Origin of the sequence: Nocardia sp. NPDC127606 (assembly GCF_042671725.1) — a bacterium.
In the GTDB taxonomy this organism is placed as follows: domain Bacteria; phylum Actinomycetota; class Actinomycetes; order Mycobacteriales; family Mycobacteriaceae; genus Nocardia.
The window spans coordinates 56,486-170,101 of sequence record NZ_JBHXWQ010000009.1 but is presented as its reverse complement, the minus strand read 5'-3'; the positions used below and the strand labels follow the sequence as shown (position 1 = coordinate 170,101).

The 113,616-nt window shown below is 66.8% G+C and carries 105 protein-coding genes (2 of these 105 only partly in view); 60 read left to right on the top strand and 45 right to left on the bottom strand.

All coding sequences use genetic code 11. The features are described 5' to 3' along the window. Positions 1-1,150: the 3' portion of an ABC transporter ATP-binding protein gene (locus ACFVJ5_RS30445; RefSeq protein ID WP_379225407.1), read on the top strand. The gene continues 572 nt to the left of window position 1, outside the view; only the last 1,150 of its 1,722 coding nucleotides appear in the window; its start codon lies beyond the left edge, outside the window; the stop codon is at positions 1,148-1,150. A 272-nt stretch (positions 1,151-1,422) separates the two neighbouring features. Here the strand turns inward: ACFVJ5_RS30445 and ACFVJ5_RS30440 are convergent, their stop codons facing one another. The 6 genes from ACFVJ5_RS30440 to ACFVJ5_RS30415 all read right to left on the bottom strand — a co-directional run bounded on the left by ACFVJ5_RS30440 (position 1,423) and on the right by ACFVJ5_RS30415 (position 7,786). Further along, positions 1,423-1,854: a nitroreductase family deazaflavin-dependent oxidoreductase gene (locus ACFVJ5_RS30440; protein WP_379225405.1), complete on the bottom strand. Its 432-nt coding sequence runs from the start codon at positions 1,852-1,854 to the stop codon at positions 1,423-1,425. Beyond that, positions 1,854-2,492, bottom strand: coding sequence for a TetR/AcrR family transcriptional regulator (locus ACFVJ5_RS30435; protein WP_379225403.1), 639 nt, complete (start codon positions 2,490-2,492; stop codon positions 1,854-1,856). The genes ACFVJ5_RS30440 and ACFVJ5_RS30435 overlap by 1 nt, the downstream gene beginning before the upstream one ends. Before the next feature lie 282 nt (positions 2,493-2,774). Then, on the bottom strand, positions 2,775-2,933 hold the full coding sequence (locus ACFVJ5_RS30430; protein ID WP_379225647.1) for a response regulator transcription factor: 159 nt from the start codon (positions 2,931-2,933) through the stop codon (positions 2,775-2,777). Positions 2,934-4,001: 1,068 nt separating this feature from the next. After that, positions 4,002-5,723 (bottom strand): alpha/beta fold hydrolase, encoded by a 1,722-nt coding sequence (locus ACFVJ5_RS30425; RefSeq protein ID WP_379225645.1) that lies wholly within the window; start codon positions 5,721-5,723, stop codon positions 4,002-4,004. Next, positions 5,723-7,132, bottom strand: a complete 1,410-nt coding sequence (locus ACFVJ5_RS30420) for an NAD(P)/FAD-dependent oxidoreductase (RefSeq protein WP_379225401.1) — start codon at positions 7,130-7,132, stop codon at positions 5,723-5,725. The genes ACFVJ5_RS30425 and ACFVJ5_RS30420 overlap by 1 nt, the downstream gene beginning before the upstream one ends. A 114-nt stretch (positions 7,133-7,246) precedes the next feature. Next, entirely contained in the window at positions 7,247-7,786 is a 540-nt protein-coding gene (locus ACFVJ5_RS30415; RefSeq protein WP_379225399.1) for a MarR family winged helix-turn-helix transcriptional regulator, read from the bottom strand. Between the two features lie 133 nt (positions 7,787-7,919). Here ACFVJ5_RS30415 and ACFVJ5_RS30410 point away from each other — a divergent pair, with 133 nt between their 5' ends. The 3 genes from ACFVJ5_RS30410 to ACFVJ5_RS30400 all read left to right on the top strand — a co-directional run bounded on the left by ACFVJ5_RS30410 (position 7,920) and on the right by ACFVJ5_RS30400 (position 10,898). Beyond that, positions 7,920-8,852 carry an NADP-dependent oxidoreductase gene (locus ACFVJ5_RS30410; protein ID WP_379225397.1) on the top strand — a complete coding sequence of 311 codons (933 nt, stop codon included), beginning with the start codon at positions 7,920-7,922 and terminating at the stop codon, positions 8,850-8,852. 60 nt (positions 8,853-8,912) lie between these two features. Further along, entirely contained in the window at positions 8,913-9,869 is a 957-nt protein-coding gene (locus ACFVJ5_RS30405) for an alpha/beta hydrolase (RefSeq protein WP_379225396.1), read from the top strand. A 150-nt stretch (positions 9,870-10,019) separates the two neighbouring features. After that, positions 10,020-10,898: an alpha/beta fold hydrolase gene (locus ACFVJ5_RS30400; protein ID WP_379225394.1), complete on the top strand. Its 879-nt coding sequence runs from the start codon at positions 10,020-10,022 to the stop codon at positions 10,896-10,898. A 46-nt stretch (positions 10,899-10,944) separates the two neighbouring features. Here the strand turns inward: ACFVJ5_RS30400 and ACFVJ5_RS30395 are convergent, their stop codons facing one another. Further along, positions 10,945-11,574: a LysE family translocator gene (locus ACFVJ5_RS30395; RefSeq protein ID WP_379225392.1), complete on the bottom strand. Its 630-nt coding sequence runs from the start codon at positions 11,572-11,574 to the stop codon at positions 10,945-10,947. 274 nt (positions 11,575-11,848) lie between these two features. On the opposite strand from ACFVJ5_RS30395, the gene ACFVJ5_RS30390 reads away from it, so the two are divergent. Together ACFVJ5_RS30390 and ACFVJ5_RS30385 are read left to right on the top strand one after the other, a co-directional pair. Then, positions 11,849-13,312, top strand: a complete 1,464-nt coding sequence (locus ACFVJ5_RS30390) for an NAD(P)/FAD-dependent oxidoreductase (protein ID WP_379225390.1) — start codon at positions 11,849-11,851, stop codon at positions 13,310-13,312. A 106-nt stretch (positions 13,313-13,418) separates the two neighbouring features. Continuing rightward, positions 13,419-14,483, top strand: a complete 1,065-nt coding sequence (locus ACFVJ5_RS30385) for an alkene reductase (RefSeq protein WP_379225388.1) — start codon at positions 13,419-13,421, stop codon at positions 14,481-14,483. A gap of 107 nt (positions 14,484-14,590) precedes the next feature. On the opposite strand, the gene ACFVJ5_RS30380 is transcribed toward ACFVJ5_RS30385, so the two are convergent. The 3 genes from ACFVJ5_RS30380 to ACFVJ5_RS30370 all read right to left on the bottom strand — a co-directional run bounded on the left by ACFVJ5_RS30380 (position 14,591) and on the right by ACFVJ5_RS30370 (position 18,159). Further along, positions 14,591-15,940, bottom strand: coding sequence for a hypothetical protein (locus tag ACFVJ5_RS30380; protein WP_379225387.1), 1,350 nt, complete (start codon positions 15,938-15,940; stop codon positions 14,591-14,593). Between the two features lie 13 nt (positions 15,941-15,953). Next, entirely contained in the window at positions 15,954-17,648 is a 1,695-nt protein-coding gene (locus ACFVJ5_RS30375) for a S8 family peptidase (protein ID WP_379225385.1), read from the bottom strand. A gap of 199 nt (positions 17,649-17,847) precedes the next feature. Then, on the bottom strand, positions 17,848-18,159 hold the full coding sequence (locus tag ACFVJ5_RS30370) for a hypothetical protein (RefSeq protein WP_379225383.1): 312 nt from the start codon (positions 18,157-18,159) through the stop codon (positions 17,848-17,850). 332 nt (positions 18,160-18,491) lie between these two features. Here ACFVJ5_RS30370 and ACFVJ5_RS30365 point away from each other — a divergent pair, with 332 nt between their 5' ends. The 5 genes from ACFVJ5_RS30365 to ACFVJ5_RS30345 all read left to right on the top strand — a co-directional run bounded on the left by ACFVJ5_RS30365 (position 18,492) and on the right by ACFVJ5_RS30345 (position 24,128). Next, positions 18,492-19,124, top strand: a complete 633-nt coding sequence (locus ACFVJ5_RS30365) for an HAD family acid phosphatase (protein ID WP_379225382.1) — start codon at positions 18,492-18,494, stop codon at positions 19,122-19,124. A 125-nt stretch (positions 19,125-19,249) separates the two neighbouring features. Continuing rightward, positions 19,250-19,681: a hypothetical protein gene (locus tag ACFVJ5_RS30360; protein ID WP_379225380.1), complete on the top strand. Its 432-nt coding sequence runs from the start codon at positions 19,250-19,252 to the stop codon at positions 19,679-19,681. A 362-nt stretch (positions 19,682-20,043) separates the two neighbouring features. After that, positions 20,044-22,200, top strand: coding sequence for an elongation factor G-like protein EF-G2 (locus ACFVJ5_RS30355; protein WP_379225378.1), 2,157 nt, complete (start codon positions 20,044-20,046; stop codon positions 22,198-22,200). Positions 22,201-22,418: 218 nt separating this feature from the next. Beyond that, positions 22,419-23,174, top strand: a complete 756-nt coding sequence (locus tag ACFVJ5_RS30350; RefSeq protein WP_379225376.1) for a helix-turn-helix transcriptional regulator — start codon at positions 22,419-22,421, stop codon at positions 23,172-23,174. Between the two features lie 66 nt (positions 23,175-23,240). After that, positions 23,241-24,128, top strand: coding sequence for an alpha/beta hydrolase (locus tag ACFVJ5_RS30345; protein WP_379225374.1), 888 nt, complete (start codon positions 23,241-23,243; stop codon positions 24,126-24,128). Between the two features lie 74 nt (positions 24,129-24,202). Here the strand turns inward: ACFVJ5_RS30345 and ACFVJ5_RS30340 are convergent, their stop codons facing one another. Next, positions 24,203-24,682 (bottom strand): DUF6326 family protein, encoded by a 480-nt coding sequence (locus tag ACFVJ5_RS30340; protein WP_379225372.1) that lies wholly within the window; start codon positions 24,680-24,682, stop codon positions 24,203-24,205. A gap of 159 nt (positions 24,683-24,841) precedes the next feature. Here ACFVJ5_RS30340 and ACFVJ5_RS30335 point away from each other — a divergent pair, with 159 nt between their 5' ends. From ACFVJ5_RS30335 to ACFVJ5_RS30325, 3 genes are all read left to right on the top strand, one after another. After that, positions 24,842-25,981 (top strand): sensor histidine kinase, encoded by a 1,140-nt coding sequence (locus tag ACFVJ5_RS30335; RefSeq protein WP_379225370.1) that lies wholly within the window; start codon positions 24,842-24,844, stop codon positions 25,979-25,981. Further along, on the top strand, positions 25,978-26,625 hold the full coding sequence (locus ACFVJ5_RS30330) for a response regulator (RefSeq protein WP_379225368.1): 648 nt from the start codon (positions 25,978-25,980) through the stop codon (positions 26,623-26,625). The genes ACFVJ5_RS30335 and ACFVJ5_RS30330 overlap by 4 nt, the downstream gene beginning before the upstream one ends. A gap of 292 nt (positions 26,626-26,917) precedes the next feature. After that, complete coding sequence (locus ACFVJ5_RS30325) at positions 26,918-27,886, top strand: CPBP family intramembrane glutamic endopeptidase (RefSeq protein ID WP_379225366.1); 969 nt, start codon at positions 26,918-26,920, stop codon at positions 27,884-27,886. Position 27,887: 1 nt separating this feature from the next. On the opposite strand, the gene ACFVJ5_RS30320 is transcribed toward ACFVJ5_RS30325, so the two are convergent. Continuing rightward, the gene (locus ACFVJ5_RS30320; RefSeq protein ID WP_379225364.1) at positions 27,888-28,610 is read right to left on the bottom strand and encodes a histidine phosphatase family protein; all 723 of its coding nucleotides are present in this window, start codon (positions 28,608-28,610) and stop codon (positions 27,888-27,890) included. Between the two features lie 360 nt (positions 28,611-28,970). Next, a complete protein-coding gene (locus tag ACFVJ5_RS30315; protein ID WP_379225362.1) occupies positions 28,971-30,650 on the bottom strand; it encodes an alkaline phosphatase D family protein in 1,680 nt (559 codons plus the stop codon). A gap of 255 nt (positions 30,651-30,905) precedes the next feature. Here ACFVJ5_RS30315 and ACFVJ5_RS30310 point away from each other — a divergent pair, with 255 nt between their 5' ends. From ACFVJ5_RS30310 to ACFVJ5_RS30300, 3 genes are all read left to right on the top strand, one after another. Further along, complete coding sequence (locus tag ACFVJ5_RS30310) at positions 30,906-31,598, top strand: alpha/beta hydrolase (protein WP_379225361.1); 693 nt, start codon at positions 30,906-30,908, stop codon at positions 31,596-31,598. A 159-nt stretch (positions 31,599-31,757) separates the two neighbouring features. After that, complete coding sequence (locus ACFVJ5_RS30305; protein ID WP_379225359.1) at positions 31,758-32,393, top strand: TetR/AcrR family transcriptional regulator; 636 nt, start codon at positions 31,758-31,760, stop codon at positions 32,391-32,393. 192 nt (positions 32,394-32,585) lie between these two features. Next, a complete protein-coding gene (locus ACFVJ5_RS30300; RefSeq protein WP_379225357.1) occupies positions 32,586-33,029 on the top strand; it encodes a hypothetical protein in 444 nt (147 codons plus the stop codon). A gap of 314 nt (positions 33,030-33,343) precedes the next feature. Here ACFVJ5_RS30300 and ACFVJ5_RS30295 read toward each other — a convergent pair whose 3' ends face one another. Beyond that, a complete protein-coding gene (locus ACFVJ5_RS30295; RefSeq protein WP_379225355.1) occupies positions 33,344-33,952 on the bottom strand; it encodes a TIGR03086 family metal-binding protein in 609 nt (202 codons plus the stop codon). 74 nt (positions 33,953-34,026) lie between these two features. Here ACFVJ5_RS30295 and ACFVJ5_RS30290 point away from each other — a divergent pair, with 74 nt between their 5' ends. The 6 genes from ACFVJ5_RS30290 to ACFVJ5_RS30265 all read left to right on the top strand — a co-directional run bounded on the left by ACFVJ5_RS30290 (position 34,027) and on the right by ACFVJ5_RS30265 (position 39,636). Then, on the top strand, positions 34,027-34,470 hold the full coding sequence (locus ACFVJ5_RS30290; protein WP_379225353.1) for a MarR family winged helix-turn-helix transcriptional regulator: 444 nt from the start codon (positions 34,027-34,029) through the stop codon (positions 34,468-34,470). Positions 34,471-35,311: 841 nt separating this feature from the next. Continuing rightward, the gene (locus ACFVJ5_RS30285) at positions 35,312-36,481 is read left to right on the top strand and encodes a hypothetical protein (RefSeq protein WP_379225351.1); all 1,170 of its coding nucleotides are present in this window, start codon (positions 35,312-35,314) and stop codon (positions 36,479-36,481) included. A gap of 110 nt (positions 36,482-36,591) precedes the next feature. Then, on the top strand, positions 36,592-36,990 hold the full coding sequence (locus tag ACFVJ5_RS30280; RefSeq protein WP_379225643.1) for a molybdopterin-binding protein: 399 nt from the start codon (positions 36,592-36,594) through the stop codon (positions 36,988-36,990). Positions 36,991-37,013: 23 nt separating this feature from the next. After that, positions 37,014-37,781, top strand: coding sequence for a molybdate ABC transporter substrate-binding protein (modA, locus tag ACFVJ5_RS30275; protein WP_379225349.1), 768 nt, complete (start codon positions 37,014-37,016; stop codon positions 37,779-37,781). Next, positions 37,778-38,590: a molybdate ABC transporter permease subunit gene (modB, locus tag ACFVJ5_RS30270; RefSeq protein WP_379225347.1), complete on the top strand. Its 813-nt coding sequence runs from the start codon at positions 37,778-37,780 to the stop codon at positions 38,588-38,590. Before modA ends, modB begins: the two co-directional genes overlap by 4 nt. After that, a complete protein-coding gene (locus ACFVJ5_RS30265) occupies positions 38,587-39,636 on the top strand; it encodes an ABC transporter ATP-binding protein (RefSeq protein ID WP_379225345.1) in 1,050 nt (349 codons plus the stop codon). Before modB ends, ACFVJ5_RS30265 begins: the two co-directional genes overlap by 4 nt. Positions 39,637-39,823: 187 nt before the next feature. Here ACFVJ5_RS30265 and ACFVJ5_RS30260 read toward each other — a convergent pair whose 3' ends face one another. From ACFVJ5_RS30260 to ACFVJ5_RS30250, 3 genes are all read right to left on the bottom strand, one after another. Next, the gene (locus tag ACFVJ5_RS30260; RefSeq protein ID WP_379225344.1) at positions 39,824-40,321 is read right to left on the bottom strand and encodes a DUF6764 family protein; all 498 of its coding nucleotides are present in this window, start codon (positions 40,319-40,321) and stop codon (positions 39,824-39,826) included. Between the two features lie 258 nt (positions 40,322-40,579). After that, positions 40,580-41,377, bottom strand: a complete 798-nt coding sequence (locus ACFVJ5_RS30255) for an SDR family NAD(P)-dependent oxidoreductase (protein ID WP_379225343.1) — start codon at positions 41,375-41,377, stop codon at positions 40,580-40,582. Between the two features lie 26 nt (positions 41,378-41,403). Beyond that, positions 41,404-41,988 carry a hypothetical protein gene (locus ACFVJ5_RS30250; protein ID WP_379225342.1) on the bottom strand — a complete coding sequence of 195 codons (585 nt, stop codon included), beginning with the start codon at positions 41,986-41,988 and terminating at the stop codon, positions 41,404-41,406. A gap of 71 nt (positions 41,989-42,059) precedes the next feature. Here ACFVJ5_RS30250 and ACFVJ5_RS30245 point away from each other — a divergent pair, with 71 nt between their 5' ends. Further along, positions 42,060-42,626 (top strand): TetR/AcrR family transcriptional regulator, encoded by a 567-nt coding sequence (locus ACFVJ5_RS30245; protein ID WP_379225340.1) that lies wholly within the window; start codon positions 42,060-42,062, stop codon positions 42,624-42,626. Positions 42,627-42,633: 7 nt separating this feature from the next. Here the strand turns inward: ACFVJ5_RS30245 and ACFVJ5_RS30240 are convergent, their stop codons facing one another. After that, positions 42,634-43,290 carry a hypothetical protein gene (locus ACFVJ5_RS30240; protein ID WP_379225338.1) on the bottom strand — a complete coding sequence of 219 codons (657 nt, stop codon included), beginning with the start codon at positions 43,288-43,290 and terminating at the stop codon, positions 42,634-42,636. A gap of 369 nt (positions 43,291-43,659) precedes the next feature. On the opposite strand from ACFVJ5_RS30240, the gene ACFVJ5_RS30235 reads away from it, so the two are divergent. Continuing rightward, positions 43,660-44,568 carry a hypothetical protein gene (locus tag ACFVJ5_RS30235; RefSeq protein ID WP_379225336.1) on the top strand — a complete coding sequence of 303 codons (909 nt, stop codon included), beginning with the start codon at positions 43,660-43,662 and terminating at the stop codon, positions 44,566-44,568. Positions 44,569-44,680: 112 nt separating this feature from the next. Here the strand turns inward: ACFVJ5_RS30235 and ACFVJ5_RS30230 are convergent, their stop codons facing one another. Both ACFVJ5_RS30230 and ACFVJ5_RS30225 read right to left on the bottom strand, forming a co-directional pair. After that, positions 44,681-45,592 carry an alpha/beta hydrolase gene (locus tag ACFVJ5_RS30230; RefSeq protein WP_379225334.1) on the bottom strand — a complete coding sequence of 304 codons (912 nt, stop codon included), beginning with the start codon at positions 45,590-45,592 and terminating at the stop codon, positions 44,681-44,683. 96 nt (positions 45,593-45,688) lie between these two features. Continuing rightward, a complete protein-coding gene (locus tag ACFVJ5_RS30225; RefSeq protein WP_379225332.1) occupies positions 45,689-47,809 on the bottom strand; it encodes an acyltransferase family protein in 2,121 nt (706 codons plus the stop codon). Between the two features lie 281 nt (positions 47,810-48,090). On the opposite strand from ACFVJ5_RS30225, the gene ACFVJ5_RS30220 reads away from it, so the two are divergent. Continuing rightward, positions 48,091-48,681, top strand: coding sequence for a hypothetical protein (locus ACFVJ5_RS30220; RefSeq protein ID WP_379225330.1), 591 nt, complete (start codon positions 48,091-48,093; stop codon positions 48,679-48,681). Positions 48,682-48,876: 195 nt separating this feature from the next. Further along, positions 48,877-49,386, top strand: a complete 510-nt coding sequence (locus ACFVJ5_RS30215; protein ID WP_379225328.1) for a hypothetical protein — start codon at positions 48,877-48,879, stop codon at positions 49,384-49,386. Positions 49,387-49,624: 238 nt separating this feature from the next. On the opposite strand, the gene ACFVJ5_RS30210 is transcribed toward ACFVJ5_RS30215, so the two are convergent. Continuing rightward, the gene (locus ACFVJ5_RS30210) at positions 49,625-49,846 is read right to left on the bottom strand and encodes a hypothetical protein (protein ID WP_379225326.1); all 222 of its coding nucleotides are present in this window, start codon (positions 49,844-49,846) and stop codon (positions 49,625-49,627) included. Then, on the bottom strand, positions 49,843-49,968 hold the full coding sequence (locus tag ACFVJ5_RS30205; protein ID WP_379225324.1) for a hypothetical protein: 126 nt from the start codon (positions 49,966-49,968) through the stop codon (positions 49,843-49,845). The genes ACFVJ5_RS30210 and ACFVJ5_RS30205 overlap by 4 nt, the downstream gene beginning before the upstream one ends. 341 nt (positions 49,969-50,309) lie before the next feature. Here ACFVJ5_RS30205 and ACFVJ5_RS30200 point away from each other — a divergent pair, with 341 nt between their 5' ends. Beyond that, on the top strand, positions 50,310-50,909 hold the full coding sequence (locus tag ACFVJ5_RS30200; protein WP_379225322.1) for a DUF5919 domain-containing protein: 600 nt from the start codon (positions 50,310-50,312) through the stop codon (positions 50,907-50,909). A 4-nt stretch (positions 50,910-50,913) separates the two neighbouring features. Continuing rightward, positions 50,914-51,381 carry an NUDIX hydrolase gene (locus ACFVJ5_RS30195; RefSeq protein WP_379225320.1) on the top strand — a complete coding sequence of 156 codons (468 nt, stop codon included), beginning with the start codon at positions 50,914-50,916 and terminating at the stop codon, positions 51,379-51,381. A gap of 74 nt (positions 51,382-51,455) precedes the next feature. Here the strand turns inward: ACFVJ5_RS30195 and ACFVJ5_RS30190 are convergent, their stop codons facing one another. Continuing rightward, positions 51,456-52,067 carry a hypothetical protein gene (locus ACFVJ5_RS30190; RefSeq protein ID WP_379225318.1) on the bottom strand — a complete coding sequence of 204 codons (612 nt, stop codon included), beginning with the start codon at positions 52,065-52,067 and terminating at the stop codon, positions 51,456-51,458. A gap of 275 nt (positions 52,068-52,342) precedes the next feature. Between ACFVJ5_RS30190 and ACFVJ5_RS30185 the strand changes: the two genes are divergently transcribed. From ACFVJ5_RS30185 to ACFVJ5_RS30175, 3 genes are all read left to right on the top strand, one after another. After that, complete coding sequence (locus ACFVJ5_RS30185) at positions 52,343-52,987, top strand: hypothetical protein (RefSeq protein WP_379225316.1); 645 nt, start codon at positions 52,343-52,345, stop codon at positions 52,985-52,987. Between the two features lie 149 nt (positions 52,988-53,136). Further along, entirely contained in the window at positions 53,137-53,580 is a 444-nt protein-coding gene (locus tag ACFVJ5_RS30180) for an RDD family protein (protein WP_379225314.1), read from the top strand. 98 nt (positions 53,581-53,678) lie between these two features. Beyond that, complete coding sequence (locus ACFVJ5_RS30175; RefSeq protein ID WP_379225312.1) at positions 53,679-54,329, top strand: zinc ribbon domain-containing protein; 651 nt, start codon at positions 53,679-53,681, stop codon at positions 54,327-54,329. Positions 54,330-54,375: 46 nt separating this feature from the next. Here the strand turns inward: ACFVJ5_RS30175 and ACFVJ5_RS30170 are convergent, their stop codons facing one another. Further along, on the bottom strand, positions 54,376-55,173 hold the full coding sequence (locus tag ACFVJ5_RS30170) for an EI24 domain-containing protein (RefSeq protein WP_379225310.1): 798 nt from the start codon (positions 55,171-55,173) through the stop codon (positions 54,376-54,378). A gap of 126 nt (positions 55,174-55,299) precedes the next feature. Here ACFVJ5_RS30170 and ACFVJ5_RS30165 point away from each other — a divergent pair, with 126 nt between their 5' ends. Together ACFVJ5_RS30165 and ACFVJ5_RS30160 are read left to right on the top strand one after the other, a co-directional pair. After that, the gene (locus ACFVJ5_RS30165) at positions 55,300-56,505 is read left to right on the top strand and encodes a TerD family protein (RefSeq protein WP_379225308.1); all 1,206 of its coding nucleotides are present in this window, start codon (positions 55,300-55,302) and stop codon (positions 56,503-56,505) included. Positions 56,506-56,583: 78 nt separating this feature from the next. Continuing rightward, entirely contained in the window at positions 56,584-57,168 is a 585-nt protein-coding gene (locus ACFVJ5_RS30160; RefSeq protein ID WP_379225306.1) for a QsdR family transcriptional regulator, read from the top strand. On the opposite strand, the gene ACFVJ5_RS30155 is transcribed toward ACFVJ5_RS30160, so the two are convergent. Beyond that, positions 57,165-57,764 (bottom strand): TetR/AcrR family transcriptional regulator, encoded by a 600-nt coding sequence (locus ACFVJ5_RS30155; RefSeq protein ID WP_379225304.1) that lies wholly within the window; start codon positions 57,762-57,764, stop codon positions 57,165-57,167. The two genes, ACFVJ5_RS30160 and ACFVJ5_RS30155, sit on opposite strands and share 4 nt — an antisense overlap. 56 nt (positions 57,765-57,820) lie before the next feature. On the opposite strand from ACFVJ5_RS30155, the gene ACFVJ5_RS30150 reads away from it, so the two are divergent. The 5 genes from ACFVJ5_RS30150 to ACFVJ5_RS30130 all read left to right on the top strand — a co-directional run bounded on the left by ACFVJ5_RS30150 (position 57,821) and on the right by ACFVJ5_RS30130 (position 64,767). Then, positions 57,821-58,984 (top strand): acyl-CoA dehydrogenase family protein, encoded by a 1,164-nt coding sequence (locus tag ACFVJ5_RS30150; RefSeq protein ID WP_379225302.1) that lies wholly within the window; start codon positions 57,821-57,823, stop codon positions 58,982-58,984. A 9-nt stretch (positions 58,985-58,993) separates the two neighbouring features. Next, complete coding sequence (locus ACFVJ5_RS30145) at positions 58,994-60,121, top strand: acyl-CoA dehydrogenase family protein (protein WP_379225300.1); 1,128 nt, start codon at positions 58,994-58,996, stop codon at positions 60,119-60,121. Continuing rightward, complete coding sequence (locus tag ACFVJ5_RS30140) at positions 60,121-61,245, top strand: alcohol dehydrogenase catalytic domain-containing protein (RefSeq protein ID WP_379225298.1); 1,125 nt, start codon at positions 60,121-60,123, stop codon at positions 61,243-61,245. The genes ACFVJ5_RS30145 and ACFVJ5_RS30140 overlap by 1 nt, the downstream gene beginning before the upstream one ends. Further along, complete coding sequence (locus tag ACFVJ5_RS30135; RefSeq protein ID WP_379225296.1) at positions 61,242-62,684, top strand: NAD-dependent succinate-semialdehyde dehydrogenase; 1,443 nt, start codon at positions 61,242-61,244, stop codon at positions 62,682-62,684. The genes ACFVJ5_RS30140 and ACFVJ5_RS30135 overlap by 4 nt, the downstream gene beginning before the upstream one ends. Positions 62,685-62,862: 178 nt before the next feature. Next, on the top strand, positions 62,863-64,767 hold the full coding sequence (locus ACFVJ5_RS30130) for an alkyl/aryl-sulfatase (protein WP_379225294.1): 1,905 nt from the start codon (positions 62,863-62,865) through the stop codon (positions 64,765-64,767). A 30-nt stretch (positions 64,768-64,797) separates the two neighbouring features. On the opposite strand, the gene ACFVJ5_RS30125 is transcribed toward ACFVJ5_RS30130, so the two are convergent. From ACFVJ5_RS30125 to ACFVJ5_RS30115, 3 genes are all read right to left on the bottom strand, one after another. Continuing rightward, entirely contained in the window at positions 64,798-65,643 is an 846-nt protein-coding gene (locus ACFVJ5_RS30125) for an aldo/keto reductase (protein ID WP_379225292.1), read from the bottom strand. Between the two features lie 257 nt (positions 65,644-65,900). Further along, positions 65,901-66,356 (bottom strand): NUDIX hydrolase, encoded by a 456-nt coding sequence (locus ACFVJ5_RS30120; RefSeq protein ID WP_379225290.1) that lies wholly within the window; start codon positions 66,354-66,356, stop codon positions 65,901-65,903. Between the two features lie 509 nt (positions 66,357-66,865). Further along, complete coding sequence (locus tag ACFVJ5_RS30115; protein WP_379225288.1) at positions 66,866-67,315, bottom strand: hypothetical protein; 450 nt, start codon at positions 67,313-67,315, stop codon at positions 66,866-66,868. Between the two features lie 184 nt (positions 67,316-67,499). Between ACFVJ5_RS30115 and ACFVJ5_RS30110 the strand changes: the two genes are divergently transcribed. Beyond that, positions 67,500-68,633, top strand: a complete 1,134-nt coding sequence (locus ACFVJ5_RS30110) for an acyl-CoA dehydrogenase family protein (RefSeq protein ID WP_379225286.1) — start codon at positions 67,500-67,502, stop codon at positions 68,631-68,633. Between the two features lie 72 nt (positions 68,634-68,705). Here the strand turns inward: ACFVJ5_RS30110 and ACFVJ5_RS30105 are convergent, their stop codons facing one another. Continuing rightward, a complete protein-coding gene (locus tag ACFVJ5_RS30105; RefSeq protein ID WP_379225284.1) occupies positions 68,706-69,635 on the bottom strand; it encodes a helix-turn-helix domain-containing protein in 930 nt (309 codons plus the stop codon). A 707-nt stretch (positions 69,636-70,342) separates the two neighbouring features. Here ACFVJ5_RS30105 and ACFVJ5_RS30100 point away from each other — a divergent pair. From ACFVJ5_RS30100 to ACFVJ5_RS30080, 5 genes are all read left to right on the top strand, one after another. Beyond that, positions 70,343-71,095, top strand: coding sequence for a hypothetical protein (locus tag ACFVJ5_RS30100; protein ID WP_379225282.1), 753 nt, complete (start codon positions 70,343-70,345; stop codon positions 71,093-71,095). Between the two features lie 1,135 nt (positions 71,096-72,230). Next, positions 72,231-73,652 (top strand): family 2B encapsulin nanocompartment shell protein, encoded by a 1,422-nt coding sequence (locus tag ACFVJ5_RS30095; RefSeq protein ID WP_379225280.1) that lies wholly within the window; start codon positions 72,231-72,233, stop codon positions 73,650-73,652. A gap of 4 nt (positions 73,653-73,656) precedes the next feature. Next, the gene (locus tag ACFVJ5_RS30090) at positions 73,657-75,942 is read left to right on the top strand and encodes a germacradienol/geosmin synthase (RefSeq protein WP_379225279.1); all 2,286 of its coding nucleotides are present in this window, start codon (positions 73,657-73,659) and stop codon (positions 75,940-75,942) included. Next, positions 75,939-77,330, top strand: a complete 1,392-nt coding sequence (locus tag ACFVJ5_RS30085) for a family 2B encapsulin nanocompartment shell protein (RefSeq protein WP_379225277.1) — start codon at positions 75,939-75,941, stop codon at positions 77,328-77,330. The genes ACFVJ5_RS30090 and ACFVJ5_RS30085 overlap by 4 nt, the downstream gene beginning before the upstream one ends. Then, positions 77,327-78,403, top strand: coding sequence for a family 2 encapsulin nanocompartment cargo protein polyprenyl transferase (locus ACFVJ5_RS30080; RefSeq protein WP_379225275.1), 1,077 nt, complete (start codon positions 77,327-77,329; stop codon positions 78,401-78,403). Before ACFVJ5_RS30085 ends, ACFVJ5_RS30080 begins: the two co-directional genes overlap by 4 nt. Positions 78,404-78,545: 142 nt before the next feature. Here ACFVJ5_RS30080 and ACFVJ5_RS30075 read toward each other — a convergent pair whose 3' ends face one another. Further along, entirely contained in the window at positions 78,546-79,088 is a 543-nt protein-coding gene (locus ACFVJ5_RS30075; protein WP_379225273.1) for a hypothetical protein, read from the bottom strand. A gap of 432 nt (positions 79,089-79,520) precedes the next feature. On the opposite strand from ACFVJ5_RS30075, the gene ACFVJ5_RS30070 reads away from it, so the two are divergent. Continuing rightward, the gene (locus tag ACFVJ5_RS30070; RefSeq protein WP_379225272.1) at positions 79,521-80,033 is read left to right on the top strand and encodes a hypothetical protein; all 513 of its coding nucleotides are present in this window, start codon (positions 79,521-79,523) and stop codon (positions 80,031-80,033) included. 28 nt (positions 80,034-80,061) lie between these two features. On the opposite strand, the gene ACFVJ5_RS30065 is transcribed toward ACFVJ5_RS30070, so the two are convergent. Continuing rightward, entirely contained in the window at positions 80,062-81,882 is a 1,821-nt protein-coding gene (locus ACFVJ5_RS30065) for an ABC transporter ATP-binding protein (RefSeq protein ID WP_379225270.1), read from the bottom strand. Positions 81,883-81,959: 77 nt separating this feature from the next. Between ACFVJ5_RS30065 and ACFVJ5_RS30060 the strand changes: the two genes are divergently transcribed. After that, complete coding sequence (locus ACFVJ5_RS30060; protein WP_379225268.1) at positions 81,960-82,364, top strand: MarR family winged helix-turn-helix transcriptional regulator; 405 nt, start codon at positions 81,960-81,962, stop codon at positions 82,362-82,364. Between the two features lie 15 nt (positions 82,365-82,379). On the opposite strand, the gene ACFVJ5_RS30055 is transcribed toward ACFVJ5_RS30060, so the two are convergent. Both ACFVJ5_RS30055 and ACFVJ5_RS30050 read right to left on the bottom strand, forming a co-directional pair. After that, positions 82,380-85,682: a protein kinase gene (locus tag ACFVJ5_RS30055; protein WP_379225266.1), complete on the bottom strand. Its 3,303-nt coding sequence runs from the start codon at positions 85,680-85,682 to the stop codon at positions 82,380-82,382. A gap of 149 nt (positions 85,683-85,831) precedes the next feature. After that, positions 85,832-86,695 (bottom strand): SDR family oxidoreductase, encoded by an 864-nt coding sequence (locus ACFVJ5_RS30050; protein WP_379225264.1) that lies wholly within the window; start codon positions 86,693-86,695, stop codon positions 85,832-85,834. A 62-nt stretch (positions 86,696-86,757) separates the two neighbouring features. Between ACFVJ5_RS30050 and ACFVJ5_RS30045 the strand changes: the two genes are divergently transcribed. Next, the gene (locus ACFVJ5_RS30045) at positions 86,758-87,480 is read left to right on the top strand and encodes a PaaX domain-containing protein, C- domain protein (RefSeq protein WP_379225262.1); all 723 of its coding nucleotides are present in this window, start codon (positions 86,758-86,760) and stop codon (positions 87,478-87,480) included. A gap of 121 nt (positions 87,481-87,601) precedes the next feature. Here the strand turns inward: ACFVJ5_RS30045 and ACFVJ5_RS30040 are convergent, their stop codons facing one another. Next, entirely contained in the window at positions 87,602-88,882 is a 1,281-nt protein-coding gene (locus ACFVJ5_RS30040; RefSeq protein WP_379225260.1) for a PucR family transcriptional regulator, read from the bottom strand. A gap of 161 nt (positions 88,883-89,043) precedes the next feature. Here ACFVJ5_RS30040 and ACFVJ5_RS30035 point away from each other — a divergent pair, with 161 nt between their 5' ends. The 3 genes from ACFVJ5_RS30035 to ACFVJ5_RS30025 all read left to right on the top strand — a co-directional run bounded on the left by ACFVJ5_RS30035 (position 89,044) and on the right by ACFVJ5_RS30025 (position 93,843). Next, the gene (locus ACFVJ5_RS30035; RefSeq protein WP_379225258.1) at positions 89,044-90,486 is read left to right on the top strand and encodes a class I adenylate-forming enzyme family protein; all 1,443 of its coding nucleotides are present in this window, start codon (positions 89,044-89,046) and stop codon (positions 90,484-90,486) included. Between the two features lie 90 nt (positions 90,487-90,576). Beyond that, a complete protein-coding gene (locus ACFVJ5_RS30030; protein WP_379225256.1) occupies positions 90,577-92,388 on the top strand; it encodes a DUF3556 domain-containing protein in 1,812 nt (603 codons plus the stop codon). Positions 92,389-92,430: 42 nt separating this feature from the next. Then, the gene (locus tag ACFVJ5_RS30025; protein ID WP_379225254.1) at positions 92,431-93,843 is read left to right on the top strand and encodes a phytoene desaturase family protein; all 1,413 of its coding nucleotides are present in this window, start codon (positions 92,431-92,433) and stop codon (positions 93,841-93,843) included. Positions 93,844-93,897: 54 nt separating this feature from the next. Here the strand turns inward: ACFVJ5_RS30025 and ACFVJ5_RS30020 are convergent, their stop codons facing one another. The 4 genes from ACFVJ5_RS30020 to ACFVJ5_RS30005 form a co-directional block, all read right to left on the bottom strand. After that, the gene (locus ACFVJ5_RS30020; RefSeq protein WP_379225253.1) at positions 93,898-94,365 is read right to left on the bottom strand and encodes a hypothetical protein; all 468 of its coding nucleotides are present in this window, start codon (positions 94,363-94,365) and stop codon (positions 93,898-93,900) included. 223 nt (positions 94,366-94,588) lie between these two features. Next, positions 94,589-95,428 carry a DUF1206 domain-containing protein gene (locus tag ACFVJ5_RS30015; RefSeq protein WP_379225251.1) on the bottom strand — a complete coding sequence of 280 codons (840 nt, stop codon included), beginning with the start codon at positions 95,426-95,428 and terminating at the stop codon, positions 94,589-94,591. A 90-nt stretch (positions 95,429-95,518) separates the two neighbouring features. After that, positions 95,519-95,692 (bottom strand): CsbD family protein, encoded by a 174-nt coding sequence (locus ACFVJ5_RS30010; RefSeq protein WP_379225249.1) that lies wholly within the window; start codon positions 95,690-95,692, stop codon positions 95,519-95,521. 393 nt (positions 95,693-96,085) lie between these two features. After that, positions 96,086-97,306 carry an oxygenase MpaB family protein gene (locus ACFVJ5_RS30005; RefSeq protein WP_379225247.1) on the bottom strand — a complete coding sequence of 407 codons (1,221 nt, stop codon included), beginning with the start codon at positions 97,304-97,306 and terminating at the stop codon, positions 96,086-96,088. A 93-nt stretch (positions 97,307-97,399) separates the two neighbouring features. Between ACFVJ5_RS30005 and ACFVJ5_RS30000 the strand changes: the two genes are divergently transcribed. The 3 genes from ACFVJ5_RS30000 to ACFVJ5_RS29990 all read left to right on the top strand — a co-directional run bounded on the left by ACFVJ5_RS30000 (position 97,400) and on the right by ACFVJ5_RS29990 (position 99,552). Beyond that, a complete protein-coding gene (locus ACFVJ5_RS30000) occupies positions 97,400-98,029 on the top strand; it encodes a TetR/AcrR family transcriptional regulator (RefSeq protein WP_379225245.1) in 630 nt (209 codons plus the stop codon). Positions 98,030-98,412: 383 nt separating this feature from the next. Continuing rightward, positions 98,413-98,949, top strand: coding sequence for a hypothetical protein (locus ACFVJ5_RS29995; RefSeq protein ID WP_379225243.1), 537 nt, complete (start codon positions 98,413-98,415; stop codon positions 98,947-98,949). A gap of 120 nt (positions 98,950-99,069) precedes the next feature. After that, positions 99,070-99,552 carry a nuclear transport factor 2 family protein gene (locus ACFVJ5_RS29990; protein WP_379225241.1) on the top strand — a complete coding sequence of 161 codons (483 nt, stop codon included), beginning with the start codon at positions 99,070-99,072 and terminating at the stop codon, positions 99,550-99,552. An 8-nt stretch (positions 99,553-99,560) separates the two neighbouring features. Here the strand turns inward: ACFVJ5_RS29990 and ACFVJ5_RS29985 are convergent, their stop codons facing one another. Then, positions 99,561-100,127 (bottom strand): GNAT family N-acetyltransferase, encoded by a 567-nt coding sequence (locus tag ACFVJ5_RS29985; protein ID WP_379225239.1) that lies wholly within the window; start codon positions 100,125-100,127, stop codon positions 99,561-99,563. Between the two features lie 441 nt (positions 100,128-100,568). Then, positions 100,569-101,171, bottom strand: a complete 603-nt coding sequence (locus ACFVJ5_RS29980) for a TetR/AcrR family transcriptional regulator (protein ID WP_379225237.1) — start codon at positions 101,169-101,171, stop codon at positions 100,569-100,571. Between the two features lie 85 nt (positions 101,172-101,256). Here ACFVJ5_RS29980 and ACFVJ5_RS29975 point away from each other — a divergent pair, with 85 nt between their 5' ends. The 3 genes from ACFVJ5_RS29975 to ACFVJ5_RS29965 all read left to right on the top strand — a co-directional run bounded on the left by ACFVJ5_RS29975 (position 101,257) and on the right by ACFVJ5_RS29965 (position 105,910). Beyond that, positions 101,257-102,174 carry an alpha/beta fold hydrolase gene (locus ACFVJ5_RS29975; RefSeq protein ID WP_379225641.1) on the top strand — a complete coding sequence of 306 codons (918 nt, stop codon included), beginning with the start codon at positions 101,257-101,259 and terminating at the stop codon, positions 102,172-102,174. After that, on the top strand, positions 102,171-104,552 hold the full coding sequence (locus ACFVJ5_RS29970; protein WP_379225235.1) for a beta-glucosidase: 2,382 nt from the start codon (positions 102,171-102,173) through the stop codon (positions 104,550-104,552). Before ACFVJ5_RS29975 ends, ACFVJ5_RS29970 begins: the two co-directional genes overlap by 4 nt. A gap of 188 nt (positions 104,553-104,740) precedes the next feature. Then, positions 104,741-105,910: a serine hydrolase domain-containing protein gene (locus ACFVJ5_RS29965; RefSeq protein WP_379225233.1), complete on the top strand. Its 1,170-nt coding sequence runs from the start codon at positions 104,741-104,743 to the stop codon at positions 105,908-105,910. Positions 105,911-105,965: 55 nt separating this feature from the next. Here the strand turns inward: ACFVJ5_RS29965 and ACFVJ5_RS29960 are convergent, their stop codons facing one another. After that, positions 105,966-106,634, bottom strand: coding sequence for a hypothetical protein (locus ACFVJ5_RS29960; RefSeq protein ID WP_379225231.1), 669 nt, complete (start codon positions 106,632-106,634; stop codon positions 105,966-105,968). Between the two features lie 214 nt (positions 106,635-106,848). Here ACFVJ5_RS29960 and ACFVJ5_RS29955 point away from each other — a divergent pair, with 214 nt between their 5' ends. Beyond that, complete coding sequence (locus ACFVJ5_RS29955) at positions 106,849-108,108, top strand: oxygenase MpaB family protein (protein ID WP_379225639.1); 1,260 nt, start codon at positions 106,849-106,851, stop codon at positions 108,106-108,108. A gap of 17 nt (positions 108,109-108,125) precedes the next feature. Continuing rightward, complete coding sequence (locus tag ACFVJ5_RS29950; protein ID WP_379225229.1) at positions 108,126-109,190, top strand: lipocalin-like domain-containing protein; 1,065 nt, start codon at positions 108,126-108,128, stop codon at positions 109,188-109,190. Positions 109,191-109,211: 21 nt separating this feature from the next. Here the strand turns inward: ACFVJ5_RS29950 and ACFVJ5_RS29945 are convergent, their stop codons facing one another. Then, positions 109,212-109,838, bottom strand: coding sequence for a TetR/AcrR family transcriptional regulator (locus tag ACFVJ5_RS29945; protein WP_379225227.1), 627 nt, complete (start codon positions 109,836-109,838; stop codon positions 109,212-109,214). Between the two features lie 270 nt (positions 109,839-110,108). On the opposite strand from ACFVJ5_RS29945, the gene ACFVJ5_RS29940 reads away from it, so the two are divergent. Next, entirely contained in the window at positions 110,109-110,660 is a 552-nt protein-coding gene (locus ACFVJ5_RS29940; RefSeq protein WP_379225226.1) for a hypothetical protein, read from the top strand. Positions 110,661-110,716: 56 nt separating this feature from the next. Here ACFVJ5_RS29940 and ACFVJ5_RS29935 read toward each other — a convergent pair whose 3' ends face one another. The 3 genes in view from ACFVJ5_RS29935 to ACFVJ5_RS29925 are tightly spaced (at most 3 nt apart) and all read right to left on the bottom strand, a layout consistent with a single transcriptional unit that may run on beyond the window. Further along, positions 110,717-112,186, bottom strand: coding sequence for a serine/threonine-protein kinase (locus tag ACFVJ5_RS29935; protein ID WP_379225224.1), 1,470 nt, complete (start codon positions 112,184-112,186; stop codon positions 110,717-110,719). Beyond that, positions 112,179-113,411: a hypothetical protein gene (locus ACFVJ5_RS29930; RefSeq protein ID WP_379225222.1), complete on the bottom strand. Its 1,233-nt coding sequence runs from the start codon at positions 113,409-113,411 to the stop codon at positions 112,179-112,181. Before ACFVJ5_RS29930 ends, ACFVJ5_RS29935 begins: the two co-directional genes overlap by 8 nt. A gap of 3 nt (positions 113,412-113,414) precedes the next feature. Next, a protein-coding gene (locus ACFVJ5_RS29925; protein ID WP_379225220.1) for a serine/threonine-protein kinase crosses the window boundary here: on the bottom strand, positions 113,415-113,616 show its 3' end. Its footprint extends 1,241 nt past the window's final position; only the last 202 of its 1,443 coding nucleotides appear in the window; its start codon lies beyond the right edge, outside the window; its stop codon occupies positions 113,415-113,417.

Below are 113,616 nucleotides of genomic sequence, written 5' to 3'. Positions count from 1 at the left end.
CCGCCTCGGCGGAGTGCTGGAAGGCAGCCTGCGTTCGGTACGCACCGTCAAGGCGGCACGCGCCGAGCATCGCATCGCCACGTTGATCGGCGCCGACGCACGCAACGCCCGGACACACGCGATCGAGTCGGTGCGCGTCTCGGCAACGGCATGGACCGTCGCGTGGACCGGCGTGCAGGGCGCCATCATCGCGATCCTGGCCATCGGCGCCTGGCGCGTCGACAACGGTTCGCTGACCGTCTCGACGCTGATCGCGTTCCTGCTGTACGCGTTCACGTTGATGGGACCGATCCAAGAACTGACCACGCACATCACGGCCATGCAGTCGGGTATTGCGGCCGCCATGCGTATCCGGGAGATGGAGACGCTGCACTCCGAAGCGGACGTGGTGCACGAGCCTGCGCTTGCGACGACCGCCGAGCCCGACGCCGCCTTGCGTTTCGACGACGTCACGGTCCGCTATGCGCCTGATGCACCGCACGCATTGACGGGATTGACGCTGCGGATTCCGGCGACCGGCCACACAGCCATCGTGGGGCCGTCCGGCGCGGGCAAGACAACGGTGTTCTCGACGATCCTGCGATTCGTCGAACCCGACACCGGGACCATCTCGGTGGGCGGCGTGGCCTACCGGAACCTGACGATGTCGGAAGTTCGCGCGCGTATCGCCTATGTCGAGCAGGAATCCCCTTTGGTGCCGGGCACATTGAGTGACAACCTGCGGTTCCTGCGGCACGGTGCCACCGACGACGAGGTGGCCGAGGTTCTTCGCCTTCTCCGGCTCGACTCGGTCGTCGCGGCCCAGCCGAAAGGTCTGGACACCCACGTTCGCGACACCGACCTTTCGGGCGGGCAGCGGCAACGGATCGCGATGGCACGCGCGATGCTCGGTGACGCCGATGTGCTGCTTCTCGACGAAGCGACGTCGCAGATCGACACTCTGACCGAGGCATCGATCGTCGAAGCGATCGCCGCGCGGGCGCGCACCCACGCCGTCGTCACGATTGCTCACCGCTTGTCGACTGTGCGGCACGCCGATCGGATCGTCGTGATGGACGACGGCAGCGTACGGGCGGTCGGGACGCACGACGAGTTGATGCGCGCCGACGACCTCTACGCGCGGATGGTCCGTGCCGGCGGATTCGCGTAGGCGCATGGTGTCTCGGCCATGGCGGGCCGCGGCGCCCTCGTCGGCATCGGCCTCGATCATCATGTACGCGCCCCCGCGCCAGCTGAATCGCAGATACCAAGGTTCACTTTTCGGCGATGGCCCCGCTGAACGTGTTGTGACAGAAGGAGACCGCGCAGCGAGACCCCTCCGACATTGGTCGAACAGGTCTCACCGCGGGGGGATCGCTTGTGTCGTTCGGCATTTCGCCTACCTACCTTCCGTGTGATGCGGGGCATGGCGAATCGGGGCTATCAGTTGATCCGAAGCTCGACAATCGGAATCGGTCGGCTCGTTTTCTGCTGGTACTGGGTGTATCGGCCTTTGTTGGCCTCGTCGACGATCGTCCAGCGTCGTGCGTAGTCGGGATCGTCGGCAAGAGTGGGCCGGGCGGTGGCGGTATGGCGGCGACGGCCGATCTGGATCGTGCACAGTGGCTCGGTTTTCAGGTTGGCCAGCCATGCCGGGGGTTTGGGGGAGCCACCGTTGGAGGCGACCACGAGATAGGTCTTCTCGCCGTCGCGCCCGTAGGTCAACGCGGTGGTGCGCGGTAGGCCGGTGCGCCGACCGGTGGTGCGCAGCAGCAGCGTGGGGTTGCCGAAGAGCAGGCGGTGGCCGAGGAAGCCGTCGGTGGTCTCATAGATCCAGCGGTGGGCGCGCAAAATGTTGTGGTAGAGGTCGCTCATCAAGTCCTCGTCCGGTCGTGGAAGGCGGGTAGGGCAGGTATGAAGGTTTGGGCGCAATCGTGAATCCGTTGCGGGGGAAAGGCTTCGGGTTCGGCCAGTACGATGCGTCCCGCTTCCCAGAACACGGCGGACATCAGCCGACCGGTGAGTTCGGCGTCGACTGAGCCCTGCTGGGTAGCGGGTGTCGCGGTCTGCACGAACGTGGTGAACGCGGCGATCAGGGCGTTGCGGCCGCGCTCGACGCGGCGACGGAAGGCCGGGGTGCTCGAGTCGGCGAGTTGAAACACCGCGCGCCACCGTTGCGGCGCGGCCAGCACCGCGGACAGGAAGTTGTCGAGAGACTGCACCATCGCCCGGTCCGCGCGCTCGGTGGGCTGGGCTTGGGGGACAACGGCGCTCATCTGGGCCGCTACCGCGGCTTCTTCTCGTTCGAGGCTGGCACGGAGGAGCTGGTCGGAGTCGGAGAACTGGCTGTAGACGACCGGGCGGCTGACACCGGCGCGTTTGGCGACGGTGTCGATGGAGACCTTGTGGACGCCCTGTTCGACGATCACGTCCAAGACCGCATCCAGAAGTTGTTCACGGCGTTCTTCGGGCGCCATTCGCGATGCGTAGGGGCGGTTCTTGCGGTCGGTCATCGGGGGCTGTTCGCTTCTCTGTGCTCGGTGCTGCTTGACATCTGCCAGCGTGACACCAAATGCTACATTCAATGTAGCTACACAAACTGTAGCATTGAGAGGTGGGAATGGCCCACCGTTACTGCATCGTCGGGGCCGGTTACACCGGGCTGGCGGTGGCAAAAAGCACGTGGTGACCGATCTCGCGTACCCGCAATCGACAACTCGGCGTGAAACTGACCTCCAACGACAACACACGGATGGTGATCGGTACGAATTCGGGCTTTCCCGTTCACAATCGGATCAGCTGATCGCTGAGATGGCTCCGGCGAGCTCGACTCGGCTGGTGATGCCGAGGCGGGGGTAGATGCGGTAGAGGTGGGAGCCGACAGTGCGGTGCGAGAGGTATAGCTTTTCCGCGATCTGACGGTTGGTGAGGCCGGTGGCGGCGAGGGTGGCGATCTGGAGTTCCTGGGAGGTGAGTTGGTCGCGGGCCGTGGGGCGCGGCGATTGCTGGTTTCACCCGCTGCGCGCAGTTCGTTGCGGGCGGCCTGCGCCCAGGGGTCGGCTCCGAGGGCGTCGAAGGTGTCGCGGGCCGCGCGCAGTGGTTCGCGGGCTTCCGAGGTACGGCGTAGGCGGCGCAAGCGTCGTCCGTGATGGAGTTGCAGTCGTGCGCGGTAGAGCGGCCACGCGCCGACATGGCCGTTGAGCGCGGCGGTATAGGCGGAGTCGGAGTCGGCGTCGTCGGCGAGTACCGCGCGGCTGTATTGGTCGACGACGAGCAGCATCGGGGCGGGTAGCCGCTTCGCCAGGTCCGGCAGATCGGCTAACAACTGCCTTGCGGTATCGGCGTTTTCGCAGGCAACGGCGGCGTCAGCGAGTTCGGGGGCGATCCACCAGCGTCGCATGGGGTGGCTTACCGGGTCGGTCGGATCGTAGACACGGGTCAGGGCCGCGAACGCATCCTCGGCCCGTCCGTCCAGGAGCAGGAGCATGCCGCGGGTCTGCTGAGCGGCGACTTGGATGCACCGCATCCCGGTGGCCAGCGGGCTGGCGCCGATCGCGCGCAGATGATCGGCCGCTAGTTCGGATTCGCCACGTAACGCGGCGATCATGGCCAGATTCGTACGCCCGGCAACGAGATAGAACTCCTCGCCGGTCTCCTCGGCGAACGCGCGGGACTCCTCGGTTTCGGCGCGGACCTTGTCCCATTCGCCGAGCCAGATGCGGCTCCAGTTGCCGGCACCGAGAATGCCCGAGAGCAGACCGAGTCTTCCCTGGCTGCGGCCGATTCCGGCGGCGTTGTCGATGTACGCCGAGCCGCGGCGGAAATCACCGAGGAAGAGCGCGGCGTAGCCGAGGTAACGCATGGCGTCCGCGTCGGTGCGATCGGGATCGAGTCGCGCGATGTGATCGAGAACCTCACTGCCGCGTTCCCATGGCATGCTGTAGGCGCCGATGGCCAGTACGCGGGGGTCGTGTGCGGGCAGGTCGAGGGTATCCAGTTGGGCGGCAATGGCTTTGCGTGATTCATCGCAGGCGTCCTGGAAGAAGCAGCGTGACGCGGCGCGCCACAGTATCTCCGCCGCTAGGTCGGTATTGTCCGCCGCGTGCACGTCGGCCGCGATGTCGACGAGCTCTCTGATGCGACGCTCGTGGTCGTCGTAGCGCTGGAACGCGACAACTTCCTCGACGCCTGCCAGGCGCGCCCGCTCGGTCGGCCCCAACGTGCTGAGGTCTGCCCGATCGAGCAAGTCTTGGGCCTCGCGGCGCGCGCCGGTCTCGCTGGCCAGTTCTGCGGCGTGCAGGAGCAGGGCGGTGGTGCGGTCGGGCCGCTCGGACAGTTCCGCCGCGCGGTGCAGAGCGGCGACTGCGGCCATGATCGCGCCGCAGGCGCGCGATCGCTGTGCATAGTGTTCGAGTTGCGCGGCGATGGCGTCGTCGGCACCGAGCGTGGCCGCGGCGCGATGCCAGAGTTGTTTGTCGGGGAAGTCGGCGAGTACCTCGGCCAGGATCGTGTGCGCGCCGAGACGTTGTGCCAACGGTGCCCGGACGTAGGTCGCCGAGCGCATCAGCGGATGCCGGAAACGCAGTACCGAACCCGCCATCTCGACCAGGCCGACGTCGATGGCTTCTTGTAGATGCGCGGTACCGACCGGTGTGCCCGCGAGTTCGGTGGCCGCCCGCAGGAGCCTGCCCGCGTCGCAGGTGACATCGGCGGCGAGGACGACGAGCAAGGTTCGGGTCGGCTCGCTGAGCTCGGCCGATCGCGCGGCGAAGGCGGCTTCGAGACGGGCGGTCAACGGGAAATCCTCGACCACCCGATCCGTCGTCTGTCGCATCGCGCGTGGTAACTCGGTGAGCGCCAAGGGATTTCCTGCGGCCTGGCTGAGCAGTCGCTGTCGCATGTTGCCTGACAGCGTGGGCGCCTGCGCTTTCAGTAGCACGGCGGCGGCTTGTTCGTCGAGCGGTTCGACCATGATGTCGGGCAGCCCGGCTCGTCGCGCGGAATCCGTCGAGTCGCTCGTACCGCCACATTCCGTGGACATGCTTCTCCGTCCCGACCATTGATTCCTCGGTCAGAAAGTGATCCTCGCTGCTCCAGATCCCCATCACCGGCGCGAGCACCGGCGGGAGTACCGGCGGTTCGACGAGCAGCTGCGGCCCCGCTCCGGTGCGATACAGCCCGAGCGAAGTGCTCAGCGCCCGCGGATCGCGCAGGCGCTCGATGACTTCCGGTAGGTCCGGATGGGAGCCGAGCCACTGCCTCGTGTTGGCGAAGTCGTCTTGCGACAACCAGCGTTCCGCGATACCTGGGAACTGGAAAAGCAGGAAATACCAAGACTTTTCGCGCTGGGCCGGACCCGCTGCCACATTCGCTGCCGGACTACCCGCCGAGAGCAGGCTGACACTGGCCACCCGATCGGGGACAGTGGCCGCCAGCAGCTGGACCAGGGGTGACCCCCAGTCGTGCCCGACCAGGTGCGCGCGCTCGACGCCCAGCTCGTCGAGTACGCCGACGAGGTCATCGACGTAGTGCGTGAGCTCGTAGTCCGCCAACTCCACGGGCTTGTCCGAGGCGCCGAAACCGCGCAGATCCGGCGCGATCGTGCGGTATCCGGCCGCGTTGAGGGCGGCCACCTGATGGCGCCAGACCGCGTGCGTGTCCGGATATCCGTGTACCAGAAGGACATCGGTGCCGGTGCCGCTGACCTGCACCTCGAGTTCGACTCCGTTGGTCTCGATTCGCATCAGCGCGCACCCTTCAGCGCGGCGAGCAGTTCCGCACGCGAGGGTCCCGGCGTCGCACCGGCGCCTGCGAGCTCGATGATCCGATCGACGACACCGGGCCTGGCCAGGGCGTCTTCCGGGCTGGTGAGCATCGAGCCCACATCGCCGAATGCGCGAAGAACGTCAGGGTCACCCAGCTTGGCGATCTCCAACGCCTGGCGCAGCATCCAGTCCTGATCGTCGGTTTCATACGCGAGACCGGCGATGGAGCCGTCGGTCTGTGCGAGCCGGTGCAGGTCCCATGCGGCCGTTGCCTCATAGGCAGGGCCGAGTGTCGACTCGGTGGCCTCGTCGAAGCGCAGCGCGAGCTTGTCGAGGTCGCCGATGCCCTGCTCCCGCAGGACATCACGCAGCAGCAGCGCATGCGACATGCCCATCGTGATACCCATACCGAAGGTGGGATCTGTTGTCGCCCAGGCATCTCCGATGCTCAGGATGCCGGTTGCCACGGGCAGGCCGTCGACGACGATCCGGCGATGACGAGCCTCCATTCCGGACATGGCGAGTACCCCGGTGATCGGCTCACCATAGGTGGACCAGTGCGCCATCTCGGGATACAACGCTGCCACCCGCTGCCAGGCCGCAGGCTCGCTGAGCGCGCGCAATTCGCGATCGCGCGCGGCGACGAACAAGGCGAGTGCCCAGGTACCCGCGTCGCCGGGGACAGTGGTCAGCGAGATGCTGTCGTGGTGCTCCAACGGCCACGGTGACTGCGCGGGCATCGACCCGTCCGGCGAACGGAAGTAGCGGCTGTAGGCCAGGAATCCGGTGTCGTGCCGAGTGATGACGGGGGTGGCAGCGCCGATGTCGACGAGCATGGTTGCCACCGGTGAGTTGCGGCCACCCGCGTCGACGACGAGATCGGCCGCGATCGATTCGCCGTCGCGTGTCCGCACTCCGGTCACTCGTGGCCGGATCGCCCCGCCGTCGCTGAGCAGTCCGGCGACCGCGACGCCTCGACGGACCGTGATCCCGGCAGTCTTCGCCGCGGTATTGCCGAGCGCCGCCTCGATCACCGGGCGCCGAGCGGCGAGGGTATCGAACCGCTCGTCGCCCTCGAGCCTGCCACCGATGGCCGGGAGGTCATACGCCCCGGCCAGCATGTTGTGGGTCGCTGCCCCCAGGGCCTGCAATTCCGCGACAGCCTCGGGCACCTCCGCGGCGAGCAGCTGATACGCCGCCGGCAGCATGATGTGCGGATGCCGGAACTGATTGACGCCCGGCCGCTGCCACTGCTCCCACGCTTCTTCGGCTCCTTCGCCCGGATTCGTCACATCCCGGTCGAGCACTGTCACCTGCTCACCGCTACGCGCGAGCAATAACGCCGCGGTCATGCCGGCCAAACCACCACCGATTACAACGATATTCACTGCGAGACCTCCTGTTGCGCTTGCCTTACGGAGGTACTCTCGCGCCGATCACCGCTCACTTCCCAGGCCAGTTCCTGCCCAGTTCGTGCTCAATGGGGGTTCGGGCGATGCCGATCAGTCGCGGGCTGCTTTGCCGGTGGCGCGGGATTTGCGGGGCGCGGCCGAGCGAGGCGGTTGGGCGCGCATGTGGTCGCGGACGCGGGTCATGATGTCGCCGAGGTGGTCGACGTCGTCCTCGGTCAAGGAGTCGAACAGCAGGTCTCGCGAGAGCTGGACGTGGCCGGGCAGGACACGGTGGAACAGAGCGCGCCCGCTGTCGGTGAGGGTGACCAGGGTGGCGCGCTCGTCCTCGGGTGAGGGGGCGCGGGTGATGAGACCGGCCTTCTCCAACAGTCCGGCCTGGTAGGTGAGACCGCTGCGGCTGTAAACGACGCCATCGGCCAGTTGGGTCATCGTGAGCGGGCCGGGGGCTTCGAGCAGGCGCGCCAGGAGCTGGAACTGCACGTAGCTGATGTCTCCTTCGGCGCGCAATTGCTGCTCGATGGCGTGTTGGAGCAGGCCGACGGCTTCCAAGAGCGCGAAATAGGCCCCGAGCTGGCCGGGTTCGAGCGGTTCGACGTCGCCGGAGTCCGCCGCGGAGTCGTGGTCTGCCATGCCCGCACCTTACCTGCTTCGAATTTGAAACATAGTGACGACGATCACCGCATTCTCGGGTATTGCTTCGAACTCGAAGCAGGTTACTGTCTGTACATGCTTCGAATTCGAAGCAGCATACCGAGGAGAGATCATGAAGGCAGTGCGATTCCACGCCCACGGCGACAGCGAAGTCCTGGCCTACGAAGAGGCCCCCAAGCCTGTCGCCGCCGCGGCGGAGGTCGTGGTGAAAGTAGCCGCGACTTCGTTCAATCCGGTGGATGTCGCGATCCGTGCCGGCTACTTGCAGCAGGTGTTCCCGGTGTCCTTTCCCCACGTGCCCGGCATCGATGTGGCAGGCACCATCGCCGAAGTCGGTGCGGAGGTCACCGGCTGGGCGGTCGGGGACGCGGTAGTGGCCTTTCTGCCGATGAACACCGACGGCGCGGGCGCGGAGTACGTCGCCGTCGCTGCCGACCTGTTGGCCTCCGCCCCCCGCAACGTCGAACTCGCCGATACCGCAGCACTTCCCGCCGTCGGGCTGACGGCCTGGCAGGCACTGATCGAACACGCGGGCCTCGTCGCGGGCAACAGCGTCTTGATCAACGGCGCGGGCGGTGCGGTCGGCGGCTACGCGGTACAGCTGGCAGCCAGAGCCGGAGCCGTGGTCACCGCAACCGCGAGCACGCGAAGCGCCGACCGGGTTCACGCCGACGGTGCGGACCGAATCGTCGACTACACCGCAATTCCGTTGGCGCAGGCGGTATCCGGGCAGCAGTTCGACGTCGTGGTCAACTTGGTCGCCACCTCGCCGGAAGAGACCGCCGCTCTGGTCGATCTGGTAGCCGACGGTGGAATCTTTGTCAGCACAACAACTCCCGGTGAACCCGATCCCGAGCGCGGTGTGCGTGCGGAACGGGTGTTCGCCCGCAGCGACGCCACTCAGCTCGCCGGACTGGTCGCGCTCGTCGACGCCGGTGATCTGCGCATCGACGTTGCCGCTCGCCGGCCGCTGAGCGAACTGGCGGCCGTCCATGCCGAAGCCGTCACCGGTCAGCTGCCCGGCAAGACGATCCTGCTGCCCTGAGCCACACCCACCTATATCTCGCAGTGACACCTCACCCGGTGTCGCACAAGGAGTTACGTCATGTCTTTCACCCTCGACCCACAGGTCGCCGACGCGCTGGCCCCGATGGCTGCCGCGATGGCCGACAGCACACCGCCACCGGTCGGCGATGTGACCACCCGCCGCGCAATCCTCGAGCAGGTCATCGCCCACACCGATACCGCCCAACCGGCCGCGCCCGATGTCACGATCACCGACCACGAGATGACCACCGCTGACGGCGCCACGATCCTGCTGCGCTGGTACGAGCGCGATGACCGCCCGGCGGAACCGGGTCCGGCCGCCATCTATCTGCACGGCGGCGGCATGATCCTGGGTCACGTCGGCCTGTTCGACGGATCGGTCTCCCGATACGTGTCGGCGAGCGGCACCCCGATCCTGTCGGTCGACTACCGGCGCGCGCCGGAACATCCGCACCCCACTCCGGTCGATGACGCCTACGGCGCCCTGGTCTGGCTGCACGAACACGCCACCGACCTCAACGTCGACCCCGCCCGCATCGCGGTGTTCGGCGACAGCGCGGGCGGCGGACTGGCCGCCGCGGTAGCGATCGTGGCCCGCGACCGCGGCGGACCCGCCATCGCCCGCCAGATCCTGGTGATGCCGATGCTCGACGACCGCACCCGCACTCCGGACCCGCACCTCGCGCCGTTCGTCCTGTGGTCATGGGACGACAACCGAACGGGCTGGCAAGCACTGCTCGGCGATGCCGCAGGCGGACCCGACACCTCAGCACACGCCGCGCCCGCCCGCGTCGCCGATCCCGAGGGCCTGCCACCGGCATACATCGAGGTCGGCCAACTCGACATCTTCCGCGACGAGGACCTCACCTACGCCCTGCGTCTGTCCCGCGCAGGCGTGCCGGTCGAATTCCACCTCCACCCCGGCGTCCCGCACGAGTTCGAAGGGATTGCCTACACCTCCGATGTCGCACAACGGGTCATGGCCGACCGCATCCGCGTCCTGGCTTCCCTCTGAGCGCTCGAGCCTGCGTCGTGCGACGACGGCGACGATCGCGAGCAGGCCCGATGTAGTGCGCGTTCATCGGCTGCTCATCGCCGCGCCGCACGCTCGAACTCGATCCGCACAGACCTCACGGACCCGTCTCCCAACGAAAGAGTCAACGCGATGACCCCCACCATTCCCGGATTCGACTACCAGCGCGTCCCCGTCGCCGACGATGTCGCGCTCAACGTCGCCGTCGCCGGTTCGGGTGACCCGATCGTGCTGCTGCACGGGTTCCCGCAGACCCACCTGATGTGGCGTCACGTCGCCGCCGACCTGGCCACCGACCACACGGTGATCGTCCCGGACCTCCGTGGCTACGGCGACAGCGACAAACCCGCCGAGTCCGGTCCCGACACCTACTCCAAGCGGACGATGGCCGACGATGTCGTCGCTCTGGCAAAGAATTTCGGTCACGAACGGTTCGCGCTCGCCGGGCACGACCGCGGCGCGTTGGTCGCTTTCCGGGCCGGCCTCGACCATCCCGACGCGATCACCCACCTCGCGTGCCTGGATGTGCTGCCTACGCTGGACATGTGGGAAGTGCTGCACGGCACAACCGCGGCCGTCGGCTTCCACCTGTACCTGATGGCGCAGCCGCCGGGTCTGCCCGAACAGATGATCTCGGCCAGCGCCGACGCGTTCTTCGCCTATTTCCTCGACCAGTGGACCAAAGATCCGGCGGCGATTCCCGCGCCGGTACGTGCCGCGTACCTCGATGCCTGCCGCGCCGCGGTTCCCTCGATCGTGGCCGACTACCGCGCGTCGGCGACCGTCGACGTCGACCACGACCGCGCCGACCGCGCCGCGGGGACCCGACTGTCCATGCCGGTGACGGTCATGCAGCAGGACTGGGGTGCCGCACTCGGATATGAGGCCACGGCGCTGTGGTCGAGTTGGGCACCGAATCTCGACCACCGCACCGTCGACGCGGGGCACTTCATGGCAGAGGAGGACCCGGACGCCGTCGTCGCCGCCCTTCGCGCCCTGGTCAGTCGCTGACGCCAGCAGCCGGTCCGGCTCATCCGAGCCGGACCGGTGCACACAGTCAGAGGCCGTCCGCGGCGAGCAGTCCCGCCATTCCGAGGAAACACACCCCGCTCCCGAGATCTATCCGGCGCGATGTTCGCGCGGAGAAACCGGTCGCACCGATGAGACCGCCCACAATGACGTAGCCCAGGCCGACTATCAGTTCGATGCCGACGTAGGCCGCGCCGAGCAGGGCGATCTGCGTGCCGAATCCGCCTGCCGATTCGTCAGCGAACTGGGGAAGTAGCGCGGCGAACAGCAGGAGCGCCTTCGGGTTGCTGATACCGACGGCGAATTCGTTCCCGACGACGCGCCATCGCGTCGCGCTCGCCGCCGGACCCGATGCCGAGGTGGTCGTCTGCCGCCATGCGCGCCGCAGGCCTTGTATCCCGATCCAGGCGAGATAGGCGACACCTACCCATTTGATCACGGTCAGCGCGGTCGCCGACGCCGCCAGCGTCGCACCCAGTCCGGCCACGACAAGCGCGACGAGTACGGCGAAGGCGGCCAGGCGACCACCCACCCCGGCCAGGGCGTACTCGATCCCGTGGCGCACAGCATTGTTCAGGCCGAGGATCTGACTCGCTCCCGGGATGAGTGAGACGAGTAGAGCGGCGGGGAAGAACCCGACCCAGTTGATCGCGTGCATTCTGCGGTCTCCTTACGAGTGAATCCGAAGGATCCATCGTCATCCCGGAAGCTGCTCACTTCCCAGCCCGTTCGACTGTCCATCGGTGCTCGAAAACAGTGCAGCGCGGCGAGGTGACGGAGTCGCTCGATGCAGTCGAGTGCGCAGTCATTCGACTGATTCGGCAGGGGCGCCCGGATTCGTATTTTATCGAGCAGTTTCTGGTCTGGGAACTGAGCGCCGTTCCGGTCGACAGTTGCCAGACCTCCTCCCGAAAAGTCAAAGGACGAAAGACATGCGAACCACCAACGAAGACCGGCAGATGCACGTGGTAGTACTCGGGAGTGGTCCGACCGGCTTGACCGCGGCCATGCTGCTGGCCCGCGAGGGCCATCGAGTCACGGTGCTGGACAAAGATTCCGATCGCCCCACAGTCGACGCCGAGCAGGCATGGGACCAGTGGAAACGGCCCGGGGTGAACCAGTTCCGGCATCCGCACGTCATGCTGCCGGGGGCGTTCGACCTGCTCTCCCGTGAACTACCCGATGCGGTCACCGAGCTGCGAGCGCTGGGCGCACGGACGCACAACATGCTCGACGGCGCCTACGACCTGCCGGCCATCGGAGGCCGCGAGCCCGGCGACGAACGATTCGACACCCTCGCTGCCCGCCGACCGGTCATCGAGCAGGGGCTCGCCAACGCTGCCGCACAGGCCGGGGTCACCGTTCGCCGAGACACCCCGGTCACCGGGCTTCTGACCGATGCCACGCCGCCCGCCGGGATCGCGCACATCACCGGTGTGCTGACCGCACACGGTGAGTCCATCCACGCCGACCTGGTCGTCGATGCGCTCGGCCGCAACTCTCCCGTGAGCAAGATGCTCGTCGAGATCGGCGCTCCCGCACCGGTTGTCGATCGGCACGAGACCGGATTCCTGGCCTACAGCCGCTATTTCCGCTCGGCCGACGGCTCCTATCCGGAACAGGCGGCATGGCCGTTGGAGCACCACGACAGCATCTCGCTGACCACCGTTCCCGGTGATGCGGGCACCTGGGCACTGGCCCTGTTCGTCTCGGCCAAGGACCGCGCCATGCGGGCATTGAGCGATCCGGAAGTCTGGCAGCGAGTGGCGGCTCTGTACCCCGGTATGGCGCACTGGGCCTCCGCCGGAGAGCCCATCACCGGGGTGTTGGCGATGTCGGGAATGGAATCCCGGCATCGGCGCTTCGTCGTCGACGGCAAACCGGTCGCGACCGGTCTGCTCAGTATCGGGGACGCATGGGCGACAACCAATCCCACCTTCGGCATGGGCATCACCATGGGTATGGCACACGGGGTGTTGCTGCGGGATGTGGTGCGAGAGATCGGCTTCGACGATCAGGACAAGCTCGCGCTCCGGTTCGACGAGATCACCAACGCGACGCTCGGTCCCGCCCAACAGGCCTCAGCCGCATGGGATCTGCACCGGCTGGCTCAAATCGACCTCGAAATCGCCTCCATTCCTTATGAAATCGGCGTCCCCTACCGGACCGATGATGCGGACTGGAATCTGCGGCAGGCGCTGGAGGTCGCGAAGCTGCGCGATCCCGACGTACTGCGGGCGTTCGGTGACGTCGGTTCGGTACTGAGCAGCCCCGAGGACGCGCTGGCACGACCCGGTGTGCTCGATCGAATCATCGAACTCGGCGGCGAATCCGTCGGCTACCCGGAGCCCGGCCCGTCGCGGGTCGAGCTGCTCGCCGCGATCGTGGCGGCCTGATGGTGGGCCGGTGGCCTGCCCACTGTCCCCGTTCGTTTCGGCACGGCGCCGCGCGCCGCTGTCCAGATCACCGACTGAATCCGACCCACCCTCTTCAGGAGCCATCATGAACAACCAGACCCTTTGGACCCCTACCCAACTGGGCAGCATCGCCCTACCGCACCGCCTGGTCATGGCACCGATGACCCGCAGCCGAGCCGCCGCTGACGGCACAGTCACCGATCTGACCGCCACCTACTACGAGCAGCGCTCCTCGTTCGCGATGCTCATCAGCGAAGGTACCCAGCCTTCCGCCGACGGGCAGGGCTACCTGAACACTCCCGGCATTTACGAGCCCGCCCATGTCGAGGCATGGAAACGGGTCGCCGCAGCAGTCCACGAAGCCGGTGCCGCGTTCGTCATCCAACTGATGCACGTGGGCCGGGTCTCCCACCCCGCCAACACACCCCACGGCCGACCCCCGGTCGCGCCGTCGCCGATCGCGGCCGACGCGATGATGTTCACCGCCGCCGGACCACAACCCATGGCCCAACCGGTGGCACTGGACGCGGACGCCATCGCGCGCACCGTCGAGGAGTTCCGTGTGGCTGCCGCGATGGCCATCGACGCGGGGGTCGACGGTGTCGAGATCCACGGCGCCAACGGATATCTGCTGCACCAGTTCCTCAGCACCAACGCCAATCAGCGTACGGACGAATACGGCGGCTCAATCACCGGACGCATCCGATTCGCGCTCGAAGTCGCCGCGGCCGTGGCCGACGAAATCGGTGCAGACCGCATCGGATTCCGTATTTCACCGGCCAACCCGTTCAACGACATCACCGAAACCGACACCCCCGGGCTCTATGCACACCTCGCCGCGGAGTTGGGCCGCCTCGGCCTCGCCTACCTGCACCTGGTTCACGCGGGAGACGAACAACTTCTGCGGACGATCCGGGGGATCTGGCCAGAGCGGCTGGTCCTGAACCGCGCAGGGGCAGACCTCGACGCACGTATCGCCGACCTCGACAGCGGCACTGCCGACGTCATCGCCGTCGGCACCCCCGCCTTGGCCAACCCTGACCTACCCGCCCGTGTTCGTGCGGACGCCGCGCTCAACGAACCCGACCCGGCCACCTTCTATGGCGGTGATCACCGCGGCTATACCGACTACCCTGCGCTCACCGCCTGACCGCCGACTCCCTACCCACTCTGCTGGCCGAGCCGCCCAGATGAGCCGGCTGATCACGGGATCGGCCGGTCTCGGGCGGGTTGACCGAGTCGAGCGGCTGGGGATCCTCACACCACCGACGCCGCGGACAGGATCGCGTAGGCGACTTGGACACCGCGAACGGCGCCGTGGTCGGTGATGAAGGCGTCCGCCAGCAGGTTGTAGACCTTGCCGGGCGCGAACCCGTAGTCATGACCGGCTGCGGCTAGCTCGGTCTCGTTGCCCAACGCCTCGTGGGTGCGCTGGGCGCCGTTGCGGCCCATGCCTCCGTACGGGTCGTTGCGGTCGCCGAGCGCAGCGGCATTCTGGAAGGCGATGCGCGACGCGAGGGGGTAGGCGATTCCCACGGCCTTGTCGTTCTTGGTGTGGGTGATGAGGATCGGGCCGGATGCGCGGCGGTCGGTGAGGACCTCCCGGAATGCGCCGGCCTTCCCGCCGCCGAAGTCCGCGGAGAGTCCGTTGTGCGAGAACGCCGCCTGCAGCAGGGTGATCGTGACCTGAGCGGTGTTGTCGTCGAGGGAGTGGGCGGCGGCGGTCACCAGTCGTCCGCCGAAGCTGTGGCCGACGAGATGGACGCGCACGTCTGGGTGCTCCGCGCGGACTCGCCGGATCACCGGGGCAAGGCCGTTGGCCCCCACTGTCCCGGCCCGTGACTTCATCTGGAGGTATGTCGTGAGGTTCGCCAGCCGCCGCGCGGCGGCGATGACGCCATCGAGGCGATCCAGGACGCCGACGGCGCCACCGTTGTCGAGGCCCCGATCGCCCGCGCCGCCTCCGATTGCGGCGCCGCCCCCGCTCGCCTCGGCGCCCGGCGCGGAAACGGGACCGTCCAGGGCGGCGAACAGATCCTCTGCGTCTGCGCTGAAGAACGCGGCCAAGCCGTCGTCATCTGCTGAGTCGTCCACATCGACAAGGGATCTCAGGAGGTCGACGTAAGCCGCACGAGCATCGGGATCCGAGGCCAGGTGCGGAACGAGCGCCTTCGCCGAGGCGACCTTCTCATCACGCGCGGGCGAGGTGACTGCGTCGCCCAGTCGCGTCGGGTCCTCGGCCAGTCTGTCCAATACCAGCTCGAGAGCGGCGTCGTTCGCTGCCGTCGCACTGGCAGCACCGCCGCCGGGGATGAGGTCTTTGTCTGCGAACTTCTTGCTCGGCCAGAACACACGGCAGGCCACGAAAGTGCGGCCGTCGAGACCACGAAGCGTTGCCGGGGCCTGAGGATTGGCACGCAAGTCCAGCAGGCGTTGCACGTTGCCCAGTAACTCGTCGTACAAGTCCGCGGCCTCCTGCATGTCGTTGTTCCATCCGTGCGACACCACGATCAGGTCGGTGGCGTCCAGGCCGCGGACCAGATCCTCCAGTTGGTCGGCGTCGAAAAGCGTGCCGCCACTGGTGAACTCGACATCGAAACTCTGCATGGCTGTGCTCCGATCAGACCGATTGGATGGCACGAACGAGGTCTAGCAGACCGTGACCTTCGAAGTAGCGCTCACGACCGAGTGGGGAGGCCGTGGACGTGAAGATTCGCTTCACGTCCACGGGCTTGCCGATGAATTCGCGTCGGATGGACAGGAAGGCGGCGATCGCCCCGGACACGTGCGGTGCGGCCATACTGGTGCCACTGTCCTCCATGTAGTCGGCAAAGACCACACCTTCGCTCGCCGACGCGGCGCTGGCGTTGGCCGCTCGGATGGCGTCATTGAGCCGAGTGCCTGCACCGCAGGAGGTGATCCGTTCACCGGGGGCGACCAGGTCGGGTTTGAGTCGGCCGTCGCCGGTGGGTCCCTTCGAGGAAAAATACGAGACGCCGTACATGTACGGCGCGTCACGGTGTGTAGCGCCGACCGTGATGGCCTGCTCCGCGTTGCCCGGGTCGTTGATGGTATTCGACAGCCCGACCCGTGTTTCCCGGGTGCTCGACCCCACGCTGCCGTAGCCCGTATTGCCGGCGGCCGCCACGACAACCACGCCCGACTGGACCAGGCGGTCGACCTCAGCACAGATCGGGCTTTGGCCGCAGGCGAACATCTCGGCGTCGAACTCGTATCCGACACTGAGGTTGACACCGTGCACGCGGAGCAGCTTGGGGTTGTCGTTGAGGTTCTCGCGGATGTACTCCAAAGCGCGGATCACATCGCTGGAACGTCCTTCACCGAACTCGTCGAGCACCTTGAGGCTCACGAGTCGGCACTGCGGAGCCACGCCGTGTAGGTGCTCGAGGTCGTTGAACTGCTCGACGATGGCGCTGGTCCGTTCGAGTTGCCCGCGGGTGCCGGGTCGATCGACCCGCTCGAACAGCCGCACCCCATATTCTGTGCGGTCGAGCGGAGCGCACCCGGCGATGATCCCGGCGACGTGCGTGCCGTGTCCGAATTCGTCCGCGAGCGCCGCTGTGCGATGGGCATCGACGCGTCGGGTTCGTTCGTCTTTGTCGATTGTCGGGTCGTCCGGGTCCAGGGCGGGTCGTGGCTCGAGCGGTACCCCATCCAATTCGACTGCTTCCTCGACAAAGCTGCGATGCAGGTTCCTGACCCCCTCGGCATCGACAGTTCTGTATTTCTGGAAATGCGCATGGCTTCCGCGGATCCCGGAGTCGATCACCGCCCAAACGATTCCTTCTCCCTCGGCCTCGAAGGAACGCCGGGCAGCGTTTGCCTTGATCGTCGGCAACGACCGGTACACCTGACTACGGACGGGAAAGTCCGGCCAGAGCTTGTAGATCGCCCGGAATCGCATGGGATTGCCCTCTGTCTGGCCCGCCTTGGCCAGTGCGTGCTGCTCGTCCTGCTTGAGCAGCTTCTTACACTCGGCCCACGACATGCGACACAGGTAGTAGGTGCGCGAGATCGGTGTCGGCTCAGGCGCGTTGCGGATAACCTGCGCGTGCAACTCCTTGAGTGTCGCGACCGCGCCGAGCAGACCCTCGGTGTGCTGCAGGTTCAACTCCACGATGTAAGGGCCACGCCTGCCGGGCTCCTCCTCGAGCCGCCATTCCTTGCGCCGCTCCTTGTCGTAGAGTCCGGGCGGAGCGAAAGTCCGGGCGAACTGCTGGCCGACTCCTTGGTCGCCGTGTGTGGAGGTACGCCGCTTACGAGCTCCGCGCCCCTCAGGTCCCGATGTCGTCATCAGCGTTCGTCCCTTTCAGGAGATGCCTCATGGGGCAATTGAGCGTGTGAGGTGAGCGTCGTTCCATTGATGGCGCAGACCAGCGCTGCCGCCCACTTCCACGCACGTCAGGCGCGCCGAACTCGGCAACGGCACTGCGCTAGAAGCTCATCCGGTGGCCTCTGGTGAGCTGTCTCCATCACCTCGAGCGGCGTCACCATCAGCGGGGACGGCCGGATCCGTCTCGGCCGGATCCGTCGTCGCGAAAGATCGGGCGCACGATCAGCCTGCAGCGCGGGCAGATTCCCGGAGCTCCGTGGCCTCGGGTGGCGGCTAGGGCACCGGCGACCATCGTCGCGTGCACGGTGGCTGGGCCGGTGGTCTGTGAGCGCCGACCGGGATCGCCGAGGGCGGGATGCGCGGCTACCGGGCCGTCGAGTATCCCGATGCCGATCGAAGGGTGCCCGTCGCAGCGCTGCATGGCGCGATCGAGCCCCGTCGCCCGCAGCGCCGAACGTGTCGTCGTATCCAACGCGCATCCCTCGGGGGATCAACGCCTACCTTCCCGAAGATGGATACATCGATGACTCAGCGCTGAAACCGGGCATGCACATGATCAACCTCCTGAACGGCCTCCCCGAGTTATAGCAGTTGACTCTTATTATCTTGGCACAGGTCGCAGGGGTTGGCGATAGGCATTCATCCGAGCGAGCTGCTGCGGTCGTGCCGCTGAAGCTATTGGGAGACATGACCTAGTCGCCCGCTATCCGCGCCGATGCCGACCAAGTGGGCGCGCCCGCGTAGCAGTCTCACTGCGCGGGACTTCGAAGCTGCGTGGCTCGGTCCGCTGTTAGCGTGCGAGAGATGAAACGTGTTACTGCCTCGCTCGTCGTCGGTGTCGCGGCCGCGCTCCTGGCGCCATTGCCCGCCGCGGACGCCGACACCGGTTCGTCGTCTTTGTCCGGCGGCGGCTCGTCCTCGTTGTCGGGCAACAAGTCCGAGTTGCCGCCGTACGCGCAGTGGATCGGCGAGATCACCACCGTCGTGGCCGAGGCGAAGACCTATCTCGCCGGTCGGCTGCCCGGCGCGACACGGCCCGCGATCGTCTTCGACATCGACAACACGACGCTGGAAACCTCCTACAACACCGGCCTGATCATCCCGGCAATCCAGCCGGTGCTCGGCTTGGCGACCTGGGCGAAACAGAACGGCGCCGCGATCATCTTCGTCACCGGCAGGCCTGCCCTGGTCAACGCTTACTCGCAGGCGAACCTGACCTCGGTCGGCTACCCGGTCGACGCGCTGTACGGCAGCGCGCCGACCACGCTGTCGGCGGGCAATTCCGGCTTGGCCGAGTACAAGACCGCGAGCCGGGCCGACATCGAGAGCCAGGGCTACACGATCGTCGCCAATATCGGCAACAGCCCCTCGGACCTGTCCGGCGGGCATGCCGAGCGCACCTTCAAGTTCCCGGACTACAACGGCGCACTGAACTGATCCGGCTGGGTAATCGCACAACCAGAAGTGGCGCGCTCGACGGACCGTCAGGTGGTCCAACGCCGCTATCCTGACCAGACGTCGTCGCGCCTGCTGCGGAATCTCGGAACTATCCGAAAGGACCAATGTTCTCACTCACCAGCCCGTCGTCCGAGCGCCCCTCACAGCGCTTCACCCGGCTGGCACTCGGCGGTGTCATGTCGGTTGCCGGCGTCTCGCACCTGACCTTCGCGCGCAGTGATTTCCAAGCGCAGGTGCCCGACTGGTTCCCCCTCGACGCCGACCTCACGGTGCTCGGTTCCGGTGTCGCCGAGATCGGATTCGGCCTCGCGCTGTTGGGCCTGCCACGCAAGCGGCGAATAACCGGGATCGCACTTGCCGCGTTCTTCATCGCCGTCTTCCCGGGCAATATCGCCCAATACGTCGAGGGCACCACCGCGTTCGGCCTCGACACGGACGCCAAACGCCTGCTCCGCTTGTTCGGTCAGCCCGCGCTGATCGCCGCGGCGCTGTGGGCGGCCGGACTCCCGGAGCGCGCCGAGCCCAACCAGAAGTGACTGGCGCGCCGGACGTGGACATAATCGCCAAACGCGCAGCAGGCGGATACGGCGCGGGCGGGCTGCGGGTCGGGAGATCCATGCTGGTCAGGTCCGTGCCCGAGACCAACTGCCAAGTCGGCGGTGAGGTGGGGGAGTACCCGGCCAGGTCCGTGTGCTCGGAATCCGGCACGACACCGCGGACACCAACGTCGACACGGCGGGCTGTCGCGGTGTCGTCCACGACCAGCGCCGCTACGTGGGCTGCGTCAGCACACGCTTGAATCGAGCGGTGCAGCATCGATCCCGGAAATCGTGGACGTGTCCCTACCTGCGGTGGGAAGCTCGAAGGAGCCGGATCCCGACCCGAGGGAGCGTGCGACATGGTGGACCGGACGAACGGTGCGCAGCGACCGGAGAGCATCCGGAACGTGGCGTTGGTCGGCAGCAGTGGTGCGGGCAAGACGACGCTGGTGGAGGCGCTGGCGTTGGCGACCGGGACGGTGAACCGGGCAGGCCGCGTGGAGGACGGAACATCACTGTCGGATTACGACGAGGTCGAACGGCGACAGCACAGATCTGTGCAGGTGTCGGTGGTCCCGGTGACGTGGGGCGAGGTGAAGATCAATCTGATCGATACTCCGGGATGCCCGGATTTCGTCGGCGAACTGCGGGCCGGGTTGCGGGCGGCGGACGCGGCCCTGTTCCTGGTGTCGGCGGCCGACGGAGTGGAGGGTGTGGCGGGGCCTACGCGGGAACTGTGGGCCGAATGCGCGCGGGTGGGGATGCCGCGGGCGATCGTGATGACACATCTGGACACGGCGCGGGCGGAGTACGCGGAACTGGTGCAGACCTGTCAGACACTGCTGACCGGGGGAGCGCGCGACACTGTCCTTCCCCTGCACCTGCCGGTCTACGGGCAGAAGACCCCCGATGGGCACCGGCCCACGATCGGACTGCTGGAACTGCTCGAGCGACGTGTCGCCGACTATCGCAGCGGGAAACGGGTGCGCACCGAACCTTCCGCGGAACAGCTCGCGGTGATCGCCCCGGCCCGCGACCGGTTGATCGAGGCGATCATCGCCGAGAGCGAAGACGAAACGCTGATGGACCGCTACCTCGACGGCGAACCCGTCGAATTCGACACCCTGGTCGACGACCTGGAACGAGCCGTGGCGCGCGGAAGCTTCCATCCGGTGCTGTTCGCGGCACAGGCAGCGGAGGAAGCGGAGCAGGGCCTCGGCACGCTCGAACTGCTGGAACTGATCACGGCAGGGTTCCCGACACCGATCGAACACCCGCTGTCGGCCGCGCCGCGCGGCGACGGCACCGCGCCCATCGCATTGAGCTGCGATCCGGCGGCCGAACTCGCCGCGGAGGTCATCCGTACCTCGTCCGACCCGTACGTGGGACGGGTATCGCTGGTGCGGGTGTTCTCCGGCACGCTGCACAGCGAGGACACCGTCCGCGTCTGCGGACCCGAGCACGATGCCGACGACCGGGTCGGCGGGGTCACCGCGCCGTTGGGGAAACAACAGCGGACACTGACCGAGGCCGTCGCCGGCGATATCGCGTTCGTGAGCAAACTCGGCCACGCGGAAACCGGCGACACCCTCTCCGGCACCGGGAAACCCCTGCTGATCGAGCCGTGGCAGCTGCCGGAACCGTTACTGCCTGTGGCTATTCGGGCGCAGGGCAGGGCCGATGAGGACAAGCTCTCGCAGGGTCTGACCCGGCTCGTCGCCGAAGATCCGACCCTGCGGCTGGAAAACAACGAACACACCCATCAGCTGGTGCTGTGGTGTCTGGGGGAAGCCCACCGGGACCTCGCGCTGGAACGGTTGCGCGGGCGGTTCGGGGTGCGGGTGGAAGTGGAACCGTATCGGGTGGCGTTACGGGAGACGCTCGCCGCGCAAGCCGAGGGGCACGGCAAATTGGTCAAGCAGTCCGGCGGGCACGGGCAGTATGCGGTGTGCCACATCCAGGTGGAACCACTGCCGGCGGGGACGGGATTCGAGTTCGTCGACCGGGTGGTCGGTGGGGTAGTGCCGCGGCAGTTCATCGGATCGGTGGAGAAGGGGGCACGGGCACAGGCCGCGCGCGGGGTCACTTCCGGATATCCGCTGGTGGATGTGCGCGTGACACTGGTGGAGGGGAAGGCGCACTCGGTGGACTCCTCCGACGCCGCCTTCCAGACCGCGGGTGCGCTCGCCCTTCGTGACGCGGCGGACGCGTCCGGGACCCTGCTGCTCGAACCGGTTGCCGCGGTGCGGGTCACGGTCCCCGACGACCAGCTGGGCGCCGTCCTCGGCGATCTGTCCACCCGGCGCGGACGCATTCTCGGCACCGAGCAGGCCGATACCGGCTGCACCCATATCCGGGCCGAGGTACCCGAACTCGAACTGCGCCGGTATGTCATCGACCTGCGATCGCTCACCCACGGGGCGGGGTCGTTCGCCCGCGGGTATCTGCGGCACGAGCCGATGCCGGTCGGGGTCGCCGAACGGGCACGCAAGGAAACCGCCGAGGCGTCAGCGTGAATCGCCGGGGCGATCGTGCAGAGCGGGTCTCCTCGACGGGCGCCACCGATTGCTAGATGCCCTCATTGTCGTCAAGAAACGGCTGTCGGTGCCAACCGTGCGATACGCATGAATACAGGAGTGCCCTTGCGACAGAACATTATTGGAATAGCCATCCACGGGGGGCCGCCGTTTCGCGGCGGTGTCGGAGCGCTCCCGTGCCGCGTATATTTCAGCCGATGCACGCGTCGGACGAGCGACAGCCATTGATCTCGCGGTGGTCCGGCACAGGGCGCTTGCGTCCCGGTGTACTCGAGATCGAGGGTCCGCTGGGAAGTTTGCCGGGACATTCTCACCACTCGGTGCAGGTGGCCGTCGCCCACCAGGGGACGTTCGTCATCGAGGATCTCCAGGGCCGTCAGCGACGTACGAACGCGGCGATCGTTCCCGCCGATCAGCCGCACGCGTTCAGCGCCGCCGGCGCCTGGGGCGTCGTGGCGCACGTCGAGCCCGAGTCATCTCTGGGTGCCGAGCTGATCGAGCTGGTCGACGATCCGGCCCACGCTCGCGCCTGGGATCACGCAGGACAGACCCTGACCAAGGGGCACAGCGCGTACGTGGAAGGGCGCCTGCGCTCTCCCGGAAACACCTCGCACCCGCTTCATCCGGGAGTCGCCGCCGCGCGCACCCGCCTTCAGACCGAGCTGGACTCACGACCCATCCGGCTTCGCGACCTCGCCGCGACCGTTCATCTGTCGGAGAGCCGGCTGTCCCATCTCTTCGCCCAGGACCTCGGAATCACCTTCCGGGCTTACGTGAGATGGCTCCGGCTGCTCCGGGCGACCGCCGCGGTCGCGCAGGGCCGGACGCTCACCGATGCGGCTCACCTGGCGGGGTTCACCGACAGCTCCCATCTCACGAGGACGTGTCGCCGAACCTTCGGCGCCCCTCCCACCGCGTTCAGCACGATCCGTTGGGAGATCCTGCCGACCTAGCAGGTTGGTCCAATCCTGGACCAAGGCGAAGGGGCGAGGCTCGAGCAGACCAGAAAGGAACTGCTCGTGAATAAATCACCCACCTTCGACTCCTTCACACCGGACGGCGGCGGCCCCCGACTCACCTCACTCCACTGGGTCCCGAGCGGGCAGCCGCGGGCCAGTGTCGTCATCATGCACGGACTCGGCGAGCACGCCGCCCGCTACGACAGCACGGCTCGGTTGTTCACCGCAGCCGGCTTCTCCGTGCTTGCGATGGACTACGAAGGATTCGGGCGATCCGAAGGACGCCGCGGCGACGTCCGATACCAGTCGACGGCGCGGGCCGTGGACCATCTCATCGCACACGAGCGTGCGCGAACGGGCGGCGCACCGGTCGTGCTGTACGGCCACAGCCTGGGCGGGCTCTACGCGTTCCTCTACGCAGCGGACCGGCCGGGGACGGACGTGGCCGCGGTGGTGGTGACCGGACCCGCTTTCGACTCGGAGCTGCGCAATCAGCGGCTGAAGGTGGCCGTGGTCAGGAGCCTCGGCCGCGCCTTCGCCACCCTGACGTTGCCGAACGGGCTGCGGTTCGAGCGTGTCAATCGCGACCCCGACGTCGTCGCCGAACGGTCCGCCGATCCCTTGGTCCATGGGCGAGCGACCGCACGCTTCGCGATCGACGTCTTGGCACAGATGGATCGCGTGGCATCGGCTGCCACCCGAGTCGCCGTACCACTACTCGTGGTTCATGGAGACGCCGATCTGATCAATCCGCTCTCCGCCAGCCGCCGGGTGGTCGACCTCGTGCCGTCGGCGACACTGAGGACCTGTCCGGGCGTCTACCACGGGTTGGAGGATGAAGCCGAGGGGCCGGTCATCCTGGCCGACGTCATCGCATGGATCGACCGGACGCTTCGCGGCGAGAGTCCGACACCAAAGGGCGTCCGGGGCAATCACTCCGGATCCTGATGTGCACGGTGTTGCGAAAGTCATCGCAACACCGTGGCAGCCGCTTTACGAACAGGACAGGCACTGCTCTTGGTTCACGCTTGCTGCTGCGCGCGAACGGTTTCGAGGTCCGGGCTGGCCGCCGAAGGCGCGGTGCGGGGCCAGGTCCAGGCGTACCGCAGGATGAGGGCGAGAAGGATCAATTCCACTACGACGCCGAGGCCGTAGAAGTACAGCCAGGACGCGCCCACCACATTGAATACCGTGACGGGGACGTAGAGCGAAGCCACGATCAGGTTCGCGATGCGGTTGACCCCGGCGGGCAGCGTCATCGACAGCACGACCATGAAGATCGGGATAGCCATGAGGATCAGCGCTGCGGTCGAAAAGGTCTGGGAGAGGCTGAATTCGAAGACCCTGCCGTCGAGGATGTCCTCGACGACGCCGGGCGTGAAGAAGTTGAGAATGTCCACGTAGGCGTACAGGAACATGAAGCTCGTCCACGCTGCGGCAAGCTTGGCTCGTACCGGCATCGGCTGGTCTTCCAAGGGGGTGCTGGGTTGAGGTGTTTTCATCATGGACTCCGTTGTGGTGCGGATCGGTAGGTCCACGATCGCTGAACCCGGCGCCGGGCACACCCGCCCGGCAGCTGGAGTTCACCTGGCCGATGGCATGGTCTCTGTCTCGTACTTTCGGCGGATACGCCGAGGCGCGCCGATCCCTAGGCTGGAGCCGTGGTCACTGTCCGTCGCTCCATCTGGCACGAGCCTCGGCCTGCTGACGCCCCACCCATCGGTCGTCTCGACTGGCTGCTGGTGGGAGTGTTCGCGGCCGCCACCCTGGTCGAAGGCATCGTTGCGCCGGGCTCGGCCTGGCGACCCCTTGTGGTGGTGCTCGCCCTGGCGCTGATGCCTGCCCTGCTCTGGCGGCGAAGCCGCCCCCTGATGGCCACTCTGGTCGGGTGGGGCGTCGCCGGTCTGCTCTCGATCCTCCAGCTGACTGCGCACGCCGGGGACCTCGGCCTCTACTCCATGATGGCCGTCCTGATCCTGCTCTACTCCCTGGTGCGGTGGGGTTCGGGACGGGAGATCGTCTTGGGAACGGCGTTCGTGACAGTCGTCGTCGCGCTGGGGATGTACGCCTCCTCCGCGGGCTGGTCCGACGTTTTCGGCGGAAGCGTCCTCTTGCTGTTGTTCGTCGCCCTGGCGGCGGTATTCCGCTACCGCGCGGACCTCTGGCATCGCCAACAGCGCGAGATCCGCAATCAGGAACGGGTGGCGCTGGCGCGCGAGCTGCACGACACCGTGGCCCACCACGTCTCCGCCATCGCGGTGCAGGCGCAGGCCGGTGGCGTGGTCGCCGCCGTCCAGCCCGAGAAGGCTGTCGAGGTCCTGGCCGCGATAGAGTCCGAAGCGTCGCGAACCCTGGCAGAGATGAGATCCATGGTGCGGGTGCTGCGTGAAGAGGAAGCCGTCGCCTACTCACCGCAGCTTGGTGTCGCGGACCTGCCTGCTCTGGCGCGCGCCGACGCGATGCCCACCGTCGAGGTCTCGCTGTACGGTTCGTTGACCCGGCTGGCACGGCCCGTGGACGCCGCGCTCTACCGGCTCGCGCAGGAGTCGCTGACCAACGCCGTACGGCACGCCCCGAGCGCGACCCGCGTCGGGATCGACGTACGCCGCGAGGGTGACGCCGTCAGGCTGCGTGTCAGCGACGATGGACAGACCGAGCCGGGGCCGGTCCCGGAGCCCGGTTTCGGCCTGCTGGGCATGGCCGAACGCGCCCAGCTCCTCGGCGGATCGCTCTCCGCGGGGCCGGGGCCCGAGGGCGGCTGGGTGGTCGAGGCCGTGCTGCCGGTGCAGGCGCTGGCATGAGCATCCGTGTTGTCGTAGCCGACGACCAGGACCTGGTCCGGACCGGGCTGGTGATGATCCTCGGCGCGCAACCCGGCCTCGAGGTCGTGGGAGAGGCAGCAGACGGGCTCGCAGCACTCGACCTGGCGACCCGGCTGCGTCCCGATGTCCTCCTCGTCGACATCCGGATGCCCGGGCTCGACGGCGTCGAGGTGACGCGGCGCCTGGCCGGGCCAGACGTCACGAGCCCGATGGCGGTCGTCGTGATCACCACCTTCGACCTCGATGAGTACGTCCTCGGCGCCCTGCGCGCCGGCGCCCGCGGCTTCCTGCTCAAAGACGCCGGGCCGGAGCTCCTCGTGCAGGCCATCCATGCGGCGGCCAACGGCGACGCGCTGATCGCCCCCAACGTCACCCGCCGGCTGCTGGCGACCTTCGCCGGCCAGGCGCCGGTGGTACCGGTCCAGCCCATCGACCCGCTCACCGAGCGCGAGCAGGAGGTGCTCGCGCTGGTGGCACGGGGCCGGACCAACGCCGAGATCGCCACCGAGCTCTTCGTCGGCCTGAGCACGGTCAAGACCCATGTCGCATCGTTGATGACCAAGCTCGGCGCCCGCAACCGCGTCGAGATCGCGATGTGGGCGTACGACACCAGGCGCGTGTGAGCCGATCAGCGGGTCCGAGGCGAGTCAGTCGTCCGGTTGTCAACCGCCTGCCATTGTCTACATTCGGCGGCTGATTCATCGGCGCCGAGGACGTCGGGTAGGGGAGCTTCTCAGGGTAGAACTCCGGGTCTTTCCAGGATTCGGAGACCGAAACCTATTGCTACGGTCCGTGCATGAACCATGATCCCTGCGTTTCGACAACGAATTCTGGTCTGTGTGGCCCGTTGTCAACGTCGAGAGCGAAGCGAAGACGGGTAGGCGAGAATTCTGTCGCCAGAGCCGGCGGGCAGTCATGACGACAGTCCGTGCGCGCGGCAGTGCTACCGGATCGAATTTCATCGAAGTCGCGTGGTTCTTCGCGATCGCCATCGTGCTGTGCTACACGCTGTCCGTTCCGATGGTCTTTCGGCTCGTCTCCACGGACTTCGACAACCTGATCGTTCCGATCCTGCAAATGACCCCGCTGCTCGCTGCGATCATCATGTGGCTCGCCCGACGACCCGGAACGTTCGGAGAAACATTCGCCACCGGGTGGCGCGGCACACCCCAGTGGACAGGCATCGGCATCGGCCTCATCGCCGCGATCGCCGCCATCCAGGCTTGCATCGCACTGGCATCGGGGATCTGGCCGCTCAACCCGCTCGACCAGATCTTGGCGGCGACAGTATGGGTCATTCCGGTCTTCCTCCTGCAGTCGGTCTTCGCTATCGGAGAGGAGTTCGGCTGGCGCGGATGGCTGGCGACCCGCGCCGCGTCATGGGGATTCTGGCCGCTGGCCCTTGTCAGCGGTGTGGTCTGGATCGTCTGGCACCTGCCGGTGCTCGCCGTCATCGGAGACCGCCCACCGTGGGACATCGTCATCTATTTCGCGGGCATGCTGCCGTGGGCGCCGCTGCTGCTCGCGCTTCGCTGGCGGTCGGGGAGTGTCTGGCCGGCAGTCCTGACGCACGGAGCGATCAACAGCGTCCGGGTGTACCTGCTGCAATCGGTCCCCGATGCGACAGATCATTTGCTCATCGAGGTGATCGGCTGGGTGCTGACGCTCGCCGCTGCGCTGTGGCTGATGCGCACGCGCCCGGCGCCGGTCGTCCAGGGAGCCGCTGAAGTTCACGCACGCCAACCTCCCGCAGGCGACCAGTTCGACGACGGTGATCCCATCGGGTGCGGTGGACGACTGCGCCACGGGGGACCCTGGGCTGAGAGACAACCGCGCCCCGGTGCCATCGATGGTGCCGGTGACATCCGGGGCGCGGAAGGGTGAATCAGCCCAGGTCCGGGTGGCCGACCCACTCGACGATCGTCCAGCCCTTCTGCGGGCTGCCCTCGAGGACGACGCGGCCGCCGTTGCGCATCGGATCGGTGCCCAATTTGCTCTTGTCGGCGTTGTCGGCGTTCATCATCGACCAGAACATGATGGTGCCGCCGTGCGAGAAGATCACCGGGTTGGCGCAGCCGCGGCGCTGCACATCCAGCAGTGCCTGATCGACGCGGCCGTCGAACTCGTTGCCGTCGATGGAGCCTGGAATCCGTGCGCTCAGGTTGCCGGAGAGCCACTTGATCGGCGCCTGTAGGTACCCGGACATCGCCTCGGCCTCCGGGGTGCCCTCGTACTGGCCTGCCTCGATCTCCCGGAAACCGGGCTGAACGTTGAGGCTCAGGTCCTGCTCGGCGACGGTCGGTGCCGCAGTCTGCTCGGTACGCACCATGGTGGACGCGAAGGCGCAGTCGTAATTCTTGTCGGCCAGCTGGATGGCCAGATTGTCTGCCTGTGTCCGGCCGCGTGAGGTCAGGTCGGGTCCGGGCACCTTGGTGTCGATCAGGCCGGAGGTGTTACCGAGGGACTCGGCATGGCGCACCAGGGTGATGACCATGTCGCCGCTGCTGCCGGAGCTGCTGCCGGAGCTTCCGAGGTCGATATCGGCGGACGCGACGCCGGTGGTAGCGGTTGTGGCCGCGACCGCGGCCGCCATCACCGTTATGGGCAATCGAAGAGATCGGATTCGCATGGGTGGGAATGCCTTTCATTGTGGCGAACGCCAATTCAGGTATGTCGAAGAACCGGAATTTGGGGTGTCGCGTCTCACAGAAGCAGCTATTTGCCCGAATCAAATACGGGGTATCCCATTGATCGGGAGCTTTCGCGCTGGACCGCGCGCAGGCGAAACCCCAGTAGCGAAGGTGCGAGCGAGTCGCCCTTTGCGTTCGGCTCGCCGGACCGCTTCCGGAGGGTGCCCGATGGCTGCGACGTCGCCGCAGCGCGTGCTGTGCGTCGGAAGCCGGTCACCACTCGATGCTGACGGGCTCCGCAGCGACCTGGTCCTTCATGGATCTCGGCGTATGCCGCTTCAGGGCGAGCCGTCCGTCTCGGTCGACAGCGCCACGTCCGCGACAGTCGTCAAATGTGGACGGCCGCCGTCGGTGCTCACCTGCTCCAGCACGAGGCGGCTGATCCGACCGCGCAGATGCAGCGTCGCTATCTGGTTGCCGAAGAAGGGGCCGGTGACCCGACTCCACTCGACCGGCACCGGGGGAACGGTGGACACCCGGTTCAGGAGGAAACGCGTCACCCGTTCGGCGGCCCGACTCCACGAGACCCGGAAGATCACCTTCATGGCGGTCGGAACGTAGTTGTGCATCGGCGAACAGGTCAGCTGGTAGACCCGGGACCTCACGGCGTCGGGGAACCGCGCTTGCGCGGCATAGGCGTGGTGAACGTCGCCGGACAGTACACAGATCGTGGCGGGCGCCTGTCCTCCCGGGCCGCTGCACTGTCCGCGCCCGACGCGGGCGATGAGCCGGGCGAGCCGGTCGAATGAATCTCGGAAGGCGGCCCAATGTTCCAGATCCGCTGAGCGCCGCAATCTTTCGGACCATCCGGCCACACGTCGGCCCCGCACCCCTGAGGTCATGCGCTCATTCCACGACTCCAGGTCGTGGAGGGCTCGTGGCAGCAGCCACGGGAGCGAGCTCCCCAACAGCAGGTGGTCGTAGTCGCCCTCGGTCTGTCGTTCGATCCACGAGAACTCGGGCTCGGAGACCATCGACCGCGTGCCGGCGCCGAGTATGCGTCCGCACCGTGAATCGATGACGAGCAGCCGGGTGGTGCCGAGATCGCGGCGATACGACCATTGCGCTCCCTTGGCGCCGTCGGCTTCTTCGTCCGCTGCCGATGCGAAATCGCGGAGCAACTCCGCGCAGTCGCCGCCCTCGGATCGGATCCGCTGATAGAGCTCGTCGTCGGCCAGGGCTTCGGGCGAGAGGTTGCCCAGGTGCTGGTAGATCCAGTACGACGACAACGCGCCCACGATGCGTTCCTCCCACCAATCGGTGGCCTCGATCTCGCCACGCCACGATCTCGAGGTGTTCCAGTCGTCGATGACGTCGTGGTCGTCGAAGATCATCGACGACGGAACCGTGGACAGCAGCCAGCGCACCTGCGGGTCGGACCATGACTCGGAATAGAGCCACGTGTACTCCTCGAAGTTGCGGATCTGGGCGCCCGGCGGTTGGTCGAGGTCGTGCAACTCGTCGATGCGACGAAGGATCTCCGGGGACAGCTCATCGGCATAAACCTGGTCGCCGAGTAGTAACAATGCGTCGGGCAGATCTTCGGGTGGGCGTTCCATGACTCGCCGCGCATAGGCGTCGAGAGCGTCGGCGTCGAAGTGGTCGTTGTCCTGCGTCGCCGTCGGTGTGGCGAATCGGCACGAGCCGAAGGCGAGGATCAGATCGGCGTCGCCTCTGAGCGTGCGAATGACGGACGGGTGCGTGGCGTCGGGCAGCGGCCAGACGCGCTTCCCGTCGAGATCGACCTCGTACCGCGTGACGGAACCGGCCGCCAGTCCCGTGATCAGGACGAGAGCGTAATGGTGTCCGGCGATGGTCCAGGTGTGCTCGTGGTGGCCGAGGACCTCGACAGTGCACGGTGCGGACGTCTCGACCCAGACGGTGGCGTCGCATTCGCCGACATGACGCAGCAACGGACCCAGAACAAGCTCGGTCCTACTTTCCTGCAGTCGTGCCATCAGTCCAGACTATGTCGTGGACCGGCACTCGAGCGGGGCATTCTGCCCCTTACAGAACTGATTCCGGCTCGTGATCGAGGTACAGCCAGCTTATCTTCCGTCGGCGGTCTCCGTGGCCACGGGTTCGCATGAGACCAAATGGTGTCCTGGCTATCGCGGGAAATTAACCATCGGGATGCTGCCTCTGTCTAGAGTTCGCAGGATCGGCCTGGGTGAGATGTCCGGCCCCGGCCCCGACCCCGAGGAGGAGCTGGTATGACAACGATGCCGAGTATCGTTCTGGTCCATGGGTTTTGGGGTGGCGCGGCACATTGGGCCAAGGTGATCGTCGAATTGGACAGCCGCGGCTTCCGCGATCTGCATGCGGTGGAGAACCCGCTGACCTCGCTGTCCGCCGACGCCGCCCGTACTCGTCAGATGATCGAACAAGTCGACGGACCGGTGTTGCTGGTGGGTCACTCCTACGGTGGCGCTGTGATCACCGAGGCCGGGGACCTGCCCAACGTCGTCGGCTTGGTGTATGTCGCCGCGTTCGCCCCCGACGCCGGTGAGAGCCCCGGGCAGATCAGTCAGGAACTGCCCCCCGCGGCTTTCGAGAACATTGTTCCCGACTCCGACGGCTTCCTATGGGTCAGGCCGGACAAGTTCGGTGAGAGCTTCTGTCAAGATCTTCCCGCCGACGAACAACTCGTCATGGCCGTCACTCAGAAGGCGCCGCTCGCCTCGACATTCGGGGACGCCATCACCGCGCCTGCCTGGAGGAACAAGCCTTCGTGGTACCAGGTATCCAGCGATGATCGAATGATCAACCCCGACAATGAACGGCGTATGGCCGAGCGTATGGGTGCCCGAAGCGTCATCGAATTGCCCGCCGGTCACGCTTCCCTCGCGTCCCAGCCCAAAGCTGTGGCCGACCTCATCGAGCAAGCAGCCAAGGAACTCGGCTGACCGCCGCAATCGCCCGCGCCATCCGGATACAGGCGACGAACGCCTACATCCAATGAGTGTTGCTTCGTTGTGGTCGCCGATCATCAGCCCGGTGAGCCGCGGACGGCCTTTTGCACACCTTTGCGCAGGTGTGGGATGGTGGTGGGTGAAAGGACGGACGTGACTGCGACGACGCACTCGACCACCGTCGGCCTCGGGCCGCGCGCACTGGCCAACCGGCGACGCATCGTCGCTGTGGCCGGGGACGAGTTGCTGCGAAATCCCCTGGCGAGTATGGAAGACATCGCCGTTGCCGCGGGGATGGTCCGCCGCACCCTCTACGGTCATTTCCCCACCAGGGAAGCGCTGATCGACGGCATGCTCGACGAGGCCTTCGAGCAGGTCGGTCGCGCACTCGACGGTATCGACACCGCCCAGCCGCCCGCCCGGGCGACCGCGGATATGACGGTCGCGCTGTGGGCTGTCGGCGACGAGTTCCAGTTGCTGCTGCGCCTGGACGAAGCCGGGTCGCGGGCCCGGATGGCCGACCGGCTCGCGCCCGTCCGCGCCCGGCTGATCACGTTGATAGCTGCTGGTCAAGCCGACGGAACCTTCGCTGGTCACCTTCCGCCCGCAGCGTTGGCCAGGGTACTGACGGCGCTGGTGCTCGAGCTGCTGAGCGCGCACAGTGATGGTGCATGGGTCGGCGCCGAAGCCGCGCGCGACGCTGCGGTGGCTTGCCTGATCGCGGTCGGCGTCGACCGTTCCGGTGCCGCGGAGATCGCCCGGTCCGCCGCCGAGGCCGCGCAGCACTGATCGCAGGTGCGCGCGTCGGGCGATCGCTCGTCGAAACATGCTGTCCCCGAATGGATCCAAGGTGTGCTCTCCGGCACGAACCCGGGCGGGTGTGAGTCCCTTCACGAGTTCTTGCACATCGGTGTGCAATGGACGTAGTTTCACAGCTACGTGCAATTGCACGAAGGTGTGAAAATGTCGAAGGAGCGGGATATGACCAGCCAGGTGGCAACTGTGCGCATGGCGTACGCGACCAAGACCTCCACCGGGGGTGCCCCCATCGATGTGTCCTCGTGGACGCTGCGCGGTGTGGGCGCGATCCGCGTCCTGTACGGCCTCGTCCTGTTCGCCACGCTGATCCTGGGCGCCGATGTCGGCACCGGAATGGCCGTTCCTGTCTTCGTCCTGGTCGGCCTGGTGTCCGTCCTGCTCGGCCTGGCCACCGTTGCGCTGACTCCTCGGCTGCTGGGCCGCGACGACGCTGTCCTGGCCGCCGTCGGCGTCGACGCGATCCTCGTGGTCCTCGGCGTGGCTGCGCTCATGATGGGCTGGGATCAGTTCACGGTCGCCGCCGCCGCAGTCGTCCTCGGCGGGGTGGTGATCGGGGCGTTGTCCGCGGCGATCGTCGCGATCGTCACGGCGGTGCGCGAAGCCTGATCCGCTGACGCGGTGCGAAGTGCCCGAGCGGCGCCCCCGGAATTCCGGAGGCGCCGTTCGTGATTGGATGCGGTGCGGTCGATGCGGTCGCTGAAGGTGCCGACGACCACCCGATCGCCGCCGTGTGCCTTGAACGCCTCCACCGGTGCGGGGATTTCAGGGCGGAGTGGTTCCTTGGAAGCGCGACGGCGAGACCGCCGATGACGTCGATCCAGGCCGGAAAACAAGTCGTACCCGGCTTTTCGGCGACGAAGGGCGCCGCCGCCTCCGCGCGCCGCTGCGGTGGCCGCCCTATCGCGCGTGCGGACGTCGCTTTACGCGCGGCCCGGCCGCCACTCGGGCGAGCGGCCGAGAACTGCCAAGATGCGGGTCAGGGTTGTCGCTGTGTCCGCGGCCTCGAGGGCGGGGGCGAAAGCGGCCTCGGGGTGAAGGCGAGCCGCGCCGGTGGGGACCGCTTCGGCGATACACAGGGCCGTCGGAGCCAGGTCGGAGTCCAGGTCGATGGCGTGGCCGACCGATCTGGCGACATCCCAGGCGTGGACGACACTGTCGATGAGGTGGAAGCCGAGGGCGGTCGCGGCGGAGAACTGCCCGGGTGGGATCTCGGGGAGAAACACGGTACGGACCTGGCACGCGGCGAAGGCTTCGACGACGTCGTGAGCTGACCGGACATAGTCGCCGATCGGATCGACGGCGCGGCGCACCACCCAGACCGCCGGATCGGTCCCGCCGCGAGCGGCTGCGGCGAAACCGCGATTCTGGGTGCCCATATGGTCCAGCAGTGCACGTAGATCCCAGCCAGCACAGGGTGTTTCGGTCGACAACGAAGCGCCGGACGCCGCCTCTACCGCATCGATGCTCAGTCGCACTGCACGCTCGTGCCGGGCGAGCAGCAGTCGATCTTCCTCCGAAATGGTACGCATTCGCTTACCGTACGCGCATGCGTATCATCTGCCAAGGGTTAGCGACCGATCCGCGCGGCGGTAGATTTTCGACCATGCCGAAAGCGACCCGCCCGGATCTCGCGGCCATCCTCGTTCCACTCGGCCGCGCGCTGACCGAAGCGGAGCGGCCCATCCTCGACCGGTACGGGCTCACGATGTGGGCCTACGTGGTGCTGCTCGGACTCGACGAACGCCCCGTCCACACCCAGGCCGCGCTCGCCAAGGCGATCCGGGCGGACAAGACCCGGATCATCCCCGTCCTCGACGACCTCCAGCAGCGTGGCCTGATCCTGCGCGAGCCCGATCCAGCCGACCGGCGCGTCAACCTGATCAGGCTCACCCCCGAGGGCGCGAGCCTGCGCGACCGCGCTCAACACGACATCCAAGAGCAGGAACAGCGACTACTGGCCGAGATTCCCGCTGCCGATCGCCGCACCTTCCTTCGAGTACTACAACTGCTCGCCGACCACACCGGAACCGGCATCTCGCAGCCGTGACGAACGACGTCGACCACCGCTTGGGTCTTACCGCCTCGCCTACACCGAGCCCATGACGCGAGTAGTCGAGTACTCGTGCGCGCCGCGCAGGCACGGCGCATTCTCGTCTCAATTGCACGATAGGAGCGGGCGATGCGATGCGAATCCGATCGGTGTGACGCGGCGCGAGTTCGGCGTCTTCTCGGCGCTTGTTCGTCCTCCGGAATCGCTTCTGGATGGTTGGTGTTCGTGACCGCGGCCGCGATCGCGGCGATATCGGCTGGATGCGTCCGCCCCCCGACCGAATCTCTCTCGCCCGCAACGACAGCCGCGAATATCACTACTTCGGCAACGGAGCCGGGCATGCAACCCGGCAGCGGCCCCGCGCCCGGTGGACCGATCGGCCAGGAGGGCGCGGGAGCTCCCGCGCCCGGCGGCCCGGTAGGCCCGTACTCCCCGCCTCCCGCCGGCGGCCCACCGCCTCCGAATAAGCCGGGTGGCGGAAACCAGGCGAAGGGTTCACCGGTCAAAATCCCGTCTTTCCAGGAGAAGGGCGCTCCGCTCACCGCGGATTTGCAGGGACGCATCGATGCCGCGTTCGCGTCGGCCTGCCAGGAGGCAGGACATCCGGCGGGTTGCGTCGAGCTCGTCTACGTCATCACATTGCCGCTGGAATCCGATTGTGCGTTTTCGGGATTTTCGCCGACCGACGGGGCAACGGTCGAGGCTGGGACGACCGTGACGGTCCGGCTCTCCGGCAAACAACCTTGCCCCGTCAGCGGCGACGGTACCGGCGATGGCGGCGGCGATACGACAGGTGATGGCGGCACGACCGATGGCGGCACCGGTGACGGCACGACCGATGGCGGCGCAGGTGACAGCGGCAGTACCGGCAATGGTGCCGGCACCGGTAACAGCGACCCCGGGGGTAGTAGCGAGACGACCCCAGGCGCCGACAACAGCGGCGCAACGAACGGCGGCACCGAAGCTCCACCAGCACCGTCCGGTCGCTGATCGGCAACTGATAGGACGACATATGGGCTCTGAAATCCGTCCCGTCGGGACCGCGCGTTCTGGACGTTCCACACACCAGTCGACGGGTACTCCCCGGCCCGCGCAACCACCGCGGGCCCCGGCCTCGGCTGCGCCGGGAGACACCGGCCTGTCCCGCCTCAGCCTGATGATCCGCAACTTCGCCGCGCCGACTACGCTGGTCACCGCACTGCTGTTCTTCTTCGGCTGGTCTCACGCCTATTGGTTTTTCGACTACTTCGGCGTGAACTCCACAACCCTTGGCTTGACCACTCAGGACTACCTGATGCGCAGTCAGGATTCCCTGTTCATACCGCTCGCGGCAAGCGCCTGCCTGTTCACGGTATATCTGTTCTGCCGCAGGATGTTCCGAGAATTCGTCCTACCGCAGATCAGTCCTGAGAATCGCCGCAGGCTGGTGATCGCGTCCATGGTCGTCGGCTTCGCGCTCGTCGCCGCCGGATTGCTCACCATCGTGATCTCGACACCGCTGAGAATGTTTGTCGGAGCGCCGGGCTTGTGCATGGTCGGTGGAATTCTCCTGATCGTTTCCGCCGTCAGATCGAGACGCACCGATCAGGCCACCACCGAATCATCGGCCGACGTCCTCACCGCCGGAGAATGGGGCGCTGTGTTCGTCCTCGTCGGTGTCGGCCTCTTCTGGGCGGTAGCCGATTACTCGGCCGCCGTCGGCACCGGCCGAGCGATCGAGCAGGTCGAAACATTCTCCGAACAGCCGAGCGTGTCGGTCTATTCGGACAAGCGCCTCGGTCTGGCAGCCCCAGGCGTCGTGGAACTCACCTGCCCAGCTCCCGACGCCGCCTACCACTTCCGCTACGACGGCCTCAAACTCATCCTGCAATCAGGAAACCAGTACCTGCTACTCCCGGTCTCCTGGAACCGTGCGCACGGAGCAGCCTTCCTTCTCCCTCGATCGGATTCGAACCGAATAGATTTCTTCCCTCCGGAAGCCATCCCACCCGCACACAGTTGCGGGTGAGTAGCGAACCATCGGCATCCTGACAGCCCCGGGGTGGACGCGTACCCGGTCCGCATCGGCGGTGTTTCCCGGGTTCGCATTCCGCAGGTGCCCGGAATATGCTGGACTTCGTGTCGAATCTGCGGATCAGTGAAGTAGCTGCCTTGATGGGTGTCAGTGATGACACGGTGCGCCGCTATATCGATCAGGGGCGGTTGACCGCGATCCAGCTCGACAACGGTCGTAAAGGTGTCGAGGGACGTGAGCTCGCCGAGTTCCTGCAGGCCATCGCCGAAGCTCCTGATCCGGGGACCACGGTCGCGACATCGGCGCGCAACCGGATGCGGGGGATCGTCACGCGCATCGTGAAGGACACCGTGATGGCCCAAGTCGAGATGCAGGCCGGTCCCTTCCGTCTGGTGTCACTGATGAGTCGTGACTCGGTCGACGAGCTCGGTCTCGAAGTCGGCAGTATCGCGGTGGCTTCGGTCAAGTCGACTCATGTTGTTGTTGAAATCCCGGAAAACTGATGAGGTTGAACATGATTCGCACCATGCGTGCAGTGGCGGCAGTCGGCGCGATCGCGCTCGCCGCGGTCGGTTGCGGAACCGACGAGGCCGCCGAGCCGACGGCTGGAGACCAGGTCACCGGCACGGTCACCGTGTTCGCGGCCGCGTCGCTGACCGAGACGTTCACCGAGCTGGGTAAGCAGTTCGAGGCTGCGCATCCCGGGGTGAAGGTGGTCTACAACTTCGGTGCCAGCTCGGCGCTGGCCGAGCAGATCAAGCAGGGCGCACCGGTCGATGTGTTCGCTTCCGCCGCGCCGAAGAACATGCAGCAGGTCGTCGACGCGGGGGAGATCACTGCCGAGCCGGTGACGTTCGTGCGCAACAGGCTCGAAATCGCCGTGCCCGCAGGCAATCCCGGCCGCATCACCGGTCTGGCCGATTTCGGCAAGACCGAGCCGAAGATCGCGCTGTGCGCCGAGCAGGTGCCCTGCGGCGCCGCGGCGAAGACGGTGTTCGAGGCGGCGGGTGTCAACCCGCAGCCCGATACCAGGGAGTCCGACGTCAAAGCGGTGCTCACCAAGGTCACCCTCGGCGAGGTCGACGCCGCGCTGGTCTACCGCACCGATGTGCAGGCCGCGGGTTCGAAGGTCGAGGGCATCGACTTCCCTGAATCGGGCAAGGCTGTCAACGACTACCCGGTCGCGCCGCTGGCCAAGGCCCCCAACTCGGCGGCGGCTACCGCGTTCGTCGACTTCGTCAACTCCGAGCAGGCGCGCGCGGTCTTCGTCGAGGCGGGATTCGACAAGCCGTGACCCGAGTCGCACGACAGCGGGCGGTCCGGGGACGGCGACCACTGATCCTTGTACTGCCAGCTGTGTGCGGGCTGGTTTTCCTGACCCTGCCGTTGGTGGGGATGCTGCTGCGCACCCCGTGGCGCAGCCTGCCCGAACGTCTGGTCAGCGCCGAGGTCGGGCAGGCACTGCGGCTGTCGCTGGTGTGCGCCACCTCGGCGACGCTGGTGTGCCTGGTCCTCGGAATCCCGTTGGCGTGGTTGCTCGCTCGCGGAGATGTGCCCGGACTCGGGTTCGTGCGGGCGTTGGTGACGGTGCCGTTGGTGTTGCCGCCGGTCGTCGGCGGTGTGGCGTTGCTGCTGGTGCTGGGTCGGCGGGGGATCGTCGGCCGCTACCTCTACGAATGGTTCGGGTTCTCGCTGCCGTTCACCACGGCGGGGGTGATCGTGGCCGAGGCGTTCGTCGCGATGCCGTTCCTGGTGATCTCGGTCGAAGGCGCGCTGCGCGGCACCGACCCCCGTTTCGAAGAAGCGGCCGCGACTCTCGGTGCGTCCCGGTGGCTGACCTTCCGGCGAGTGACCTTGCCCTCGGTGATGCCCGGGGTCGTCGCGGGCGCGGTGTTGTGCTGGGCGCGTGCCCTCGGTGAGTTCGGCGCGACGATCACCTTCGCGGGAAGTTTCCCCGGCACGACCACGACGATGCCATTGGCGGTGTATCTGGCGCTGGAAACCGATCCGGAGGACGCGATCGTGCTCAGTGTCGTGCTGCTGCTGGTGTCGGTGGCGGTGCTGGCCGCACTGCGGGACCGGTGGACTCGAGGCACGTTGTGACGCTGAACGCCGCGATCCGCGTGACCCGCGAATCATTCGAACTCGACATCGCTTTCGACGTTGCCCCTGGTGAGGTGGTCGCGTTGCTCGGCCCCAACGGGGCGGGCAAGACCACCGCGCTGCGAGCGCTGGCCGGTCTCACGCCGTTGACCGAAGGTCGGATCGAGCTCGACGACCACGTTTGGGACGCGCCGCCGAACCGCTTCGTACCGGCTGATCGGCGTGAGGTCGGCGTCGTGTTCCAGGACTATCTGCTGTTCGCGCACATGAGCGCGCAGGACAATGTCGCCTTCGGGCTGCGCGCTCGTGGACAGCAGCGCGGACCGGCCAGGGTGCGAGCGACCGACTGGCTCGAGCGGGTAGGTCTCGGTGATCACGTGCGCGCGAAACCTCGATCGCTGTCAGGTGGTCAGGCGCAGCGGGTCGCGCTGGCACGCGCGCTGGCGACCGACCCGCGATTGCTGCTGCTGGACGAGCCGTTGGCCGCTCTCGACGCGAGCACCCGGCTGCAGGTGCGTGCCGAGTTGGCCCGTCATCTGCGCGACTACCCCGGCCACACCGTGCTGGTCACCCACGACCCGTTCGACGCGATGGTTCTCGCCGACCGCCTGATCATCGTCGAGAACGGTGCGATCGTGCAGGAAGGGTCGCCGAGCGAGGTCGCCCGTCGCCCGCGCACCGACTACGTCGCCAACCTGGTCGGCCTGAACCTGTACCGGGGCACCGCGGACGGGACCACTGTCGACCTGGGCGACGGTGCGAGTTTCACCGTCGCCGAACCCGCGTACGGCCCGGTCCATCTCGCCTTCGCTCCGACTACGGTGAGCCTGTATCCGGAGCGGCCGAGTGGCAGTCCGCGCAATACCTGGCAGGTCACAGTCACCGGGCTCGAGCAACACGCGCACACCACCCGCGTCCGATTGTCCGGCGCCCCGGCGGTATTGGCCGAAGTCACCCCTGCCACGGTCGCGGACCTGCGGCTGCACGCCGGCGCCGAGTTGTGGGCATCGGTGAAGGCGACCGAAATCCACACCTACCCGGCGTGATCGCGGCTCGGCGGCGCTTGCGCGGCCAGGACGTCGACCCACGCCCGGTCGCCTGACCGAAGCGGAACGAGTACGCGCGTGTAGTCGACGACCTCGTAGTCACCTGGCGCTGCGAGATCGGTTGTGCTGATGGTGAATGCGGTGCCGGAGACACCGGTGTGCGGTCAGCGCCGTGCGGTGACCGGCGTCAGCGCATCGACACGCATCCCTGCAGTGTCTGGAAGTCACCCGCGAATCCGGGCCCGCCCGTGCAGGTGGGTGTCGAGGTCCCGGTGACAGTCACCGTGGCTCCGGGTCCGGCAATGCCGATGGACAGTCCCGGCCGTACGCCGGTGATGTCCGCCTGGGCGCCCGGTCCCACCGCGATCGCGGCCGGTCCGGACAGGTACTGCGAGGCCGAGGACGCCTGGCCGCCGTTCGCCGCGATCGCGAGCGACAGGCTGGTCGGCGCGGCATCGGCGGCGGCGTTGCCATCGACTCCGTAGGCCGCGGCCGCTCCCATGGCCTCGCTTTCCGCGGCGCAGGTGGCGCCGTCTCCGCCTGCCTGGGCAGTGGTAGCACCGGGAGCCGGACAGGCCGCTACCGGTGCGGCATTCGCTGTCGGGCCCCCGACCAGAGCCGACAGTGATACCGCACCCGCACCTACCAATAGGGCCGCAGCGCGCCTAGCAGTGAAGTTGAACATTGGGGTCACCCTCGCTCTCGATCGTGTCGCTCGCACCCCGCAACCCACGAGGCTGCCCGGCCGAGCTGAAATCTGAGTTGGACAACCTTCAGCCTACGCACCTAACGATGCAAATTCGATGCACTCGGCTACATTTTACGGTCGCTGGCCGGGCGAGACCGTTGAGCATCCGCGGCAGTATGGAGGTGCCCGTACTGGTGGGCTTCGGGATCGGCCAAGCGGCCCGGCCGTCGCTGAACACGAGGAGCGAGCGAGGGCTCAGCTGTTCTTGAAAGGGTTGAGGGTCTTTCCGGCGAGGTAGCCCAAGCGGATGGGCAGGGGCTTCATGGCGGCGGCGGAGATCTTGTTGACGACACCGGGGACGCACACGGGTTTGCCCTTCATCACGGCGGCCCAGCCTTCGGCGACAACGGCTTCGGGCTGCTGCCAGAGGATGCTGGGCAGGTGGTCGGCTTTGTCGCGAGTACCCATGACGTCGTGGAATTCGGTGCGGGTGAAGCCGGGGCACAAGGCGGTGACGTGGACGCCGTGGGGTTTGAGTTCCATGTCGAGGGCCTGTGAGGTGTTGAGGACGTAGGACTTGATGCCGGTGTAGAGCAGGCCGGCTCCGGGTGGGGCGAACGCGGCGACCGAGGACAGGTTGACGATGCGGCCCCAGCGGCGTTTCTTCATGCCGGGGATGACCAGGCGGGCGAGTTCGGTCGGGGCGGTCACCATCAGCTGGATCTCCCCGGCCAGGGCGTCCCATGGGGTGTCGGCGAACGCGGTCTTGCCCGATAAGCCTGCGTTGTTGATCAGGACGTCGATGTCGAGGCCCTTCTGGTCGGCGTAGTCCAGGATCGCGGCGGGTGCGGTGGGGTCGGTGAGGTCGGCGGCGAACACCTCGCAGCGCACATCGTGACGGGCGGTCAGCTGCTCGGCGAGTTCCTGGAGACGGTCGGCGCGGCGGGCGACAAGCAGCAGCTGGTAGCCGTTCGCGGCCAGGTGGCGGGCGAACGTCGCGCCGATGCCGGCGGACGCGCCGGTGATCAGCGCTGTGCGGGGGGATGTGGTCATGAGAGTCCTTCGTTCGGGTAGGGGTGTCAGGCGGGCAGGCCGGGGAGCTCGCGGGAGCCGGGAGCGAAGGCGGGCCGGGCTTTGCCGATGTCGTCGCGGTAGGAGTCGACCGGGCCGGTGAGCAGGAAGGGCAGGGGGACGCGGCGCTGAGCGTCGGTGAATCCCCATGTGCCTATACCTAGATAGACGCCGGGCGCGGCACGCCGCACCTCGTCCACCATGTGAATCGCCCCGCACAGCGAGTGGTAGGCGCGGTAGATGAGCGTGTAGGCCGGGGCGCCGTCGTAGCGGGAGGGAGCCAAGACTGTGCGCATCGGGTAGCGCTGCCGGATCCGGCCGAATCGGTCGAAGGTGTTGTAGCCGCGCCCGCTGTTCTCATCGACGGGCCGGAATGCTTTGCATTGCCACGCCCCCAGTGGGTTCTCGACAGACACCTTGCCGGTCACCACGGCGAACAGGTTCGGCTGGGCCAGCAGAGCGGCGGTGTACTCACCGTCTATCTCGCCGATCGTGGGGGCTTCCAGGGTGGTGAACAGGGCAAGCAGGCCGCTGGTGTCCAGGCGGCGCAGTTCGTCGGTTACGGCGTCGGTGTCCAAGAAATGCACCTTCATCTGTTGGCTTCTTGAATGGTCCTCAAGAACGGTAGCGCGTTCTTGAGGACCATTCAAGATAAAGTGATGGCGTGCCGAAGAATCGACGCCCGCAGGATCGCGAGGAGAAGCGCGCGGAGATCGTCGCCGCCGCGCAGCGCCTGTTCATCGACGACGGCTACGAGTCGGCGCCCATGGGGCAGATCGCCAAGAGCGCAGGAGTCACCGTCAATACGGTCTACTGGTACTTCCGGGACAAGGACGAGCTGCTCATCGCCGTCCTGGATCGCCTCCTGGCCGAGGCGCTCGCGACCTACGCGTCGGTCGACGGCCTGCCGCTGAACGACCGACTGCTGTGGGTGGTCGACCAGCTGGAACGGCTGCACGGGCTCGTCAACACCGTGCACACCCGCGCCCCGGCCTCTCCCGCCATCGACACCTGGCACGCCGGATTCCACCAGCTGGCTGACGCCCTGTTCGCCGACGACCTTCGCAAGGCCGGCGCCGCCGAGGCCGACCTCGCCGCCATGACCGCCATCGGCACCTTCGTCATCGAAGGCCTCCTCACCCATCAGCGCGACGACGCGGGCAAGCGAGCCGTCATCGACCTGCTCGTCCACAGTCTCACCGCCGCCTCCAGTCGACCCGGGACAAGCTGACCGGAGCTCAACCTGGGGGCTGCCAATATCTCCCAGGCTGCATATGCCCAGGACGAGGCTGATGGAAGGTATCCAGCACCATTCGGATCGCGGCGACGACGGCACCCGGACCGTGTTCAGGCCTGCTGTCGAAGTCCTCGTATCGCACGGCGGCCGAGCCGTGGATGATCAGCTCCTCGGTGTCCGCCGGGTAGAAGCCGTAGCCCACTCCGTCGGTGAGTTCGGTGTACGGATGACGACTGGAGTAGGCCGTAGCGAGAACGCCCGGGTGGGCAGAGCGCACCAGACCGCTGGCCGCCGCACGGTTGATCAGCGCCTCCAGTGCCGACTCGATCTCGAAGTCGGGGGTAGCGAAACCGAGCAGATCGGCCCAGTCCGGAAACGTCGACCGGCGTAGGTGCAACGTCGCTGGTACGCCGATAACCCATGTTCGGGCCCACTCGTCGATCGCCGGATCGAGGACAAATTCCCAAGTCCGCGCGTCGAATTCCTCCTGTGCCCGCTGGCGACGCCGGGAGTCCTCGGCGTAGTAGGCCTCTCGAAACGCCGCAGTCGAGCGGTCGACAATCCGGGAATTGCTGTGCGCTCTGTCCCGGTCGTCCCAGCGCTGCTGAGAGGCGGTGCGCTTCAGATAGAGTTCGCAACCGGACGACTCCTGCTCCATGCACGCACAGTACCGGCGTTCAACGTCCGCGAAGGGGCTGCAGCGAACGTGCACCATCGTCGCGAATAGTGCTGGTCGAGCTGCCTGTCCGCGCGGATTCCTTCGCCGGTGTCGTACCGGTTGGACGGCAGCGTGCTCAGTTCGATCCGGGCGTCGACCATGCTGCCCTGCTTGGGCCGCAGTCTCGACGGCAATTTCTCCGCAATGGCGTGCCGATGCGAGGTGGGTGAGCCGGTCCGTCGGTCCGATCAGAGGGACGCGAGCGCCTCCTTTGCGAAGCAGCGCGGGACTTGACAGGGTGCCGGAGACGGCTTTGACTGACTTGGAAACGGGTTTCACCTCCTACGACACTGCTCTGAGAGGTCGACGATGGGTAACACGCGGATAGCGAGCCCGGGGCATCGGCGAGGATCGACCGCCCGCCGCGGAGCTATCTCGGTACTGGCACTGATCGGTGCGTGCCTGCTCTCTTTGACGGCCACCCAGACCGTCACTGGGCAACCCATGGCAAACACCTCCGACACCGGATTCGCGATCCCGTTCGCCGGTGCGCCGGCCTACGAACACGTGGCACCACCGCAGATGACGAGTCCGGAGCAGCTCAACCAGCCGCTCGGTCAGGCATTGGCCGACACGATCGCCGGTCAGGTGGGTCTCGACAGAGCTGACGCGCTGACCGAGCAGCAGTATCGCGACCTCAGTACCGGTGGCGGCGTGGGCGGCAGCCGTGAGGCGGCCGAGGTGATCGTCGCCTGCGTCGAGATCCTCACCAATACGGTCGGTCGCCCGCTCTATTCCGAGGTCAACGGGCAGAGCACGCCCTCGGTGCTGGCCAGCTACGGACTGTACGTGAATCCCGGTGGGCTGTTGGAGAGCCCGGCCAACGTGGACGCGCCGACCCGACAGGTGAACACCATGCTCGCGCCCGGCGGTTTCGTCGGAACCTGGTTGCGAGACAACGGTGCTTTTCGAACTCTCGCCGCGCTCTACCGATCGGCCTACACGGTGCAAGCTGCCTACGGCTTCGCGGCACAACAGATTTCGGGCGCGGCTCAGCTGGTGACCAACACCAAGGGGGACGTGAGCTCCGAGGTCGGCATGTCGATGGCGCCGCCGCTGTGGATTGTGAACTTCGCGCTGATCTACATCTTGAACCCGGCCCTGGCGGCCGAGATGCCCGCCTACTGGGCTCCGATACCGCCGCAGGTCGCCGACGCCATCACAGCGAGCCCGACCGGCCAGGTCCCTTTCGGTGACTATGCGGCCTACTTCGAGTGAAGGTAGCGCGGACGGCTGACTGAGCCGCTCTGCGCCAACCGGCCGGTCAGAGCTCGGTGCGGCGTGATCGGCCAGGGGACACTGACCATCCTGGTGGGTCTCGAGTGGAGCGTCAGTCGATGGTGCCGACGTAGCCGATGATGGTGTCGCGCGCTGTGTTCCAGGCAGAAGACTCGGCGTCGGCGAATTCACCGTGTCCGGTGCCGGACAGGATTTGTACGTCGGCGATGCCGCCTGCGCGGGTGACGGCTTCGCCGTAGCGGTGGCTCTGCAACGGCGCCACGACCCGGTCGTTCTCGCCGTGCAATGCGGTGATGCGAGTGTCCTTCGCCGGGAGGCGGTAAATGGGGGAGGCGTTGCGGTAGCGGTCGGGTACCTCCGCGGGTGTACCACCGAGGAGCTTCGGGACGAACGAATCCCGACTCTCGGTGACCGCCAGATCCAAGTCGAGTACCGCCGCCATGAGGGTGAGGCTGCGGATGCGAATCGCGGGATGTCTCGGTGGTTCGGCTGCTCGGTGTCCGGCGACCCAAGCGGCGAGGTGGCCGCCGGCCGAGTGCCCAGCGAGGTGAACCCGCTGTAGGTCGAGCAGGTTACCGAGGCGTGGTGCGACGACGTCCGCCAGCGCGTCGACGGCGTCATCGACATCGGTGAGCGTGACCGGCCATCCGCCGCCGCCGTTCACCCGGCGATATTCGATGTTCCATACGGCGACGCCGTCGCCTGCCAGCGCACGGGCATGGGCGTCGAATTGTGCGAGGGTCCGGTTCTGGGCCCATCCGCCGCCATGGATCAGCACCACCACGGGCAGTCGCGTGTTCGACGCCGTTGGCAGATAGAGGTCGCCGAAAGTCTCCGGTGAATTTCCGTAGCTGATGCGCATCGGGGAGCGCGGAATCGCCGCGGCTTGCGCGGCGACCGTCTCGGCCGGTACCGACAGTTCCGTGGCGCGATATCCGAGGGCGAGGATGAACACCGCGAGCACGCCGAGACCGGCAATGCGACGCTTTCGGCCACGTGCCACTGGGTAGATCTCCTCTCGATCGCCTCTGCACCTGCACCGTATCGTTCCCACCGTCGGGCAACGGTGATGTGGGGCGGTCGGATCCAGGGGCGTTCCTCACCACCACCCGAGTATCGGTTGCAGCGCCCGTCCGAGTGGTCCGGCCAGGGATCGGGAGTAGCTCGCGGTCAGGTGGTGTTCGTCGTGGTAGATCAGGATGTTGCCTTCCGCTACCGCGCAGAGCGTGGGTTCGCAGACCGCGTCCGTCAGATCGATCGGGAAGACGCTGGGAAATGCCGAGGCAGGTTCCAGTCCGGGGTTGACCGGGTCGAGCGCGTCCTCGCGGCGCATACCGCAGCTGGTGCGGTTCCCGCCGCCCGCCAAGCAATCGGTGGCTTTGTATCGGACGGTTCCGCGCCGCAGCCATGGGGTGTCGCGGACGGCGACCACGTTGAGACCGCGGTCCGACAGTGCCGCCCAGACGTGGAGATAGTCGGTGGGCGTCTCGTCGCCGCCCTCGTCTCGGGGCCGGGTACCGGTGGTGAACACCCAGTCGGGGCGGTCGGCGTCGAGGCGGTCGATCACTTCGGCCGACCAGTCCCGGCAATCCGGGATGGGCTCGCCCTTGTAGGTGGCGTCGTCGGCGAGCGTGAGTGGACAGCCCATCTTCAAGTACACCTGGATGCGGAACGAGTGTTCGGTCGCGAGCACCTGGAGTGCGGGCAGCCAGTGTTCGGCATGGGAGCTCCCGACCAGTGCCAGTGTTCGATCAGCATCCGTGTCGCCATAGGAACAGGTGACGACCTCGCGGGTGTCCCAGTCCGCGATACAGCCGTCCGCCGTGGGCGGGGGGACTTCGGTGGGCGCTGCGAAGACGGTGGGTTGCATCGGCTCGTCGGGTGTCGTAGCGCCGGAGGCCAACGCCTCCGCACCCGGGTACTTCGCCGGGTCGAGCTCCCCGGCCGCGACCGGTGGCTTGACCTGGACCACTGTGAACTGCCAACCGGCGGTGACAGTGATGGTCGCCACCAGCAACACCGCGACCGCGGACGCGACGAGGTGCCGCGATCGGGCGTGCCCGGCATCGTCGCTGTCGACCGGCGAAGTGCGCTGCCGCAGTGGCTGTTCGATCCAGCGGTGTGTCATCCAGGCCAGAACAACCGACAGCCCGATCACCCCGGTGCCGCCCACGAGACCGGCGTGGGTGTTTCCGCGTTCGGTGAGGAAGAAGATCAGGATCGGCCAGTGCCACAGGTACAGGGGATAGGCGATGTCGCCGAGCCACCGCATGGCCGGATGCGCCAGTAGCCGGTTCGGCAACGGCCAGTCGGCGAACCGCAGCTGCGTCGCCGAAAGGATCACCGCGGCCGTCGCGCAGACGGGGAGCAGAGCCGCGGGTCCGGGGAACCGGTTGGCGCCGTCGATGATGAGCCACCCGCACAGCACCACACCGAGAACACCGAATACCGAGAGCGCGACGCGCACCTGCCGCCACAACACCAGCGACGGCGCGACGACGGCGAGCCCGGCGCCGACCAGCAACTCCCACCCACGGGCGAAACTGTCGTAGTAGTTCCATCCCTGGTTCGTGGCGACGCCGTCGGTGGCGTAGACGAACGAGGCCACCGACACCGCGACCACGACAGCGCCGATGGTCGCGCGAATCCGACCGGGTTGTGAGAGTCGCGTGCACAGCCACGCGATGGTCGCGACCGTCAGCAGCGCGGCCAGGTAGAACTGCCCCTGCACCGACATCGACCACAGATGTTGCAGTGGACTGACCGAAGGATCGGCGGCCAGGTAGTCCGACCAGGTCAGGGCGAGCTGCCAGTTCTGGTAGTAGAACAGCGAAGACAGTACCTGCGCCGCCGCGGTCGTCCACTGCGTGTACGGCAGCAACACCACCGTCGCGACGACGACCGCCGCCAGCACCACAGTCATGGCCGGGACGAGTCGCCGCAGAGTGCGTCGCACGACCGACCACGCCCAGAACGGCTCCGACGACTCCGCTCGACGCAGCAGCAACCCCGTGAAGAAGAATCCCGAAAGCACCAGGAAGACGTCTACACCACCGGAAACGCGTCCGAACCACACATGAAAGACGACGACCAACGCGATCGCGAGACCCCGCAACCCGTCCAAATCGAAGCGGTACCCCAACCCGCGGTTGGTTCGCGTCGCGGCGGTGAGGCGAGTCTGCTCGGTGGAGTGGATCGAATCGGAGTCAACATCGGTCACAGCCCCTGACACCGCCCTGCCGAGCTCACATCGGGTAAAGGCGAGCCGGTTCTCCGGAGAACGGACGATGACGACGACATGACAACTCTCCTATCACGGTCGAATCCATCAGGTCCATTCGCCGGCGCTCGCCACAGCGGCGGGGGTCATGTCAACGGGGCGTCGATACTCGCGGCGATCGTGGTGGCGGTGGGTCGCCGAGCGGATCGTAGTTTGTAAACAAGATCTGAATACCAGTGGGGCAGTTATGGTCTGGGTGCCGTCGTCATGAAGGGACGTCCATGGACACCACCGACCGAACGACACCCGATCAACACTCCTGGGTCCGCCGGAATCGGTGGACCGTGATCGCGAGCGCGGTCGGCGCGGTGATCGGGTTGACGCTGGCCGGCGGTGGCCTCCAGCACCTGAAACCGCTCTTCGGTATCGAGAGCGATTCGGTACGGTTGACCGAACCCGATGCCGTGCAAGGTCTTCCACGCCTCACCGGTCCCGAGATGCAGCGCGAGGCCGCGACCGTCAAGAGCACCTACGGTGCGGACGTCGACTCGGTGGTCGCCGCATACGGCGCCTCCAGCGAGCAGCCCGAACTCATGGTCCATGTGGTGGCCGCGTCTTTGAAGAACCCCGAGACCAACCTCGACCGGCTGTTGACCGACACGCTCGGCACCACGCCCCGAGACGTGACGAGGGTCGACGCGGGCCCGTTGGGCGGGATCGCCCAGTGCGCCACCGCCGAAACCGTTCAGGGCGCGACGGCCCTGTGCTCGTGGGTGGCCGACAACAGTTTCGGCAAGATCGTGTGGGTGGGCGCTTCGCTAGCTGACGCGACACGCGAATTCGCGCACATCCGGGGCCAGTTCGAGAGCTGATGTCCGGCCGAACTGCCAGTCCAGCGCGCGAGTTCGGCTACGGCGTCATCTCCGCGCAGCGGTGGTCTACCAATCTTGTTGAGTCGACTCGGAACGTTGCTGGCTTCGTGCGACCGGGTGCCGTCCAGCATTTCGTTCGGCGGCGTGCCTTCGGCGTCGGTCAGAGCGATAGCTTTGGTTGTGCTTACGGTGACGATGAACGACCGAGCGACGAGGGTGCTCGGTGTTCGGGGCGGATTCGGCGGCCTGGACCCAGACGAGGGCTTGGCGGCCGGCCTGCGGAAGAGGGTGGACGGTGGGATCGAATGCCGCGGCGAGGTGGTGTGCTGGGGTCCGGTTCCCGCGCACGCTGACAACGCGCCGGGGCAGGCCTTCGATCTAACCGGCTGGGAATGTACATATACCAGCTTCCATCTCGAAGACTTTGTGCCCGTTGAGACTACGTACGCCGAAGGGTCGATCGTCAGCGTCGAGGCGCAGCGAACCCTGCTTCGGCATGGGATCGCACTGGCTCGGGAGGTCGGGCGACTGGCTGGTGAACTCGACGCGTCGATTCCGCTGCGATGCATCATCGCGACCAACGAAACCAATGGCACGTTCAGGTTTCACAAGATCCGGCCCGATGAGAGCTGGCTGGCCGACGACCTCGACAGTTACGACGGCGAATGCATAGTTGTTGTCGACTTTCCCTCGGCTCACCCTTGATCTGTGAGCCTCTGTGCGTGAACGGCAGGCCGTATCGGGTTGCGATGATCGACGCGGCTGTGTGTACCCAATCCCAGAACAAGCCGAAGACCAACGCGCAGCGTCCAGTATCCGGGTCCGCCCCCCGTTTGGGTCGCTCTTCAGAGCGGTGGCGTAGGTAGTCATCTCTGTGGCCACAAGATCGCAGCCAGCAGGGCACCCGTCGGAATGCCGAACACGAGAACCCACAAGAAGGCGGTCATCCGTCTGCTCGTTCACCGATCGCGGTAAGCGGGAGCGACTCATGATCGCGCTGCTCGGCAGCTTCGAGCCAGTCGGCGACATTGGCCAGGGTGCCGAGGCAGACCACCCTGAACGGGCTCGCGAGCGCCCAGCCCTCCGGCGCTGGCTTGACGGTCATCGAACGAAGTGCGGCACGTTCGCGCAGTGCGTCCAGCCGGGCTTTCATCGGGCCGGTCATGAGGTCTGCTTGTTGGTCGGCCAGGCGTCGAGCGCTGCGAGTAGCCGACGGACCACGGTCGGTGGCGCAACGTTGGTCGGGTACGGGCGTTTGGTCTTCGGTGTGCGTTCGGGTAGTGGCATGGCTCCCCCTCGTTCTGGTGGCGGGCTCCGCCCGGACAACCGATCAGTCAGATCATCCGGGCGGCCCAGTGTTGCGAGATCTCCTCGCTCCGCTCTAAGGGTCAATCAGTGAAAGGGTCGTTTACACCGCGCTCTGGGGACGTTTGGGACGTTTACGATACGTCCACCAGTTCGTCCCTCTGAGTGGAGTGGAGAGCATGAACCACGGTCTACGACAGGCGATGTCGGCGGCGAAGCTCACCGAACAGCAGCTAGCCGAAGCGTGCGACGTCGACGCGAAGACAGTTGCTCGGTGGATATCGAACTCTGCCCGAGTCCCGCACGCAAAGCACCGTTGGCGGGTGTGCGAGCTGCTCGGAGCGAGCGAGAGCGAACTATGGCCCTCTTCGGTTCGGCTGCAAGTGAAATCAGGCCCGGACCGCGAGTTCGTCCAGGTGTACCCGTACCGGTCTGCCGCTCCGGCATCGCTATGGCGGTCGCTGATCAGCAACGCTCGAACAGAACTCACATTCGCCGGTTACACGAACTACTTCCTGTGGCTCGAGCACGCCAATTTCGGACGGGTTCTCCAGCGCAAGGCTGCCGATGGCTGCCACGTGCGGTTCCTGATTGGCGATCCGGAGCACCGGGTAACCCGCGACCGTGAAGGTGAGGAGTCGGTACCGCTGACGTTGTCGGCACGTATCGCGGTGACCGTAGGCGAACTGGGAAGGATCCGGGGTACCGACAATCTCGAAGCCCGATACGAGACAGGGCACGTGAACATCTCGGTGTTCAGGTTCGACAACGACATGATCGTCACGCCGATCCTCGCGCGGCGGGTGGGCCACGATTCGCCGATGATGCACCTGCGGCGCGAGCAACCAGACGGCATGTTCGACCGATTCACCGAGCACGTCGAAGAACTCTGGTCTCGTGGTCGCGACATCTGGGAAGGCTGAAGACATGGGCAGGATTGACTACCAAGATGATCCGAACGCGCCAGCGGCGAACTCGTTGGTTCCTGCCGCCTCTGTAGTTGTTGTGGACGACCGGGGGCGCGTGCTGCTGCAACGTCGGGTCGACAACGGCATGTGGGCACTGCCGGGTGGGAAGATGGAACTCGGTGAGTCGCTGGCCGGGTGCGGTATCCGCGAGACCTGGGAAGAGACCGGGATCGATATCGCAGTCGTCGGGCTGGTCGGCACCTACACAGACCCCGGCCACGTGTTTGCCTATGACGACGGCGAAGTGCGTCAGGAGTTCTCGATCTGTCTGCTCGGCAAGGCGACCGGGGGTCGGCTGCGCTCGTCGGATGAGTCGCACGAGGTCGCCTGGTTCGTTCCCGAGGACACCGACGCGCTCCCGATGGTCGACGCGATCCGCCTACGCCTGTCCGATTGGCGCTCTGGACAGTACCCGGCTATCCGTTGACCAGTACCTGACACGACGACTCGGCTGGTCAGAACGCCCGGCCGCGGGATACCGCGGCCGGGAACGTCGGTGGATCAGGGCTGGCCGCTGACGGCGGCGGTGACGGCGTCGAGGAAGGGCTGGCCGCCCATGGCGTAGCCGCCGGCGATGGCGCCGAGGACCAGGCCGACGGGGCCGGTGATGATGCTGAGGAAGCCGAAGCCGAGGACCGTGCCGATGAGGCCGCCGAGGATGCCACCCGCGACGACGCCGACCACATTGCGGTTGATCTCGTTCGTCAGCTGCGACATGGGGCTGATGGCCTGCATCTCGCCGACCGCGGTGGCGCTCGGCTGCGGGGCCAGGACGAGGTGGTGGCCGTTGTCGGAGATCGTTTGCGCCACCCGCATCTCCTTGCCGGAGATCTGGTAGGTGAGCGGGATGCGGGTGACGACGGCGCCGGAGTCGGCGACGAGGGTTACCGCGGTGTTGTCCTCGGTGGTGGTGAAGGTGCCGCCGGCGACGGTGGTGGTCAGCACCCGGGAGAACTCGGTGAGGGTGGCCTCGTAGTGCACGGACTGGTCGACCCCGGACGTGGTGGCCTCGGGAGGCGGCGGTGCGACCGGCTGCGCGGCGGCGGTCCCGGCGGTGATCCAGACGGCGGCGCCGACCAGGAGCGTGGCAGCAGGGAAGTAACCGAGTTTCATCAGGGAATTCCTTTACGCATCACGAAAGATTGCGCGGCAAAACGGCGTGCCGCTGCTCGGGGCACGAACCGTGTTGTCCGCCAGTGAGATCGGGCAGACATTAGCATCCTTTTCCGGCTGTCGGTGAACCGTGCCGAATTGGGCGCTGGACCAGTATTTCGCATTGTTAAAAGATGCAGATTCACAATTCGACACGTTCGTGTGTGCCGTGTAAGAACTGTCAGGCGAGTGGGACGTCGGTCGGGGACGTCCAGCGGATGAGTAGGACAACACAGATGGTGCGTCGAAGAAACCTAGCCCTGCTCGGCGTGTCCGTGGGAGCGGTGTTTGCCCTGGCAGGCGCGTTCTACCTGGCGCTTTCCGTCGTCGTGGGGTTCGCGGCCGAGGAGCCCGACGGGCCTGACGATCCCTCTGCCGAAAAAACTTCGCCGACCGAGGTTTCGGCAACTCAACCGCTGGGAACTATTACCGATATTTCTGGCAGTGTCGCGTCCACATTGACCAAATCCGCGACGCAGATTCCCTGGGTGAAACTGAGTGTCGGCGATTGTGTGGATTTGAATGCGACTCCGGCCGATATTCGCCAGGTCACGTGCGGCGACGTCCACTCCCGCTACAAGGTGACGGAATTGGCGCCGGTGGGCGGTCACTGCCCGGGCGACGTCGACCGCGCACAACCTCGGACACTGCCCGGTGGCGTGGACCAGACCCTGTGCCTGGATATCGACTGGACCGTCGGCGAATGCCTCGACATGGAGGGGGACGCGGCCAGGCATGTCGACTGCGCCGCCGACGTCCCCGGTCGGGTCCGCGTTCTCGAGATCCGGCATGACACCACAGATGTCAACGTCTGCACGAACGGTGACCGCGGCGTCGTCTACGACCAGCGCCGCTACGTGGTCTGCGTCAGCACCCGCTGACCCGGCGGGATCGTCAGTCGGGCGCGCTGTGGTTACGGCGGTCATCTCCGCACACGATGGAGCCTCGATCCAGCGGACAGGCTCCTCGACGTCCGGTGTCTATGAGATCCTCGGAGTACCACCGTGACTGGTGATTTCTAGGAGGAATCATGACCAACGCAGTCGGCCTCACTCCCGCTGGAATCGGACGTCGGGCAGGGGCCAGATTCATCGACTGGATCATCGCCGGATTCATCGGCGCCGTGTTGTTCTGGATCCTCGAGCGAGTCACCGATCTGCCCAGCTGGATCGCGATCCTGCCGGGCGCCGGATTCGGGTTCTTGTACTTCGTCGTCTTCGAAGTGGTGACCGGATCGACCCCGGGCAAGAAGCTTCTCGGTCTGCACGTGAACGGAGCAGACGGCGCGGCCAAGCCCGATCTCGTCGAATCGGCCAAGCGCAACGCCTACATGCTGCTGAACCTGATTCCCTGGCTCGGCGGGCTGCTGTGGTTCATCGCTGCCATCGGCATCGCCGTCACGGTGAGTTCGAGCCCGAGCAAACAGGGCTGGCACGACAAGTTCGCGGGTGGCACCCAGGTGGTCAAGGACTGATCCGGCCACGGTGCGGTCGTGTTGCGTTCTTCGCGACCCCCGGCGATAAGGAATCGGCGAACGCCGAAACTCCTGCGCCGGAAGAGGAACCGAACACCATGGCCGCACCGGTGGTCTTCACCAGCAACTATTCCGACCAGTCCAACGACAACGGATTCCAGTGGGAGTTCCGTTGCGAACGCTGCACCACCGTGCATCGGTCAGCGTTCCAGCAGAACTACCTGTCTCGGGGTCGCGGTGTGCTGCGCTCGATGCGTGATCTGCTCGGGGACCGAATCCCTCTCCTCCACAAGGCATCCTCCGCCGCGGACAGCTTCTCCAACAGCTGGGGCGCCTCCGCGTCGAGTATCAAGGACGCTGCGTTCGCCAAGGCCGTCGACGAGGTAGCGCACGAGTTCCGCCTGTGCGCGGGCTGCGGTTCGTGGACGTGTGCGCGGATCTGCTGGAACGACCATGTCGGACAATGCGTCAATTGTTCACCGCAGGTGGGGCACCAGATCGCGCAAGCGCAAGCAGTCGCTCGCGGCGCGCAGATCCACCAGGCGGCCCAGCGTCAGGAGTGGGCCGGACAACACGACCTCGGTACTCCGGCGCGCGTCGCCTGCCCCACCTGCGCCGCGGCCACCGACGGCGGCCGGTTCTGCCCATCCTGTGGCAGCGCCCTCGACATCCGCGTCGATTGCCATGGCTGCGGTTCCCAGGTCGGTCCCGGCGCGCTGTTCTGCTCGAACTGCGGTCGCCCTCGATAGGCGCGGCGATCGGGTGCGATCACAACACCGGCGCGAGCACCCGCGGCTATCGGGGCGGTGTCGTCATCGCTTCGCTGACCAGTGGTTTACCGCCGGAGCGGTCCTCGTCGCTCAGGCTGCGCACCATGAGCGTCGCGCCCGCGACGGCGCCGGGCATCAGCAGCACGGCCACGAACGGGATCAGGAAGACAAGGGCGAGCGGAACACCGAAGCCCCAGGCGAGCATGCGTCGTCCGCGCAAGACAGTCAGTTGTTCGCGCAGTTCGACACCGCGACGCTGCCACGCCACCGCGGTGAGTTCTTGGGCGAGGAAGAACGCGGTCACGCCGATCCCGATCACCGGAACGGCGGTTTGGCCGAGGACAGGGATGAACCCGAGAACGAACAACAGCACGGCCCAGGCCAGAACTCTGATCAGCAGACGAACACTGTCGCGGGTCGATATCCACAGATCCCGCCCGAACCCGTTGCCCGATTCCGGCGCGGTGCCGTCCGCCGACTCCGACCTGTCGACCTGCTCGGACAGCCTCTCGTAGAACGGCTGCCCGATCACCAAGGTGATCGCGGTGAACGCCACCACCGCGACCAGGGCACCGAACCCGAACAACACCACGACCAGCAACCCACGAAACAGCCCGCGCCACGGCGAGTTCCAGTCGTCGGCGAACGGCGACATCCATGCGGTGAAGTCCCCGACCCCGAACGCCGCTCCGGTGAACACCGCGACATAGAGAACCAACGTGACCAGACCGGGCAACAGCCCGAAGCCGAACCAGCGACCGTGGCTCGCGACCCACCGCTGCCCGCGCCACAAGTAACCGAACCCTGTCCCCAGCTCATGCATGGCCGTAGCCTATCCGCGATCGATCGACACCTCGGCGGTGTTGTGGGCGTTGAGCTTTCACCCCTTGGTGCGAATTGGTTTCTCGTACAGTGGAACCAAGCATTCGTCGGGGTGAAAGGCGCAATTGTGTCGACGACTCTTGCGAAAGGGCAGAACAGCCCGCTGAGCGTCCACGATGTCGCGGTCGCGGTGCAGATCGACGCGGCCGCGGAGCTGTCGGCGCTACTGGTCACCGACGCGGGCAAGGTTCGCTCGGACGCGGACTTCGTCTTCTACAACCAGCCGACGGGGCCCGGTGTTCGACTGCGACCGACCGCACCGGGGCGACCGTCGGGGTTGGCGGTTTCGCTGGATCACATCCCGGCCGATGTCGCCCAGATCCGAGTGGTGATCACCCTCGATGACGCGCGTGCCACGTTCGGCCGGATCGCGGCGCCGACGGTGTTCGTCACCGACGGCGCCGGTATTCGGTTGTACGAGTACCGGATCGACGGGTTGACGACCGAGTCCATCGTGATCGCGGTCGAGTTCTACCGTCGCCAAGGCAGCTGGAAGGTACGCGCGGTCGGACAGGGATACGCGGGTGGATTCGCCGCCTTGGTCACCGACCACGGCGTCACCGTCGATGACCCTCCGCCGCCGGCCAACCCCGCCACACCAGTGCCGAGCCCGAGTTATCCGCCGCCGCTTCCACCGACTGTCGGTCACCCGCCACCGGTCTCCCCTGGTGAGGTCAGGTTGTCGAAGAATCGACCCGTCAGCCTGGCGAAAGGCCAACGGGTCACGCTGCGCAAAGACGGTGGCGTCGCGTTGACCTTCATTCGAATGGGGTTGGGCTGGGATCCGATCCGGCGCGGCGGGCTGTTCGGGCGCCGTGCGATCGAGATCGACCTCGACGCCTGGGTGGCGATGTTCGCCGACCGAAATCTGGTCGACGTCGCCTACTACGGTCAGCTCGCGTCCAAGGACGGATCGATCCGGCACCAGGGTGACAACCTCACCGGTGAGGGGGAGGGCGACGACGAGGTGATCCTGGTCGACCTGACCCGCGTCCCGGCCCACGTCACCACATTGCTGTTCATCGTGACCTCCTACCAGGGACACACTTTCGAGAAAGTCGTCAACGCGTTCTGTCGCCTGGTGGACAACACGACCGATACCGAACTGGCCCGATACTCGCTGACCGGCGGGATGCGGTTCACCGCGATGGCCATGGCGAAGGTCTTTCGCGGCGACGGAGACTGGCAGCTGCAAGCCCTCGGCGAGGGCTTCGATGCCAAGCATCCCGGCGAAGCGGTGCCCTTGCTGGGGCGATTCGTGACGAGAGGATGACCTAGGAGCATGATCCGTTCTCTGCGATGACAGCGACGGCGCATAACCCGTGCCCTGGCGCGCTCTATGCTGTCGGGCGTGGCACGCACCGAAGGAACCCGAGCGCCCGGCCGCCCGGCCGCGGCCAGCCGTGACGACGTGCTGGACGCCGCCGTGCAGGTCTTCCTGGCGGGAAAACGGGTCGACGCGAATGCCATCGCCGCCCAACTCGGTCTGGGCCGCACCAGTATCTACCGGTGGTTCGGTTCCCGCGACGGGCTGCTCGGGGCGGCCTTGGCGCGCCAGCTCGAGCGCATGGTCGCCTACGCCGAACGGCGCAGCACCGCCACCGGCGGGGAACGGCTCGTGGAGATCCTCGACCGCGCCATTCACTGGCTGGTCGAGGACGGTTCGCTGCGCACCTACTTCGATCAGGAATCCACCTCGGCGCTGCGCGTGATCACCCGCAGTGACGGAGTGGTGCACCCGGCGGCGGTCTCGATCGTGGAAGGTCTGCTCGAACGCGCCGAGGACCAGGGCTATCAGCCGCCCATCGATCGCGCCACCCTCGCGTATGCCCTGGTCCGGCTGTGGGAAGCGTTCCTGTACAACGACGCGGTGGCCGGATTCCAAGGTGACGTGGAGCGGCTGAGCCGCGTCCAAGCTGCCCTGCTGCGGGCCTAGTCGCCGCCGTCGCGCAGGCCCGAGCAGTACCACCCGGCAAGGGTGTCCAGCGCCGACTGTCGCGATATCGGTTGCCGTAGGCGGTGCCATTCGTCTGCCGCCGCCAGGGTTGCCCCGAGGAGTCCGGCGGCGAGGAGGCGGGTCCGGTGCGGCCGATTTTCGTGCGGGTGCAGGCGAGTGGCCAGCGTATTGACGAACTCCGCCAGGGCCGTGGCGATTCGGGACTCGACGGTGTGGTCGCCGACGGCGCCGGCACCGAAGACCAGCTCTGAGGTCGAGTGCGGGCCGCACTCGACGAGATCGAAGAGAACACCCACGCAGTGCCGTACCCGGTCGAAGTCCGAGGTCGCCGCGTCGTGGGCGTCGCGCAGCCTGTCCGCGAGGTCGTCCAGGTATTCCAGGATCACCGCGAGGTAGAGCTCGCTCTTGGTCGAGAAGTGCCGGTAGAGCACGGGTTTGGTGACGTCGGCGACGGCGCTCACGGTGTCCATCGTGGTGCCGTGATAGCCGTGCGCGGTGAACGTCGTCCGCGCGGCTGTGATGAGCCGACCGCGCTGCACGCTGCTGAATCGGGTCGTCGCGAAGGAAGTGCTCATGGCCGGGTTCCTACCTCCATTTGATACACGCGGAACTCTATGTAACATACTGGACCATGCAACTGGCCTTCACCGAGGACGAGCTCGCCTTCCGCGACGAGCTGCGTGCCTTCTTCCGCCGTGAGATTCCCGCAGAGATCCGCGGGCGGCACCGACACATGCACGAGCTGAGCAAGGACGAGTACGTCACCACCCAGCGCATCCTCAACGGCGCCGGGCTGGCCGTACCGCACTGGCCCGTCGAGTGGGGTGGCCGGGACTGGTCGGCGGTGCAGCACCACATCTGGCATCACGAAATGCAGCTCGCGTCGGTGCCCGAGCCGCTCACTTTCAACACGAACATGATCGGCCCGGTACTCACCGAGTTCGGCTCGCCGGAGCTCAAGGCGCGCTTCCTGCCCGCGACGGCGAATCTCGACATCTGGTGGTGCCAGGGCTTTTCCGAGCCCGACGCCGGATCCGACCTGGCCTCGCTGCGCACCGTCGCGGTGCGCGACGGTGACCACTACGTGGTCAACGGGCAGAAGACCTGGACCACCGCCGCCCAGAGCGCGGACTGGATGTTCTGCCTGGTCCGCACCGATCCCACCGCGCCCAAGAAGCAGGCAGGCATCTCGATGCTGCTGTTTCCCATGGACACCCCCGGTGTGACGGTGCGGCCGATCGAGCTGATCGACGGCGGCTTCGAGGTCAACGAGGTTTTCCTGGAGAACGTGCGCGTCCCGGCCGATCAGCTGGTCGGCCAGGAGAACCACGGCTGGGCCTACGCCAAATTCCTGCTCGGCAACGAACGCACCGGCATCGCCGCGGTCGGGCAGACCAAAGTGCGTCTGGAGCTGGCGAAGGAATACGCCGCCCAGACCAGGCTCGGCACCGGCACGCTCCTCGACGACGCGAGCTTCGCCGCCCGGATCGCCGATCTCGACAACGAGCTGCTGGCACTCGAGCTGGTACAGCTGCGGGTCGCGGCGAGCTCGAGCGACGGCGCTCCCAACCCCGTCTCGTCGATCCTCAAACTGCGCGGCACCGAACTGCAGCAGGCCGTCACCGAGCTGCTCGTCGATATCGCGGGCCCCGCTGCCGTCGCCCGGGTGGGGAAGACCGACGACTGGGCGCGTCGCACCATCGCCGGATACCTGAACTACCGCAAGACATCCATCTACGGAGGATCGAACGAAGTGCAGCGCACCATCATTGCCTCGACGATCCTCGGACTGTGAGTAACCGCCATGGATTTCACCTTCACCCCTGAGCAGACCCTGCTGCGCGACACGGTGCGCAGCGTGCTGACCCGCCACTACACACCCGGACGCCGCGCGGAGGTCATCGCCGATGATCCCGGCTGGGATCCGAAGGTGTGGGCGGACTTCGCCGAGGTCGGTCTGCTCGCGCTGACCGTGTCCGTCGAGGACGGCGGCGTCGGCGGCGGCCCGATCGAAACGATGCTCGCCCTGGAGGAAATCGGCCGCACCCTCGCGCCGGAACCGATCTTCGACTGCGCCCTGCTGCCCGCGCTCATGATCGGCCGGGCCGGCACGGCAGACCAGCGTGCGTCCCTGCTGCCCGGAATCGTCGACGGCGAGCAGCTGTTCGCCTTCGCCCACGCCGATCCCGGCGTCCGCTGGCCCGACACTCGTTCGCAAACCCTGGCCGTCGCCAATGGTGACCGGTGGACGCTGACCGGTCGCAAAAGCCCTGTGCCCTCAGGGGATCGGGCCGACCGATTGATCGTCTCGGCCGTGGTGCCCACCGGAGAGACCGCGTTGTTCCTGGTCGATACCCGTGAGACGGCGGTTGTGCGCACCGCCTACCGCACCTACGACGGGGGCAGTGGCGCCGAGATCGAATTCCGTGGTGCGCCGGCGGAATTGCTCGGCACCGATCTCGACGCCGGTGCGATCATCGACGAAGCCGTGATCACGACGCAGGCCGCACTCGGCGCCGAAGCCGTCGGCGCGATGGCCGAGGCGTTGCGCCTCACCACCGAATATCTGAAGACCCGCAAGCAGTTCGGTGTCGCACTGCGCACCTTCCAGGCACTCACCCACCGAGCGGCGGACATGTACGTCTCGCTGGAACTGGCCCGCAGCATGAACCTGTACGCGGCGATGTCCTTGGCGGACGGAGTCGTCGATCCGACGGTGGCCTCCCGCGCGAAACGGCGAATCGACCTCTCCGGCAAACACATCGGCCAAGAGGCCATACAGCTGCACGGCGGCATCGGCATGACCGCCGAATACCCGGTCGGGCACTACACCGCCCGGCTCACCACCATCGAACACACCCTGGGCGACACGAACGATCACCTGCGCTACCTGTCGCACCCGCTGGGCGAGTACCAGAAAGCGGAGATCTGATGCGTATCCGTGGCGCGGTTCTCGACCACCCCGACCGGCCGCGACCCTTCGCGTCGTCGCGCCCGATCGGGGTGTACGACCTCGAACTCGACGAGCCGGGCCCGACCGAGGTCCTGGTCAGGATCGAAGCGGCCGGTGTGTGCCATTCCGATCTCAGTGTGGTCGACGGCAATCGGGCGCGGCCGCTCCCGATGCTGCTCGGCCACGAAGCGGCGGGCATCGTGGCGGCGCTCGGCGACCAGGTCGACGATCTGGCAGTCGGTGACCGGGTGGTCATGTCGTTTCTGCCGCGGTGCGAGCGGTGCGCGGCGTGTGCCCGCGGCGGTGAGCTGCCCTGCACCGAAGGAACCCGGGCGAACACCGCGGGTGAACTCCTGCACCACGCCGGCAGACTGACCCGGGCCGGACAGCCCGTGCGCCATCATCTCGGCGTCTCCGGGTTCGCCACGCACGCGGTGATCGACCAGGCCTCGGTTGTTGCGGTCGGTCGCGATGTACCGCCGGAGGTGGCGGCGCTGCTGGGCTGCGCCGTCCTGACCGGCGGCGGCGCCGTGCTCAATGTCGCCGACCCGGGGCCCGAGGACGACCTGATGGTGGTGGGGCTCGGCGGCGTCGGCATGGCCGCGTTGCTCACCGCCGCCGCGATCGGGGTGCGGCGTATCGTGGCGGTCGACCGGCTGCCCGCCAAGCTCGCGGCCGCCCGCGACCTCGGTGCGACCGAAACCTACACGCCCGAACAGCTTGCGGTGCGAGGAATTCGGGCGCGCTACGTGATCGAGTGCGCCGGTCACCCCGACGCGTTCGAAACCGCCTTTCTGGCCACCGCTCCCGGGGGAACCACCGTCACCGTCGGCCTGCCCGCCCCGTCGGCCACCGTGACGCTGTCGCCGCTGATGTTCACCGCAGAGGCTCGCACCGTGGTCGGTAGCTACCTCGGCTCGGCGGTACCGGCGCGCGACATCCCTCGCTACGAGCAGATGTGGCGGGCAGGCAGGCTGCCGGTCGAGAAACTGATCTCCGCCCGGATCGGACTCGACGACCTCAACGAGGCGATGGATCAACTCGCCGACGGCGCGGCCGTGCGTCAGGTGATCGTCTTCGAACCCGACATGGAGCCACGATGACATCCACCCTTTCCGACCTCCCGGTCGCCCAGTTCATCGGCGGCGACTGGGTGGACGGCACTGCGACGATGCCAGTGCGTAACCCCGCCACCGGCGAAGAAATCGCGACCGTCGCCGACGGCGACGACAGGACAGCCTCGGCCGCGTTGGACGCCGCGGTGGCCGCCCAGCAGGACTGGGCGGCCACCGATCCGCGCCACCGCAGCGACATCCTCCTGCGGGCATTCCACCTGCTGCATGCCGACACCGAACGGATCGCCCACACGATCACCCTGGAAATGGGCAAACCTCTCACCGAGGCACGCGGCGAAGTCGCCTACGGCGCCGAATTCCTGCGCTGGTTCGCCGAGGAGGCCACCCGTGGCAGCGGAGCGTACTTCCGCGCACCGAGCGGAGGCCGCCGCATCGCTGTCCGCAAACAACCGGTGGGCCCGGTTTTCGCGATCACACCGTGGAATTTCCCCCTGGCCATGGTCACCCGCAAGGTGGCCCCCGCACTCGCCGCGGGCTGCACCGTCGTTCTCAAGCCCGCACCCCAAACCCCGCTCACCGCAGTGGCATTCATGCAGATCCTGGCCGAAGCAGGCGTGCCGCCGGGCGTCGTCAACTGTGTGACCACCTCGCGCGCGCCGCTGGTGTCGGCGCAGATTCTCACCGACCGGCGGCTGCGCAAGCTCACCTTCACCGGCTCCACCGGCGTCGGCCGCACCCTGCTGACCCAAGCCGCGCAAGGAGTCCTGCGGGTCTCGATGGAACTCGGCGGCAATGCTCCCTTCGTCGTCTTGGAGTCCGCCGACCTGGACAAGGCCGTCGGCGGCGCGGTGCTCGCCAAACTGCGCAACGCGGGACAGACCTGCGTCGCCGCCGACCGCTTCCTGGTCCACGAATCGCGGGCAGCGGAGTTCACCGAACGGTTCCTCGACGCCGTTTCCGCGCTGCCGGTGGGCGATGGCCTCGACCGAGCCACTCGCATCGGACCCGTGATCGACGACGCGGCGGTGCGGCGGATCACCACGCTCATTGACGAAACAGTCGGCAAGGGCGCACACCTGCACACCGTCGGCACCGGCACCGCAGGCTCCGGTCACTTCCTGCAACCCGCGGTCCTGACAGACGTCGACACCCGAACCCGCCTCTGGAATTCGGAGGTGTTCGGCCCCGTCGCCGCGATCCGCACCTTCACAGACCCGGCCGAGGCCCTGCAACTGGCCAACGCCACCGACTCGGGCCTGGCCGGGTACGTCTTCGGCGAAAACCTCGGCGACACCCTCGAATTCGCCGAGAGCCTGCAGACCGGCATGGTCGGCGTGAACACCGGCGCGATCTCCGACCCGGCCGCACCTTTCGGCGGGATGAAGTCCTCCGGCCTGGGCCGGGAGGGAGGCAGCACCGGACTGGAGGAATACCAGGAACTGCAATACCTCGCCATCGACCGATGACGGCCGAGCACGCGGCGCGCGCTTCGACGACGCTGAATTCGCGGCGTTCTCGCCGGTGAACAACAGCATCGGGCGTGGATCTGGAACGGTGAGGTTCACCCAATTCGTGTGATGCGTTCTCGGCCATGCCGGACGATCGTCGATCCCGACGATTCCCGGACCCCGACAGGAGCGCTTCATGTGCGAGAAGCCGAAGCCCGCCAGCGCCGCGACAACCGATATCAACCACGCAGCGACGCAGCTCTACGACCTGGAGAACCGGGCCGACTTCGCCGATGCGCAGCGCGGGCTCATCGCTCCACTTCCCGGCACCGTCTACTCCGACACCGATCCCGACCGGGTCGTCTTTGATCCCGCCGAGTTCGACTACCTCCGTGGTGACCCACCGGTTCCGGACTCGGTGAACCCCAGCCTGTGGCGCCAATCGCAGCTCATCAGCCTGGGCGGGCTGTTCGAGGTGACCAAGGGCGTCTACCAGGTCAGAGACAACGACATCGCGAACCTGACGGTGATCGAGGGCGAGGACGGCATCATCGTCATCGACTGCATGGCCGGTGTCGAATCCGCGCGGCAGGGCATGGACCTCATTCGTGAGCACGTCACCGACAAACCCGTCGCGGCGGTGATCTACACCCATACCCACGTCGACCACTACGGCGGCGTGAAGGGGGTGGTCTCGGCAGAGGATGTGGCGTCGGGCAAAGTGCCGATCATCGCCCCGGGTCTGCAGTTCGACAAGTTCGCGATCGGGGAGAACGTCGTCGCCGGTAATGCCATGGCGCGCAGAAGCTTCTACGCTTTCGGCGGGTTGCTCGCGCCCGGTGAGCGTGGGTTCGTCACCTGCGGTATCGGCATCGCGTCGACGAACGGGCCGTCGATCTCCTACATCTCACCCACCGACCTCATCACCGAATCCGGCCAACGGCGCGAGATCGCGGGCGTCGAGTTCGAATTCCTCTACACCCCCGACACCGAGGCGCCGGAGGAGATGCACATCTGGATTCCGCAGTTGAAGGCGTTGACCTGCGCCGAGAATGCCAACCACTCCCTGCACAACATCCAGACGCTGCGCGGAGCACGCACCCGCGACGCCCGCAACTTCGCCCGCTATCTCGACGAGACATTGGAACGGTGGGGCGACGACGTCGAGGTCCACTACGGCCCCCACACCTGGCCGGTCTGGGGCAACGAGAACGTCACCGCCCTGCTGGAATCCCAGCGCGACACCTACAAGTTCATTCACGACCAGGCCCTGCGATTGGCCAACAAGGGCTACACCCCGCTCGAGGCCGCCGAAGTGATCGAACTGCCCGACGAGCTGGGCCGGAACTGGGCCAACCGCGGCTACCACGGCACCCTGCACCACGATGTGCGCGCGGTGTACACCAAGGAACTGGGCATGTGGGACGGCGACCCGGTCTCGCTGCATCCCCACACGCCCGTGGACGGGGCAAATCGGTTCGTCGAATTCGCCGGTGCCGACAACATTCTCGCGGAGGGTGAGCGCGCGATCGCGGCGGCCGACTACCGCTGGGCGGCCGAGATCCTGCACAAGTTGGTGTTCGCCCAGCCCGACAACCAGCGAGCCAAAAACCTGCAAGCCGACGCCTACGAGCAGATGGGCTACCAGGCAGAAGGCCCGCAGTGGCGAGGGATCTTCCTCTCGGCCGCACTCGAACTGCGCGAGGGCACTCAGCCACCGCCGTATGTGGTCGCCAGCCAGGACACCATCCTGGCCATGCCGATCGACATCCTGTTCGACTTCGTCGCGGTGCACATCATCGGCGAACGGGCCGCCGAGGTAGACCTGCGCATCGATCTGGACTTCACCGATGCCGGTGAACAGTGGACGATGTGGGTCCGCCGCGGCGTGCTCAACGCACGCCGCGGCAAGTCCGACAACCCGCAGGTAACAGTGTCAGGACCGAAACCGTTCCTGGTCTCGGCACTGCTGAAGCCGGAGACCGCGGTCCCGTTCGCCGACAGCGGCAAGATCACGATCGCGGGCGATCCGGCGGTGCTCGCCACCTTCGGCACGCTCCTCGACGAGTTCGACCCGGCCTTCCCGATCGTCACCCCCTGATCCGCCGCGAGAGGTGCGCGATCGGCTGGGTCAGTCGATCCGGCGGGTGCCGAGTTGGTGCACCATCGTCGGGTCGCGGTGGTCGAAGAACAGCGAGGCGCCGGTGTCGAGGGCGGCGATCCGCGTCATCTCGTCGGCGGTGAGGGTGAAGTCGAAGATGTCGAAATTCTGGGCCATGCGTTCACGGCGAACCGATTTCGGGATCGCGATGACGCCGCGTTCGGTGAGCCAGCGCAGCACCACCTGGGCGACCGACCTGTCGTGTGCTTCGGCGATGGCCGTGAGGGTGGGGTCGGTGAAGAGGTTGTTGCGGCCTTCGGCGAAGGGGCCCCACGATTGGATCTGCACGCCGAGCTCTTCGAGCTGCTTCTGATAGTCCTGGCGCTGGAAGAACGGGTTGGTCTCGATCTGATTCACCGCGGGGGCGATCTCGTTGTGGTCGATGAGATCGACGAGACGATCCGGATAGAAGTTGGCCACCCCGATCGCCCGGATCAGTCCTTGCCGGTGCAGGTCTTCCACGGCGCGCCACTCGCTGTAGTAGTCGCCGAAGGGCTGGTGGATCAGATACAGGTCGAGGTAGTCGAGGCCAAGGCGCCGCATCGAGGTTTCGAAGGCCCGTTTCGTGGCGTCCTCGCCCGCGGGCTGGATCCAGAGTTTGGTGGTGATGAACAGGTCCTCGCGGGCGACTCCGCCGGCTTTGATCGCGCGCCCGACGGCTTCCTCGTTGCCGTAGCTGGCGGCGGTGTCGATGAGGCGGTATCCGGTCTCGATGGCCTCGGTGACGACGCGCTCGGTCTCGTCGTCGGGGATCTGGAAGACCCCGAAGCCCAGGATCGGCATGACGACGCCGTTGTTGAGGGTGACAGTCTGCATGGAGAGTTCCTCTCGATTCGATGGGACTCAGCGATCGGCATTACTCCACTATTCGACCCGCCTACGTCTGGAGGTGGAAGGGTCTGCTGTTCCAGGTACTGACAGGACCTTGTTCACGCTACGGAACCGGCTGCCCGTCGATGGTAGGCACAACCGGACCGAGACCCACGAATTCTCCAGACCAGGCGCGCTGGGATCACTCCGCGGCAGGCCGGACTGATGACCGGACCTTGTTCAGTGACGTCGAGACGTGGATCTCATCCGAGTACGAGGTTGCGGTAGGTCTCGAGGATGCCGCGGATAGACGATGTCACCCTCAGCTCACCATCGAGTGGTGCCCAGACGTAGCGGGCGTGCGCGGTGAGGTGGATCGGGTGTGTCGCCGCGACATCGACGGCGAAATGCAAACGGCGAACCGGGTGTGCGTCGGGGGACAGGTAGTCGAAATCCCCGACGTGGTGGCTGATGCCGGTGACCACCAGTCCTGTTTCCTCGAGCACGCCGCGGGCGACCGCCTCTGCGAGGGATTCCCCCGGCATCACCGTCGCGCCGGGCAGCTTCAAGGGTGCCTTGATCGGACCGGTGTCGTGGCGCTCGAGAAGTAGTATCTGCCCGCCACGATCGATGATCGCGCCGACTCTCGGCGCGGTGCCGTCGATCTCGGCCCGGCGAGACAGATCCTCGAACTCCGACTCAGATACCGTAGGACTCACCGACTCTTCACTCCTACACCCACTCGATACCAACGACCGGATTCGACGAACACAGCCGATTATTACGGTACTTGTCGGACGCCGCCGATGTAAGCGAACCGGAGGGTAGCTTGAGATGGCCACTGCTGCAGCAGAACTGGACAATTGACCGCTGATCCAGTCGATGGTGGAGCGGTCGAGCAGGGGCGGGGTCTTCGGGAGCATCGTGGGGGATCGAGTCTCAGCACAACTCGTCACGCAGAGCACCGACCTGTCCGGCACGATGAGATTCGGCAACCGGCGATGTCGGAAGGTAGGTAAAGCGCTTGTGCCACTTGTCATTGAGATGTGCAGGGGTAAATTTCCGGATCGGATGACGGATGGGCGCGGCTCCCGTATGCGAGAGGCTGATGCGCCTAGGATGGACCTGCCCCGCGACGTGGCGGCGGCGCGTGGGTGCACGGGGAAGGCTCGCCTCGCCCGGTTGACCGGTCGAGGCGAGCCGCGTCGCCGCACGAACTCCGGGGGCTTCAGCTGGGGAGTTGATCGCGGGTCTCATCGTTGAGAGGTCGGAGCGGTATCCATCCGATCAGGGAGAACAGCATGAAGGCGACCACTCCCGTTTGCCCGAGTAGCTGAGCTATCCGATCGCCGATGTCCCAGCTGACGATCAGCCAGATCGCCCCACCGAGCGACAGGCAGACGGCGATGGACGTGGCTACCGCCCTTCGCGTCGGCCATCTTTTCTGCCGAGCGTCGGTCGAGGCGGACATGGGCGTGGCGGTGGCCAACGCAACCAAGAACAGCGCACCGGAAATCACGAGGCTCAGACCGAACAGGCGAGATGCCACAATGTCGTTCCAGTTCTCGCTGGCGATCACTCTGATCACGGCTGCGAGGTACAGGCTTGCGACGACAAACGCGGCGACGACCCTCCAGTGCTGTGCCCAGCTTCCCTTGGGGCTCGGTTCCGTCGACACACTCTGATCTGACACCGGATAAGAATCCCATCGTGCCTGCGCTCGCGCCGACCGAATGCGTTCAGGGCCGTCGTGGACAAGCTTTCGTCGGCTCCTTCCAGCGTGGCGCGCTGCGTATCCTGGTCGGATGATCACCGCTTTCGTCGCGGCGGTGATCGAATTCCTGTCGAGCGGAGGATAATTCGTGAGCAGTGCGCAGGTGGGGTCGTCGCAAGGGGTGGGCGAGCAGGAGATCCTGGATCGGGTGGCCGAACTGGCGGTGGGGTTTGCCGCCGACGCGGCCGGCTATGACGAGCGAGCCGAGATTCCGGTCGTGGCGTTGACCGCGCTGCACGATGCCGGGGTTGATCGGGCGGTGTTGCCTCGGCGGCTGGGCGGGCTCGGAATGAGCTATCAGTCGTTCGGGGCAGTGGTCCGGATCCTGGCGAAGGCCGATCCGTCCATCGCGACGATCTGGGTGATGCACGCTGGTGCGGGCGTCGCGTTGGCGGAGCTGACCGGGGATTCGGCGGGGTCGTTCTTCGCCGAGGAGTTCCTCGCGGGTAAACGGTTCGCCAACGCACTGTCCGAGCCGGGCAGCGGGAACCGGTTCCTACAGCCACAGCAGGTGGCCGAACCGGTGGTGGGCGGCTGGTCGCTCACCGGCGCGAAACGGTTCGTCTCCGGTAGTGAGATCGCGGACTACCTGCTGGTGAACGCGCTGGTCTCGGGGGCGCCGACATTCTTCGGGGTGATACCGGACGAGTCCGTGTCGATCATCCCGATCTGGGACACCCTCGGTTTGCGCGCGACCCGCAGCCAACTGCTGGCCTTCGACAACACCGTGTTGCGCGCCGAATACCGTGGTCGCGCACCGGGACCGGGGGATTTCGCGGTGATCCCGGCCGGGTTGCCCGCCATCTCCCTCGGCATCGCCGACGCGGCGCTCGCCGCGTTGGTCGCGCACGCCCGGTCGCGGATGATCCTGGGCAATCCGCTGGCCGAGCAACAGTGGGTGCAGCACGAGGTCGCCGACGTGCAGGTTCGGCTCGCCGCCGCCCACGCCCTCTACGACCAGGGTCTGCGCGAGGCCGACAGTGCGAGCCCTGCCTTCTTCTCCACGCTGTCGCGGGCGAAGTATCTGGCGAACAAGGTGGCCGTGGACGTCGCGCAGTTGGGTGTGCGCGTGGGTGGAGCATCAGGTTATCTGCGTCAGTCGCCGATCCAGCGGCACCTGCGCGACGCCGAGGCGGGGCAGCTGATGGCGTACTCGACCGAGGTGCTGGCCGGTGAGATCGGCCGGGAGGTGCTCGGCGCCGATTCGCCGCCGAGCCCTTGATCACCGCAGTCGAGAACTGTTGTCGCGCAACATTTCAGTTGCCGAGGCCACCATCAGACGTTCCCTGGACATCTAGCTCCACCCGACCATGGCGTCCTTGCGCCGTGCGGCGCGGTAGGCGGCGGGGGTTACCCCGTATTTGGCACGGAATGCGCGCGAGAGTTGATCGACCGTACGGAAACCACAGCTGTCGGCGATGTCGCGGAGGCCACGGGTGTCATCGCTGAGCGCGCTCGCCGCGGCAGCCAGTCTGCGGGTGCGGATGAGTCGCCCGACGGACAGGCCCTGCAGTTCGAACGCCCGGAACAGGGTCCGCCTGCTCACGTGCAGCCGGACCGCGACCGCATCGGGATTCACCGCCGGGTCCGCGAAATTCCGGTCGATGAAGTCGGCCGCGCGGCGGCGCAGCACATCCTCGGTCGTCAGTTCCCTCGTCGCATCCGTGAGATCGCGCTCCAGCAGCGCGACTATCGCCGCCCGGAACAGGATCTCGTCGATGCGCGCCACTATCCGCAGATGATCGGGACTCGTTGCGCCACAGGCGATATCACGGCCGAACATCAGCGCCGACACCGCCGCTCGCGACAGCGGCCACGACCAGCCGCCCGCCGCGGCCGCGTCCAGTCCCCACGCGGTCAGCGAATCGACCGGTAGGTAGAGGTACAGCACATCGTTGGCGGGGTTCTCACAGCGCGCGAGTGTCGACCGGAACGGGCTGTCGAGGCACACCGCGAACGCCTCACCGGCCACCGCGGTCGACCGGTGGCCCCGTTGTTCGAGCGTGGCTCGGCCGGCCAGCACCAAACCCAGTTGCAGGTATTGGCTGTAGTGGTCGTCGCCGACGCCGGCGCCGCGCTCGGCGGTGATGTCGGAGGACCGCAGCCGGGCGACCAGCACCGACCCGGTGCTCGAGGTCCACAGCGTGGCAGTGAAATCCTCCCGGGCGCGCAGGCGGCAGCCGAACGCCACCCGCTGCAAATCACGCGACCCGCGGAGGGGCACACCCTGATCGTCGGCTCGGCCCGGTCGTTCCAATGGGCACAGAGTGGCCGGTCGAATCAATTCGCTCGCCGATTGCCCCAATTCGAACAAAACGGACTTCTTTCGCGCTGGGACCCTCGGATCGACCTCCGTTCGGTCGGCGCGCTGCTCGCCGCGCTCGGTTCGCCCTCCGGTCTCGATTCTGTGCGCGTCCGCCTCGCTGTGCATATTCCACCTCCGCGCAGGGGTGCGCGGTCGCCGGAAACGGATAGGACGCGGATCCGTCACCGGTTGCCTGCACCTGTCGACAATGGGAGTTGCTCTCGAAAGGCCAAGGATAACAGCGTAATTCGATGCGATTGTACGGTCGCTCTGATCTCGGTGTCGCCGCGTGGACGACACTCGCATTCCGTGCCAGGTTCGCCGGGATGTCGTGCCAGGACGGTCCGCTCGGGCAGGGCTGTCGACTGCCTCGAAGGCGGGTCCCGCCTGCCGATTTCGGTCATTCGGTGGCCATCGCGGGAGCTCGTCGACGGTTTGCTTGGTTATTGCGGCACTCATGCCGGCGGCCTAACCTCGACATCGTTGGCCCCCTTGCTATTCCGCGTTCAACGGTCGCAGGATTCCTCATCGTGTCCTCCCTGTTCGGAGGTGGTCAAAAGAATCGATCTTCAGTGATTTCCGGCGCGCATTCCTCGCCCACCTCGACGACAAAGGACTACTGAGACATGCTGTGGGAAGCACTGCTGTGGGTGATCGTTGCCGCAGGACTGGCCGGGACCGCCGCCTACCTGCTGCGCAGGCGCGGCAAGGGTCGCGACGGCGAGACCACCAACGAGTCGGTGGGGCAGGTGTTCACGCTCGTCGGCGGACTGCAGGTGGTGCTTGCGTCGTTCCTGCTGATCGGCGTGCTCGACACCAACGCGGGTGCGGCGAAGGCGGCATCGGACGAAGCGGACCGGCTGCTCGCCCTGCAATGGGCGGGCGACGCATTGTCGGAACCGGCCCGCAGCACCGTCACCCGGGCTGTTCACGCCTATACCGGCCAGGTGATCGAGGTCGAATGGCCCGCCATGAGCTCCGGTGGGAGCGTCGATGACAGGGCGTGGAACCAGTTGTCGGCGGTCCGTACGAGCATTGCGGTCAGTCCCGCCACCGACGAATGGCAACGATCGCGCCAGATCGCGGCCGCCGATCGGCTGTGGGAGGTCTACGAGGCAAGGCAATCCAGGATCGAGGCCGCCGGTAGCGCGCTGTCGCCGATGATGTGGCTGGCGCTGGCACTCGGCGCGATTCTGTCGGTGGGTTTGTCACTGCTGTTCTCGGGCGCCAGCGCGCGCATTCACGTCGTCGTGGTGGCCAGCTTCGCGGCAGTGGTGACGTTCATGATCTTCACCATCTTCGAGCTACAGAACCCCTACGGCCGAGCGGCCGCTGTCGCACCGACGGCCTTCGACGCCGTGCTTGTGCAGCTGAGGTGAAGAAGACTGTGCGGAGAGGGATCTGGGCTGCCGCACTGGCGGGGGTGGGCCTGTTCGTGCCCGGACCGGTCGGTGCGGTGCCGACCCCGGTGTCACCGTCGGTCGAGCCACCGAGCGTCGTCGTACCCCGAAACACGCCGCGAATCGGGACGTTGACGACGGCCCCACCGGAACCCGCGGAGACGCCTCGCGTACCGCCGCCCATCGCCACCACCGGGCAGGTTCCGCGAGCGGTGCCTCAGTTCGAGGAACCGGAGGGCGCCCAGCGACCGTTCGTAGAACCCCGGCTCCCCGGTCAGGGCCAGCGGCCCGATCTACCGGCGACGACCACACCGAGAAGGCCGTTCGACAAGCCGGCTGTTCCTCCGTTCGAGCGGCCGACTGTTCCAGTGCCGGCACCGCCTCTCGGCGGCCTGGAATTGCCCGCTCCGGCCCGCCCGTTCGATGCACCGGAAGTGCCGGCGCCGCAGGCTCCGCGTCCGCTTCCGTTGCCTGTTCCGGCACCTCCGCCGTTCCCGTTACCTGCTCCCGCGCCGCCGAAGCCGCTGCCTGCACCACCGCCACCGCCCTCGGTCCCGGCCCCGCAGCCGACAGTGCCGCCTGTCCCTGAACCATCACCTCCACCGGAACCTCCGCCGCCGCCGAGCGTGTCGGTGAGCCCCCCACCAGCTCCGATTCCGTCACCCGTGGAACCGCCGCCGAGTCCGCCCGTCCCAGTCCCCACGCCGGTGAGGTTTGTCTCGCCGCCCGAGAAGGAACCGGAGGCGGTGGTTGCCCAGCCCGTGGCGGTCGAACAGCGACGCTGGGCGCTCACCGCCCTGCTGCTGGTCATCGGAAGCGCGGGTGCGGGGAGGGCGGCGATGAGGCGCTCCTGAGCCACCGAAGCAAACATTCAGCGTCCTCGCGGCAATGCCACGAGGGTCGATCGAGCCTGGGTACGTTCAAGTCCGAGGATCACTACAATTCTGTGAATTCGCTTCTCGCACAACAACTTTCGGGTCATTCTGCTCCGTAGCTCGCACACGGTCCGCTACAGTCGTTTTGCCACAATCGATAGCCGGTGGATAACTGATTCGTTCGCTCCCCGTGGTGTGTCATCTCGTTTCTCCCATGTCTCTCGAAGCAGGAAGAACTCATGACTGAACTGGCTGAACCATTCTCCGGAACCATTGCCGCCGTGCAGCTGAGCCTCAGCACCGTGGCCGCGCGAAACCTGGCAACCACCACCAAATCCGTGCCGCAGATGCAAGGCATCACCTCCCGGTGGTTGCTGAAACTGCTGCCCTGGGTGCAGGCCGACGGTGGTGTGTACCGCGTCAACCGCCGCCTCACCTACACCGTCGGCGACGGCTTGATCACCTGCTACGACACCGCCGGCCAGGCGCGGGTCCTCGCACCCGACCTGCGGGAACTGCGCTACCTGCGTGACTACTCCGACGATGCCGCCCTGCAGACGGTGGCGGACTCCTTCGTCGAACGCCAGTACGCGCCCGGCGACATCATCGCCGAAGCCGGTCGACCGGCCGAAGAGCTGGTGGTGCTCGCCCACGGCAAGGCCGACAAGCTCGGCACCGGCGCCTACGGGGAGTCGACCGTCCTCGAGATCATGACCGACGGCCGGTTCATCGGGGAACGGATCCTCGGTGCCGATGCGCAGCCATGGGACTTCACCGTCAAAGCGGTGACCGCGTGTACCTGCCTGGTCCTCACCGACCGCGCACTGGCCGAGGTCAGCGCACGGATCGAAGGGCTGCGCGAGCACGTGCGGGCGGCCCAGCTCGACGACGCCGTCGCCGATGAGCGGGCCAACCCCTACGGCGAGAGTTCGATCCAGCTCGCGTCCGGTCACGAGGGCGAACCGCAGCTCCAGGGCACCTTCGTCGACTACGACCTGTCCCCGCGCGAATACGAGCTGAGCATCGCCCAGACTGTGCTGCGGGTCCACAGCCGAGTCGCCGACCTCTACAACAAGCCGATGGACCAGATCGAACAGCAGCTGCGGCTGACCATCGAAGCCCTGCGCGAGCGGCAGGAAGACGAGATGGTCAACAACCGTGACTTCGGACTGCTGCACAACGCCGCACCGCAGCAGCGGATCAGTACCCGCACCGGTGCGCCGACACCGGACGACATGGACGAATTGCTCGCCCTGGTCTGGAAGGAACCCGCGTTCTTCCTGGCCAACCCGAAGGCCATCGCCGCCTTCGGTGCCGAATGCAGCCGCCGCGGCATCTATCCGACGAGCACCGAGCTGAACGGACACCGGGTGCCCTCATGGCGCGGGGTACCGATCCTGCCGTGCAACAAGATCGGCACCTCGGCCGGCCGCACCACCTCGATCATGTTGATGCGCACCGGTGAATCGTCACAGGGCGTGATCGGCCTGCGCCAGACCGGAATTCCCGACGAGTACGAGCCCGGACTGAACGTGCGCTTCATGGGCATCGACGACAAAGCGATCATCTCCTACCTGGTCAGCACCTACTACTCGGGCGCGGTGCTGGTGCCCGATGCTCTCGCGATCCTCGAGAACGTGCAGCTCGGCGCCGAGGGCTGACATCGTGCAGCCCTTCGAGCTGCCCGAGTTCTACGTCGCTCATCCCGCGCGGCTGAACGCGCACGTGGAACAAGCACGGGCACATACCAAACAGTGGGCCTACGAGATGGGAATGCTCGGCGATACCGTCGGTGGCGACGTGGTGTGGGACGAGGCGAGCTTCGACGGCATGGACTACGCCGGCCTGTGCGCCTACACCCATCCGGAAGCGGGCGCACCGGTGCTCGACACCGTCACCGACTGGTACACCTGGGTCTTCTATTTCGACGACCACTTCCTCGACGCGTTCAAACGCACCGGTGACATGGACGGTGCACGGCGGTATCTCGACCGCCTGGCCACGTTCATGCCGCCAGACGGTGCCGCGATGCCCGAGCCGACCAATCCCGACGAACGCGGTCTCGCCGACCTCTGGACCCGGACGGTGCCGTCGATGTCGGAATGCTGGCGAGAACGGTTCCGCCAAAGCACCCGGAACCTGCTGCTCGACTGTGTCTGGGAGATCGGCAATATCAATACCGCCCGGATTCCCAATCCCATCGACTACATCGAGATGCGTCGCAGGGTCGGCGGCGCACCGTGGTCGGCGGATCTGGTGGAGTACGCCCGTGGCGTCGAGGTTCCCGAAGCCATCGTCGGCACCCGGCCGATCCGCGTACTCAAGGACACGTTCTCCGACGCGGTCCACTTACGCAACGACATCTTCTCCTACCAGCGCGAGACCGAGGAAGAAGGCGAGGTGAACAACGGAGTCCTGGTGGTTGAGCGGTTCTTCGACTGTTCGCCACAGCGGGCCGCCGATATCGTCAACGACCAGCTCACCTCGCGGATCCACCAGTTCGAGAACACCGTGCTCACCGAGCTGCCCCTGCTGTTCGACGAGCACGGGCTGGACGCGGTGCAGTGCGCGGCGGCGCTGTCGTACGCGCACGGTCTGCAGGACTGGCAGTCGGGTGGCCACGAATGGCATCTGCGGTCCAATCGGTACATGAACGGCTCCGCGGCGGCGGGACCGATGTCGTTCGGTCCCGCGGGGATCGGCACCGAACTGGCCAGACCCGGGTTCTGGAAGGGTCTCGCCGGGCCGGGCGGCGTGCGCAGTCACGCGCAGATTCCGTTGCGCCGCACCGGGCAATTGCCGCTGCCGGACTTCGACGTGCCGTTCGAGTTGAGTCTGTCACCGCACCTGCCCGTGGCCCGCTCGGCCAGTATCGACTGGGCGCAACAGGTCGGATTCCACGATCCGTTGCCCGAGCTCGGTGGGCGGCAGTTGTGGACTCGCGAGGATACGGCCGGATTCGATTTCGCGCTGTGCTCAGCCGGTTTGGATCCCGACGCCGATGTCGACGTGCTCACGCTGTCGGCCGAATGGCTCACCTGGGGGACCTGGGGCGACGACTACTTTCCCACGGTCTTCGCACCCACCCAGGGTGCCGCGGCGATGGCCGGGGCGAAAGCATGCAACGCCAGATTGTCGACGTTCATGCCGCTGGATCTGAAACCTGTGGACGCACCGGTCAATCCGCTGGAACGGTCGTTGGTGGACCTGTGGTCGCGCACCGCGGGGCCGATGTCGCCGGCGGCTCGGGGCACCTTCCGGCAAGCGGTGGAATCGATGACCGAAAGCTGGTTGTGGGAGCTGGCCAATCACATCCAGCATCGCGTCCCCGACCCGGTCGACTATCTGGAGATGCGCCGTCGCACCTTCGGCTCGGATCTGACGATCGCCCTGTCCAAGATCGCCCGCGGCGGCCTGATCCCCGATGCGGTGTTCGAGTCCACCACCATGCGCGGCATCGAACACGCCGCGCAGGACTACGGCTGTTTGATCAACGACTTCTTCTCCTATCAGAAGGAGATCGAGTACGAATCCGAGTTGCACAACGCGATCTTGGTGGTCGAGTCGTTCTTCGATTGCGACCGCGACGTCGCCGCCACCATCGTCGACGACCTGATGCGGGCCAGAATGCGACAGTTCCAGCGACTCGTCGACGACGAATTGCCGGTCCTGTTCGAACACCACCGGCTCGACGACACCGCTCGCGCGGCGCTGACCAGCTACATCGACGAACTGCGCGATTGGATCGCGGGCATCCTGCACTGGCATCGCGGCACCAGCCGCTACCGCCCCGAGAACTTGCGCTACCCGGTCGGCCATCCACCGCGAACTGCCGCCCGCCGGGTCCACACGTGGGGGCCCTCGGGTATCGGCACCGCCGCCGCCCGTGTTCGTCCCCGCGGCGGACTCGTCGCCACCCATGCCACCTCGCCGGGAAGGACCTCCTTGTGACCAGCACCGCCCAGAATCCACCGACAGCGCTCGGCGTCGCCGCCGCCCGCACACTGTCGACCACCACCAAATCCGTTCCGCAGATGCAGGGGATCACTCCTCGCTGGCTGCTGCGCATGCTGCCCTGGGTCGAGGTCGACGGCGGAACCTACCGGGTCAACCGGCGCCTGACCTACACCGTTGGGGACGGCTACGTCACCTGCACGCTGGCCAACGGCCGGTACCAGGTGGTCCCCGCCGAACTGCGCGAATTGCGAGCGCTGCGCGATTTCGACGACGACGACACATTGCGCGAGATCGCCCTCCTGTTCACTCAGCAGGAGTTCGCGGCGGGGGAGACGATCTGCGAGTTCGGCAACGAAATCGACGCGGCCTATGTGCTCGCCCACGGGCGGGTCGTGCTCACCGGCCCCGGCGACTACGGTCAGCAGGTACAGCTCGACGTGCTCGACGACGGCAGCCACCTCGGTGCCTCCACACTGCTCGGCGGGCAGGCCATTTGGGAATACACGGCGACCGCGAACACCGCCTGTACGGTTCTGGCGTTGCCGCGCGCCGTATTCGACGCCCTGTGCGCCCGTGAACCTCGCCTCGCCGGCCATGTCGCCGGTCTCGGAGCCGCGGTCGCCGCCGAACGAACCGGTGCCGACAAATACGGTCAGGCAGCGATCGGAGTTCTGTCGGGTCAGCAGGGTGAGCCGACCTTGCCCGGGACCTACGTCGACTACGACCAGCAACCACGCGAACTCGAGCTCAGCATCGCGCAATTGCTGCTGCGCGTGCACACCCGGGTCACCGACCTCTACAACAAGCCGATGAACCAGCTCGACCAGCAGCTGCGCCTGTCGATAGCGGCGCTGCGGGAACGCCAGGAACGCGACCTGCTGACCCACCACGACTACGGTCTGCTGAACAACGTCGACCCGAGTCAGCGGTTGTGTTCGGCCACCGGCCGCCCGACGCCCGAGGACCTCGATCGCTTGCTGGCACGCCGTCGCAAGACCGCGTTCTTCCTCGCTCACCCCCGGGTCATCGCCCAGTTCGGCCACGAATGCACGGCCCAGGGCATCTACCCCGATCACACCGAAATCGAGGGCAGACGGGTGCACGCGTGGCGCAATGTGCCGCTGCTGCCCTCGGACAAGATCCCGATCTCACCGAGCGGAACCAGCACCATCTTGGCGATGCGGATCGGTGAATCCGATGACGGGGTGATCGGCCTGCGCCAGACCGGACTGCCCGACGAAGTCGAGCCGGGCGTCAACGTCCGCTTCACCGGCATCGACGACCGAGCCATCGCCTCCTACCTCATCAGCGCCAATCATGCTGCGGCAGTGCTCGTTCCAGACGCACTCGGCGCGCTGACCGAAGTGCAGGTGAATCGATGAGTAGTCCGGATGTCGCGACCACGCCGATCCCGGTGCCCACACCTGCTGTTGCGCACGGCTCGCGCACGGCCGCCGACGTCCTCGATCAATGTCGGGAGACCTGTGCGGCCACCCTGCACGCCACCGTGCAGATGATGCCTGCCACGGTCCGCACCATCGTGGGCTACCACTTCGGCTGGTGGGACAAGACCGGGCGACCGGAACGTCACGACGGCGGCAAGGCCATTCGCCCGGCACTCGTTCTCTCGGCCGCGCGGTTGACCGGCGGCGACGTGGCAGATGCCGTGCGCGCTGCCGTCGCGGTCGAACTGGTGCACAACTTCTCGTTGCTGCACGACGACGTGATGGACCGAGACACTACCCGACGGCACCGGCCGACAGCGTGGACCGCGTTCGGGATCGGGCCTGCCATCCTCGCCGGCGACGCGCTGGTGGCCCAGGCGTATTCCCTGCTCGCCGCGGAGCCGGACACACCGATCGTCGAAGCAACGAATCTGATGAGCCGCTCGGTGCTGCACCTGGTCGAGGGTCAGTGCGCGGACCTGGGATTCGAGCGGCGCACCGATGTCGAGCTCGACGAGTGCTTCACCATGGTCGACCAGAAGACCGGGGCGCTGTTCGGGTGTTCGGCCGCACTCGGTGGCCTGTTCGGAAACGCAGACTCCGGTGAGCTGTTGCGGCTGCAAGAGTTCGGCAGGCGCCTCGGCCGCGCTTTCCAGCACACCGACGATCTACTCGGCATCTGGGGCGACCCCCACGTCACCGGCAAATCGGTGTTCTCCGACCTGCGCAGCCGCAAGAAGTCGTTGCCGGTGGTGTTCGCACTGCGCTCGAACACCCCGGAAGCGGGTGCGCTCGCCGAGTTCTACCTGCGTGAAAAGCCGCTCGACGACGCCGAGTTGGTCCGTGCCGCCGAACTGGTCGAGGCCGCGGGTGGGCGGGAATGGAGTCGGCTGCAGGCCAGGCAACTGTACGAGGAGGCCATGTCGACGATCAGCGAGGTCGGGGCGAACGCCGAGGCTTTGGCCGACCTGGACCTGCTCGCGGCGCTGGCCGCGAACCGAGACTGCTGAAACCCACGCCAACGGGTCTCGTACCACTGCCCGATCGCGGCCACAGCCCGGTCGGGCCGTGGCCGCGATCGGCGGAGGCTGGTTCGGGATTCCGCGGCGGGGAACACAACACCCTGCCGCGCTATCCAGATCGGGTAGATCCTCAGGCGTCACCGTAAAGCTGGCGAAAGTCGTCGAGAGTGCCCGTGTAGTACTCGTAGTCGTCGGCGAGCTGTGCCCGGGTGATCGCGTCGGGCTGCTCGCGCGCGAACTGCTCGCCGAGTTCGGACCAGAATGCCTGCTCCGGCAGCCTGTCCGCGCCCTCGGGCACGAACTTCATCGCTTCACCGACCGCCTCTGCCGCGAACTGCCAATTCAGTTCAACAGTGGTGCGGTCCTGACCGGGCTGTGCGGTGTAGGCCATGTCGGCCGCGAGTGCGCGGCGCGCAAAAGTTTGGGAAATCATGATCCACTGGCCGGCGTCGATGAGCTGAGAAACGCCGAGGCCGTACATGACTCCCAGTCTCCGGCTGGCGTCCTCGGACTGGTATCGGACGGCAACATTGCCGAGCTCCGAGTGGACCGTCCACGCGTCCGTTCCTTCGGTCAGCGATGTTTCGGGTGGGCCGTGCCGGGCCGCATCGGATGCGGCGACAAGGCTCAGGTAGGTGGTCGCCTCGGCCAGCGTCCTCGCTGTCAGCATCACTTCGCTCCTGTACCCGGCAGCCGTCACCCCGCTGGACGGCCAGGTCTTTCATCCCTCGGCCGTGCCCGTCCTCGGTAGCCTCTGCCGTTCGAAGATGTTGGTACAAAACTATTTTGGCACCAAGTCCCCGCGGTTCGGAGTGGTTACACGGCTGACGCCCGGTTCGTGCTGCGGCGTAGAGGTCTTCCGCCAGATCTTCTTCGTCGACGGGTCGAGTCAGCAGCTGCTCGATGAAGAACCTAGTGGCGGGGCTGAATTCGCGTCGAACGTTCCGGCCACACGATTTCCGCACATTCTCACCGCGGAACCGCCACGCGGGCGGGATACGTTGTCGTCGTGCTCCTGGCGAAGTCCCCTCCTGCGGTTGCGCCCACATGCGCCGCATTCTTGATGTTGACGGCGATCATGGTCAGCTTGCATCGGGGTTGGGTGATGACGGAATTGTGGCTGCTGGCGCTACCCGTGCTCGGGATGGCGTGGTTGACAGTGATCGCGCTGTTCGCGGTCGCGATGGCCCGTGCCCGCAAGCAGACACACCGATGGCCACTGGCGATCACCGCCGCGATGGCCGTGGTGGGCATCGGAGCACCAGTTCTGTTCGTCGCCTGTCCTGAGTTCGGGGCGCGGACCCGATTCTGGCTCGAGCGACCGGCGTTCACAGCGGTGGCAGCACTGCAGACTCCGGACGACGACGGCTACTACGGCAGTCCCTTGCCGGGGCACCTGTGTTTCGTGTCGGCGAATTGCAAAGTGGCGACTATCAATACGGTCGGGGGACCTCCGGTGCGGTTCGTGCCCGATTACCTGGGAATCCCCGACGGCGCCGTCGGTTACGCGCACTTCACCGAATCGCCTGGTCCCGAACCGTATGACGGTTTCGGCGATCCGATCTGTCCGACAATGGAATTAGGCGGTGGATGGTGGTGGCTCGGCGGTTGTCGGTAGATCGACGGCCTCGTCTTCGGTAGGCCGATCAGGCCGCCACGACGTCGGCGGCGCCGTTGAGCCGGGCGTAGCGTCCGCCGTCGTCGACGAGGGTCCGGTGATCGCCGAGCTCGGCGACCCGGCCATGGTGGAGGACAGCGATCTGGTCGGCATCGCGGATGGTGCTCAGCCGGTGCGCGATGGTGATGACCGTGCGGCCCTGGGCGACCACGTCGATGGCGGCCTGCACCGCACGCTCGGTCTCGTTGTCGAGGGCGCTCGTCGCCTCGTCGAGTACCAGCACACGCGGGTCGCGCAAGAGGGTGCGCGCCAGGGCGATCCGCTGCTTCTCACCGCCGGAGAACCGATGACCGCGCGACCCGACCACAGTGTCGTAGCCCTGGGGGAGCGAGGCGATCAGCTCGTGGATCTGGGCGGCACGGGCCGCGCGCTCGATCTCCGCATCGGTCGCACCCGGCTTGGCATAGCGAAGGTTCTCACGAATGGTCGTGTGCAGCAGGTACGACTCCTGCGACACCACGCCGACGATGCGAGCGAGGGTGCCGAGCTCCAGATCACGGACGTCGACGCCGTCGATGGTCACCCGGCCACCGGTCGCGTCGTGCAGTCGCGCGACGAGCGAGGCGAGGGTGGTCTTGCCGGAACCGGTCTCGCCGACCAGGGCGAGCGTCGATCCAGGGGGCACGACGAGCGAGACGCCATCGAGCACGTCGGGGCCCGCGGCGTCGTAGCGGAAGCTGACATCGTCGAACCGGACTTCGCCCACGACATCGCGCGGGTCGAGGTCGACCGGCTGGGTGGGTTCATCGATTTCGACCGGAAGGTCGAGATAGCCGAAGATCCGGCTGAACAACGCCATCGAGCTGGTGACTTCGACACCCACATTGAGCAGAGCCATCAGCGGCCTGAACAACCCTGCCTGCAACGTGGTGAAGGCGACCAGCGTGCCGATCGTCATGCCGCTGCTGGTCGCCGGCAGACCGGCGGCGAGGTACAGCAGCGCCGGGATGGCCGCGAAGAGGATGCTCATGGTGGCCATCCGCCAGCGGCCCGCGAGCTGTGAGCGCACTTCGAGGCCGACCAGGTCGTGCGAGGTCTTCTCGAATTGTGCCGAGGCGAGGGGGCCGGTGCCGAGGGTCTTGCCGAGCTGCACGCCGCTCACCGAGAGTCCCTCCTCGACCTGGCCGTGCAGGTTGGCGAGGTGACGTTGGCGCTGGGCAGTGATGTCGCGGCGCAGCAGCGCAACACGTCGGGTCAACCAGATGGCCGGCGGCAGCACTACCAGCGACAGCAGCGACAACCGCCACGACAGCACGGCCATCGCGACGGCGGTGCCGACCACGGTGGTGACGTTGCTCGCGATGGAGGTCGCGGTGCTGGTGACCACGGACTGCATGCCGCCGACATCGTTGATCAGGCGCGACTGGACCTCACCGCCGCGGGTGCGGGTGAAGAACGCCAGCGACTGCCGCTGCAGGTGACGGAACACGTCGGCACGCAGGACATGCATGACCTGCTGCCCGACGGTGGTGGAGATGAGTGTCTGGCCGACGCCGAGCACGGCGGTGAGCACGGTGACAGCGAGCATGCCACCCACGGCCCAGAGCAGGAGCGCGACGTCCTGGTGGGGGAGCGCGTCATCGATCACCAGTCGCAGCAGGAACGGCGAGGCGAGGCTGATCGTCGAACCCGCCACGATCAGGACGGTCAGCAGGGTGAGCTGAAGCCGGTACGGCGCGAAGAGCGCGGCGATGCGACGAAGGGACACCGGGGACTCGCGCAGTTGTGCGCGGTCGGCCGGGTCGGGTCGGCGGGTGCGGCCCCCGCCGGCGGAGACTTTCACTTCCATATGCAACCCCCTTGGGTTGTGTTTATGCTGAGGTTACCTCACTATCTGGTAGGGGAAACAAAGCGAGAGGCGGGTTTATGCCCGACAACGAGAGCGACCTCCTGATGCAGGTGGCCAGGACGCTCCGTCGGCGCTGGTCGGCGGCGTACGCGCCGATGGGGCTGACGCCACACCAGGCCCGCGCGCTTCGCGTGGCAGGCGAGCACGAGGGACTCCGGCTGTCGGCCATCGCGGACGCGTTGCGGATCAGCGCCCGGTCGGCCACGGAGGTGGTGGACGCGCTCGAGGAGGCCGGCCTGGTCACACGGCGACCCGACCCGACAGACCGTCGCGCGATTCTCGTAGCGGTGACGACGCTGGGCAAGCGGACACTCGCCACCCTGACTGCCGCCCGGACAAAGGACGCCGACGACTTCTTCGGACGACTCACCGACCACGAGCGCGCTTCGTTACGGGACATCCTCGGCAAGCTCGTCCCCTGAGGTACGCGGAAACCTCTACGTCGCCATCTCGTCGGCGGGCAGGCGGACCAGGCCGAGGCGATCGCATCGCCGGATCAGTGGTGCGAGGATCCGGTCGGCCTCGGCCTCGCGGTCGGCCAGGCGCAGGGCGCTGCCGAGCAGGAACCCGGCGCGCAATGCCGCCAGCGGCCTGCGCTGCGCGTCTATCCCGGCGACCAAGTTCTCGGCGCGCTCGATCGCCTCCCGGAGCCGATCTGCCGCCAGCAACAACCGGATCGCGGAGTCCTCATCGAATTCATCGATGGCCGTGGCGATTCCCTCATCGCGCCGGATCGTGCGCGTGCTCATCACCGCGGCCGACACAGTGGGGTCGAGTTCGACCCCCAGACGCACCCGTTCGTTGCGAATTCGAGCGCCCAGGCGTGGTAGTTCCAGGCGTTCGGCGTGGGACATGCCCTCGTCGAGAAGTTCCAGGGCGCTGTCGCGGTCGCCGCGCAGTGCGCGGACCCGCGCACCGGTCGCGTAGGTGGCCAGCATGAAGTCCACGCCGCCACCGCCTTCGGCGGACAGTTCCCTGCTCTGCTCCAGTAGATCGGCTGCGGTTTCGAGATCGCCTGTCTCATAGGATAATTCGCCGAGCTGCGCGCAGGCGAGGCGAGTCGCGTGGGCGCCGGCGCCCATGGTCGTGCGCGCGGTGTCGAGCGCGGTCGTGAACAGGTCCTCCGCGCCGGGTATGTCGAGCTGTTCGCGGGCGGCCACACCCGCGAAACAGCGCCCGTACACCGACAGGAACGGGCCGGTCGCCTCGTGGTACGGCGCCGCCCAGAGCTGCCATCGGCGCGCCTCGTCGAAGTCGAAGCGCTGGATCGCCGCGAAGGTGGCGATATTGGCCGCCACCCCGGGAATCCGCGGGGAGAAGTCGTCGGGGCGGGCCAACGCGTCACCGATCAGGCCGTCCAGCTCCGATATCCGGTCGGCGAACATCTCTCGGACACTGATCGCGACATCGGCTTCCGCGCGCAGATCGGTGCGTTCGGGTTCGGCGGGTGGAGCCGCGGCCAGCGCGGTCTCGAAGCGGGCGAGGGAGGACGCGGTGGCCGCGGGTCTGCGCAGTACCAGGTTGATCCAGACGTCGAACAGCTGGATACGGGGTCTGGTCCGGTATACCCAGCTGGGTAACTTCGCCAGAATTCCTTGCAGCATCACCATTCTCGACCGTTCCAGCAGGTAGCCCGCACTCTGCTCGACCAGATCCGCCGCCCGTTCGGGATCGTGGGCGGCGAGTGCGTGTTCGACCGCGTCGTTGAGCAGGTGATGGTGGGCGAACCAGTCGGCGGCCCGCAGCCGCAGCCCGGTGATCTCCGCCGGACGATCCTGGGCCAGCCTGCGGCACAGATATCCGGCGAACAACTGGTGGTAGCGGTACCAGTTGTGTTCGGGGCCGGTCGGAAGCAGGAACAGGCCGCGGTCGGCGATGTCGGCGAGCAGGGTGGCGGCATCGGCGCGGCCGGTCAGTGCGGTGGCCAGTCCGCCGCAGATCCGCTCGCAGATCGAGGTCGTCATGAGAAATTCGAGAGTGTCCGGATCCAGTGCGCCGAGCACGTTCTCAGCCAGGAAAGCGCCGATGTCGGGGTGCGCGGCGAGGCTGTCGAGCAGATGCGCCGGGTCCTCGCCCGCGCGTAGCGACAGGACCGTCAGCTGCAGCGCCGCGACCCAGCCGTCGGTGGCGCGGGCCAGCGCGGACACTTCGTCGGCGGTCAGGCGTACATCGCCCGCTTCGGCGAGGAACGCGTGTACCTCGTCGGCGTTGAAACGTAGTGTTGTGGCGTCGATTTCGGCGAACTCACCCTGGATGCGCAACCTGCTCAACGGCAGGTCGAGTCGCTCGGTGCTCGTGACGACGAGGGGCAGATGGTGACAGCCGTGCTCGATCAGGAACCGGACCGCGTCCACCGAGGCGGGAGCGGTGACCCGCTGCCAGTCGTCGAGTACCAGTGTCACCCGCCGGTCGTCGGCGTGTAAGCCGTCGACGAGTGCGGTCAGCACGGCGCGGGTCGGGTCTTCGGGGGCGGCTTCCAGCAACCGGTCGAGGTCGTCGGAGAGGGCAGGGACCGTGGGTCTGATCGCCTCGGCGAGGTGGGTGAGGAACCAGGCGACATTGTTGTCGTCCTCGTCGACGGTCAGCCACGCCACCGCGGCGCCGTGCTCGACCAGCTCGTCGTGCCACTGGGCAGCCACGGTCGTCTTGCCGAATCCACTGGGTGCGTGGATGGCGGTGAGCCGGGTGCGTTCGGTAGTGCGCAGGTGCTCGAGCAGCCGCTTCCTGGCGAGAGTCGCCCGCGCCGGAGTCGGCGGGCGATACTTCGTCGCGGGTGTGGGTGGTGCGGTGGTGCGCTCGCGGGCCCGCGTCGCCGGTGCGATCGGTACCGCGCTCGGTCGCTGGGGATCCGGAACCCGTAGGACATCGATCGGGCTGCCGGTACTGCGCTGGGCCGCAACCAGTTCGGCGCCCAGCGCGGCGGCGCTGTCCGGACGGTCGGCGGGGTCGGTCGCCATCGCGTGCTCGATGACGGCCCGTACCTCGTCGGGCACATCGTGGTCTGTGAGACCGGGCCCCGGCTGCGCGGAGACCCGCAGGAACTGCGACAACACCTGCTCACCGACGCGCCGCTCGTAGGCGACATGGCCGGTGAGCGCGCAGAACAAGGTGGCGCCCAGCCCGTACACGTCGGCGGCAGCGGTGGCTTGCGCGCCGCGCAATACTTCCGGCGCGGCGAAAGCGGGGGAGCCGGTGACGATTCCGGTGGTCGTGTGGAACCCGCCTTGGATCCGCGCGATCCCGAAATCGGTGAGTTCGGGCTCGTTGTAGTCGCTGAGCAGGATGTTGGACGGTTTCACGTCACGATGCAGGATGCCGGCCCGGTGCGCGGTCTCGAGCGCGCCCGCCATCTTCACGCCCAAGCGCAGCGTCGCCGCCCAATCCAGCGGGCCGACGGCGTGGATGCGTTGTTCCAACGAGCCACGCGCGTGATAAGGCATCACCAGGTAGGGGTGCCCGCCGTGGGTGGTGCCTGCCTGGAAGACCGCGACGATATGCGGGTGCCCGGACAGCCTGCCCATCGCCTGCTGTTCGCGGACGAAGCGTTGCAGGCCGTCGGGATCCAGTTCGGCGGTCAGAACCTTCACCGCGACGACACGGTCCAGATCGGGCTGGGCACAGCGGTAGACCACCCCGAAACCGCCGCGCCCGATCTCCTCGGCGTCCTCGAAGCCCTCGGCGGTCAATTCCGCCGCGATCCCCGTGGCCGAGCTGCGCTGCGTCGGCATGTTGTCGGCCATTCAGGCTCGATTCGGTGCGGCCTCGGGGCGGTGCGCTGGTGCGCCCGCCCTCTACCGAGGATAGCCCCGGAGCCGACGGTGTTCGACGACGTCAGGCGCGTTTCGGGCGGGCGACGGAAGCTTCTGCACTCGCGCTGCGGGCGGGCGGCTCAGACACGCTTGTTCGGCGGGTCGACGAAGATGTCGTATTCCAGACCGTCGGCACCTCCGTACGGCGAGAGATCGGTGATGCCTTCGGCACGCAGCACGTCGACGTCGAGGAAGGTGTTCCCGGTGACCGATCGCGCGTCCTTGCGCAGGAGCGCCACGGCGGCATCGGCCATGATCTGCGGGGTGCGGGCTTTGGCGATCGCGTCGTCGCCGCCGAGGAGGTTCTGCACCGCGGCGGTGGCGATCAGGGTCTCGGGCCACAGGCAGTTGCCCGCGACGCCGTGTTCGGCGTATTCGGCGGCCCAACCCAGCGTGAGCAGCGACATCCCGTATTTGGCGAGCATGTAGGCGGGGTGGGCGCCGAGCCATTCGGGTGCGAGATTCAGCGGCGGCGACAGGCTCAGGATGTGGGCGTTGTCGCTGCGGCGCAGGTGCGGCAGGCACGCGCTCGAGAGCAGGTAGGTGCCGCGCAGCTGGATCTGCTGCATCAGGTCGAATCGCTTGATCGGCAGTTCCTCGGTGGGGGCGAGGGCGATCGCCGAGGCGTTGTTCACGCAGTAGTCGATACCGCCGAAACGTTCGACCGCGCGGGCCACCGCGTCGGCGACCGAGGTCTCGTCGCGCACATCGCCCACCACGGCCAGCGCCTTTCCGCCGGCGGCTTCGATCTCGGCGGCGGCGGTGTGGACGGTGCCCGGCAGTCGGGGGTCCGGCGTATCGGTCTTGGCGAGCAGCACGATGTTGGCACCCTCACGGGCAGCGGCGACGGCGATCGCCAGCCCGATGCCGCGGCTGCCGCCCGACATGATCATGGTGCGCCCGGCCAGCGGGAACGAGGAGGTCGTGGATGTGGTCGTGGTCATACCGTGCGACGTTACAGTTTTCCGACAGTCGCGGCAATAGTGAAATATGTAGACTCGGTCTCGTGAAATCCGCTGCTACCGGCTTCGACGCACGGGTCCGTCCGGTGTCGGCCCGTTCGGCGGTGATCCGGATTCTGATAGCGGCCGAGTCGCCGACCACGACGTCGAGTGAAATCTGCGCTGCCACCACCGCTGTCGGCTATCCGGAGACAACGGTGCGTGTCGCGGTGTCGCGGATGGTCGCCGCGGGCGAGCTGATCCGCGAACAGCGCGCCTACACGCTCGACCCTGCTTTGCGCGCGCGTCGGACCGAGCTCGCCGCGCCGCCCGTTCGACCCTGGGACGGCGACTGGGAGCAGCTCGTCATCACCGCCGCCGGACGGCCGTCGGCCGAGCGCGCGGCCCTGCGCGCCAGGCTGCTCTCGCTTCGCTTGGCCGAACTTCGCGAGGGAGTCTGGCTGCGGCCGGCCAACCTCGTCCGCGAGCTACCCGCGGACCTGGCCGCCACCACCCTCCAGTTCCGACTCCGGCCGGTCGAGAATTCTGCCGACCTCACCGCCGAACTATGGCCGCTGGCCGATTGGTCGGCGCGGGGGCGCGCCCTGCTCGACGACATCGAAAACCCCGACCCGGCCACAAGATTCGCGGTCGTGTGCGCCGCGCTAGACCTGCTCACCACCGACCCCGCGCTTCCGGCGGCGCTGCAACCCGACCACTGGCCGGTCGACGATCTCCGGGCAGAGACCTCGGCCTATCTCGCCTGGACCAGGCAACTCGACCTATAGTCCGATCCCAGCGCCGCCAGGTCAGGAGAGGACGACTGCGCGGGCGCAGTTCTCGCCGACGCCGTAGTCGACGGCCTTGCCGATGTTGCCGGAATCGAAGGTCTCGGTGACCAACTGGTCGTCAGGTCGCGTCGTCCGCTGCCGTCTCGGCCGATCTGCGACGGCTTCGCCGGGGCTCGCGAGGAGCCTCGGGGATCCCCAGTTGCGCGCAGGTCAGCAGGGCCACTTCGATATCGAGCCTGCGCTCGCCGAGCGGATGTCCGAGCAGCTCTTCGGCTTTGCGCACCCGGTAGTGGACGGTGTTCTTGTGGACGTGGAGCCGGGCGGCGGCGTCGGTGTAGCTGCCACGGGCGTCGAGGAACGCGCGGACGGTCTCGCGTAGCCGTGCTGCTGTCTCGTCGGTGCCCAGCAGTGCGCCGAGCACGCGCTCGGCCCACACCTGCATCTCGGGCACCCGGTCGGCGAACAGGGCGGTCAATGCCACGTCGGAATGGACGGTGAGTCCGTGCTCTCGCTTGGTCAGGGCGACGGCGCGAGCTTGTTGCGCGTCGCGGAAGGTCCGGCGGAATCCTTCGAGGCCGGTGGCGGGATCGCCCAGGGTGATGGACAGATTCGGGTGGGCGCGCAGATTGTGGGCGAGCTTTTCGGTGTCGAGTGCGGGTCGTGCCACCGAGGTGATCCAGACCCACCGGTTGTGATCGTCGACCTCCACGGTCATCGGCGTCTTGCCGGTCGCGGCAGCCAGCAGGGCGGTGCCCGCGCGCAGGGACGCGCGAGGGTCGCGGGTTCCGGGTGGTGTCCACAGCGTCGCGAACTGGTGCCAGCCGCGCAGGGAGGCCGACAGCATCTGCTCGGCCGAGCCCACATCCAGATCATCGGCGTCGACGACGGCGCGCACCTGCGCGGCGCGGGCGGCGTCGGTGCGCGCGTCCCAGCGGCGGCGCTCGCTCTCGTAGATATCGATCAAACCCTCGATCACCTGGTCGATATAGCTGTTGACCAGGTAGGCGATGCGGGCCGCGGTGGCCATCGCCACGTCGGTGGGCGGGTTCAGTTCGGCCAGCAGCGTCATCGTCCACTGGACGAACATGTTCTCGCCGAGCCGGTAGGCGCGCAGCAGTGCCTCCAGCGACAGGTCGTGCTGGGCGAAGCGGCGGGCGTACTCGGCGGCGGCGGGCGGCACGGTGATGTCGTCGAGTCCGATGGCCAGGGTGAGCATGTCCAGGATCGCGGACAGGTTGGACTCGGTGCTGGCCACCATCAACCTGCGCACTTCGTCGTCGTGCCGGAATTCGGGGATGACCTCGGTGAACATCGTGGTCATCCTCGGTGACAGGTGGTCCAGGTCGGCTTTGATCCGGCCCGCCACCGCACGCACCAGTGGATCGTTGTCGTGGGCCATGGCCGCAGACAGTACCCCCGACGCCCGCGTGTCTGGCGCGGTTTGTGCCCGTGGCACAACACGTCGGCGCAACGCTGGGCTGCGGGCCCGTAGTCGGCGCATGATCCGCGTCCTACCGTGAGTGATGTAACCCAGATCACATTCGCCACCGGTGAGGAATCATGCGACACATCGCCGAATTGCCCCAGGTCAGAGCCGCTGCCGACCCGCAGGGACACTGCATCGCCGACGACACCGTCACCCTGTCCAACGCGCAGTTCCATGCTCGGGTCGACGCCGCCGCCTCGGTCCTGCATCGAGAGGGCGTGCGGCCCGACGACGTCGTCGCGGTGGTGCTGCCCAACCGGGTAGACCTCGTGGTGGCCCTGTTCGCGGCCTGGCGACTCGGCGCCGCGGTCACTCCCGTGAACCCCGGGCTCACCGACGACGACATCCGATACCAGGTCGAAGACTCCGGCGCCGCCGTCGTCATCGGTGAACCCGACAGGCCCGCAATCACTCTCGACATCGCGGCACTGGCCGAGCACGCCGGTCCCGTCGCGGCCGCCGCGTCCTGCGACGATCTCGCCCTGATCATCTACACCAGCGGCACCACGGGCAGGCCCAAGGGTGTGCTGCTCGGTCACGAGAACCTCGCCGCCATGTGCTCGATGATCATCGACTCGCTCGGGCTGAACGAGACCGACCACAGCCTGCTGATCCTGCCGCTGTTCCACGTCAACGGCATCGTGGTCAGTGTGCTGTCGCCGTTGCTGGCGGGTGGACGCACCACTATCGCCGGAAAGTTCTCCGCCTCAGGCTTTTTCGACACGGTCGAGTGGGTCCGACCCACGTATTTCTCGGCGGTGCCCGCGATCTACGCGATGCTGGTCGCCCAGCCCGACGGTCCTCGTCCCGACAATTCCTCGTTGCGCTTGGCGATCTGCGGTGCCGCGCCGATGCCCGCCGAGCTCATCGCCCGGTTCGAGCAGCGCTTCGGCGTGCCGATCGTCGAGGGTTACGGTCTGTCCGAGGGAACCTGCGCGTCGACTCTCAATCCCATAGCGGGCCAACGCAAGCCGGGGACTGTCGGGGTGCCGCTGCCCGGTCAGACCGTGGCGATCATGGATGTCGACGGCGCGTTGTCGGCGCCCGGTGAACCCGGCGAAGTCGTCATTCGGGGAGCGAACGTGATGCGCGGCTACCTCGGCAGGCCGACGGAGACGGCGAAGACCGTCGTGGACGGCTGGCTGCACACCGGCGATGTCGGCTACTTCGATGCCGACGGCTACCTGGTACTGGTCGACCGGATCAAGGACATGATCATCCGGGCGGGGGAGAACCTGTACCCCAAGGAAATCGAGAACGCGCTCTACCGCCATCCCGCCGTCCACGAAGCCGCGGTCGTCGGTGTGCCCGACGCCGTGCTGGGCGAGGTACCGGTCGCCCACGTGGTCGCCGCGCCACAGGCCACGGTCACCGTCGAAGAGCTGATCGAGCACTGCCGTGCGGAACTCGCGGCATTCAAGGTTCCCGCCGCGATCGTGTTGACCGCGGAGATGCCGCGCAATCCGGTCGGCAAGATCGACAAGAAGCAGCTGCGGCTTCTGGCCGCGCGCGCCTGAGTAGTTCAGCACCGCAATTCACTTCGAACGAAAGACAGCCTTTCGGTCGCGATCACTCGCGCCCGGAAGCCGGAAGAAAGGAATCGAGCCATGGGATTCAAGACGGGAGACTTCCCGCCGGTGGACACCGAGACATTCTTGGATTTGCCGCTGCGCGAACGTATGCGGACGCTGGTATTGCACTGGGCGGAATACGGATTCGGTACGCCGAAGATGATCCACACCGTGTATCTCGTGAAAGTGCTCGTGCTCTACATCATCGGCGGCATCGCGATCGCGACGGCCACCTCGGGCACCGGACCGTTCTGGGATGTGGCGCAGTGGTGGAACCAGCCGGTGGTCTACCAGAAGCTGGTCCTGTGGACGGTGCTGCTCGAAGCCGTCGGCGTCGCGGGCTCCTGGGGGCCGCTGGCGGGCAAGTTCAAGCCGATGACCGGCGGCATCCTGTACTTCGCCCGACGGGGAAGTATCCGATTGCGGCCCTGGTATCGGGTGCCGTTCACCAACGGTGACTCGCGCACCGCCCTCGACGTGGTCCTGTATCTGGGCTTTCTCGCCTCGCTGGTGATCGCCCTGGTCGCACCGGGCCGAACCACCGCCGCACTGTTGGAAGCGCTGCCGGACAACACCTCCGGGCTGGTCCGGCCCGTGCTGCTGATCGCGCCGATCGTGCTCTACATCCTGTGCGGGCTGCGCGACAAGACGATCTTCCTGGCGGCTCGCGGCGAGCAGTATCTGCCCGCGCTGCTGTTCTTCGCGGTGCTGCCGTTCACCGACATGATCATCGCGGCCAAGCTGCTGATCGTGATCGTGTGGGTCGGCGCGGGCGTCTCGAAGTTCGGCAAGCACTTCACCAATGTGGTGCCGCCGATGGTGTCCAACAGCCCGGCGATGCCGTTCCGGTCGATCAAACGCGCCCACTACCGCGACTTTCCCCACGATATCCGCCCGTCGCGGGTGGCCTCGTTCATGGCCCATGTCGGTGGTACCGCCGTGGAGGTGATCACCCCGATCGTGCTGCTGTTCTCGACGAACCACTGGCTGACCCTGGCCGGGGTCGCGATGATGGTCGTCTTCCACCTGTTCATCACCTCCACCTTCCCGCTGGCCGTGCCGCTGGAGTGGAACATCCTGTTCGCCTACCTCACCGTGTTCCTGTTCCTCGGCTTCCCGAATTCGGCCGGGTACGGCGTCTTCGACATGTCGTCTCCGTGGTTGACGGTGGCGATCGCGGCAGGGCTCGCCTTCTTCCCCGTGCTGGGTAACCTGCGCCCCGACCTGGTGTCGTTCCTGCCGTCCATGCGTCAGTACGCCGGCAACTGGGCCTCGGCGCTGTGGGCCTTCGCGCCGGGGGCCGAGGCGAAGCTCAACACCATCGCGCACCGCCCCGCCGACAACCAGGTCGACCAGCTGCTGGCCATGGGCTACCCGCCTGCGGTCGCCGAGATCACCATGCAGCAGACCATCGCCTGGCGTTCCATGCACAGTCAGGGCCGCGGCCTGTTCTCCCTGCTGTACAAACACCTTCCCGACATCGATCGCTGGACCGTGCGCGAAGCCGAGTTCGCCTGCAACTCGCTGATCGGCTTCAACTTCGGCGACGGCCACCTGCACAACCTCGACCTGATCGACGCGGTGCAGGCACGGGTCGGGTTCGCTCCGGGAGAATGGATCGTGGTGTGGGTGGAGTCGCAGCCGGTGCACAAGAGCACGCAGCAATACATGGTGGTCGACGCGGCGCTGGGCGTCATCGAACGAGGAACATGGGAGGTTGCCGACGCGGTCGAGGCGTTGCCGTGGCTGCCGGAGGGTCCCATCGCGCACACCGTGACCTGGCGGCGTGAAGACGTCACCGGCGCGGTCGCCGCACCGCGGCAGGGTGTGGTGGCTCCGGCCGAATAGCCGAGCACCGGACGATATCTCGAACAAGAGAAAGGCAAGTCGATGACAACGGCGACAGTGGTCGGCAGCGGCCCCAACGGGCTGGCCGCGGCAATCACCCTGGCCCGCGCGGGCGTGGAGGTGACGGTCCTCGAAGCGGCCGACACGATCGGCGGCGGCACCCGCTCGAGCGAGGCGATCCTGCCCGGTCTGGTGCACGACCACTGCTCGGCCATCCACCCGATGGCCGTGGGCTCGCCGTTCCTGCGGCGCATCGACCTGGAACGGTACGGATTGCGGTGGGCGTGGCCGGAACTCGACTGCGTCCACCCCCTCGACGACGGCACCGCCGGTGTGCTGCACCGCTCGGTCACCGAGACCGCCGCGGGCCTAGGCGCCGATGAACGGTTGTGGCGCACGCTGTTCGAACGCCCGGTCGCCGACTACGACGTGTTCGGCACCGACATCATGCGCCCGCTGCTGCGCATTCCTCGCCATCCGATCCGCCTGGCACGCTTCGGTATTCCGGCGACCGCGCCGGCCGCGCTGCTCGCGCGAGCTTTCGGCACCGAAGCGGGCCGGGCACTGTTCGGCGGCGTCGCCGCACACGCCTTCCAGCCCCTCGAACGCCCGTTGAGTGCCAGCGTCGGGCTCGGCATCCTGACGGCGGGACACCGATACGGCTGGGCGGTCGCGGTCGGTGGATCCCAGCAGATCGCCGACAGCATGGTCGCGGTACTGGCCGACCACGGCGGAAAGGTCGAGACCGGAATCCGCGTGCGCTCGGTCGCCGACCTACCGCCGTCCGACATCACCATCTGGGATCTCGCCCCGACAGCGGTCGCGGAGATCCTCGCTGACCGACTCCCCGCTCGAATTGCGCGCGCCTACAACCGATTCCGCTACGGTCCGGGCGCTTTCAAGGTCGACTTCGCCGTCGACGGCGGCATCCCGTGGACCACCGAGGCCGCCCGCCGCGCGGGCACAGTGCACCTGGGCGGCTCCTTCGCCGAGATCGCCGCGGGCGAACGTGACATCCACGCCGGCCGAATGCCCCAGCGCCCCTTCGTCCTGGTAGGCCAGCAATACCTCGCCGACCCTCAGCGATCGGCAGGATCGGTACACCCCGTGTGGACCTACGCGCACGTCCCCAACGGCTACACCGGCGACGCCACCGAAGCGATCATCGCCCAGATCGAACGGTTCGCACCAGGCTTCCGAGACCGCGTAGTCGGCCTGACCACCCGCACCACCACGGAATTCGCCGACTACAACCCCAACTACGTCGGCGGCAACATCATGACCGGTGCCAAGAACATCCCGCAGCTGGTCTTCGGCCCCCGAAAGACCCTGCAGCCCTACGACACCGGTCTCTCAGGCCACTACCTGTGCTCGGCGGCGACCCCGCCCGGTCCCGGCGCGCACGGCATGTGCGGGGCCAACGCCGCCGAACGAGCACTGCGACGGCTGCGGTAGCCGATCATCCGCTCGTGCCGATTCGAGGTCGTTGTGGCGCAGGAGTGTTCGGTGTTAGTACACCCGGAAGTTGGTGACGCTCGGGGTGTGGGGGAGGTCGGTGGTGAGGGTGAATTCGACTTGGCCGGGGCCGGTTACGAGGCGGAGGTTGCCTACTACGGGTGCCGACCAGAAGAAGGGCTGCCAGGCGCCGAGGGAGGTGGAGGCCTGGCCGGTGGCGCCGGTGTCGAGGTTGTGCCATTGGACCGTGGGGGCCAGGGTGCACCAGGGGGCGGGGACGCCGAAGACCTTCAGCCAGCCTTTGAGTTGGAGGTCTACTGTGCCGGGGACGTCGCCGTCGGGGTAGACGTTGCCTACTGCCCAGACGTCGCCGGAGCATCCCAGGCCGTGGGCGCCCGTGGTGGTCATGGGGAGCTCGACGGGGATGTAGTTCGAAGCTGCGGCGGGGGCGCTGGTGGCGATGAGGGCGGCTACTACCGCGGTGGACGCGAGGGAGATTTTGGCAAGTTTGTGGTGGGACATTTCAGCCTTTCAACGGCGATTGCTGTAAGGGCGATTGCATGAGATGGCTTCGAATCCATTGTTCCATCGGCTAACGGTTTGACATTGTTACCGCGCCGCTCGGCCGCCCGCGACCGGGTCCGAACTCTGCCCGCTAATTTGCAAACACGGTCTCAGCTCAGCCCAACGGAACCCACAGCATTGCCGCTGATGAAATGTCGACTCGCCGTGCTCGCCCGGGTCGCTACATCTTGGTGTATCGCGCCATGGCGAAACTGTAGAGGCCGTAGGTGATGATGCCCAGGCCGGCCGCGATCAACAAGACAGCTCCGAAAGGCTGTGCTCCCAGGGTTTTGAACGCGCCGTCGAGCCCCTTGGCTTCGCTGGGATCGGATCGACCGACCGCGAGTATCACCAGCAATCCGATGGCCGCGACGGCCAACCCCTTCGCGATGTATCCCACCGTGCCCAACCGGCGGACCAGGTTGCTCGTGGCGCCGTGCAGGTCTTCGAGGAAGCTCTGGGTCGCTCCCTTGTACACGTGATAGCCGCCGATCGCGATGATGATCAACCCGGCGGCGACGAGGGCGATCGTGCCCACACTCGATCGCATCATCGCAGCAGTGATCCCCGTACTCTGCTCACTACTGGATTCGCCCGCGCCCCGGGTGAATCCGAATGCGGAGACGGCGAAACCGAGGTAGACCACCGCCAGGGAGAATGCCTTGACGCGATTGACCGCCTCGGACTTCTTGCTGTCGGAGTCGGGTCTGGAGGAGCTGCCGAGTGCCGCTTCGGCGAGCCGCCACAACGCCATCAGTGAGAACGCGACGACACCGACCCAGAGCGCGAGGACACCACCCGGCTTGGCGGCCAGTTCCGCCATGGCCCCCGATTGGTCGGCGGTTCCGCCTCCGCCACCGAGAGCGAGCCGGATGGCGATGTAGCCGATGAACAGGTGCACGATGCCGCTCATGACGAAGCCCGCGCGGGCGAATCGTTCGAAGACGCTGTTCTGGGCCACCTTGGCCACGGCACCGGACGAGTTGTCGTACGACGATGGGGAGACAGTGTTGTTCGGCATGGTGATAACCCCTGCGTGTGGTGGATCCGTCGAGGTGGTCCGCAACGGTCGGCGCGCGGGGTCTACTGCCAGGCCTCTCGTTCGGCGAAACTAGTTCTTGAAGGCGTCTTTGATCTTGGCAGCGGACTGTTTCAGGTTGCCCTTGGCCTGTTCGACGCGGCCTTCGGCCTCGAGGCTTCGGTTGCCGGTGGCTCGACCGAACGCCTTCTTCATCCGACCCTTGGTGGCCTCGACGGAATTCGCGATCTTCTTGCTCATACTCATGGCGGTTTCCTCGCTGTGTGAGATCAAGTCAACGCCGTAACCCCACGGCTGTCAACGATGTTGATCTCCGACACAGGGATCCGCGCGATCGCGGCGAGCCTTCTGGCGACACGTCCTCGATACGCGACTGACCCACCAGACTTTCCCGAACGGGTCACGAACCCGCCCGACGAGATCCCCGAACGCCAGGTGCGTCACCGCAGGCTCAGCCGAACGGACGCAAATGCCGATTTTCGGTGGCTCGAGAACCGGCTCCGAAATCGGCAGTGGCAGTGGGTGACTCGGCAATATTGCACGCGGTCGCTAACGTCCGCAACTGCCGAAATGAGATGTGAGGATCGAAGAATCGACGTGCTCGGTAGGGGAGTCGGACGATGCGGCGGACCGCCGTCGTTATGCCGCGTGTGTCACGTGTTCGGCTGATTCGCCGATCCTGGCGTTGTCGTCGCCGACCAGTTGGCGCAGGAAAGCGAGTTGTTCTCGGCGGCCGTGAGCCGCTGCCGCATCGAGGCGGCCGGGTAGCGCGGTGACGATGATGCTGCGTGCGAGGTTGATAGGGAATCGCATTGCCGGGTACCACGGCAGGGTGGACGCCGGCAGGCCGAGGTCGCGCATGGCGCGGGGGCCGAGCACCGCGGTGGTGATCGAGAGGTGTTGTGAGCGGGCGATTCTGCCGCGCAGGACTGGCAGGTTCGGGTAATGCCAACTCAGCGGGTCGGCGGCCATCGGGATCGCCAACAGTTCGGTTGTCTCGTCGGGATGGTGCAACGCCGACAGTGCGTGGGACAGCACGCGGATGCTGTCGCGGAAGTCGACGGGCAGTAGATCATCGCGCACCCCGATCAGCCACCCGGCGTAGCGGGCCACATGCGCAATCGCGTTCAGGTCCGCCGGTGAGCTCACGATTCCCAACGCCATACCGGCGACCGCCGGTGTCACGAGGGCACCGATGAGGGTGGCCGACATTTCCATCTGATTGACCGGCAGTCCCCAGTCCTCGAGGCGCCAGTCGTCCATCGCCGCGACGTGACGACGCACGAAAGCGTGGATGAGCCGGACCCGGATCGTCGAGCGGTAGCCAGGGCCGCCCGGTCGGAGTGCGTCGTCGTCGGCCATGACGTCGAGCGCCCATTGCAGGGTTTCGGCGAATCGCTTGGTCGATCCCTTTTCCAGTGCGCCGGTGCGCAGCAGTGTCTTGTTGAATCCGGAGAAGGCGTAGCCACCCAGCAGTGACACGTCACGGGCGACATAGACGCTGTCGGCACCGCCGACCGCTAGCGCGCGCCGCCCGCGGGCGATCAGGTCCCAGTCGACCCAGTCCGGAGTGGATTCGACCGCGGTGAAGAATTCACGCAGCGGCTCCGGCGCGGTCGGCACGCTGTCGATGCCCTCGGCCAGCGCCCGCTCGAACAGCGGTCGCGCTGTGGGACCGGCCGACCGCATCCACTCGACCATCTGGTCCATCGGCTCGTCGCCGACCATCAGATCCTCGCCGAGCCGGCGCCATTGGTCCGGTGTCGGCCGGCCGATACCCAGTGCCATCGCGAACACGCGGACTACGGCCGGAATCGAGGCCGGGTTTTCGGGGTGGCGGGTGGGGGCAGTCGGCGACATCGAGCTCTCCTTTGAGCGACCACATACTTTGGATAACGCACGTGTTTAGATAACGCGTGTGTTCCAATATAGGGCGCGGGTAAAGTGCGGTCAATGCGGCGGGTAGATGTGGTTCGTGACTACGGCGGAATCAGCGCCGAGCAACGCCGTGCCGACCGGCGCGGCAAGTTGGTCGCCGCAGGTCGCCGGATCTGGGGCCAATCCGGTGTCGGTGAGGTGACCGTTCGAGGCGTCAGCAGCGCGGCGGGAGTGATTCCGCGCTATTTCTACGAACATTTCACTGACCGCGACGCACTGCTGAACGCGGTGCTCGACGAAGTCAGCAGCGAACTGATCGCAGCAACCGTCGAGGCGTCGACGAACACAGACGGCGACTGGCCCGGCAAGCTACAGGCCGCCATTCGTGCGCTGCTCGACCTCGTCGCTGACGATCCCCACCTCTATCGGATCGTCACCAGCGATACACCGATGTCGGCCGCGCGCCGAAACGAATTGGCGGCAGCGATCACCGAGATCATGATCCAACTGGGTCCCGACTATCTAGCCCCCGACCAGCTCGACCCCGTCCAATTGCGGCGTCGTGCGACATTCATCGTCGGTGGTGTCGACCGACTGATCGAAACGTGGCTCTCGGACCGCAACGAGTCGACAACCGATCTCGCTGAGGCCTGCACACACCTCGCGATCGCCGTTATGGGAGCGCCGCTCGGCCGAGGGCAGTGAGACGGGTTGCCGCTTCGAGACAATGCGGCAACTCGCGGCCGCGTTCGGTGTCTCGAAATCGGTCGCGGGCCGGGTGATCGAGCACCCTGGACTGGCGGGTGGATCGCTCGCCGTCGCAAGTCCAGACTTACGGAACATCCCTCAGTGCGATGGCCTACCCGGCGACGCCGCACCTCGCGCCGACTCGGTATCGAATGTTTGGTCGACTGATGGCTGTTCGGGGCGGGGCGCGACACCTCGTGCGCCGGTTCGACGAGGGCACCGGGCATATAGTCGTCAGTAGCGACTCTCGACGAGGTGCACCGAATTCCCACCCCGCGTGTCCGCACCTCCCCGCTTCACCAGAGCTGTCTCGTATGGGTGCGACTAACGGGTGAGGACCGATGGAACGCGACAACAACAAGCTCTTACACGGACCTTTGTTCTCCCGGAGCGATTCGCTCGACCGTCGGAACGCGGCCCGCCGGATCAGCGCGTACATCTATGGGAACATCCTGATCCTCTCCGCGTTGATCCCGGTCGCACCGTCCCTCGAGGATGTCGGCATCGCTGTCGTTCTCGGGGCCGCCCTGTCGACGTTCATCGCCCATGTCTTCGCCGAGAGCGTCGGACAATCGGTACGTCAGAGCGACGCGCCCTCCCCGCCCCAGCCATGGCTCGACCTGCGCGATTCACTGCCCATCCTCAGTTCGGCGGTGCTGCCCTGCGCGATCCTCGTGGCGGCGGCGATCGGATGGCTCGAACCACGCACCGCCCAGGTGCTCGCCGAGGTCGCCATGCTGGTGCGGATCGGCGGTATCACCTTCGTCATCCGCAGGCTCGAGGGTGCGCGGCCGGATCGGTCGACCCTGCTCGGGGCGATTCTGCTCAGTTGCGTGGCCACCGCCGTCGTAGCTGCGAAGGTCGTCCTCACGCACTGATCCGCGGCAGAACGGTCGGTGAGCTCGGGGAACGCCCCGACTGCCCTCGGGAATGTGTATCACCGAGCCGGGGGCGCGCTTTCCCTGCGCCGAATCTAGAACACGTTCTACACTCCAGCCATGGACCTGGTTGCTATCGAGGAGATCAAGCGTCTCAAGCACCGCTACTTCCGCACGCTCGACCTGAAACTGTGGGACGAGTTCGCGGACTGCCTCGCCGAGGACGTCTCCGCACGCTATGGCACCCAGACCATGGGCGAGCCACTGCATTACGACAATCGCGCCGACGTCGTGGCGTTCATGCGAAAGAACCTCGGCCCCGGGATCGTCACGGTCCACATCGCCAACCACCCCGAGATCGAGGTCGACGGCGACACCGCGAAGGGCTCCTGGGCGTTCGAGGACACCGTCCTGGTGCCGGGCGCGAAGATCCAGATCCGTGGTGGCGGATACTATTCCGACACCTATCGTCGCGACCCGGACGGGGAGTGGCGGATCGCCTCGACGCGATACGAGCGCATCTACGAGGCATTGACCTCGCTGGACGACCTCCCGAGCTTCAAGCTGCTCGCCAACCGCTGGGATCCGTCGCTCGAACACTGACCGGATAATCAGTCGTCTCCCGAATTACTCTCGGCCACAACATGAGAAGCCCGGCCGTGGTCACCCAGCACGTCTTTCTCCATGAGTGTGAACGACTTCGGTGGGCCGCTCGGCTGCGGTTTGCCTGTTTTGTGGCCGACGACCCGGTAGCCGATATTCGAGTAGTAGGCGTTCAGGCGCGTGTTGTCGGCCAGGCAGTCCAGGCGCAGGAAAGCCCGTCCTGCTGCGGCAGCGCGGCGCTCGGCGGCGTGCAGCAGCAGCCGTCCCGTGTCCGGCCGACCGCTGCTGCGGTTCACCATCAGGCGATGTACATAGCCGGCAACCGGTGGCTGTGGTCCCCAGGCGTCCTCGTCGTCCCACCACAGTTCCCACGCGCCTGCCAGGCGGCCGTCCGACTCGGCGATCCAGACCTCGCCAGTGGCCATGGCCCGGCGGAAGTGGTTCTCGCCCAACTCGCCTGGCTGCCACTGGCCGGTGATTCCCTGCGCGAGCATCCAGCGGGCGGCATCATCGCGCAGACGAACAAGAGCGGCGAGGTCGGTGTCGGTCGCGAGGCGCAAGTGTAGGTCGCTCACGCCGTGATCCTCGCACGCCTACTCGACGCCATCCTTCTGTTGCACCTCGACAGTGGCGTCATGTCGGCGATCGGACTGGCCGGCCCCGGCGCGCTGTCGGCCGGCGACTGTGTCGCGACCCGGGACGACCTGAGTATCGGCTTCTCCGATGCCGAGTTGGTGGAGGTCGGCTGTTCGGACGTGAGAGCCCAGGCGAAGGTCGTCGCCCGAATCGAGGGCACCGACAAGACCACCGAGTGCCGGGAGTACCAGGGCTCCGTCAATCCGAGGGGTACGTCGACTCCGGCGGCGGAGAGTCTTTCGTGCTCTGCCTGCGTTCCGTCAGCTGAATCCGGCGACCCCATCGGCCCTCGCGTCGGAGGGGACGTCACAAGGTCCTCGTCTCTCCTGCGAGTCGCATCGCCGACTTCGACAGCGCGTCGGCAAGGGGGAGAACCGGGGTCAGGTCGACAGTCGGGTGGTCAGGTCGTCGATGTAGGTGCGGAAGAGTTCTGCCATGTCGACGCGCTCGGGGTCGAGGAGCCACTGCAATTGCAGGCCGTCCATCATGGCTGAGATCTGGCGCGCTACGGCGCGTGTGTCGATGTCGGGGCGGAAGGTGCCGTCCTCGACGCCGCCGTCGAGGGCGCCTGCCAGGTAGGTCTCCATGATGCGATAGCGGTCGACCACCCAGGCGCGGGCGGGGTGGTCGCTGGTGACCGCTTCGCTGGTGACGACGGTGAAGAGTTGGACCAGGCCGGCGACGTGCATGTTGTGCTCGACCAGTCGCACCAGTTGTTGCAGAGCCTCTGTGCCGCGCAGTTGCCGGTTCATGCCGAGGCGGTCGTAGTCGAGGCGGTCGCGATAGTCCAGGACCGCGGCGAGCAGGGCCGCCTTGTTCGGGAAGTAGTGCAGCAGTCCGGGCTGGGAAAGTCCGCAGCGCGTGGCGATCTCGGCGATCGAGGAGTTGTGATAGCCGTTTTCGGCGAAGCTCCCGAGCGCCTGATCGATGATCTGCTCGCGGCGGTCCTCGCCCCGTCTCCGGCGTTGGGGATGCGGCGTCATGAGCAGCGACAGTAGTCGAACGAGGGGACCCTTAACACCTGAAATATAACGAACAGGTCACATTACCGAGTGACCACTCGGTAAACTGGGATGTCCGCTGGCACACTCGTGCCAGCCGTACCGGGACGGGCCGTGCGAGGAAGGACAGCCGATGACTCAGGGCACCGAGATACCGATCGAATCGATCACGCTGCGAGGTGGTGCGGGCGCGCTCGCCGGATGGGAGGTCAACCCGCCCCTCGGTAAGCCGAACCTCGGCACCGTGGTGCTGGTGCCGGGTTTCACCGGCTCCAAGGAAGACTTCGAATTCATGCTCCCGCTGCTCGCGGCGGCCGGGTATCACGCGGTCGCTTACGACCAGCGCGGCCAGTGGCAGTCCGAGGGGCCGGACGATATCGCCGGCTACACGATGGACGACTTCGTCGCTGACCTGCGGGGAGTTGTCGATCAGGTCTCGCCGGACGCACCCGTGCACCTGGTCGGGCACTCCTTCGGCGGTTACGTCTCCCGTGTCAGCGTGGTCGACGAGCCCACACGATTCCGCAGCCTCACGCTGCTGGCCTCAGGCCCTTCCTCGGTCGAGGACATCAAATTCTCACCGCCACAGCTGGTGGCGCAGGTGGTGGAGTCCGCCGGCCAGGAATTTCTCTGGCAGCAGATGAGCGCGGCCATGGACAGCGCCGGGCAGACACCGTCGCCCGAGCGCGCCGAGTTCCTGCACAACCGCCTCGTGCAGACCAAGAAAGCGAACATCCTCGGCATCCTGAAATGCATGGAGACCCCGCCGCTGGCCGATCCCGCCACGCTGCGTGATGCCGGCGTGCCGCTGCTCGTGGCCTACGGCGACACGAACGATCTGTGGGACCCCGAGGTCCACGAAAAATTTGCTCTACAGCTGCAGGCCAGGACCGCGGTGTACCCGGGTGTCGGACATGTGCCGAACGAGGATGTCCCCGCACAGGTAACGGCCGATCTGGTGAACTTCTGGAAAGAACTGGCATGACCGACAACATCGAAGACCTCCTGGACAAGCTGGACCTGGAGGCCAAGATCCGGCTGATCTCCGGATCCAACATCTTCCGCTTCGCCGGCGACGAGAGCATCGGCCTGACCGAGATGCCCGTCTCCGACGGCCCCTCCGGTGTGCGCGGCGAGACCTGGGACGAGCGCGACCCCTCGGTGAGTCTGCCGTCCGGCTCGGCGCTGGGCGCCACCTGGGATCGCGACCTGCTCGCCGAGATCGGCGGGCTCATCGCCGCCGAAGCACGCCGCAAGAATGTGTACGCGGTGCTCGGCCCGACCATCAACCTGCACCGATCCCCGCTGGGCGGACGGCATTTCGAATGCTTCTCCGAGGATCCGATGCTCACCGGTGAGATGGCCGCCGCGTATGTGACCGGGGTCCAGGATCACGGTGTCAGCGCGTGCCCGAAGCACTACGTGGCCAACGACTCCGAAACCGAGCGCTTCACCGCCGACGTGATCGTCGACGACCGCACCCTGCGCGAGCTGTACCTGTACCCGTTCGAACGGTCGGTGGACGCGGGCGCGTGGATGATGATGGACGGGTACAACTCTGTCAACGGCGTCACCATGACCGAGAACCCGCTGCTGGACGAGCCTTTGAAGGGCGAGTGGGGCTTCGACGGTGTGGTGGTCTCGGACTGGACCGCCGTACGCTCCACCGAGGGCGCCGCCAAGGGCACCGACCTGGCCATGCCCGGACCGTGGGAACTCTGGGCCGCACCGCTGATCGAAGCGGTTCGTCAGGGTGAGGTGCCCGAGGCGGCCATCGACGAAAAGGTCCGCCGCATCCTGCGATTCGCGCAGCGCGTGGGTGCGCTGAACGGAACCCCGCAGCAGCCACCGGCTTTCACCGACGAGACCGCGCGTCGGCTCGTGCGGGACGCCGCCGCCAAAGCCATGGTGCTCGCCACCAACGACGGTGTGCTGCCGCTGAGCAAGCCCACCCAGGTCGCCCTGCTGGGCGCGGCCGCCGCGCAGCCGCGCTTCGGCGGCGGTGGTAGCTCGACAGTCGTGCCGTCGCATACGAGTTCGCCGCTGGAGGGCCTGCGCGACGTACTGCCGGTGGTGTACACGCCGGGCGTTCACCTCAACGAGAACATGATCGCGGTGCCGCTGGATCTGGTCACCGATCCGGAAACCGGCACGGCGGGCGTGAACCTGCGCTTCCTCGACGGTGAGACCGTCCTGGATTCCGAACACCGCACCGCGGGCAATCTCATGCTCTTCGGCACACCCTTCGCCGTGCAGGCCAAGTCCTTCGAGGTCCGTGGTCGTCTGCGCGCCGATGTGGCGGGGGAGTGGCGAATCGGCTACGCGGGCGTCGGCACGCTGCGCCTGGAGCTCGACGGTGAGACCGTGCTCACCGAAACCGTCTTCCCCGAGGGCGGCGATCCGGTCGAGATGTTGCTGAATCCGCCGCAGCGCTGGATCACCCGCACCCTCGCCGAGGGCGAAGAGGTCGATGTGCTCATCGAACTGATTCCCGCCCTCGACAAGGGCCTCCCCGCGATGGGCCTCACCTTCGGCATCGGCCGCCCGCGCCGCTCCGCCGACGAAGAGTTCGCCGCCGCGGTGGAACTGGCGCGTACCTGCGAGGTAGCCGTGGTCGTCGTCGGCACCACCGAGGCGATTGAATCCGAGGGCTATGACCGCAAGGATCTGTCGCTGCCCGGCCGTCAGAACGAACTGGTGGCGGCGGTGGCCGCGGTGAACCCGCGCACGATCGTGGTCGTCAATTCCGGTGCGCCGGTGGAGATGCCGTGGCGCGATGATGTCGCCGCCGTCCTTCTCGCATGGTTTCCCGGCCAGGAATTCGGCGACGCGCTCGCCGATGTCCTCACCGGCGCGAGCGAACCCGGCGGGCGTCTGCCCACCACCTGGCCCAAGGTCATGGCCGATGTGCCGGTGCTGGACACCCAGCCCGCCGCCGACAACACCCTGCCCTATCCCGAGGGCATTCACATCGGTTATCGCGCGTGGCTGAAATCCGGTGTGGCCCCGGCCTATCCGTTCGGCCACGGCCTCGGCTACACCAAGTGGGAACTGGTCGATCTGACCGTGAGCGGTCACACCGCCACCATCACCGCTCGCAATATCGGTGAGCGCGCGGGGCGTCAGGTGGTGCAGGCGTACCTGTCGCGCGCCGACAGTGCCATCGACCGCCCGGTGCGCTGGCTTTCGGGCTTCGCCGCCGTCGAGGCCGGTGCTGGCGAAACCGTCACGGCCACGATCGAATTGCCCGATCGCTGCTTCGAGCACTGGACCGAGCAGGGCTGGGAGGTCGAACCGGGCGCTTTCACCCTGCACGTCGGTACCTCGGTATCGGCTCTCCCGCTCACCGCTGAAATCAGCTGATACTGTCCGACCGGCTGGACCGGATCGGTCTGCTCTCGGTGCTGGGGCGCGCTCGCCGTCGCGCCGATTCGCTCCGTGCGCTGGTCAGCGACTGACTCCCCGACGAGCCTGAGCCGGTTGAGCCCCGCAGACGCGTAGATTCGACCTTGCTGTGATCGTGAGTGTTCCTCGACGAAGGGATCTCTGTCATGAGCAAGTCGCCCAGGCATCGCGGATGCCGCAGAGCATGTGCGGTGCTCGCGGTCGTGCTCGCCATCGGCACGGGCGGCTGCGGTACGGAGGAGAAGTCCGACGATTCCGCGTCCTCGGCGGTCGAGAGTGCCGAAGCGGCGAAGATCGCCGATATCGTTCGCGCCAAGATGACCGAACTCGACCTCAGCTCGGCGGTCTACGGCGCATGGCGGGGCAGTGAGCAGATCGCCCTGGGGGCGCTGGGCGGATCACCGCTCGGTGTACCCGCGACCGCGGATATGCGCTTGCGCGTCGGCCAGCCCATGGAACCCATGCTGTCCACGGTCCTGTGGCGACTCGACGGACAGGGCGTGCTGAAACTCGACGAACCCATCGCCCGCTGGCTGCCCGATTTCCCGCGCGCGGACAAGATCACCCCGCGGATGCTCGCCGACAGCACCTCCGGGATCTCCGACTATGTGACCGAACCGGAGTTCCTGAAGATCTTCGGTGAGAACCCGATCCGCGAATGGACCGCGCCGCAACTGCTGGAACGCGCCAACGCGCGCCCTCCGTTGTTCGAGCCGGGCACCAGCTTCGCCTACGCCCACAGTGACCTGGTCGTCCTCGGCGAGGTCCTGCAGAAGGCAGCGGGCAAGCCCCTCGGCGATCTGATCGCCCAGCACATCACCGAACCACTGGGCATGCACGACAGCAAGGTAGTACTCACCCCGCAGGTCGACGAACCGATCCTGCACGGCTACACCAACGAACGAAACTTCTTCGAAGACTCCACCTTCTGGAACCCCACCGCCTTCCTGCACAGCGGCAACATGAACTCCACCGTCGGCGACGTCGGCCGCTGGGTCCGCGCCCTCGGCACCGGCGAACGACTCACCCCCGACCAGTTCCAGCAGATGATGGGCCCGTCGACCGCGGGCCTCGGCCCGTTCACCACCGAAAAATACTTCGCCTTTGGCGTGGTCCACCTCGCCGACTGGCTGTACATGAACCCGTCCTACGGCGGCTACGACGGCGTCGCCTTCTACGACACGAAAACCGAGACGACCGTCGTCGTCTACGACACCCTCGGCCCCACTTCCGACTCCGATCAGAACAACGCCGTCAGCATCGGCACGGAGATCGCGACTCTCCTGGTCCCCGACCGACCGCCGGCGATCCCCTGAGCAGCCGGCAACGCCCTTCTGCCGAATTCGGTCGGTAGGGAATACCGGCCCTCAATCACCGGTTGCGCAGGACTTCGAGGCGGCCGTTGACCGACGCCAGGCGACATCCGGCTGTGCCGGTGGCCAGCAGCATGTTGGCGACTTGGAGTAACAGGACCAGGGATGGCTTGCCGGAGGTGGACCGGCGGGGCCATTCGTGCCAATAGCGCGGTGGGTCGTGGCAGGTGTCGGGACCGGTGGGTAGTCGCAGGCGATCACCGGGTGTGAGGACGGTGATGTGGAGATCGGTGAGGGCCCTGACTGCATCGTCGGACAGGGGCGCGGTGCGGGCGAGCATCGCCCAGCGGTGCAGCGGCACATAGGGCGGCGCCGTGGCGAGGGTCGGTACCGCCAACGGGTTGTGGTCGTAGGTGGCGGCGGCCAGTCCGGCGGGAACGAGAAGCGCGGTGACAGTGTCGTCGCACACCAGCTCCACGCCCGCTCCGTCGGCGGTGATGTCGGTCGGTAGTCCTCGGTGCTGGTAGGCGTTCACCCAGTCCAGGGGGTTGTGCGGCTGGGGTGTGTTCGGCCAGGGGAGACCCCGGGATCCGTTCAGGACCTCCCACGCGGCGGCGCCGAGCTCGCACTCGTGGCGGCGGTGGTCGAACCAGTACCGGCGGGCGTCGGTGGGGGAGAGTGCCAATGGCGGGCTGTCACAGTCGAACTCCTCGTTCTCGAGTCCCATTGGTGTTCCTCCGGTATCGGATGGCGGCCGATGGCAACGGACGCGGGCACCGACGATCGTGCCACACGCTTCCATACTTTCAGGTATGGAAAAGTGTGCTTCATAGTATGGTCGGTGGATGTGACGCCCAGCGGTGTCGTTCAGCGAATTTCACGTCAGGAGGCCGACATTGGCCGAGTTCGTCGAGGATCGTCTCCAGCGGGTCACGAACACCGTGGACACTGCGCGATCGCCGTCGACATGTCCCACCGCTTTTCGCTACTGGGAAGCCCGCAGTACGCCGACAGTGCGTCGGATCGAACGCGCTTTCACTGCCCTGACCCGGCAACCGCTGTTCCCCAGCGACGAACAGGCGGCGGCCCTGTGTGAAGACCTGTTCACCGGCGACCCGGTGGCCGAGCGATTCGTCGCCGAGGTGATGCACGGCGAGATCGGTCCGAAAGCCGGGCGCGCGATGCTGGAGACGGCACTGGTCGAGGGCATCGACGCCGTCGCGGACGCACCGGACTCCATGCGCGCGTTGTTCGCCGAATTCGAAACGGTGCCCGACTGGGTGGTTCCCGAACTGGTGGAACAGGGCGCGGCGATCTGGCGACGCTGGGGCACCATGCTGTTCAGTTTCGCCGGCGCCGAAACCCTCGAGATGTACACCGAAGCCGCCGTCGCGACCCCGCTGTCACTGGCAGGCGGCTACGCCGGAGACAGCGCGCTGCGCCGGTTCCTGGAGACCACCCGATTCTGGATGGACGTCTCGGCCCGCGAGGCGCTGCTCACCCCGGGATCGGCGGGCCGAGCCACGGCGCTGAAGGTGCGCGTCATGCATGTCTCGGTGCGGGCGAAGGTCGCCGACCATCCCGAATGGGACATGCGGCGGTGGGGTCTGCCGATCAGCCAGACCTATCAGATGCTGACCCTGCTGGCCGGGAGCGTGACCCCCGGACTTGGCTTGTGGGCGCTGGGCTACCAGACCACGCCCTCGGAAATCCGTGCGCTGCTGCACTTCCAGAAGTACATGGGCCACCTGCTCGGTGTGCGGTTGCGCTGGTACCCCGAGACCGTGCGCGACGCGCTGCGGGTGCTGGCCATGACGATGGTCTCGCGGTCCTATGACGCGGGGCCGCACGGCACGGAATTGATCGAGTCGTACCCGGCGGCGTTCGCGCCCCGCGACGGGCACCGCGGCCTGACCCGGTGGCGCGAAATGTACAACTACCGGATCAATTCCGTGTACTCCGCGATGTACATGGCGCCGCGAACCCGTCGTCGCTACACCATGCCGCCCGCGTTCCCGTGGATCGTCGTTCCGATCGCGCGATTCCCGCTGATCACCGCGATGGAGATCGTGCGCCGGGCCTGTCCGCCGTTCGCGCGGGCGCACGAGAAACTCATGCTCGCGCATCGCGAGAATTGGTATCGAGCCCAGATGCAGGGCCGCACAGCCGCGTTCGACGCCAGCGGCGCACTGCGCCGATGAACCCACCGAAGGTAGCCATGAGAACGTCCGACATCGTCGAAGCGTGGAACGGGCCCGGACGTCGCGACGGCGTGCTGACGCCGGTCGAGCCCCGGCACAACGCGTTACATCCGTCGTCGAGCGCACTGGCCTTCGAACACTGGTACTTCGACGCGCACCTCGACACCGGGCACGTCGTGATCGGCTTCCTGATCAAACGCAGGCCCGAGGATCTGCCGCTGGCCAGACCCTGGGTGGAGATGATGGTCTATTCACCCGACGGCACCCTCCGTCAGGTGTCCCAGCGCTACCGCCGTTCGGCCACCTCGTTCTCGGCCGAGGCCTGCGACGTGCGCATCGGTCAGAACACCGCACGCACCGTGTTCGACGCCGACGGGCAGGCGACCCACCACCTGCGGATGGCCGAGGGTGGCATCGCCTTCGACCTGCGATTCCACAACGAGGTACCCGGTTGGATGCCGGGCCAGGGCGAAACCCGCTTCGGCACCAAGGATTCCTTCGGCTGGATGGTCGGCGCTCCCCGCGCGCGGGTGACCGGCGCGATCGAGCTCGACGGTGTGCGGCACGAGGTCACCGGACGTGGGTATCACGACCACAACTGGGGCGTCGGGGACATGAAGAAGATCATCGAGCGCTGGCATTGGGGTCGGCTCTATGTCGAGGACTACTCGTTGCTGTTCGCCTCGGTATCGACCCAGCAGCGCAGCGGCGGGCACGAGATCAGCCCGTTGATGCTCGCCCACCACGACGAGATCGTGCTGTCCACCGGCGAGACCAGGCTCACCGAGGGGCCCGAACGCTTCGACGCCACGGCGGGACGCACCTACCCCGAATGGGTCGAGCTGCATGTACCGGACCAGCTCGACCTACGGTTGGACGTGGTGCGCGTGCTCCACGCCCACGACCTGCTCGACGATCTTCCGGTGGTGCGATCGCGGGTGGTCAAGCCGCTGATGCACCGATTCGTCGGGCACCCCGGCTACTTCCGGTTCGAGTCCACCTTCGACCTGAGCGTGCGCACCGGCGCGGGAACACAGCGACGAACCGGTTCGACCCTGCACGAACTGGTCGCGCTGACCTGACCCGCACCCGCGCCCGGACGATCAGCCCGGTGTCTGCCCGCTGGTGATGAATCGGAAGAACTCGCGGCGTTGCTCCTCGGTCGGCACCGGCAGGTTCTGGTTGCCGTGCACGAAGCCGATTCCGGCGAAACACATCAGACCCGCCCGCATCTGGGCCTGCTCGGTCGAGAACCCCATGTCGACGAGGGTGTCGGACAGCGTGTGAAATATCCGCTGATCCAGGGCTTTCACGGCCTCGGCCACCTTGGCGTTCGTCCGGGCCCAGTCCCGGACCGCGAGTTCGACCTGCCAGACCCGTTCCCCGGTGAGCAACTCACCCATGCGGGCCAGTCGCTGCTGCGGTGGCAGCTCTTCGAGGTCGTGAAAGCCCCGCGCCGCGTCATTGTGGTCGGCGCACCAGAACTGCGCGGTGGTCTCCAGGAGTTGATCGATGCCGTCGAAGTGCCAGTAGAAGCTGCCTTTGGTCACCCCGAGTTCGTCGCACAGGGTGGAAATGGTGATGGCGGCGACGCCCTTTCGCAGCAGCAGGCCGAGTGCGGCGGACGTCCAGTCCTCGACCCCGAGCCTGCGTGCTCCGCGGCCGGCCGCCGCCGCTTTGCGCTTGGACACCGGCTCGGCCGGTCGCGAAGCCCTGGTCCCCTCGGTCATGGCCGCCTTCCGTGTGCGCGTGATAGCGAGCTTATCGCGCGGCACACGGCGTGCCGGTCGACGACTGGACGCACACCGACTGGTCGGTAACGAGGCGCGCGGGGAGAGGCGGTGCTCCCGGGGCGAATTCTGCGGCGATTTGTACTCCGCGCGGGCACGTACTCTGTTGAGTGCCTGCACATTTGGTGACCGTAGACCGTAGGATGGAGCCTGATGGACCACACGGACCCTTTCCCCCGCCCTATTCCCGTCACGGTACCGAAGCTGCTAGTGGGCTTAGGGTCAGCGTTGGTCGTCGCCGCGGCAATCGCCTCCTTCACCTTCACCTCCACCCTCGCGCGGGTAGCCGGAGTTCCCGAGCACCTGACCTGGCTGTGGCCGGTGGTGGTCGGTCTCACCGTCGCGCTGGTCGCCTGCACGTTCATCACGTTGGTGGGCATCCGCGACGAGAAGGCCACCTCCCTGGTGCGGGTCTACGAGCTGTTGCTCGTCGCTGCCGTGCTGTCGAGCATCTGCGGAAATCTGCTGTCGATCTCCCGCGATCCGATCGAGATGGGAACTCTGGGCACCGCGATCGTGGTGTCCGTCCCCCCGATCTGCCTGATGATCTGCGTGGGTAACTACCTGCTGCTCACAGCGGTCGTCCCCGTCCGCATCGTGGCCGCGATCCGTGAGGACGATTGGCGACTGAGAGTCCTCGGCATCCCCAGTGAGTCGGCGCCGTCGAAAGAGTCGACCCCTGCCCGCCACGACAGTGACTGGTGGGACCAGCACCGCAGCGAAGCACGAACTCCACCGACGACACCGAGAACCCGGACGTAGAAAACCGGCAGGCGCCGGCCGCATCGACCTCATATCTGTGCGTTGTCGGCGCCTGCTCAGAGAGGGGCGTTTCGCCACCATCGGTCGTAGAGGTCCTGGCCCGAGGTGCCGCCCGAGACTCCGAGGGCGCACCGGGAACGGGTGCCGTTCTCGAACTCGACCAGCAGCTCGCCCGTCGGGCCCCCGATGCCTTGTGCGTCGTTCCAGCGGGCGTGCCCGCGACCGCTCGGCCGTTGCCAGTTCTCCTCGCCGACGAAAACCGCGGTGGCCGAGGAGACGTAGCGCTCCGCCGGTTCGTCGGTTCCGCAGGTGAGCAACAAGCGGAACACCGGGTTCTGGTCACCGTTGCACGCCAGCGCGTTCAACGAGTCGCGGGTCTGGCGCGCGTCGATCGGACGTTGGTTGCCGTCGACCGCGCTGCAGCGCAGACCTTGGTAGCCGCTGTCTGCCTGGGTCTTCGGTAGCAGCTCGGGAAAAGCGTCGATGACCCACTGGTGGGCCGACCAGGAATTCGGGTCGATCGGAGCCGTCGACGTCGCCGCAGCCGTGCTCTCCTCGGGCGAATCACGGTTCAGCACAACCACACTCGTGACGGCCGCCGCGATCACCGCCGTCAGCGCGCCGACCGCGATGCCGAGGGTGCGCCGACGCGCCGGTCGACGCCCCACCGCCACCACTTCGGTAGCGACGCCGAGGACGGTGGCGGCGTCGACGGCCAGCGCACCGCAGCTCGGATAGCGGCGCTGCGGATCCTTGGCCAGTGCGCGGGCGATCACGTCGTCGATCCGGCGCGGCAGTTCTGCGGCCACCGCGCTCGGGCGGGGCGGCGGGTCGGACAGGTGAGCCGCGATCACCGCCTCGACGCTCGGTCGCGGGAACGGTTTGGCGCCGGTCAGCAATTCGTACAGGGTGCAGCCCAGCGCGTAGACATCGGCACGGTGATCGATCGTCGTGCCGGTCAGCTGCTCGGGGGCCGCGTAGGCGACGGTCGCCAGAATGGTTCCGGCCTGGGTCAGTGTCGTCGCGGCCGCGGCCTTGGCGATGCCGAAATCGGTGACCGCGACCCGATCCGGTTGTCCAGGAATGGATTCGACCAGAATATTGGCCGGTTTGACATCGCGGTGCAGCATCCCGGCCCGATGCGCGTGATCGAGTCCGCGAGCCACCCCGGTGACCAGATGCGCGACACGATGCGGCGTGAGCGCGCGGTCGCGCAGCAGGGTGGCGGCGTCGGGGCCGTCGATGAAGCGCATCGCGATCCACAGCTGACCGTGCTCGATGCCACGGTCGTAGACGCCGATGATGTTCGGATGGTCCAGGCGCGCGGCGAGTTCGGCTTCGCGACCGAAGCGCGCCCGGAACTCGGGGTCGGCACCGAACTCCGCCGACAGCACTTTCACCGCGTCGCGGCGCGGCAACCGGGGATGGGCGGCGACGTAGACGGTGCCCATGCCACCGACACCGAGTACCCGCTCGATCCGGTACCCGGCGAAGACCGTGCCCGGCGGCAGCGGACGGCTATTCACTGCGTACCAACAGCGCGTACTGGGCAGCGCTCTGCTGTCTGGCGTGCGCCGGACTCCGCCCGAGGACCGAGGCGGTGTACCTGCCGTAGAGCACATGGCAGTAGACCTGGGAGGGCGACGCCGGGTGCTGATCGAGGTCGTTGCAGTAGACATCCGGCACGCCGACCGGTGTGTCGATCAGGGTCGCGGGATCGGCTGCCTGCCGCTCCTTGGTGAAGACCCGGCGCGCGGTGACCGCGTCGGGGAACCGCTCGACCAGATTGTTGCCGTTCACGGCGACGACTTCGATCTGATCCTGAAAACCGAAGTGCTTCATCAGCCGGGTGGCTCGTGGACCCAGCACGACGCCGCCGATCGCGATCGAGGCCGACCAGCCGGCATTGGCGTCGGTGTCGGCGGTGATCACCGTCGGCGTAGGCCAGTGCCCGGCGCCGAAGGGAAGCACTCGCGCGACCATGCCGTCCCGGTCGAGTGGCAGTTCGGTGAACCGGTCCGGCGCAGTCGGCTGGAAATCCTGCAGCCGGGGGAGCTGGACGTCGAAAGTCTTGCGCACCATGGCGAGCAGCGCGGCCTGGTCCGGGCTGGTGTGCGCGGCCAGCACACTGACGACGAACGATCCGTGCGCGAGGGTGGCCGCCATGGTGGGCACGGTCGGGCGCCAATGCGCGAACGCCCCCGGGTACTCCGCGATCCGCACCGCGACGTTGTCGGCAGTGACCGCGGCGTCGGTGGCGTTCATCTGCCTGGCCGCCAGCCGCGCCTTCGTGTCGTCCGGGAAGCGCAGCAGCAACACGGTGAGCAAACGAGCGGAGCCGATCTCGGGTGCTTTGCCGCGGAAGTTGACATCGCTGCCACTGACCGCGAACCCGGCGAGCATGTCCTGGGATTCGAGCACGTCGCGGACCGGCTCGGCCAGAATTCCGGCTGCTTTCAACGGTGTCGGCAGCGGCGCGGTCCGGTTGGAGATGCCGTTGGTCAGGGTCGGATCGACCTCGACCGGATCGAGCACCGCTTCACCCATCCGCACCGATTCCAGCACCCTGCCGTACTTGTCGGTGCTCGAGGTCGGCGGCGTCAGCGGGTCGACGCTGTTCGAACCCACATCAAGGGCGGCCAGGTCGAGCTGTTGCGGGACCGGTTCGCCGGGGCGCACACACCCGCACAGCACCGTCAGCGCCGCGGCCAGAACGGCCACGGTTCGGATTCGCTCACCACGTGAGAGCATCGGCTACCCCTGTCCCAGTGGAGCGTCCGGCCACCAGCGCTCCCACAGCACCGAACCCGACGTGCTGCCGGAGATACGCAGCTTGCAGAACTGACGGTCGGGCCCGTCGAACATCACGTCGAGTCGGCCGATCGGTGAGCCGTCGTCGGCCGTGATGGTTCCCCATCGGACCTTGCCGCTCGCACCGTCGCGTGTCCACAGTTGC

Bases quoted from the DNA above. Each gene is read 5' to 3' on its own strand.
- ACFVJ5_RS30385 (WP_379225388.1), top strand. From the start codon at position 13,419: ATGAACAACCAGACCCTTTGGACCCCTACCCAACTGGGCAGCATCGCC.
- ACFVJ5_RS30025 (WP_379225254.1), top strand. From the start codon at position 92,431: ATGACAACGGCGACAGTGGTCGGCAGCGGCCCCAACGGGCTGGCCGCG.
- ACFVJ5_RS30080 (WP_379225275.1), top strand. From the start codon at position 77,327: ATGAGTAGTCCGGATGTCGCGACCACGCCGATCCCGGTGCCCACACCT.
- ACFVJ5_RS30350 (WP_379225376.1), top strand. From the start codon at position 22,419: ATGCACGCGTCGGACGAGCGACAGCCATTGATCTCGCGGTGGTCCGGC.
- ACFVJ5_RS30440 (WP_379225405.1), bottom strand. From the start codon at position 1,854: ATGAGCGACCTCTACCACAACATTTTGCGCGCCCACCGCTGGATCTAT.
- ACFVJ5_RS30020 (WP_379225253.1), bottom strand. From the start codon at position 94,365: ATGTCCCACCACAAACTTGCCAAAATCTCCCTCGCGTCCACCGCGGTA.
- ACFVJ5_RS30190 (WP_379225318.1), bottom strand. From the start codon at position 52,067: ATGAAACTCGGTTACTTCCCTGCTGCCACGCTCCTGGTCGGCGCCGCC.
- ACFVJ5_RS30040 (WP_379225260.1), bottom strand. From the start codon at position 88,882: ATGGCCCACGACAACGATCCACTGGTGCGTGCGGTGGCGGGCCGGATC.
- ACFVJ5_RS30140 (WP_379225298.1), top strand. From the start codon at position 60,121: ATGCGTATCCGTGGCGCGGTTCTCGACCACCCCGACCGGCCGCGACCC.
- ACFVJ5_RS30070 (WP_379225272.1), top strand. From the start codon at position 79,521: ATGACGGAATTGTGGCTGCTGGCGCTACCCGTGCTCGGGATGGCGTGG.
- ACFVJ5_RS30255 (WP_379225343.1), bottom strand. From the start codon at position 41,377: ATGACCACATCCCCCCGCACAGCGCTGATCACCGGCGCGTCCGCCGGC.
- ACFVJ5_RS30340 (WP_379225372.1), bottom strand. From the start codon at position 24,682: ATGAAAACACCTCAACCCAGCACCCCCTTGGAAGACCAGCCGATGCCG.
- ACFVJ5_RS30205 (WP_379225324.1), bottom strand. From the start codon at position 49,968: ATGCCACTACCCGAACGCACACCGAAGACCAAACGCCCGTACCCGACC.
- ACFVJ5_RS30155 (WP_379225304.1), bottom strand. From the start codon at position 57,764: ATGAGCACTTCCTTCGCGACGACCCGATTCAGCAGCGTGCAGCGCGGT.
- ACFVJ5_RS30290 (WP_379225353.1), top strand. From the start codon at position 34,027: ATGCCGAAAGCGACCCGCCCGGATCTCGCGGCCATCCTCGTTCCACTC.
- ACFVJ5_RS30400 (WP_379225394.1), top strand. From the start codon at position 10,020: ATGACCCCCACCATTCCCGGATTCGACTACCAGCGCGTCCCCGTCGCC.
- ACFVJ5_RS30220 (WP_379225330.1), top strand. From the start codon at position 48,091: ATGGACACCACCGACCGAACGACACCCGATCAACACTCCTGGGTCCGC.
- ACFVJ5_RS30065 (WP_379225270.1), bottom strand. From the start codon at position 81,882: ATGGAAGTGAAAGTCTCCGCCGGCGGGGGCCGCACCCGCCGACCCGAC.
- ACFVJ5_RS30330 (WP_379225368.1), top strand. From the start codon at position 25,978: ATGAGCATCCGTGTTGTCGTAGCCGACGACCAGGACCTGGTCCGGACC.
- ACFVJ5_RS30100 (WP_379225282.1), top strand. From the start codon at position 70,343: ATGCTGTGGGAAGCACTGCTGTGGGTGATCGTTGCCGCAGGACTGGCC.
- ACFVJ5_RS30295 (WP_379225355.1), bottom strand. From the start codon at position 33,952: ATGCGTACCATTTCGGAGGAAGATCGACTGCTGCTCGCCCGGCACGAG.
- ACFVJ5_RS30015 (WP_379225251.1), bottom strand. From the start codon at position 95,428: ATGCCGAACAACACTGTCTCCCCATCGTCGTACGACAACTCGTCCGGT.
- ACFVJ5_RS29970 (WP_379225235.1), top strand. From the start codon at position 102,171: ATGACCGACAACATCGAAGACCTCCTGGACAAGCTGGACCTGGAGGCC.
- ACFVJ5_RS30310 (WP_379225361.1), top strand. From the start codon at position 30,906: ATGACAACGATGCCGAGTATCGTTCTGGTCCATGGGTTTTGGGGTGGC.
- ACFVJ5_RS29930 (WP_379225222.1), bottom strand. From the start codon at position 113,411: ATGCTCTCACGTGGTGAGCGAATCCGAACCGTGGCCGTTCTGGCCGCG.
- ACFVJ5_RS30125 (WP_379225292.1), bottom strand. From the start codon at position 65,643: ATGCAGACTGTCACCCTCAACAACGGCGTCGTCATGCCGATCCTGGGC.
- ACFVJ5_RS30380 (WP_379225387.1), bottom strand. From the start codon at position 15,940: ATGCAGAGTTTCGATGTCGAGTTCACCAGTGGCGGCACGCTTTTCGAC.
- ACFVJ5_RS30355 (WP_379225378.1), top strand. From the start codon at position 20,044: ATGGTGGACCGGACGAACGGTGCGCAGCGACCGGAGAGCATCCGGAAC.
- ACFVJ5_RS30235 (WP_379225336.1), top strand. From the start codon at position 43,660: ATGGGTAACACGCGGATAGCGAGCCCGGGGCATCGGCGAGGATCGACC.
- modA (WP_379225349.1), top strand. From the start codon at position 37,014: ATGCGTGCAGTGGCGGCAGTCGGCGCGATCGCGCTCGCCGCGGTCGGT.
- ACFVJ5_RS30055 (WP_379225266.1), bottom strand. From the start codon at position 85,682: ATGGCCGACAACATGCCGACGCAGCGCAGCTCGGCCACGGGGATCGCG.
- ACFVJ5_RS30150 (WP_379225302.1), top strand. From the start codon at position 57,821: ATGCAACTGGCCTTCACCGAGGACGAGCTCGCCTTCCGCGACGAGCTG.
- ACFVJ5_RS30005 (WP_379225247.1), bottom strand. From the start codon at position 97,306: ATGTCGCCGACTGCCCCCACCCGCCACCCCGAAAACCCGGCCTCGATT.
- ACFVJ5_RS30000 (WP_379225245.1), top strand. From the start codon at position 97,400: ATGCGGCGGGTAGATGTGGTTCGTGACTACGGCGGAATCAGCGCCGAG.
- ACFVJ5_RS30215 (WP_379225328.1), top strand. From the start codon at position 48,877: ATGAACGACCGAGCGACGAGGGTGCTCGGTGTTCGGGGCGGATTCGGC.
- ACFVJ5_RS29945 (WP_379225227.1), bottom strand. From the start codon at position 109,838: ATGACCGAGGGGACCAGGGCTTCGCGACCGGCCGAGCCGGTGTCCAAG.
- ACFVJ5_RS30325 (WP_379225366.1), top strand. From the start codon at position 26,918: ATGACGACAGTCCGTGCGCGCGGCAGTGCTACCGGATCGAATTTCATC.
- ACFVJ5_RS30285 (WP_379225351.1), top strand. From the start codon at position 35,312: ATGGCGGCGCAGGTGACAGCGGCAGTACCGGCAATGGTGCCGGCACCG.
- ACFVJ5_RS30130 (WP_379225294.1), top strand. From the start codon at position 62,863: ATGTGCGAGAAGCCGAAGCCCGCCAGCGCCGCGACAACCGATATCAAC.
- ACFVJ5_RS30410 (WP_379225397.1), top strand. From the start codon at position 7,920: ATGAAGGCAGTGCGATTCCACGCCCACGGCGACAGCGAAGTCCTGGCC.
- ACFVJ5_RS30250 (WP_379225342.1), bottom strand. From the start codon at position 41,988: ATGAAGGTGCATTTCTTGGACACCGACGCCGTAACCGACGAACTGCGC.
- ACFVJ5_RS30050 (WP_379225264.1), bottom strand. From the start codon at position 86,695: ATGACCACGACCACATCCACGACCTCCTCGTTCCCGCTGGCCGGGCGC.
- ACFVJ5_RS30195 (WP_379225320.1), top strand. From the start codon at position 50,914: ATGGGCAGGATTGACTACCAAGATGATCCGAACGCGCCAGCGGCGAAC.
- ACFVJ5_RS29980 (WP_379225237.1), bottom strand. From the start codon at position 101,171: ATGACGCCGCATCCCCAACGCCGGAGACGGGGCGAGGACCGCCGCGAG.
- ACFVJ5_RS29950 (WP_379225229.1), top strand. From the start codon at position 108,126: ATGAGAACGTCCGACATCGTCGAAGCGTGGAACGGGCCCGGACGTCGC.
- ACFVJ5_RS30170 (WP_379225310.1), bottom strand. From the start codon at position 55,173: ATGCATGAGCTGGGGACAGGGTTCGGTTACTTGTGGCGCGGGCAGCGG.
- ACFVJ5_RS30180 (WP_379225314.1), top strand. From the start codon at position 53,137: ATGACCAACGCAGTCGGCCTCACTCCCGCTGGAATCGGACGTCGGGCA.
- ACFVJ5_RS30035 (WP_379225258.1), top strand. From the start codon at position 89,044: ATGCGACACATCGCCGAATTGCCCCAGGTCAGAGCCGCTGCCGACCCG.
- ACFVJ5_RS30395 (WP_379225392.1), bottom strand. From the start codon at position 11,574: ATGCACGCGATCAACTGGGTCGGGTTCTTCCCCGCCGCTCTACTCGTC.
- ACFVJ5_RS30185 (WP_379225316.1), top strand. From the start codon at position 52,343: ATGGTGCGTCGAAGAAACCTAGCCCTGCTCGGCGTGTCCGTGGGAGCG.
- ACFVJ5_RS30390 (WP_379225390.1), top strand. From the start codon at position 11,849: ATGCGAACCACCAACGAAGACCGGCAGATGCACGTGGTAGTACTCGGG.
- ACFVJ5_RS30095 (WP_379225280.1), top strand. From the start codon at position 72,231: ATGACTGAACTGGCTGAACCATTCTCCGGAACCATTGCCGCCGTGCAG.
- ACFVJ5_RS29965 (WP_379225233.1), top strand. From the start codon at position 104,741: ATGAGCAAGTCGCCCAGGCATCGCGGATGCCGCAGAGCATGTGCGGTG.
- ACFVJ5_RS30010 (WP_379225249.1), bottom strand. From the start codon at position 95,692: ATGAGTATGAGCAAGAAGATCGCGAATTCCGTCGAGGCCACCAAGGGT.
- ACFVJ5_RS29990 (WP_379225241.1), top strand. From the start codon at position 99,070: ATGGACCTGGTTGCTATCGAGGAGATCAAGCGTCTCAAGCACCGCTAC.
- ACFVJ5_RS30300 (WP_379225357.1), top strand. From the start codon at position 32,586: ATGACCAGCCAGGTGGCAACTGTGCGCATGGCGTACGCGACCAAGACC.
- ACFVJ5_RS30415 (WP_379225399.1), bottom strand. From the start codon at position 7,786: ATGGCAGACCACGACTCCGCGGCGGACTCCGGCGACGTCGAACCGCTC.
- ACFVJ5_RS30175 (WP_379225312.1), top strand. From the start codon at position 53,679: ATGGCCGCACCGGTGGTCTTCACCAGCAACTATTCCGACCAGTCCAAC.
- ACFVJ5_RS30435 (WP_379225403.1), bottom strand. From the start codon at position 2,492: ATGACCGACCGCAAGAACCGCCCCTACGCATCGCGAATGGCGCCCGAA.
- ACFVJ5_RS30360 (WP_379225380.1), top strand. From the start codon at position 19,250: ATGTTCTCACTCACCAGCCCGTCGTCCGAGCGCCCCTCACAGCGCTTC.
- ACFVJ5_RS30425 (WP_379225645.1), bottom strand. From the start codon at position 5,723: ATGCGAATCGAGACCAACGGAGTCGAACTCGAGGTGCAGGTCAGCGGC.
- ACFVJ5_RS30240 (WP_379225338.1), bottom strand. From the start codon at position 43,290: ATGGAGCAGGAGTCGTCCGGTTGCGAACTCTATCTGAAGCGCACCGCC.
- ACFVJ5_RS29960 (WP_379225231.1), bottom strand. From the start codon at position 106,634: ATGGGACTCGAGAACGAGGAGTTCGACTGTGACAGCCCGCCATTGGCA.
- ACFVJ5_RS30145 (WP_379225300.1), top strand. From the start codon at position 58,994: ATGGATTTCACCTTCACCCCTGAGCAGACCCTGCTGCGCGACACGGTG.
- ACFVJ5_RS29995 (WP_379225243.1), top strand. From the start codon at position 98,413: ATGGAACGCGACAACAACAAGCTCTTACACGGACCTTTGTTCTCCCGG.
- ACFVJ5_RS30315 (WP_379225362.1), bottom strand. From the start codon at position 30,650: ATGGCACGACTGCAGGAAAGTAGGACCGAGCTTGTTCTGGGTCCGTTG.
- ACFVJ5_RS30030 (WP_379225256.1), top strand. From the start codon at position 90,577: ATGGGATTCAAGACGGGAGACTTCCCGCCGGTGGACACCGAGACATTC.
- ACFVJ5_RS30060 (WP_379225268.1), top strand. From the start codon at position 81,960: ATGCCCGACAACGAGAGCGACCTCCTGATGCAGGTGGCCAGGACGCTC.
- ACFVJ5_RS30405 (WP_379225396.1), top strand. From the start codon at position 8,913: ATGTCTTTCACCCTCGACCCACAGGTCGCCGACGCGCTGGCCCCGATG.
- ACFVJ5_RS30135 (WP_379225296.1), top strand. From the start codon at position 61,242: ATGACATCCACCCTTTCCGACCTCCCGGTCGCCCAGTTCATCGGCGGC.
- ACFVJ5_RS30375 (WP_379225385.1), bottom strand. From the start codon at position 17,648: ATGACGACATCGGGACCTGAGGGGCGCGGAGCTCGTAAGCGGCGTACC.
- ACFVJ5_RS30260 (WP_379225344.1), bottom strand. From the start codon at position 40,321: ATGTTCAACTTCACTGCTAGGCGCGCTGCGGCCCTATTGGTAGGTGCG.
- ACFVJ5_RS30210 (WP_379225326.1), bottom strand. From the start codon at position 49,846: ATGACCGGCCCGATGAAAGCCCGGCTGGACGCACTGCGCGAACGTGCC.
- ACFVJ5_RS30365 (WP_379225382.1), top strand. From the start codon at position 18,492: ATGAAACGTGTTACTGCCTCGCTCGTCGTCGGTGTCGCGGCCGCGCTC.